The following is a 113,661-nucleotide window of genomic DNA, read 5'->3' on the forward strand; positions in this document are numbered from 1 at the left end:
TCGATGTAGCGGAAGCCGCCGGGCAGCGGCTCGTAGCCTTCCTGGTACTTCGGCTGGGCAGTGGCGGTCACCGCGCCCATGGTGCGGCCGTGGAAGCTGCCACGGAAGGTGATGATCACCCGCTTGTCGGCCGGGCGGCCCTGGCTGGAGGCCCACTTGCGGACCATCTTGATCGCCACTTCGTTGGCTTCGGCGCCGGAGTTGCACAGGAACACGCGCTCGGCGAACCGGCTGGCCTTCACCAGCTCCTCGGCCAGATGCAGCGGCGGCGCGCTGTAGAACACGTTGCTGGTGTGCCAGAGCTTGCCGGCCTGCTCGACCAGCGCGGCCACCAGGTCCGGATCGTTGTGGCCCAGGCCGCACACGGCGATGCCAGCGGCCAGGTCGATGAACTCACGGCCCTGGCTGTCCCAAACGCGGGCGCCCTGGCCTCGCTCCAGAACCACCTGGCGGGGCTTGTAGACCGGCAGGTAGTAGTGAGAAAGGGAGATCAGCGGATCGGTCGCGGCGGTCATGGCAGTCGGCAGGGTTCAGGAATCCCCATTCTCGCGCCGGAACCCCTGCGGCACAATGCGCCCATGCGACCGTTTTCCGCCCCCCAGCTGAACCCCGCCACCGAGACCGGCTGGCGCCGTCGGTGGTTCGACATCATCTACCGCCATGACTCGCGACCCTCGCGCAATTTCGACCTGATCCTGGTGGTGGCGATCGTCGCCAGCATCCTGGTGGTGATGATCGACAGCGTGCAGCACCTGCATGCCGAATGGTCCACCGGCCTGTACATCCTGGAATGGGGCTTCACGATCATCTTCACTGCCGAGTACCTGCTGCGGCTGGCGGTGGTCCGGCGACCGCTGCGCTATGCGGTGAGCATCTGGGGCATCATCGATCTGCTGTCGATCCTGCCCGCCTACCTGTCGTTGTTCGTGCCCGGCGCACAGAGCCTGCTGGTGGTGCGCGCGCTGCGCATCCTGCGCGTGTTCCGCATCCTCAAGCTGACCCGCTACATCGAGGAAAGCGGCGTATTGATGACGTCACTGTGGCGCAGCCGGCGCAAGGTGCTGGTGTTCCTGTTCACGGTGATCACCATCACCATCATCGCCGGTGCGCTGATGTACGTGATCGAGGGTCCCGAGCACGGCTTCACCAACATCCCGGCCAGCATGTACTGGGCGGTGGTGACCATGGCCACGGTCGGCTTCGGCGACATCGTGCCGCAGACCGTGCTTGGCCGCTTCGTCACCTCGGTGCTGATCCTGATCGGCTACAGCATCATCGCCGTGCCCACCGGCATCTACACCGCCGAACTGGCCAGCACCATGCGCGAAGCCGAGCTGGCCGCGCGCCGTGATGCCCGTGGCTGCCCGCATTGCGGGCTGGAAGGCCACGAACCGGATGCACGGCACTGCCGCAAGTGCGGCGGTGAGCTGCCCGATGCGTTCAACCATTGAGGCACATGCCGGCCAGCGGCCGGCACTACCGGACCAACCTGGTGCGCGCCGGGCATGGCTCGGCGTGGAACCAGCTCAACGCATGCGGTTGCTGGTGGTCACCAGGTCGTTGTAGGCCGCCAGGATCGTTGACTGTGCCCCTTCCGGGTCGGTCGTAAGCCAACTGCCCGATGCCTTGCGCTCTGCCGCCAGCGCCTCGGCGGTGATCGGCTTGTGCTGCTCCAGGCGCTCGACGCCGCGTCCCGCGGTACGCACCAGCTTGTCCGCCGAACGCTGCACGTGGCCCCACATCGGGTCGTCCTTGCCGACACCGCCGTTCTGGATCTCGGTCACCAATGCCTGGTAGTCGGCGAGCTGCTTTCGCAGGGCCGCTACCTCCGGTGCGTCGTCCTGGAACGCCATGGCCAGCTGCTTGCCATCACCCAGCAAACGAAGGTGGTAGTACGCCAGCGAACGGCCTTCGCTTTGCTCGATCTGCTTCAGCTGTGCGACGCGGCGATCGTTCTCATTCTGTTCCAGCGCCGCGTCCATCGCTTCGCTGGCCTTGAAGAAATCGGCATAGGCCTGCATCAGCGGGGCGTGCTGGCTGCGCATGCCTTCACCGCCATCGCGGCGATGATCTTCGCGGGTGAAGTAGCCGTCGGCGCGCTCGACCAGGGTATTCAATGTCTGGAACGACCGCTGGTAGTCGCGTGCGGGGCCATCCATCGGCAGTGCCGGGGTCTTCGCCAACGCATCGGTCATCGCTTGGCCGCAGTATTCCACGCGGTGCGACAACACCTTGCCGGGCGAACGCGGTTGCGCTTCCTTGCCGGTCGGGCCGGCTTCGGGGTCCTTCATCCAGCTGGTGTAGGCCTGGAAGCCCTCGTGGACGGGCTGTTCGACGCCGTTGTAGCACTCGATGTAGGCGTTGACCTTCTCCAGGCCAGGATCGGCCACAGCCAGTCCAGCCGGCTTGCTGCAGCCTGACAGGCCGGTCACAGCGCCAACCAGCAGCAGCGGCGCGATACGCAGAGTGGAAGTCCTCATGGCCTCTCGCGGGGGGACTGATGCGCGGGTCACTGGCGGTTGCTCTGGAAAACGAGCGTGTTGTATTCCTGCATCAGCTTGCTGGCCGAACCGCGCGGCGCCATCGAGGGCGAGTCCAGCATGCGTCGCTCGAAATCGCTGTAGGGCGTCTTGGTACTGACCCGCTGCAGGCGCTCCTTGCCCTCGCGCCGGAAATTCTCGGCCCCACGTTCGAAGCCTTCCCAGTCCGACTTGCCCGGCTCCTGGTCGGCAACCTTGGCATGGGCTTCATCGGAGATGCGATTGAAGGCATCCAGGCGTTCGCGGGCCTTGGCCTGATCGAAATCATCTTCGCTCATCAGATCCATGAGGGCCTTGGCCTCCAGCATCATCGCCAGACGGTAGTACTCGCGCGTGCGGCCCTCGGCCTGCTCCAGCGCCTTGAGCTGCTCGCGCTGGGCGGCATCGTTCTGATGCTCCAGCTCGGCATTGAAGGTTTCGCTGGCAGCCACGAAATCCTTGAAGGCGGCCATCAACGGCGCGTGCAGCTGCTTGCCCTTGGCAAACTGGTCGTCTTCGTAGTCCTGGCGATCGTAGTAGTCGTGCGCGTCCTTGCTGACCGGCACCAGCGCCTTCAGCGCCTGCTGGTAATGGCCTGCAGCAGCATCGAGTTCGGCCAGCGCCGGCTTGGCAGCGATCGCCTCGGTCACCGGGGCGTCGCACTGCTTCATGTCGTAGTCGCTGATCTCGAACGGGCCGTACACGTGCGTCTCACGCCCGGTCGGGCCAGCGTCGACATCCTTGATCCAGCGCGTGTAGGACTGGATGCTGCCGTGGGTCTTCGAATCCAGCGCGTTGAAGCAACCGATGTAGGCGTTGAGCTTGGCGGTCAACTGCTGCTGTGTATCGGACGAGGCCGCGCTGGCGTCCGGCGTGCCGGAGGAATCAGCGCCGCCCGCAGCTGCGGGGGCCTTGCCACCGCAGGCGGTCAGGATCAACGACAGCGAAGCGGCCAGCGCCGCGACGGAAAGAGTGCGTGACATGTGCTCACATCCTTGTTGGAAACGATTACAGCCGCGCATTCTAGCGCAGCAGGCCGAGCGTCGCAGCCCTCGGCCTCTTCCGGTAGTGCGATATCAATCCAGGAACAGATCCGGCAGCAACGGCCGCGACGGGTCCACCGCGTAGCCCGAAAGATCGGTGACGCCGGCCTGCGCCAGCACTTCATCATCGATCAGGAACTGGCCATGGAAACCGGCCGCTTCGCGCACCAGCACCGCATGCGCCGCGTCGGCCATGATCTGTGGCGTGCGGCAACCGGCCGCATCCACGCCCGGAATCATGTTGATCGCATCGGTGGCGATCACCGTGCGCGGCCACAGCGCGTTCACCGCCACGCCCTGCGGACCGAACTCCGCAGCCAGCCCCAGGGTGACGAAGCTCATGCCCATCTTTGCCAGCGTGTAGCCGGTGTGCGGTGCCCACCACTTCGGCTCCAGGCTCGGCGGTGGTGCCAGGGTGAGGATGTGGGGATTCGGCGCCTGCAGCAGGTACGGCAGGCAGGCCTGCGCGCACAGGAAACTGCCGCGCGCATTGACCTGCTGCATCAGGTCGAAGCGCTTCATCGGCGTATCCAGCGTGCCGCGCAGCCAGATCGCGCTGGCGTTGTTGATCAGGATGTCGATGCCACCGAAGGTATCGACCGTGGCCGCGACGGCCGCCTGCACCTGCTCTTCCTCGCGGATGTCGCACTTCAGCGCCAGGCCCTGCCCGCCTGCCGCCGTCACCGCTTCGGCAGCGGTGTGGATGGTGCCCGGCAGCTTCGGATTGGGCACCGACGACTTGGCCGCGATGGCCACATTGGCACCGTCGCGCGCAGCGCGCAGTGCGATGGCCAGGCCGATGCCACGCGAGGCACCGGTGATGAAAAGCGTTTTGCCCTGCAGACTGCCCACGTTCCACACTCCAGCGTATGCAATGAGCCGCTAGTATGCCGCGCCGACGCGGAGTTCACCCGGCCTTGACGATACTCGGGCCTCCAGCCAACGCACGAGGTTCACGCCATGCGCCGTTCCCGCCTGTTGCTGCCTGCCTTGGGGCTTGCCCTGCTGACTGCCTGCCAGGGCCGTTCGCCGGAACCCGGCAAGGAGCCGCCCGCCGGTGACGCGCCCAGCGCGGAGAAGGCTGCCGCCGACGGAAAGATGCGCTGGAGCGAGGCCGTGGTCTGGGATGGCGATCTGAACGCATGCCGCCAGGGCGAGAATGCGGCCACCCGGGATTGCCTGCGCGATGCAATGCGAGCGGGCGGAGCGAGCGCCGAGGCGATCACCGCCGCCGAGCAACTGTCCAGCGCCGGGGAACTGGCGTATGTCACAGCGTGGCATGAGAACGAGGGGCTGGGCATTGCCACGGTCGAGTATCCCTTCCGGGCCAACACCAACGAAGGCACCCGCCTGGTCGACGCCAGCGGCAAGCGCATCGATGTGGATGCCGTGCAACTGGACGACACGCTGCGTGCCGACCCGGCCGTGCAGGAGCTGCTGAAGGCCAACCCGCAGGCCACGCCGTTCGCGCCTGCGCAGTCGGCCGGAGCGACACCGCTTGAGGGCGGCGGCATCCGCCTGCTGTACCGCACGCCGCTGCGCGACTGCCACGCCTGCCCCGACGTGGGCCAGCTGCAGATCGCCTATGACTTCGATGCCAAGCGCAACTTCATTGGCCAGCAGGTGGTACCGGCGACGCCGTAACCCGGAAACGCCGCGTGTCGTCGGGCCACGCCCGGCGCACGCAGTGTCGCGTCACCGGTAGGCCTGCACCTGCTTCTGCAGCAGATGCGGCACGATCAACCGGTGCACGGGCGCGACCGGCAGCATGTAGAGGCGCCCGAACGCGTTGTGCGTATGCACCACCGTCGCCACTTCCAGCACGTCACCCTGCCATTGCAGGGCCAGCTGTACGCGCAGATGGCGATCATCGTCTTCCAGCACGATGGCATCGTCATCCAGCAACTGCAGGGTGAAGATGCCCAGCCGCTGGCCGGGCGCCGGATCGACAGTGCCCTGCACCGCCCGCAACGACCCCAGATGCTTCATGCCCAGCAGGCGCATGCCGTGGTTGCGCAGTGCCATCAAGCCATCGAACCAGCCGGGAATGGACGCCGCCATGTCGCGGTAGGCCTGCAGTGCGGTACGCCCGTCGCGCCGGGTGGTGGCCTGGCAGGCGTGCACGAAATCCGCACCGGGCAGCTGAGTGCGCAGCACGCTGCCCGCGCTCGGCGCGGCGCTCATCACCTGCGATGCACTCACGGCTTCGGTCCCTGCCCCTCGTTGTCTTCCCAGTGCAGGATGCGGCGGGTGATGAAGCGGTAGACCGGCTTGCCGGTGGCGAACCACAGCTCGCGCACCCACGAGGTACGCTTGAGCACGCGCTTTTCCACCGGAGTGAGCGATTCACGGCAGTACATGCGCTTGTGCTTGAGCAGGTGGCGCAGGTCCTCACGGGCCAGCAGGCGCATCCAGCGCGAGCGCGGGTTGCCGATCACTGCCAGCTGAAAGTCGATCAGCGCCGGGCGGCCATCCTCGGTGACCAGCCAGTTGGCCTCCTTGGCCAGATCGTTGTGGGCCACGCCACGGCGGTGCAGCTGCTGCAGCAGGCGCCGTGCGGAACGGAACCAGGCCAGGTCGCCGCGCGGCGGACGCTGGTACATGGCATCGCCGGCCATGAAGCTGCGGTCGAGGTGGCGGCCATCCCAGGCCAGCAGCTGCGGCACATCGGCCATGCCATGGATATGGCGCAGCGCGCGTGCCTCGCGACGTGCAAGCCACCACGCGGGCAACCGCAGCCACAGCGGCGTGGCGCCCAGATCGCGGCGTACGAACCGGCCGTCGGGCCCTTCAACCAGAAGGATCCGGCCGAAACTGTCGGCCTTCAAAGCATGGTGGGGAGCGTCTGGCGTATGCGGCATGACCCCATTCTAGGCGATGGCGCCGGTTGCAAACGGTCACGAAGCGGCTGGGAACCAGTCACCTTCACGCCCCTATAATCGGGCAATGGACTCTTCATGGATCGACGCCACGCTCGCGTGGATTGCCGCTCACCCCGTGCTGGCGGGCGCCGTTATCTTCCTCATCGCCTTCTGCGATGCGGTGATCATTCTCGGCGCCATCGTGCCGGCCCTGCCATTGCTGTTCGCGGTGGGCGTGTTCATTGGCCTGGGCCAGATCTCCGGGCCGTACGCGGTGGCGGCTGCGGCATTGGGCGCGTTTGCCGGCGACGGCATCAGCTACTGGATCGGCCGCCGCTGGGGCGACCGGCTGCGTGGCGTGTGGCCGTTCAGCCGCTATCCGCAGCTGCTCGACCGTGGCGAGAACCTGTTCCGCCGCAATGCATTCAAGAGCATCCTGGTGGCGCGCTACGTCGGCGCGATCCGCCCATTCGTGCCAGCCATCGCCGGCATGATGAAGATGCCCGCCAGCCGCTACGTGCAGGCCAGCGGCATCGCCAGCATTTCCTGGGCAGTGCTGTTCCTGGCCCCGGGCTGGATCCTCGGCGAAGCGTATGACGCGGTGGCTGCCGTGGCCGGGCGACTGGTGGTGGTGGTCGGCCTGCTGGCGGTGATCCTTGGCCTGGCCTGGGCCATCGTGCTGTATGGCTACCGCTGGTCGGCCGCACGCATGGACAACTGGCTGGCACGCCTGCTGGACTGGTCCAACCGCCACCCGACGCTGGGCCGCTACACCGTGGGCGTGCTGGACCCGAAGCGCCGCGAATCGGTACCACTGGCGATGCTGGCGTTGATGCTGCTCCTGCTGGGCTGGGGCTGGTTCGCGCTGCTGACCGTGGTGGTCGCACACGGCGAGCCGCTGGCCATCGACCTGCTGGTGCACCAGGCCATGCTGGCGCTGCGCAACCCGCTGGCCGACTACCCGATGGCCGCGCTGGCGTCGCTGGGGGCGTGGCAGGTACTGCTGCCGGCCACCGCTGCGGCGATGGGCTATTTGATCTGGCGCCGGCGCTGGATGGCGGCCGCGCACTGGCTGGCCGCCCTCGCCTTCGGCCTGGCACTGACCATGCTGCTGGGCGCCACCGTGGATGTGGTGCGCCCGGTCGATGCCAGCAGTGGCTTCGGCTTCCCGTCGGTGTCGGTGACCATGGCCACCATCACCTTCGGCTTCTTCGCGGTGCTGATCGCACGCGAGATGCCCGGCCGCACCCGCGTCTGGCCGTACCTGGTGTCGGGCATCGTGGTCAGCCTGATCGGCTTCTCGCGCCTGTACCTGGGCGCGCACTGGCTGAGCGACGTGATCGGCGGCATGCTGTTCGGCACGTTCTGGCTGCTGGTCCTGGGCATCGCCTACCGCCGCCGCTTCAACCGCTCGTTCTGGGTAAAGCCAGTCGCCTGGCTGTTCTACGGCGTCTTCGCCGTGGCGGCGATGTGGTACGCGCCGCGCCACATCCCGGTGAAGCTGGAACGCTTCGAGCCGACCCTGCCGGCACCGCAGGTGATGGACATGCAGGCCTGGTGGCAGCACGACTGGGTGCAGCTGCCGGCGCGTCGCAACGAGTTCGACGACGATCAGCGCTGGCCGCTGGACGTGCAGGTGGCCGGCCCATTGGCACCACTGCAGGCGCAGCTGGAAGCACGTGGCTGGAAGCGGCAGGAACAGGCCGGCTGGCAGCAGGCGCTGCTGATGCTGGACAAGAACACCGGTGCCGATGAACTGCCGGTGCTGCCGGCGACGCTGGAAACCCGCGTGGAAGCCCTGCTGATGGTGCGCCAGGGCGCGAAGCCGGATGAGCGCTATGTACTGCGGCTGTGGCCAGCACCGGCCCAGCTGCAGCCTGGCAACACGCCGCTTTGGCTGGGCAGCGCGCAGACCCTGCGTTACGAACGCCACTTCGAGTGGATCGGCATGTGGCACCCGCTGCGTGGCGTCGACCCGGCATTGAATGCCGTGAAGGAAGCCGTGCAGGACCTGCCGCAGCGCGAGGATGTGCACAGCGAAACCGGGTTGCCGGTGCTGCGGTTGAAGACTACAACGCCCTGACCGGTACCGGTGCGCGATCACCCACTGTAGAGCCGAGCCCATGCTCGGCTGCGCTTCCCACGATCCAACAAGCCGAGCATAGGCTCGGCGCTACAGTAGATCCACGCCATGCCTGGATGGGGATTCCACGGATACCCCAGCGTGTGCCCCAAGGTGCACATCCACCCGAGGATGGCTTCTACGGCATCCACCCCAGCAACTGCTGCAACCGCTGGTGCGGGTCATCCAGCTGCAGCAGCTGCAACCGCTGCTGCTCGCTCAGCGGCAGCAGCTCGGCCAGGCGCCAGCCGACCCAGCTGGCCTGGTCCAGCAACGCCGGATTGGCCGGCGCATAGGCCTCACCGGCCTGCTCGATGATGTGCCCCAGCACCGTGGCCAGCAGTGCATGCTGCGGCCGCAGTTCGTCATCGGGGTCTTCCTCGCACCAGCGCACATCGGCCACCACCAGCCCGTTGTCGCGCACGCGGGTGCGCTCGACATGGAAACGGCGGGTGCCGCGCAGGCGCAACTGCAGCACACCGTCGGCGCCGACATCGAAGTCTTCGATGCGCACCTGCACGCCATAGGCCGCCGGTGTTGCCGGGGCTCCCACTTCCTGGCCGTCGAGGATCAGGCAGACACCGAAGCCTTCGCCACTGCGGCCGCTGTCGCGCACCAGATCAAGGTAGCGCCGCTCGAACACGCGCAGGCCCACCGCCGCACCCGGTACCAGCGTGGTGTGCAGCGGAAACAGCGGCAGCGAACCGTCGACGCTCATCGGGCCTGCAGCGCGGCGAGGAAGCGGCGCGGTGCGCCGTCGAAGCCACCATTGGACATGAACACCACGTGGTCGCCGCGGCGCGCGCTGGCCTGCAGCTGCGCCAGCAGCGCGTCGGTATCCGGCACCGCGTGCGCTTCACCACGCACCGCGGCGATCACAGCGGCGGCATCCCAGGCCAGTTCCGGGCGGTGCAGGAACACCACGTCATCGGCCAGTGCCAGCGAAGGCGCCAGCGCCTGCGCATGTGCGCCCAGCCGCATCGAATTGCTGCGCGGCTCCATGGCAACCACGATACGCGCATCGCCGACCTTGGCACGCAGACCTTCCAGCGTGGTGGCGATCGCGGTCGGGTGATGGGCGAAATCGTCGTAGACGGTGATGCCCTCGTGGCTGCCGATCACTTCCATGCGGCGTTTGACGCTGCGGAAGCGCGCCAGCGCCGGGATCACCTCGGCCGGTGCCACGCCCACCGCATGCGCGGCGGCCAGCGCGGCCAGGCCGTTGAGCACGTTGTGCCGGCCCAGCAGCGACCACTGCACATCACCCAGCGCCTGCCCGCGGTGGTACACGCGGAACGCGCTGCCATCGGCAACCAGTAGTTCCGCATGCCATTCCAGGGTCGGGTCGAAACCGAAGCGCTCGACCGGGGTCCAGCACCCCATCGCCAGCACCTCGGCCACGTGCTGGTCCTCGCCGTTGACGATCAGGCGGCCACGCGCCGGCACCGTGCGCACCAGATGGTGGAACTGGCGCTGGATCGCCGCCACATCGGGGAAGATGTCGGCATGGTCGTATTCAAGGTTGTTGAGGATGGCCACCAGCGGCCGGTAGTGCACGAACTTGCTGCGCTTGTCGAAGAAGGCAGTGTCGTACTCATCGGCTTCGACCACGAATTCGCGGCCCTGGCCCAGGCGCGCGGAAACGCCGAAATCCTCGGCCACGCCGCCGATCAGGAAGCCCGGCGAACGCCCGGCGCTTTCCAGCAGCCAGGTGAGGATGGTGGTGGTGGTGGTCTTGCCATGGGTACCGGCCACGGCCAGGGTGTCGCGGCCCGGCAGTACCTGTTCAGAAAGCCATTGCGCGCCCGAAATGTAGCGCTGGCCGGCGTCGAGCACGGCCTCCACGGCCGCATTGCCGCGCGAGAGCGCGTTGCCGATCACCACGTCATCGGTTCCGGCCGGCACGCTGTCGGCGCGATAGCCCTGGTCCAGGGTGATGCCCAGCTGTTCCAGCTGGGTCGACATCGGCGGATAGATGGCCTGGTCGCTGCCACTGACCGTATGGCCGAGTTCCCGCGCCAGGGCGGCCACGCCGCCCATGAAGGTGCCGGCGATTGCAAGGATATGTACGCTGCTCATGACCGGGGATTGTGACCGATGACGACTGTATAGGGCCAATGTCCGCCCCCGGGTAAGACAAGTCCTACACGGGATGTGAGAAAACTCCAATCTTCTGTCAGGGAATTCCCGATAGCGATGTTCTGTGAACCCGGACACAATTCGAACTGCCAGCCGCAGTACCCGAACCGGTCCTACTCCCCAAGAGGCCATCCCCAAGGGAGCTCATGCTGCGGGGCCCTGAGCAAGCCCTCTGCTGGCGCCTATGAAACGACACAGGCCTGATCCTCGCGGACCAGGCCTGTGTTTTTTCGCCCGAAGGGCCGGCAGCGGGCCGGCCCCGCCGGATCAGGCCTTGATCGCCGCCAGGATTCGGGCTTCGATCTCGTCCAGTTCGCCGACGCCGTCGACGCGGGCCAGGGTGCCACGGCCGGCGTAGAAGTCGACCACCGGGGCGGTCTGGTCGTTGTAAACCTGCAGGCGCTGGCGCACCGCTTCCGGATTGTCGTCGGCACGACCCTGTTCCTTGGCGCGACCGGCGATGCGGTCGACCAGCAGCTCGGTGGCCACGTCCAGCTGCACCACGGCATCCAGCGGCTGGCCGATCTTGGCCAGCAGGCCGTCCATCGCATTGGCCTGGGCCACATTGCGCGGATAGCCATCGAGGATGAAGCCCTTGGCGACATCGGCCTGGGTCAGGCGCGACTCCAGCATGCCCAGCAGGATGTCATCCGACACCAGGTTGCCGGCATCCATCACCGTCTTGGCCTGCTTGCCCAGCTCCGTGCCCGCGGCGATTTCCGCGCGCAGCATGTCACCGGTCGAAATGTGGGCGATCCCCAGCTTTTCCTTCAGGCGCGTCGCCTGTGTCCCCTTGCCCGAACCGGGCGGTCCCAACAGAACCAATCGCATTGACCTGACTCCAACGTGTTGAAAACAAAGAAGGTTCGCGTCCCGGACGGACCGGTATCGCTGCACCGCAATAGCGCCACTTTACCGCATCCGGGTAATGTCCCTGCAATGTCCTTTCCCCCGAGCAGGTAGACGCATGCGCAACGGTACTCTCCTCTACGCCCAATCCGGTGGTGTCACCGCCGTCATCAACGCCACGGCGGCGGCGGTGATCGAGCAGGCCCGGGCCAAGGGCATCAAGGTGCTGGCCGCGCGCAACGGCATCCTCGGCGCGCTGCGCGAGGAACTGATCGACACCAGCAAGGAGAGCGCTGCGGCCATCCGCGCCCTCGCCCATACCCCGGGCGGCGCCTTCGGCTCGTGCCGGGTCAAGCTGAAATCGCTGGACGCCGACCGCGCCCGCTACGACCGCCTGCTGGAGGTGCTGCGTGCGCACGACGTGCGCTGGTTCCTCTACAACGGCGGCAACGACTCGGCCGATACCGCGCTGAAGGTCTCGCAGCTGGCCAAGGCCTCCGGCTACGACCTGACCTGCATCGGCGTGCCCAAGACCATCGACAACGATCTGGCAGTGACCGACACCTGCCCCGGCTTCGGCTCGGCGGCCAAGTACACCGCCGTGTCGGTGCACGAGGCGGCACTGGACGTGGCGGCGATGGCCGAAACCTCCACCCGCGTCTTCATCTACGAGGCCATGGGCCGCCACGCCGGCTGGCTGGCAGCGGCCGCCGGCCTGGCCGGCAACGGCGATGACGAAGCCCCGCACATCATCCTGCTGCCCGAGCGTGCCTACGACGAGGCGGTGTTCCTGGCCAAGGTCAAGGCCGTGGTCGAGCGTGTCGGCTACTGCGTGGTGGTGGCGTCGGAAGGCATCGCCACCGCTGATGGCCGCTTCGTCGCCGACGCTGGCGGTGGCAAGGACTCGTTCGGCCACTCGCAGCTGGGGGGCGTGGCCGCGCACCTGGCCGGCCGGGTCAAGGACCAGCTGGGCCTGAAGGTCCATTGGGCGCTGCCCGATTACCTGCAGCGCTCGGCCCGCCACCTGGCCAGCAGGACCGACTGGGAGCAGGCGCAGGCGGTCGGCAAGGCCGCGGTGCAGCTGGCGCTGAAGGGCCAGAACGGCGTGATGCCGGTGATCGTGCGCAGCAGCGACGCTCCCTACCGCTGGAAGATCGAAGCGGCGCCGCTGTCGAAGATCGCCAACCACGAGAAGAAGATGCCGGCCGGCTTCATCCGCCGCGATGGCTTCGGCATCACGGCCAAAGCGCGTGCCTACCTGTCGCCGCTGATCAAGGGTGAAGCCCCGCTGCCCTACGGTGCCGATGGCCTGCCGAAGTACGTCACGCTGAAGAACGTGGCGGTGAAGCAGAAGCTGCCGCCGTTCGAGGGCTGACCCGAAAAAGGGGACGGAGGGGATTAAGTCGTATCTGCCCTCTGCCCCCTTCAGCGCCAGCAAAACGTCGAATACGACTTAATCCCCTCCGTCCCCTTTTCGTGGAGGAACATGATGGCACTGCGTGTTGTTCGACTCGGTACGCCGCGCGCCGCTGGCGAGGGCCTGCGCATCGGCACGGTGCGCAGGCCGCCACGTGGCGTGCCGCGCAGCGAGTTCGCCCGGCAGGACTGGTATGACGTCTGGTTCCCGACACTGTCACCCAGCGCGGAACTGGTGAAGCAGGCGCATGAGGCGAAGACGGCCGCCGACTGGAATGCGTTCTTCCGCCACTACAAGGCGGAGATGAAGGCGCCGGATGCGTCCCACTCGCTGGACCTGCTGGCTGCGATGTCGCAGAACAGCGACCTCAGCGTCGGGTGCTACTGCGAGGATGAGGCGCACTGCCACCGCAAGGCGCTGCGCGAGCTGCTGGTGGCGCGTGGGGCGACGCTGGCAGAGTGACGATTGCAGGGTTGCCGGCCAGCGGCCGGCACTACCCGCGGATGACCGCGTGGGTACACCGCCCACGCAATTTCAATTGCAGGCCTTGCCTTCCACCTGCAACTGCGCCGCAAACATCGTCACCTGCGGAATCTGGCCGGCCGCCGCCTGCTTCTTCGCCTCTTCCAGGTAGATGCGCGACTGGCCCTGCCCGTCCAGCTCGACCTTGTTGCTCGACGGCAGCCGCCACACGCGCACCACCGCCTGCTGCGCCGGGCACGCAGCGCTGGGCACACGGATCACATCATTGAGCTTCCAGCCCTTGTCGGCACTCGGCTGGGCCTTGGTGTAGTCGACGAAGCGCGCGCGCGGCTGGCATTGTTCGCTCGTACGCACCGCAGAGAAGCGATACGGTTCGGCGGCCTGGCCGGTGAATGCACCTTCCAGGCGCGCACAGGCCTCGGGGATCTGCCGCAGCGTATGCACCACGCCTACCGCCTGTGGTGCACCCACGGCGCGCTGCAGTTCCGGGGTTTCCGCCGCGAAGGCCGGCAGCGCCGGGACCAGGCCGGCGAGCATCAACAGGGAAAGGCGCATGGGGTATCTCCTTCAGGACTGTGCGCAGGCTTGCAGAGATTGGCTTAACGGGGTGCAAAGGCCGTTGGCTCGCGAATCATGCCCAGGGCCCGACGGCATGCGCCGCGGCTCCCAGGCGCCAGTCGAGCATGGCTCGACTCTACAAGTGGCGGCACGCATACTGCGGGCACCAGGGAATGCTGAACACCGCCATACGTCGGACGACCGCCAAGGTCGGTACGGGTTGGTTCCAGGCTGCAGCCCGTCGTCCCCCTCGTGGTGCCGTTCATCGCCACTGGATGCCTACATCCATTCTGCGGAGGGGTCTAATGCTGGAACGTTACGGGCTGTCATTGGCGCTGGGCTGCGCCATCCTCGCAATCCTGTTCGGAATCGTCTCGGCGCGCTGGATCCTGCGCCAACCCACCGGCAATGAACGCATGGTCGCGATCGCCACCGCGATCCAGGAAGGTGCGCGTGCCTATCTCAACCGCCAGTACCTGACCATCGGCGTGGCCGGCGTGGTGCTGTTCGTGCTGGTCGGGGTGTTCCTCAGCTGGTACACCGCGATCGGCTTCGCCGTCGGCGCAGTGCTGTCAGGTGCCGCCGGCTACATCGGCATGAACGTCTCGGTACGCGCCAACGTACGCACCGCCGAGGCCGCGCGCAACGGCATCAGCGCGGCAATGGACGTGGCGTTCCGTGGCGGTGCGATCACCGGCATGCTGGTGGTCGGGCTGGGCCTGCTGGGCGTGGCCGGCTACTACGCACTGCTGCTGCGCATGGGCCTGCCAATGGAACAGGCACTGCATGCGCTGGTCGGCCTGGCCTTCGGTTCGTCGCTGATCTCGATCTTCGCGCGCTTGGGCGGCGGCATCTTCACCAAGGGCGCGGACGTCGGCGCCGATCTGGTCGGCAAGGTGGAAGCCGGCATTCCCGAGGACGATCCGCGCAATCCGGCGGTGATCGCCGACAACGTCGGTGACAATGTGGGCGACTGCGCCGGCATGGCCGCCGACCTGTTCGAGACCTATGCGGTGACCGTGATCGCCACCATGCTGCTGGGCAGCCTGATGCTGGCCGAGGCCGGCGCCAATGCAGTGCTGTATCCGCTGGTGCTGGGCGGCGTATCGATCATCGCTTCGATCATCGGCGCGCTGTTCGTCAAGGTGAAGCCCGGCGGTTCGATCATGGGCGCGCTGTACAAGGGCGTGATCGTCTCCGGCGTGCTGGCCGCCATTGCGTTCTACCCGATCACCACCGGGTTGATGAGTGACAACGTGCATGGACCGATGGCGCTGTATGGCTGCGCATTGATCGGGCTGGTGCTGACCGGCCTGATCGTGTGGATCACCGAGTACTACACCGGCACCCAGTACAAGCCGGTGCAGCACGTGGCGCAGGCGTCGACCACCGGCCACGGCACCAACATCATCGCCGGCCTCGGCATCTCGATGAAGTCCACCGCGCTGCCGGTGGTGGCGGTGTGTGCGGCGATCTGGGGTGCATTCGCGCTGGGTGGCCTGTACGGCATCGCCATCGCCGCCACCGCGATGCTGTCGATGGCCGGCATGATCGTCGCCCTCGATGCGTATGGGCCGATCACCGACAACGCCGGCGGCATTGCCGAAATGGCCGAGCTGCCCTCGGAGATCCGCGACATCACCGATCCACTGGATGCGGTGGGCAATACCACCAAGGCGGTGACCAAGGGCTATGCGATCGGTTCGGCGGCCCTGGCCGCACTGGTGCTGTTCGCCGACTACACGCACAACCTGCAGGCCGCACATCCCGGCCAGGAATTCCGCTTCGACCTCAGCGACCACACGGTGATTATCGGCCTGCTGATCGGCGGTCTGATTCCCTATCTGTTCGGTGCGATGGCGATGGAAGCGGTCGGCCGCGCCGCCGGTGCGGTGGTGGAGGAAGTACGCCGCCAGTTCCGCGAGATCCCCGGCATCATGCAGGGCACCGGCAAGCCGCAGTACGACAAGGCGGTGGACATGCTGACCCGCTCGGCGATCCGCGAAATGATCGTGCCCTCGCTGCTGCCGGTGGCGGTGCCGGTGGTGGTCGGCCTGCTGCTGGGGCCGCGCGCCCTCGGCGGCCTGCTGATCGGCACGATCGTGACCGGCCTGTTCGTGGCCATCTCGATGACCACCGGCGGCGGCGCCTGGGACAACGCCAAGAAGTACATCGAAGATGGCCACTTCGGCGGCAAGGGCAGCGAGGCGCACAAGGCCGCGGTGACCGGCGATACCGTGGGTGACCCATACAAGGACACCGCCGGGCCGGCGATCAACCCGCTGATCAAGATCATCAACATCGTGGCGCTGCTGCTGGTACCGCTGCTGTAAAAGCCTTCTGTAGAGCCGAGCCCATGCTCGGCTCAACGGCTTCGCGGGATCGGAGAACAGCCGAGCATCGGCTCGGCTCTACAAGGTCACCGCCCGCGCAGGAAGAACGACACCGGCACCATCACTTGCACCGGGTCGCCGGCCACTTCGGCCGGCGGCGCCGGTACCGGGCTGGCGCGCTGCACGGTATCCAGCGTCTCCTGGTCGAGCAGTTCGAAGCCGCTGCCGCGGCCCAGCTTCAATCCGGATACCGCACCATCGCGGGCGACGGCAAAACGCACGTACACCACGCCCTGCTGGCGCAGTCGTTCGGCCTGGCGCGGATAGCGCCGGTGCTTCTGCAGATGCCCCAGCAGGCGGCCTTCCCAGGTCGCCTCGGCACGACTGCGTTCGCCGGCCGTGGTCTGCGGCGCGGTATAGCGTGCGGCCGCATCGGCGGCGACCTGCGGCGGTGCGCTGGTCTGCGCGACATTGGCGTCGGCAGTATCCGGCGAGGGCGCCGGCTCAGGTGTGCGCGGCGGCGGCAGGTCACCCTGCGGCTGCACCGGTGCCTTCGGCTGCTCGCGTAGCGCCGGCTTCGGCGCCTGCCGCTGCTGTTGCTGCTGCAGGGGCCCGGTTGCCACCTCGCGCCGCGGCACCGGGGGCGCCTGTGCCATCGGCGCCAACTCCAGCATCAACGCCGCGGGCGCCGCTACGGTAGCCACCGCCGGTGCGCACGCCGCCCACCAGCAGGCCACGCCAATCAGCAGCGCATGCACCAGCAGTACGATCGCCAGGCTGGTCGCCCAGCGCCGCAGTCCGCTCATCGCGCGCCCTGCTCCAGTCCAACCAGTGCCACCTTCAGGTAGCCCGCAGCACGCAGCGCATCCAGTGTTGCCATCAATTCACCGTAAGGCACGCGGGTATCGGCGCGCAGGAACAGGCGTTGCGAGGTGTCACCGTGGGTGGCTACCTGCAGCGCAGCCGCCAGCCCGTTGCGTGCCACCGCTTGCTCACCAACCCGCAGCGACAGATCGGCCTGCACTGTGACGTACACCGGTGCCTTTTCCGGCGGCGTGGCACTGGCACTGCTGGCCGGCAGCTGCACCGGTACCGACACGGTGGCCAGCGGTGCCGCCACCATGAAGATGATCAACAGCACCAGCATCACATCGATGAAGGGCGTGACGTTGATCTCGTGCGCTTCTTCCGGCGTGTCGTCGCGGTCGGACGCGGTCCTGATCGCCATCGCCGCGCCTCAGTGCACCGCACGCAGCGGCGTCGCTGCGCTGCGCGAAGCGGCACGATCGAGATCGCGCGAGACCAGCTGCTGCACGGCCGCCGACAGATCGCCAAGCAGCCCCCGCAAGCCGACCAGCACGCGGCTGAAGTGGTTGTAGACCAGTACCGCCGGAATCGCGGCGACCAGGCCGAGCGCGGTGGCCAGCAGCGCCTCGGCGATGCCGGGCGCGACCACCGCCAGATTGGTGGTGTTGCTGTGGGCGATGCCGATGAAGCTGTTCATGATGCCCCACACCGTGCCGAACAGGCCCACGAACGGCGCCACCGCACCGATGCTGGCGAGCACGCCGATACCGCGCCGCTGCACGCGTGCGGTTTCCAGCTCGATGCGATCCAACCGCGACGCCACGCGTTCCTTGGTGCCGTCGCGGCTGTCCAGCTCCTGCGACAGGCGCAGTTCGGTGCGTGCGGCGTCCAGCATCGCCAGTGCGGTGCCTTGCTGCAGGCTTGCCGCTTCGCTCTGCGCCGGCAGCTGTGCAGACTGCAGCAGCAGCGCGCGCGCCGCCCGCAGCTGCCGCGCTTGCCGGGCCAGTTCCCAGCCCTTGGCCAGCAGCACGGTCCACGTGGCCAGCGACGCCAACGCCAGCGCGATCATCACGGCCTTCACCACCACATCGGCGGCCAGGTACATGCCCCACGGCGTCAGTGCGGGGGCAGTCACGGGGGCCAGGTCAGCAGGCAGCATCGTCTCGGGTTCCATCTGTATCGGGGGGCACGGCACGGCGGCGGGCCGCGCGCGGATCGTTGGCGTCGTCCACTTCCACCAGCGGCGTGGGTTCAATGCGTGGTGCGGGTCGACTGAGCACATAGCCGGCACTGACCGCGAAGAACAGTCCCACGCCCAGCAACAGGCGCCACGACGGATGCGCGCCCCAGCAGAACATCGCGAAGCCGACCACCATGCCGGCGCTGGCAAAGGCCTTGCCCTTGCGCGACACCGCGCCCTGCTCGCGCCACAGCCGAAGTGATGGGCCGTAGCGCGGATGCGACAGCAGGCGCTGCTCGAACTTCGGCGAGCTGCGCGCGAAGCAGCCCACCGCAAGGATCAGGAAAATGGTGGTCGGCATCACCGGCAGCAACGCGCCGATCACGCCGAGGCCGACCATCACCCAGCCCAGCGCGAACCAGAGCCAGCGCATCAGCGCTGCACCCGCGGGTGGCGGGCGTTCATCAGGCGAATTCCACTTCAACGTGCCCGTGCACGCTGCGGAACGCGGCATCGGCAGCGTCGATCACCTGCTGCTCCTGCTCGGCGCTCAGCGGCACCGCGTCCAGCGCGGCGGTGAACTCGCGCCAGTGACGGGCGGCGCCATCCGGATGCGCGGCCAGGTGGCGGGCACCGAAGTCACGGTCCAGCCCGAGCTTGGCCGCCATCTTGTACAGGATGGTACCGCCCAGGTTGGAGCCTTCGGCCACGTACAGCCAGCCCAGCGCGGCCGGCAACGCGAGATCCGACGGCAGCGCGGCGATGTCCGCCCCCGGCAGGGTCTGCTCCAGGTCCTGCAGGTCACGTGCCACCTGGGTCAGGCGGCGGCGCTCGCCGAGATCGGGCAGCAGTGCGTCCAGTGCAGGGTTGGCGTACAGCGCGTCGATGCTGCGGTGGAAGCGGTACTGCACGCGCAGGAAACGGGCGAAGTTGCTGCGGTCGGCGAAGATGTCGCCGGCCATGATGCGCTTGTCCAGGGCGCCGTGGCTGTCGCGGGTGGCAGCCTTGAGCCGCAGGCTGCGGCTGTCTTCAGGGGCAATGTGTGCGTTCATGGGGGATGCCAAAGGGGTCGTCGTGCTGTAGACGTTCGCCGCGGGGCTTTCCCCAAGCTCGTCTGCGCCGATAATGAGGCATCCCTTCTTTCCGCAGGAACCGACGATGATCACCACCGAACCGCGCATGACCAACCTGTTCCTGCAACTGGGCCTGGATGCCAGTGCCGAGGGCATCGCCCGCTTCATCCGCGAGCACCAGCTGGCCACCGATGTGGATGTGGTCGAGGCACCGTACTGGAACGATGCCCAGCGCCAGTTCCTGTCTGAATCGCTGCAGGCCGATGCGGCGTGGAGCACCGTGGTGGATGAGCTGAACGAGTCGCTGCACGAAGATGCAGTGAAGGCCGCGACCGGGCTGTAAGCGTTCGCCGGGCATGGCCCGGCGCTACCGATTACGCGGCACTGTAGATCCACGCCATGCGTGGATGGCCGGACCCGATGGGGTCAGAGCCCTTTCCGCAGGAAAAGGATCCGACCCCGCTGGCAGATCACCCGTGGATCAGTACTTCCAGGTCAACGCCAGGCGCGCGGTGCGGCCCGGGGCCGGCATCACGCCCAGGGCGAGCGGGTCCAGGTAGTAGCGGTCGGTCAGGTTGTCCACGCCCGCTTCCACCGACCACTGGTCATTGAAGTTCCAGCTGGCGAACAGGTCGACCAGCGTGGTCGGCCGGTACAGCTGCTGGATCGCCGAGAGGCCAACGTTCCATTCCTTGTCCAGCTTGCTGATCGGGCCGGCGTTGTGGATCACACGGGTACCGAAGGTCAGGCGCTCGTCGAACAGGCGCGAGCCCAGGGTCAGGTTGACCATGTAGCGAGGCGGGTTCTGCGTGTTTGTGTACGAACCCTCGAAGCCGCCATCCACGCAGTCCGGCGTGCCGGCCAGCTCCGCGTTCCTGCGCTGCACGCCATAGGCGCGGCGCTCGGCGGCGATGTCCGGCGCGCAGGTCTTGGCCTTGAAGTAGTAGTGCGCGGACAGATCGGCGAACACCTTGCCGCTGTCATAGCTGGACTGGAACTCCATGCCCGAGACCTTGAACTGGTCGACATTGCGGATCAGGCCGGCCGACAGCGTGCGGTAGTCGCGGGTGATCAGATCGTCGATGCGGGTATCGAAGTAGGCCAGCTTCAGCACCAGGCGATCACCGGCAGTGAACAGGTCGTAGCGGATGGTGCTCGCGCCGATTTCCCAACTGCGCGCGCGCTCCGGCTTCAGCTCGCCCACCGGCTTGGCGGCAGTGAACAGGCCCAGCGTGGTCTCGAACAGGCTCGGCAGCTTGGTGCCCTCGGCGTACTTCACGTAGACCATGGTGTCTTCGCTGAAGCGGTAGGCGACGCTGGCGGTCGGCGAGAACGCGTTGTCGCGACGGCGGATCGGCTGCGACCAGGTCCAGCTGACCGGCACTTCCAGATCCTGCGGCTTGCCGGCGTCATAGAAGTTCCAGCCCGCGATGTCGGCCACGGTGCCCTTCTTGTACGGCGACGCCAGCAGCGAGGCCTGGGTGAAATTGCCGTTGGCGTCCGGATACCAGTTCAGCAGCGCGATGCGCTTGGCACGCCACGACGGCAGCGCCGGGTTGCCATTGAGCAGTTCGGTGTAGCGGTACTGGCCCTGCACCTCGTAGGCATCCGGCGTTGCCAGGCGGTTGCGGTCATGCACATCCACCCGGTTCCAGCGGCCACCGGCCAGCAGCTCCCAGTGTTCGTCGGGCTGCCACTTCAGCGACGCCACGGCACTGTATTCCTTGCGCTCGGCGTTGCGCAGGAAGCGGTTGTTGACCAGGTCATCGTGCATGACCGGGCCGGAGCTGCCTGGTGCAATGTCCTCATCGCTGTAGGACAGGCCGTAGTCCAGCGTGAACGCCCCGGCACGGGTGTCGAACTTCGACGTGTTGCTGGCATCCAGGTTCAGGCGCTTCTGCCGCAGCGGGTTGCGGTAGGCATCCTTGTAGCCGGGGTCGCCGCTGAAGCTGGGCGCGTCATACCACTCGGTGCGGCGGTCGAAGTACCACGGGGTGATGCCGGTCAGGCTGTTGTACATCACGCTGTCGGTATCGGTGTACGCAGCATTGACACGCAGGTCGACCAGATCGCTGTCCGGGTTGAAGCGGTAGCGCAGGTTGTAGCTGTCCATGTCGACATGGCCCGGGTCCCACTGCGGAATGCGATCGCGGTCGACGCGGATGATCTGCGAGGCCATGATCTCGCCGGCGGTGCCTTCGTAGCGACGGTAACCGGCTTCCAGCGTCTGCGCGTCATCGATGCGCCAGGTGCCTTTGAGCAGCGCCGACTTCGAGCGCGACGAGGTGTTGAACACTTCGGTACGCGGCGGATTCAGCGGCGCCAGCGTGCGACGGGTCTGCGGGAAATCATCGTAGCCGTGCTTGCCGGAGAAGTAGTTGCCGTTGTCACGGTAGGCATAGGCGGCGACCAGATCGAAGCGGTCCCAGTGGCCGGCGCCGGCCACGTTGAAGAACTGGCTGCCGGTGGCGCTGCGGTCGCTGCGCGGCGCGGCGCTGTAGGCCGGCAGGTTGTTGGCGCTGCCATTGGCCAGGCCGCCACGCACGCGCACGCCGAAGTCGCGCCCCTCGCGCAGCACGTCACCGATCTTCAGCGTTTCCATTTCGACCACGCCGCCAATGCCACCGGAGGCGTTGGCCTGCAGGCTCGGGCCCTTGGTGATGGTCAGGCTGGAGATCAGGTCGGGGTCGAGGTAGGTGCGCTGTGACTGGCCGGCATAGCCACGGTAGGTGTCCATGCTGGACTGGCCACCGTCGATGATCACCGGCACCCGGCCCTGGCCCTGGATGCCGCGGATGTTGACGTCGAAGCCATTGCCCACGCGCGGGTCGCCGGCGGTGACACCGGCCACGCCCTTGACGATGTCGCCGTTGGAAGTGCCGCGGAAACGCTCCAGCTGCGTGCGGTTGAGCGTGGTGGTGGAACCGACGCTGCGATAGCTGTCGAGCAGCCGCGCTTCGTCACTGCCTGCGCCGCCGTCGACACGGTCGCCGGCCACGCTGAGCGTATCGGTGACGATCACACCGCTGTCGGCCTGGACCGGCGTTGCCGCTTCCAGGGTCACCGCATCGGCACTGACCCGGCGCATCGCCAGCCCGCTGCCCTGCAGCAGCTGCTGCAGCGCCTCGTTGGCCGACAGGCTGCCGTTGACTGCGCGCGAGGTCACTCCCTGGGCGAGGGTGGCCGGATACACGACCTGCACGCCGGACTGGCGCATGAAGCTGCGCAGTGCTTCGTCCAGCGGCTGCGCCGGAATGTCAAAGCGCTGCACGGCAGCGTGATTGCCGGTGGCGCTCTGTGCCAGCACGGACGGTGCGGCGCTGGCCAGGCCGGCGGCCAGCAGGGCGATGCACAGGCGGGACGGGCGCAGCACGCGGCCCGGGCGGTGGGAGTCGAACATGGGGAACCTGTCAGGTAATCGGTGCCGCAGGCGCGGCGTCATCCGCAACACAGGCGGACACGGCGACGTACGTGGCGGCGGCGGGTACGTTCGCGGGGTAAGACGGGTGGCGCGGCAGGAACCCCAAGAGGGATTTGCGATCGCGGTGGGTGCCGACCGTTGGCCGGCACAATGGGATCACCGCGACGATCATCCACGCATGGCGTGGATCTACTGGACGATGGCGACGCCGAATGGAAGGCGGGTAACCTGCAATCCCGCCGTTGCCGCCAACGCGTCCAGCGCCTGTTCCGGGCGATCGATGCGCAGCGCGGCACTGACCGCCGGCAGCCGCGACAGATCGCCGCGCACGAAGGTCGGGCCGGCACGGTAACGCCCCACCCACTGCACGGCGTCGGCGACGCTGGCCTGCTCCAGCAGCAGTTCGCCCTGCCGCCACGCGCCGACACTGTCGGCAGCCACGTCCTGCAGGCGCGTCACGCCACTGTGTTCGCCATAGATGGCACGCTGGCCCACCCGCAGATACGTCCAACCACCGTCAACCGGGCTGGCCACGCGCACCCTGCCCTGTCCAACCTGGGTTTCCACCTGGTCGCTGTCGCGTGCGACGGAGAACGCGGTCGAGATGTCCTCGACCACGCCATTGCCCGCACGCACGCTGAAACGCCGCTGCGCATCCGGGCTGACCTCGAACCAGGCGCGCCCGCGCAGCAGCTCGATCTGGCGTGCATCCGCATCGAACCGCACGGCGATCGCGCTGTCCGCATCCAGCACCGCGCGGCTGCCATCGGGCAGCCGTACGTCCTGCACGACATGCGTACTACGGTGATCGGCCTGCAGGCGCAGCCAGGCTTCCGGCCATGCCACCAGCATCGCCAGCGCGGCCGCCGCAGCCATCGCCCATCGCAGCCGCTTTGGGGGCCGACGTTCGACGCGCCCGGCCTGCGGCCGCGGCCCGACACTGCGCCACAACGCGCGCTCGTGTTCGAAGGCGCGACGGTGCCCAGGCTGCTGGAGCCAGTGTTCGAACTCATCCATGCGCACATCGCTGATATCGCCTGCGGCCAGCCAAGCGATCCAGCCCCGGGCCTGTTCGGCCAGGGCATCGTCATTGGCGGCGGGCAGCATGTTCGGCGGGCTCATCGGCTGGCAGACAGGCGCATTCAAGCGCGGGCGGGGGAACTAGACCGCATCCTCGGTCCAGTGATCAAGACGTTTCAGCGCGGGCCAGCCCCAAGCCGGGGTGATCATCGGCCGCTGCGCGCCCAGGCCAGGCGTTGCAACGCGGTGCGTACATGGTTCTCGACCGTGGTCACCGACACGCCCAGGCGGCGTGCGAATCTCGGCCTGGGTCAGGCCCTGCAGGCGGTTGAGCCGGAAGATGGTGCGGGTCGGCTCCGGCAGGTGTCCCGCCGCGTCAAGCACCCGCTGCAGCTCGTCCTGGGCCATCGCCTGTTCCTCGGTCGAGATCACCTCGTCCGGCCCCCACAGGTAATGGTCGGCCAGCAGGCGGTTGCGCCGGGTCGATTCGCGGCCATGGTCGGTCGCCAGGTTGGCGGCCAGCCGGTAGAGATAGGCGCGCGGGTTGTCGATGGCCTGGCTGTCGTCAACCCTGCGGGCCTTGAACCACACGGCCTGGATCACGTCCTCGGCGCCATTGTCGCCCCCGAGGATGCGCTGCACCCGGCGCAGCAGCGCAGGCCGCTCGCGGATCAGCAGTTCAGTGAGGGAGGCGGCATTGGAGGACATGCGCGGAACCGGGACGACAGGCGGAAGGCGCCGCGCATGCTACTCCGTTAATGAGAATCAGTCACGTTCGCATCAATGGATGCAGCCGGTCAGCCCGTCATAGACGCTCTCCGACGTGCCGGGCAAGGGATCGTGCAGCGGATTGCGGGCCGCCAGCGCCGCGTGGAAGTCCTCCACCGGAGTGCCAGGCACCAGCGGCAGCCGGCACAGCCAGGTCGGCTGCCGGGCCACGATCGCACCGTCATGCCGCGACACGGCCAGGTCACTGGCGGCAAATGCCCAGAGGCACTCATGCACCGTGCCGCGCACCGCGTCCACCGAACACAGCAGGCGCAGCGCACGGATGTCGCTGTACTCGCCCTCGCAGAAGGTGTCGCCGCAGATCCTGTCGAAGCCGTGCTGCAGGCGGCCCTCCAGGGCAAAGAAGCGATCCCAGTTGGCTTCCTGCCGCGGGTAATCGATCAGGTCGACGTAGGGGAAAGCCTGGGCTGCGGGGGCCATCAGCAACGCGCAGAACAGGCCAGAAGACAGGGCAGAAAGTCTCATGTGGCAACGCCTCGGGAAGGTGCATCCAGCCTGCGCCCCCATGCCTGCCGGCCCCATCGGTCTACCCCGGCCTGCAGCGTCGGCCCCTGCCTCGACCTGCCGTCAGCCCCCTCCCCTGCACAGCGCCCGGCAAAGGCATAAAATGGGGGGCTATCCGTCTATATCCCCCACCTGGAGCACGACCATGGGTCTGGAACTCGTCTCGCCCGGCAAGAACCCGCCGGAAGAAATCAACGTCATCATCGAGATCCCGAAGGACTCGGAGCCGGTGAAGTACGAAGTGGACAAGGAAACCGGCGCGATCTTCGTCGACCGCATCCTGTCCACCCCGATGCGCTACCCCTGCAACTACGGCTACGTGCCGAGCACCCTGTGCGGCGACGGCGACCCGGCCGACGTGCTGGTGGTGCTGCCGCTGCCGCTGGTGCCGGGCTCGGTCGTTCGTTGCCGCCCGGTCGGCGTGCTGAAGATGAGCGATGAGGCAGGCAGCGACGAGAAGATCCTGGCCGTGCCGGTGTCGAAGATCTTCAGTGGCTACGCCCACGTTGAAGACATCGCCCAGGTCTCGAGCCACTGGCTGGAGCGCATCGGCCACTTCTTCGAGCACTACAAGGACCTGGAGAAGGGTAAGTGGGTCAAGCTCGATGGCTGGGGCGGCGCCGCCGAGGCCAAGCAGATCCTGATCGAGGCGCACCAGCGCCATCTCGACAGCAAGGCCTGAGCCTGAACCGGATCGCTCCGGCATGCCCTGCCGGAGCGATGCGGGTCACGTTTCATGATGACGGCACATCACTCTTGCCGTCGTATTAGGTAAATTGCGTCACTTCACACGTCATCGACATCCATCGTCGAGACAGCCAGGGGAATGTGTCGTGCGTATTCTGCTTGTAGGGGATGCAGCCAGCCTGCCGGCTGAGCTGACCGAATTCATTGCCGATCTTGGGGAAGACTGGCAACCGCTGACCGCCACCGATGGCCAGGCCGCGATGACCGCGGTTGCCACCCAGGGCGTGGACGCGGTGATTGTCTGCCCGCAGCTGCCGGACCTCAATGCCACCACGCTGCTCGGCCAGATCCGGACGCTGCGTCCGGAAACCATCCGTATCGCGCTGGTGGATGCACAGCACGGCAACCGGCCGCCGCCGGCGCGCCTGATCGGCGTTGCCCATCGCTTCCTGCCGCTGCCACTGGCGCCGGAAGTGCTTCTGGAAGCGCTGACCAGCCTGGAAGAGCTGCGCGAAGTGCTGGACAGCCCGCGCCTGCGCGATGCCATCGGCCGCATCGAGAAACTGCCGTCGCCGCCGCACCTGTACCTGAGCCTGACCCAGGCGCTGGAGCATGACGACGATGCCGACAGCGCCGACGTCGCCAAGCTGGTGGCTGCCGATCCGGCCATCGCCGCCAAGGTGCTGCAGCTGTCGAATTCGGCGTTCTTCAGCCAGGGCCGCACCATCGCCGACCTGCGTACCGCGGTGACCCGGCTGGGCCTGGCAACACTGCGCGACCTGGTACTGGCCAGCGAAGTGTTCTCGGCGCCGACGCTGTCGACCGCCGAACGCAACTCGCTGCAGCAGCGCGCCCTGCTCGCCTCGCGGCTGGCCGCACGCCTGCTGCCCGAATCCAGTGCCGAACTGGGCGCAACCGCAGCACTGCTGGCCGACATCGGCCTGCTGCTGCCCGGCGTACGCAACGAGCGCACCGAGCCGTCGCTGGCCGGCGATACCCGTCCGGGCCACGCCGAAGCCGGTGCCTACCTGTTGGGGCTGTGGGGCCTGCCGATGCCGATCATCGAAGCCGTGGCGTTCCACCTGCAGCCGCAGCGCGCCAACACGCGCAGCTTCTGGGTGACCGGTGCGGTGCATGTGGCGCTTGCGCTGGTCAACGGCGATCCGGTGGATGAGGACTACCTGCAGCGCGCGGGCGTGCTCAACAAACTGCCGCAGTGGCGCGAACATGCCAACAGCCTGATGGGGCTCACGCCCAGCGAAGCCTGACCACACCGGCAATGCATGCGATGAAGGCGCGCCCGCAAGGACGCGCCTTCGTTGCATCAGGGCTGCGCGCAGTGGTCGTACACGCAGCGTTCGAAGAGAAGCTGGCAGTACGCCGCATCTTCGCCGGCCTTGATGCAGTCGCTGCGCACTTCGGCGCAATAGCGTCCATTGGCACACACCAGCGGGCCGGCCGACACACTACCGGCCAGGCTCAGGACGGCAAGAACTGCAGCAGCGAACATCCGTGGCATCGCGTTGTTCATTTCGCGCTCTCCTTGGTCCGGAATGGACCTCCGCGACCGTACCAGCGGTCCAATTGCGACAAGCGTGACCCCTGTCGCTGAACCGCCCGATTCAGAGTTTCCCGACCCGGCTCTGCCAAACGCAAAGAGGACGGGCCTTGCGGCCCGCCCTCCTCGTCTTGCCTTCAGGCTTCGATGGATCAGAAGCGCTGGTTGTACTGGATGAACAGGAAGCGGTCGTAATCCAGCATCGGGTCCAGCTGCACGGCACTGGCGTTGGTCACCGCGTAGGTGATCGGCGGAGTCTTGCCGAACACGTTGCGGGCACCGACGGTCACGCTGCCGTTCCACGGGGCCTGCCAGGTGGCCGAGATGTCGTGATAGACGATTGCGCCCTTCTTGTTGGCACCCAGGCCACCGCTCCAGCCACCGTTCTCGGTGTAGTAATCCGGCTGGTTGCACTCCAGGCCATTTTCCTGGTCGTAGCAGAAGTCGCGGAAGCCGCCGTAGTAACGCATGGTCCAGGTGGCCGACAGGTCGCCCTTGGTCCAGGTAGTCGCCAGGGTGCCGCGGACACGCGGGTAGTTCCAATAGCCTGCGTAGTCATCCCATGCAGCACCCTTGGTGGCCTGCTGACGGAAGCTGGTCAGGTAGTTGGTGTCCAGGTTGAACGACAGGGTACCGAAGCTGTATTCCGGCATACGGTAGCGGACGCCGAAGTTGTAGCCTTCGGTTTCCAGCGAGCCCAGATTGGCGTTGCCGCGGCTCAGGCCGGTGACCTGCTGGCCATTGGCAACGTCGCCACGGCTGTACTGGTCACAGAAGGCCTGCACACCGTTCTGGTAGCACTGGTTCAGCACGTAGTTCGCCGACAGCGCGGTGATCACGTTGTCCACGGTGATCTTGTACCAGTCCAGCGAGACGTTCAGGCCGCTGACGAAGCTCGGGCTCCACACCAGGCCCGCGGTGCGGGTCTTGCTGGTTTCCGGCTGCAGCTTGTCGTTGCCCACGCCCGAGTTGAACGGGTTGTTACCCTGGGTGTCACGGGCACTGATCGGACGACCAGCAGCGTCGGTCTGACGGAAGTCGGACGCCAGGCCTTCAGCACCGCAACGGGCGGCAACGGCCGGGTTGCTGCGCTGGCCGAACACGGCATCACACGGATCGGTGAACTTGTCGAAGGTCTGCGAACCACCACCGAAGGTGTCGTCCAGGGTCGGGGCACGGAAGCCCTCGCCGTAGGTCGCACGCACCAGCAGGTCGTCGATCGGCTTCCAGGTCACGCTGAACTTGCTGTTGACCGTGTTGCCGAACTTGTCGTAGTCCGAGTAGCGGCTGGCGACATCCAGCGACAGCTCCTTGGCACCCGGCAGGTCACGCAGCAGCGGCACCATCAGTTCCAGGTAGAACTCGTTGGTCTTGTACTTGCCTTCGGTCGGCTGCGCGGCCAGCTCGGTGGTGTAACCCGAGGAGGACAGTGCGTCCGGATGATCGTAGCCCGACACTTCGCGATGCTCGTAACCGGCAGCGAAGGCGAACTCGCCCGCATCGCCCGGCATGTCGAACAGCGAACCGGTGATGTTGGCGAAGTACTGCTTGCTCTTGCTCTGGCCGGTCGAGTTCAGCAGGGTGTTGATGTACTTCAGCGCATCCGGGGTCGCGGCGCTGGCGCCGCCCAGCAGGTCGAACGGGACGCAGCTGCCCGGGCTGGTGCCCAGCGCGATCGGGTTGGCAGCGGTGCCGCACTGGGCGACACCGTTGGCGTTGATGAACGACGGGCCGAGGGCATTCTTCAGGGCCAGCAGGTTGATGTTGCCCGAGCTGGTCTGGGTCACGTCGAACTGGTTGTAGTTGATGCCCACATCCCAGTCGAACGGACGGTTGTTGAAGTCGAAATTGCCTTCCAGGGCCGCGTCGAAGTGCAGCGACTTGACGTTGTTCTGGGTGATGCGCGGCAGTTCGAAGATACGACGGCCCCAGCCACCGATGTCAACGCCGGCGCCCGGGTTGGCCCAGTTGCCCAGCGGGTTGTAGATGCTGTCCTTGCTGATCGCCACCGGGAACTGCGGCTGCGAGGTGCCGGTCAGCGGGTAGCCGGCGATCTGGCGCTTGGAATCGCGCTCGGAGTACATCGCCGTCGACTTCAGACGCAGGTTGTCGTTGATGTCGTAGCTGGCCGAGGTGAACATGGTCTTCGACTCAGCGCCCTGGTTCAGCATCATCTGCTGCGAGGCGTTGTAGTAGTCGTCCAGACCAATCAGGTGGTAGTTGTTGAAGTTGTTCGACGGCTGGCCAACGCCGACCGGGGTGTCCCACGAACCGGTGTGGTTGACCACCCAGGTGTTCGGGACCCACTTGCCAGCCTTGTTGTATTCGCCAGCACCGGCGGTGCCTTCGGCACGCGGATCGGTGAAACGGCCCCACGGGCCAGCCGGGCTCAGACCGTCTTCCTTGTGGCCCTGGCCATAGGAGTACTGGGTCAGGCCACGATCCTTGGCCCACACCGGATCTTCCTTGATGTAGTTCGCGCCGAACACGATCGAGGAGCGCTCGCCGCTGGCACCCAGGGTCAGGCTGTACTGGGTCTTGGAACCGTCGCCGTGGCTGTTCTGGCCATAGTAGGCACTGGCCTCGGCGCCGTCGAAGTTCTTGCGCAGGATGATGTTGACCACGCCGGAGATGGCGTCGGAACCGTAGATCGCCGAGGCGCCGTCCTTCAGGACTTCAATGCGCTCGATCAGCGAGGTCGGGATGGTCGACATGTCGGTGAAGCCGGCCAGGCTGGTGCTCCAGCGCTTGCCGTTGACCAGCACCAGCGTGCGCTGCTCACCCAGGTTGTACAGGCTGACGTACTGGCCGCCCTGTTCCGGGTTGGACGCCAGCACGGCCGCCTTGCTGAAGGTCTGGGTGCCTGCCACGGACAGGTTCTGCAGCAGGTCGCCGACGCTGACCAGGCCCGAACGCTGGATGTCCTCATGGCTTACGGTGAGGACCGGCTGGGAGGTTTCCACATCCACCGAGCGGATGCGGGAGCCGGTGACTTCCAGGCGATCAAGGGTGGTCGGGGCACTGGCTTCCTGTGCGGAAGCAAATGCCGGTGCCAGCGCCAGCGCAATGCCGGCGGGCAGCAGGCCCAGCCGCACGGCAGGGGTGCGAACGTTCATCAATCTCTCCAAGGTACGTGTTAGTAGCGTGTTAAAACGCTCCAGCACGTTACGATTGCGTTGCGATGCTGTATTTGCGCGACCCAACCGGAGACTTTGCAGAATGTGGCGGGAGCAAGCCGCCGTTCTCCCTGAACCGGGAAGCAGACTGCCCGTAGCGGGCGCGGAAGGCCCTGGCGAAGCTGCAGCAGTTGTCGAATCCGCTGGCTGCAGCGACCTCGCCCACCATCATGTCGGTGTCGCGCAGCAGATCGGCGGCCCGCTCGAGGCGCAACCGTGCCGAAAGCGACTGGGGGCTCTCTTCATACAGGCTCTGGAAGGTCTTGGAGAGGTACCAGCTGGAGAAGTTGGTCAGCTCGGCGAGTTCGCCGATCCGCACTACGCGGTGGCTGTTGCCCTCCAGATAGAGACGGGCACGCTGCATGCGGCCGAACACCTGGCGCTTGCGGCTGCGCGAGCGACCGGGGCAGCGCTGTACGTTGTCGGCCAGGTCACGCTGCAGGCCGGCCAGATGCAACAGCAGCGGGCGCAGCGCCTGCGCAGGCAGGCCGCTGTCGAGCGCATCGCGCCACAGGCGCAGGGCAACGCGGGCGTCGCCGCGGCTCATGCGACCGCGACCGGCATACAGGCCGCAATCGGCCATCTCGGACAGCACCCGCATCGCCTCCGCATTCAGGCTGAGGCCCACGCACAGTCCGTTACGGCCGGCCTGCACCAGCGGGCGCGACTCCTTCTCGAAGGCGATCCACTCACCATGGCGCAGGCGGAAACGCCCTTCCTTGGCTTCCACCCAGGAACTGCCCCGGACCTGAAGCCAGACCGTGAAGCTTGACCCTGCCGTCTGCAGGCTGCCGAGCCGGGCCACGCCCATGCAGGTCGGCGCGAGATCGTCGAGCGCCTTGTCGAGGGAGACGGTTTGGCCACGATCGGCCAGCGAGAGTTGACGCATGGGGCACCACGGGTTTGCCTGATACAGGCTTCCGTTTTGCCTAATCAGGCGTCAGCCCGTCAGGAAAATCCGCCGAGATCGCCACGAATTCGCGGCGAGAACTCCACGAAGAAATCACGAAGAGATATTTTTCTTCAGGATCAATGACTTGAGAAATGCCGGGAACAGTGCTGGCGTCGACCGGGGCAGCTGCATGACGCCGATGTCGGCACCATCGCTGACCGCCAGGGCGACGTACAGATCCCGGCCATCGGCGCTGGCACTGATACCGTTGCCCGCGCTGAGCCGCTGCCGGTCCAGGCAGCGCTCGGGGGCTTCGGTCCCGGCCTGGATATGGATCAAGGTCGTACCGCACTCGGTCGAGTTGCCGAGATACCCGATGCCGCCGGTGCCTGCCACCGTCCAGGTGCGATAGCGCCAGCGGCTGGGCCTGTCTTCACTGACCTGCTGCACGCTGGCCGGGGACAGCGCCGCATCCACCGACCACAGGCCACCGGACGCCAGGCGGGTGAACAGCACGCGGCCATCGCCCCGATCGAAACGTGCCTGGGAGACGCCGTCGATGCTGGCCAGGCGGCGCCAGGGGGTCACGCTGCGATCGAACAGGCTCAACCGGGTGCGCTGCTCTGCATCGCGCTCGACCACCAGCAGCTGTTCCGGGGTTGCCCCGTACAGGGCCTGCAGGGGCTGATCCACCGGAACCGGCAACGACTGCAGGTGTTCGTCGCGCGGGGCGATCTCGTAGACCACCGTACGCCCATGCTCATCGCGCCCGACCACCAGCAGCTGGCGGCTGTCGGCCGACCAGTCCGGCGCCTGCCGCCCCTCCGGGCGCAGGCCCTCGATCGGCCGCAGTGAATCGGGCCGCTGCATGTCCGCCCACCAAAGCGCGAAACTGCCGGAACGATCGGAGGTGAAGACCAGTTGGCGACCGTCGGGCGCCGCCATCGGCTGCCCGTCACGCCCGCTGGACGCAAACAGCCGCTCGGCGCTGCCACCGGCCATCGGCACCTTGAACACGCCGAACTGGGCACGGCGGTGAACGAAAGCCAGCACGTCGCCGTGGCGTGACACCGCAGGCCATTGTGCGTCGTCGAGGCCGGCATCACGCAAAGTGCGGCGCTCGACATCCAGGTAGTACAACCGCACTTCGCTGTCCACGCGCCGGCCGAACACGATGGTGCGCCCATCGCCCAGCCAGGCCCAGCCACGCTGTTCGGCCGATTCGTTGGTCAACTGCTCCAGTTCACCGCCTCCGGCCGGCATCCGCCACAGGTCGCCCATCTGCGGATTGCGCACGAACACCAGCCACTTGCCATCGGGCGAGTAGCGTGGCGCGTAGTCAAAATCATCCTGGTCGACCGCATAGTCCAACGCCCGCCACTGGCCGCTGGCCAGGTCGAGCACACGGATGCCGCGATGGGCATAGCGGCCCACCATGCTGCCAAAGACCAGGCCACGGCCATCCGGCGTCCAGTCGAAGCTGAGCAGCTCGGTTCCGTCGCAACGGGTCGCCTGGCGCACACCGCCGCCGGTAGCGCTGGCGATCAGCACCTGGCAACCGCCGTCGGCTCCAAAGCGGGCAAAAGCGATCTCGCGCCCGTCCGGTGACCAGCTCGGGAAGCGGTCACTGGCCCCCTTCGGCGGCAGCGCCAGCTGCCGGGCCGGCGCATTGCCTGAGGTCTGCACCTTGATCGCGCCACCACCGGTGCCATCCTCGTTGGCGCCTTCGTAGGCAACCTGGGAGCCATCCGGCGAAAGCGTGGGATAGGTTTCAAAACCACTGGTGGCGGTGATCAGGCGATAGGGACGCTGCGGGCTGCCGATCACCCGCACGCCGTTCTCGACCGCGGCATCCACCGGTGAACTCGACTCCGGCCCACGCCGGAGCAGCAATGTGGCCATGACCAGCAGCGCGGCCAGCATCATCACCCCCAGCACCCACAACAGCTGGCGGCGCAGCTGGCGCCAGCCACGCCGGCGCGAAGGCGCTGCCGGCACGGCCATCGCCGGAATCACGCCGGCACCGTCCGGCGACGGCATCACGCCCGCAACGGCCACCGCGTCCACTTCCGCCACGGGATCGACGTCGTCCAGCGCCTGCACCGGTACCAGCAGCCGATAACCGCTCTTGGCGATGGTCTCGATGTAGGCCTGGCCGTTGTCGTCGTCGTTGGCGAACGCCTTGCGCAGCTGGGTGACGGCCTGGGTCAGTACGTCATTGGTCGGCAACGTATCGGGCCAGACCTCGGCAAACAGCTCTTCACGGGTGACCACTCGCCCAGGCTGCCGCATCAACACGCGCAGTACGCCCAGCGCTTTCGGCGTCAGCCGCCGGGGACGGCGCGCGCCTTCAACCTCGACCTCACGCGAGGACAAGGTAATGACGCAGTCGCCGACCTGCACTCGGTCGGCCTCAATGGGCGCGAGTTCGCTGCTGTTCATTTTCCGCTATATAGTAGGGACGGGACCTGGGCAGGGCTCACCAGCAATACCGTCCCCACCGTCCCTGGACAGGGTCATCGAAAAGCCAGATTCCGCACAAAGCATCGGCGCATACCGCAAAAACAATAACGCCCCCGGATATTAGCCTAAGCCGGTTACCCCGCCTATGACGGGGTCGACACTCAGGCTCTCTCTCTCGCCGACGCATTCACATAATCTGCATCACTATTCGCGCCCTTTTGGGCGCGAAATTTTTATCTGGCGTTCATTTTCACATGCGCCGAAGCATGGTCAACCCGACCAGACGCGACACCACAAGGCCGATATACATGACGCCTGCGAACTGTTCGAGCATCACCAGGGCCCGTGCCTGCGGGTGCAGCGGCACGACGTCGCTCAATCCAACGCCGGACAACAAGCTGAAGCTCAGATAAAGAAGCTCCATCCAACTGCGCTGATCACCGCCGCTGGCGCCATGGAAACTGCCGGGATACCACTGCTGGCACACCGCGAACGCGAAAGCAAACGCCCAGGCCAGCAGGGTGAAGGTTGCCCCGGCCGCGAACAGTTCGTCGCGGGTGACTTTATGATCCTGCAGCATGTAGGCGATCAACGCGCCCGCCGTATAGAAGTACAGCAGGCTCTCCAGCAGCTGGGCGGTGGTCAGCAGCCCGCTGCGGTCCAGCAGGGCACCGGCCAGTGAGAACACCACCGAGGGAATGGCCAGCAGCAACGCCAGCCAGGTTCCCAGCGGGCTGCGCTGGACCACCCACAGCGCCAGGCCCAGTACCGCCATGCCGAACATGCCCAGCGCTGCACGGCCACCGGCAGTGTCGTCGAGCGCCGGGTACAACAGCACCGCCAGCAGTTGCGCACCCAGCAGCCAGGCCGAGGGGTGGCGGCGGGCGATCGCCAGCCAACGGGTGGTCAGAGCAATGGGCATGGCGTCCTTTCCACGGGGCGATGGCCGGAGCATAGCGGGTAGCGCCGGGCTACGCCCGGCGGCTTTCCGGGACCGATGCGCTCGCCGGGCGGCGCCCGGCGCTACCTGCGCGGCATCACCCCTGGTGGTAGACCTCTGCACCTGCGGCGCGGAATTCGGCGGACTTCTCCTTCATGCCGGCCTCGGCGTAGTCACGCACATCCTGGGTGATCTTCATCGAGCAGAAGTTCGGGCCGCACATCGAGCAGAAGTGGGCCAGCTTGTGCGCATCCTTCGGCAGTGTCTCGTCGTGGAACTCCTTGGCCTTCTCCGGATCCAGCCCGAGATGGAACTGGTCCTCCCAGCGGAACTCGAAGCGCGCCTTGCTCAGTGCATTGTCGCGTACCTGCGCGCCCGGGTGTCCTTTGGCCAGGTCCGCCGCGTGCGCGGCAATGCGGTAAGCCATGATGCCGTCGCGCACGTCCTGGCGGTTGGGCAGGCCGAGGTGCTCCTTCGGCGTCACGTAGCAGAGCATGGCCGTACCGAACCAGCCGATCATCGCCGCACCGATCGCGCTGGTGATGTGGTCGTAGCCCGGCGCGATGTCGGTGGTCAGCGGCCCCAGCGTGTAGAACGGCGCTTCGCCGCACTCACGCAGCTGCTTGTCCATGTTCTCCTTGATCAGCTGCATCGGCACGTGGCCGGGGCCTTCGATCATGGTCTGCACGTCGTGCTTCCAGGCAATCTTCGTCAGCTCGCCCAGCGTCTCCAGTTCACCGAACTGCGCTGCATCGTTGGCATCGGCGATGCAGCCCGGGCGCAGGCCGTCTCCCAGCGAGAAGGTCACGTCGTAGGCCTTCATGATTTCGCAGATCTCTTCGAAATGCGTGTAGAGGAAATTCTCCTTGTGGTGCGCCAGGCACCACTTGGCCATGATCGAGCCACCGCGGCTGACGATGCCGGTGACCCGCTTGGCGGTGAGCGGCACGTAGCGCAGCAGTACGCCGGCGTGGATGGTGAAGTAGTCCACGCCCTGCTCGGCCTGCTCGATCAGCGTGTCGCGGAAGATTTCCCAGGTGAGCGCCTCGGCACGGCCATCGACCTTTTCCAGCGCCTGGTAGATCGGCACGGTACCAATCGCCACCGGCGAGTTGCGGATGATCCATTCACGGGTTTCGTGGATGTGCTTGCCGGTGGACAGGTCCATCACCGTGTCGCCGCCCCAGCGGATCGCCCACACCAGCTTCTCCACTTCCTCGGCGATGCCGGAAGACACGGCGCTGTTGCCGATGTTGGCGTTGATCTTGGTGAGGAAATTGCGGCCGATGATCATCGGCTCGCTTTCCGGATGGTTGATGTTGTTGGGCAGCACCGCACGACCACGGGCGATCTCGTCGCGCACGAACTCAGGGGTGATGATCTTCTGGATCGACGCACCGAACGCTTCGCCCGGGTGCTGCTGCAACAGGCCGGCATCGCGGATCGCGTCCAGCCGCTGGTTCTCGCGGATGGCGACGAATTCCATTTCCGGGGTGATGATGCCGCGCCGCGCGTAGTGCATCTGGGTGACGTTGGCGCCGGAACGCGCACGTCGCGGCAGGCTGCGCGCGGGGAAGCGCACGGCATCGAGCTTCGGGTCATGTTCGCGGTCGCGGCCGAATGAAGAGCTGAGGCCGTCGAGCTGTTCGGTGTCCCCGCGTTCCTCGATCCACGCACGGCGCAATGCCGGCAGGCCCGCGGAAAGATCGATGCGGGCCTGCGGATCGGTGTACGGGCCCGACGTGTCGTAGACCGTCACCGGCGCATTCTCTTCGCCGCCGAACAGCGTGGGCGTGCGGGTCAGCGCGATCTCGCGCATCGGCACCTGCAGGTCCGGGCGCGAACCGGGCACATGGATCTTGCGCGAGCCGGGAATGGGCCGGGTCACCGATTCGGAGAGTTGCTGGGCCTGTTGCTGCAGGGCGGAGAGCTGTGCGTTCATCGGGCATCGTCCAGGAAGGTCAGGGACGAAGCGGCGGCGCACGGCACCCGCGCACGGGCGGTCCTTGGGCGGAGTCCGGGCACGGCTGCATTGCAAAGCTTCCCTACGCCGGTATGAGCCGGATCAGGTTCCAAGGGACTGTCTCAACCGTGGCCACATGGCTCGGTACCCCCGCTTCTTGCTGCGCATTAGAGCATAGACCGCCCGCCTCCGGGGTCGGATCCGCTTTCCCGCGGAACGCGGATCCGACCCCGATCGGCATTCGTTAACGGAACCATGACGCCGCGTTCAGTAACGTGCACGCCCATCGCGTCGCTGAGATCGATGCGTTCCCCGCCGCCTTCGCGGCCCCTGCCCGGCGCGTGCTGCATGCCGCCGGCCCTTCGCTGCAAGCTCTGCTCGCTCCCCTCAATCCCCTTGATCGGAGAAGCTCCTTCATGGTGTTTCGCGTTTCCATCGCACTGGTTCTGTTGCTGGTGCTGCTTGCCGGTATCGCCCCCGGCCCCTTCAATACCGTGGTGCAGTCCATGCTGGCGGAGGTCATCCGCAGTGTCGGCTGGCTGTACCTGCTGGTGGTGTTCCTGGCACTGGTGTTCCTGATGTACCTGGCGTTCGGCCGCTTCGGCAACCTGCGCATCGGCGGCGAGGACGCCGAACCCGAATTCTCCCGCGCCAGCTGGATGTCGATGTTGTTCGCTGCCGGCATGGGCATCGGCCTGGTGTTCTGGGGTGCGGCCGAGCCCATCTCGCATTTCAGCAAGCCGCCGGAAGGACTGGCGCCGGAAAGCATGGACGCCGCGCGCGCCTCGATGCGCTACGCGTTCTTCCACTGGGGCCTGCATCCGTGGGCGATCTATGCGCTGATCGGCCTGGCGATGGCCTGGTTCCAGTTCAACCGCAATGGCCGCGGCCTGGTCAGCGACATGCTGCAACCGATCATCGGCCGTCACCATCGCGGCTGGATCGGCCGGGTGGTCAACATCGCCGCCGTCGTTGCCACCGCGATCGGTGTCGCCACCACGCTCGGCTTCGGCACCATCCAGATTGCCGCCGGTATCGAACGCGTGTTCGGCGTGCAGGCCACGGTCGCGGTGCAGATGACCATCATCGCCGTCGCCTTCGTGCTGTACATGGCCTCCACCGCCAGCGGCGTGGAGCGCGGGGTGAAATGGCTGTCCAACTTCAACCTGGCGTTGGCTGCGCTGCTGGCAGCCATCCTGCTGGTGCTTGGACCGACCGGCTTCATCTTCGATACGTTCACCACCACGCTGGGCTCCTACCTCAACCAGCTGGTGACGATGAGCCTGCGCATGTCACCGTTCTCCGGCAGCACCTAGGTGGCGGACTGGACGATCTTCTACTGGGCCTGGTGGATCTCGTGGGCACCGTTCGTGGGATCGTTCATCGCGCGCATCTCGCGCGGCCGCAGCGTGCGCGAGTTCGTGATCGGCGTAGTGCTCGCGCCGACGCTGCTGGGCTTCTTCTGGTTCGCGGTGTTCGGCGGCACCGCGCTGTGGGCACAGATCTTCGGCCACGCCGATCTGGTGCAGGCGCTGGGCAATGGCTACGAAACGGTGCTGTTCACGCTGTTCGACAGCATGCCGCTACCGCTGTTGCTGTCGTGCATCGCGCTGGTGCTGCTGATGATCTTCTTCGTGACTTCGGCCGATTCGGCGGTACTGGTGCTGGCCAGCATGTCCACCGACGAGGCTGGCGACCCACCGTTGAAGCGCAAGCTGGCCTGGGGCATTGCGGTGGCATTGATCGCAGCGGCGTTGCTGCTGGCCGGTGGACTGGACGCGCTGCAGGGCATGATCACGATTGCCGCGCTACCGTTTGCCTTGCTGATGGTGCTGGTGATGGTGTCGCTGTACCGGGTGCTGGACCAGGAGTACACGCGCGAGCGGCGGCAGGCGCAGCGCCAGCGGCACATGATTGACGCGTGGATCGCACGCGAGATGGCGGCGCAGGAGGAGACCCAGGCGGAGGCGGCGCGCGCGCAGGATCGGGATTGAGGGTGTTTTGCAGCCTGCGGCTGCACCGCTTCTTTCAAGCAAGTGCAAGTGCAGAAGCCAAGGCGGCTCTGGGTTTCTGCTGGTTGGGGGGGGAGCGGTGTGGGTGGGCAGGACACGCCGTAAACCCATCCCTGGGGGCTCGATGGCGCCATTCATGGCGCCAACGGTCCTGCCAACCCACACCGCTCCCCCCCGACAGATTCCCGGTGACGGTTGGTCCATCCACGCGATGCGTGGATGGGGTGTATCGGAAAACAAGAAGGGGCCGGATCCGTTTTCCTTTGGAAAAACGGATCCGGCCCCAACCCACAGCGCGCGGCTGTTGCTGTTGCCTTTGCTTTTGATCTTTTTCTTCTTCTTCCTGCGGTGGCGGCCGCAGGAAACTGTCAGGGGCCGGGCGGGTGGGCTGGGCGGGGGTGTCCGCGGCATGGATGCCGCGGCCAAGCCTACAAGGACGTACTTGCGGCGTCCCCCGACCAGCCCACCCGCCCGGCCCAATCACATGATCCCGCTTTCCGGAACCCACCGCAGAGGGGGCTGAGCCCGGTGGCCGGGAAACCTCAATACCCCGCCGCCTGCCCATCCTTGCGACTCTCCGACGCGCCGTAATACACGCCGGTTTCCGGATCACGCATGATCGCCTGGTACCCACCATACGGACCATCGGCGAACACGATGCGATGCCCCTTGCGCATCAGCGCGCGCACGGTCTCGTACGGGAAGCCGATTTCCAGATTCACTTCGCCACCGTCGGTCATCGCCATCGCCTGCCCGGTCGGCTCGGTGGAACCTTCGTGCTGGATGCGCGGTGCGTCGCCGGCTTCCTGCAGGTTCATCCCGAAGTCCACCAGGTTCATCACGATCTGCGCGTGGCCCTGCGGCTGCATCGCGCCGCCCATCACGCCGAAGCTGGCGTACGGCTTGCCACCCTTGGTGATGAAGGCCGGAATGATGGTCTGGAACGGGCGCTTGCCCGGCGCATAACCGTTCGGATGATTCTTCTGCAGCACGAACATCTCGCCACGGTCCTGCAGGATGAAGCCCAGCCCCGGCGGCGCCATGCCACTGCCCATGCCACGGTAGTTGGACTGGATCAGCGACACCATCATGCCGTCGGCGTCGGCCACGGTCATGTAGATCGTATCGCCCTCCTCCAGCTGCTTCGGTGTGCCCGGCTGTACTTCCTTCAAGGCCTTGTCCATCGAGATCAGCGCGCGACGCTGAGCCGCGTACTCCTTGGAGATCAGTTTCTGCACCGGTGCCGGCTGGAACGCCATGTCAGCGTAGAAACGCGCACGGTCGGCGAAGGCCAGCTTCTTCGCTTCCACGAACAGATGCACATGCTCGGGTGAGCCGAACGGAATCTTTGAAAAGTCGTAGCCTTCCAGCACGTTGAGAATCTGCAGCGCAGCGATGCCCTGGCTGTTCGGTGGCAGCTCCCACACGTCGTAGCCACGGTAGTTGCTACTGACCGGTTCGACCCACTCGCCATGGTGATCAGCCATGTCCTGGTAGCTCAGGTAGCCGCCGTTGGCCTTGAAGTAATCGCCGATGGTGTGGGCGATCTCGCCCTTGTAGAAGGCATCGCGGCCGCCATCTGCAATCTTCTGCAGAGTGCTGGCCAGGTTCGGGTTCTTCCACATCTCGCCCTTGCGCGGAGCGTGGCCGTTGATCGTGAACTGTTCCTTGAAGCCTGGGTACTGCGACAGCTTGGGCACCGAGCGGTCCCAGTAGTAGGCGATCACTTCGGCCACCGGGTGCCCTTCGCGGGCGTAACGGATGGCGGGGGCCAGGTTGTCGGCCATCGGCTTCCGGCCAAAGCGGTCGTGCAGGGCGAACCAACCATCGACCGCGCCGGGCACCGACACCGGCAGCGGGCCGGTGGCCGGGATGTCCTTCAGGCCGCGGCGCTGGAGCTCAGCCAGGGTCAGCGATTTCGGCGAGCGGCCCGAACCGTTGTAGCCATAGAGCTTCTGCGTCTTCGGGTCCCAGACGATGGCGAACAGGTCGCCGCCGATGCCGTTGCCGGTGGGTTCCATCAGGCCGAGCGCGGCGTTGGCGGCAATCGCCGCGTCCACTGCCGAACCGCCGCCCTTCATCACGTCCAGCGCGATCTGGGTGGCCAGCGGCTGCGAGGTCGCGGCCATCGCGTGCGGGGCGATCACCTCCGAACGGGTGGCGAAGGTCTGGCCGGTGATGCGGTCGGCGGCGAAGGACAGTGCAGGCACCGCGGCGAGCACGGCGGCGGCGAGCAGGGAACGGGCAAGGCGTCGGGACACGGTCGGGTTCCGATGGAAGGGTGGTTCCCCGATCTTCGCCGCTGTGGCCTTCACGCGGTATCGGGCAGAGGTCATGGGCGATGGTCTTTCGGTGGGTGCGGACCCAGATCCACATCCACCAGGGCGACAACAGCCCGGAATCCGCGCAAAAAGCGCACTGAAAGGAGTGAATTCGGGTTCACCGAAACACTTTCAGCAGCAACCATCCTTGTGCCGCAAGCGATTGCGCTGGATGCAGCGGAAACCGAGAAAAAATCTGCCGCCAGGGTTGACACTGCCGAAATGGCTGTGTTTCTCTCGATCACATGTTGCATCACAACACGCCACCGCGAACCCACATTGAAGCCGCCGACACCGGCGCCGCCTCGCAGCGTTCGATTCTTGTGCTCGTACTTATTACCCAACCAACAGGTGCGGGACGAGCCAGCGTGTAAGCAACAAACACACCGGAACTCATCAAAACCCGCACCTGCCCCGGTGCGGGTTTTTTCATTTCAGGACCTGGTTTCAGACGCAACCACCATGAACAACGCCAACTTCAAAACCTGGACCAGCACCGCCACGACGCCTCGTGGTGGCTGTGCCTGTGCGACGCATGGCGCCTCCCCCACCGCTTTCCCCTGACCGGCCGGCACGTCACCTCGACGACCGGCCGTTCTTTTTTCTTCCCACCGCAAGGAACCTCCCCCATGAGCACCAACGACCTGCCCCAGACCAAGATCGCCGTCATCGGCTACGGCAGCCAGGGCCGCGCCCACGCGCTGAACCTGCGCGAATCCGGCTTCGACGTGGTGGTAGGCCTGCGTCCGGGCGGCCCCACCGAGGTCAAGGCGCAGGCCGATGGCTTCACCGTCAAGGCACCGGCCGAAGCCGTGAAGGATGCCGACCTGGTCGCCGTGCTGACCCCGGACATGGTGCAGAAGAAGCTGTACGACGACGTGCTGGCGCCGAACATGAAGCAGGGTGCGGTGCTGCTGTTCGCGCACGGCCTGAACGTGCACTTCGACATGATCAAGCCGCGCGAGGACCTCGACGTGGTGCTGGTCGCACCCAAGGGCCCCGGCGCGCTGGTGCGCCGCGAGTATGAAATCGGCCGTGGCGTGCCGTGCATCTGGGCGGTCTACCAGGACAAGAGCGGCAAGGCGGCCGAGTACGCCCTGGCCTATGCCGGTGGCCTCGGCGGTGCCCGCGCCAACCTGATCCAGACCACGTTCAAGGAAGAAACCGAGACCGATCTGTTCGGCGAGCAGGCGGTGCTGTGCGGCGGCGCTTCGGCGCTGGTGCAGGCCGGTTTCGAGACCCTGGTCGAAGCCGGTTACCAGCCGGAGATCGCCTACTACGAAGTGCTGCACGAGCTGAAGCTGATCGTGGACCTGTTCTACGAAGGTGGCATCTCGCGCATGCTGGAATTCATCTCCGAAACCGCGCAGTACGGTGACTACGTGAGCGGCCCGCGGGTGATCGACGCCGGCACCAAGGCGCGCATGAAGGAAGTGCTGAAGGACATCCAGGACGGTACTTTCACCAAGAACTGGGTGGCCGAGTACGAAGCGGGCCTGCCGAACTACAACAGGTTCAAGCAGGCCGACCTGGAGCACCCGATCGAGAAGGTAGGCAAGGAACTGCGCGCCAAGATGGTCTGGTTGCAAGGACAGGCCGCGTAACCACGCGGCCTCCCCCACCCGCTCTGCAAGGTCCCCCATGAACTCTCCCACACACCGCAGCGCGCCGCCCAACGGCGCGCGCTGGCTGACCCAGGCGCTGGAGGCCGAGGGTGTCCGTACGCTGTTCGGCTATCCCGGCGGCACCATCATGCCGTTCTATGACGCGCTGGTGGATTCGTCGCTGAAGCACATCCTGGTGCGCCATGAGCAGGGCGCGGCGCTGGCCGCCAATGGCTTTGCCCGCGCCAGCAACCAGGTGGGCGTCTGCGTGGCCACCTCCGGCCCGGGCGCCTCCAACCTGGTCACCGGCATTGCCGACGCGATGCTGGATTCGGTGCCGATGGTCTGCATCACCGGCCAGGTCGGCACCCCGCTGCTGGGCACCGATGCCTTCCAGGAGCTGGATGTGTTCGGCCTGACGATGCCGATCGTCAAGCACAGCTGGCTGGTGCGCAGCGTCGATGACCTGCCGCGCGTGGTGGCCGACGCCTTCCGCATCGCGCGCGAAGGCCGCCCCGGCCCAGTGCTGATCGATCTGCCCAAGGACGTGCAGCTGGCCGATGCCAGCCATCTGCCAGCGCACCTGCCGAGCAGCGTCGAACCGCCGCCGTCGCCGGCCGAGGCCGCCATCGCCGAGGCCATCGCCGCACTGGCGGCCGCCGAGAAGCCGGTGGTCTACGCCGGTGGCGGCATCGCGCTTGGCGATGCGGTGCAGGACCTGCGCGATTTCGTCGAGGCCAGCGCCATCCCCACGGTGATGACCCTGCGCGGGCTGGGCGCACTGCCAGCCAACCACCCGCAGTCGCTGGGCATGCTGGGCATGCACGGCACCCGCGCGGCCAACATGGCGGTGCAGGAAAGCGACCTGCTGCTGGTGCTGGGTGCACGCTTCGACGATCGTGCCACCGGCAAGCTGGCCGAATTCGCACCGTTCGCCCGTGTCGTCCACATCGATGCCGACGCCTACGAGATCTCCAAGCTGCGCAGCGCCGATGTCGCTGTGCCTGGCAATGTCGGCCATGCCATCCGCGCCCTGCGTGCGGCCTTCCCCTCCCCCAAGGCCCACCAGGACGCATGGCGCAGGCGCTGTGCACAGCATCGCGATCGTTTCGCAGCGCGCTACGACGCACCGGGCCAGCACATCTACGCCCCGGCGCTGCTGAAGCGCCTGAGCGAACTGGCACCGGCCGATGCGGTGATCGCCTGCGATGTCGGCCAACACCAGATGTGGGTGGCGCAGCACTGCCGCTTCAACCACCCGCGCAACCACCTGACCAGTGGCGCGCTGGGCACCATGGGCTTCGGCCTGCCGGCCGCGATGGGCGCGCAGTTCGCCTGCCCGGACCGCACCGTGGTGCTGGTCTCCGGTGATGGCAGCTTCATGATGAACGTGCAGGAGCTGGCCACCATCGCGCGCTGCCGCCTGCCGGTGAAGATCGTGCTGCTGGACAACAGTTCGCTGGGCATGGTGCGGCAGTGGCAGGAGCTGTTCTTCGCCGAGCGTTACAGCGAGATCGACCTGTCCGACAACCCGGACTTCGTGGCGCTGGCGCAGGTGTTCGGCATTGCCGCGACCCGCATCGATGCACGCGATGACGTCGAGGGTGGGCTGGCCGCGCTGCTGGCCGAGCCGGGCCCGGCGCTGCTGCACGTGGCCATCGATGCACGCGCCAACGTGTGGCCGCTGGTGCCACCGAACACTGCCAACAGCACGATGCTGGAAAGCAACCCTGCCCACGCCCGCCAGGAGACCCCCAATGCACTACCGGCTTGACCTGGTGCTGCACCCGGCCGAAGGCGCGCTGCTGCGCGTGATCGGCATGGCCGAGCGTCGCGGCTTCGCGCCGCGCGCGATCAGCGGTGCGCCGGTGGCCGCCGACGACGGCCGCTGGCACCTGCAGCTGGTCGTCGATGGCCAGCGCCCGGCGGAAACGCTGTGCCGGCAGATCGAGAAGATCTACGACTGCGTGTCCGTGCAGGTCACCGCCGTGGAAGGAGTATCGCCATGAACACCCGTACCGTAGCGACCACGGTGCCGGTACGGAGGCGTCTTCTTCGCCGCCCGCGCCCGCATGCGGCGGTCGACCGCACCCCGCTGGTGGCCCATGCCGGCCGCTGATGCCAGCCAGGAAAGCGATGTCGGCGACGTAAGCGTCGCCGACGTCCTGGCCGCGCAGGCCCGCCTGCGCCGCTTCCTGCCGCCCACTCCACTGCACCATGCCGAGCGCTTCGGCACCTGGCTGAAGCTGGAGAACCTGCAGCGCACCGGTTCCTACAAGGTGCGCGGCGCACTGAATGCTCTGCTGGCCGGCCGCGAGCGCGGCGACACCCGGCCGGTGATCTGCGCCTCGGCCGGCAACCATGCCCAGGGCGTGGCCTGGGCCGCCTATCGTCTGGACGTACCGGCCATCACGGTGATGCCGCATGGCGCGCCCGCCACCAAGATCGCCGGCGTCGCCCATTGGGGTGCGACCGTGCGCCAGCACGGCAACAGCTACGACGAGGCCTACGCCTTCGCGGTCGAGCTGGCGCAGCGCCACGGCTACCGCTTCCTGTCCGCGTTCGATGATGCCGACGTGATCGCCGGCCAGGGCACGGTCGGCATCGAGCTGGCCGCACACGCACCGGACGTGGTGATCGTACCGATCGGCGGCGGTGGCCTGGCCTCCGGCGTTGCGTTGGCGCTGAAATCACAGGGCGTGCGCGTGGTTGGTGCACAGGTGGAAGGCGTTGACTCGATGGCGCGCGCGATCCGTGGCGATGTCCGCGAGATCGCCCCTGTCGCCTCGCTGGCAGACGGTGTGCGGGTGAAGATCCCCGGCTTCCTGACCCGCCGCCTGTGCTCCTCGCTGCTGGACGATGTGGTGATCGTGCGCGAAGCCGAGCTGCGCGAAACCCTGGTGCGGCTGGCGCTGGAGGAACACATCATCGCCGAGGGCGCCGGTGCGCTGGCGCTGGCCGCCGGCCGCCGCGTCGCCGGCCGCCGCAAGTGCGCGGTGGTCTCCGGCGGCAACATCGATGCCGGCGTGCTGGCCGGCCTGCTTACCGACATCCGGCCGCGCCCGCCACGCAAACCGCGGCGACGGCGCAGCGAAACACCCCGCTCGCCCGCGAGGGCCAGCGCGCCGTCCTCCCCCACTTCTTCCCCTTCCCACCTGCAAGCCGCAACGCCCGCTGTCGAGGAGATTTCCCTGTGACCACCATCGAACGAATTACCACCCCGCGCATCCGCATCTTCGACACCACCCTGCGTGACGGCGAGCAGTCCCCCGGCTGCAGCATGAGCCCGCCGCAGAAGCTGGTGATGGCGCGTGCGCTGGACGAACTGGGCGTGGACATCATCGAGACCGGTTTCCCGGCCAGCTCGCAGTCCGACCGCGAGGCGATGGCACTGATCGGCCGCGAACTGCGCCGCCCGAGCCTGAGCCTGGCGGTGCTGTCGCGCTGCCTGCAGGCCGACATCGAAACTTCCGCACGTGCGCTGGAAGCGGCCGCCAATCCGCGCCTGCACGTGTTCCTGTCGACCAGCCCGCTGCACCGCGAGCACAAGCTGCGCATGACCCGCGAGCAGGTACTGGAGTCGGTACGCAAGCACGTAGCGCTGGCGCGTTCCTACATCGACGACGTCGAATTCTCGGCCGAGGATGCCACCCGTACCGAGCTGGATTACCTGATCGAAGTTTCGCGCGTGGCGATCGCCGCCGGCGCCACCACCATCAACCTGCCCGACACCGTCGGCTTCACCACGCCGGAGGAAATCCGCGCGATGTTCCAGCAGGTCATCGCCGGCGTGGCCGACGTGCCCAATGCCGCCAACGTGATCTTCAGCGCGCACTGCCACAACGACCTGGGCCTGGCCGTGGCCAACTCGCTGGCCGCCATCGAAGGGGGCGCGCGACAGGTCGAGTGCACCATCAACGGCATCGGTGAACGCGCCGGCAACTGCTCGCTGGAAGAAATCGCCATGGTGCTGAAGGTTCGCCAGGCCTTCTACGAGCAGGACAGTGCGATCAACACCCCGCGCATCGTCGGCACCTCGCAGCTGCTGCAGCGCCTGGTCGGCATGCCGGTACAGCGCAACAAGGCGATCGTCGGCGCCAATGCCTTCGCCCACGAATCGGGCATCCACCAGCACGGCATGCTGCGCCACCGCGGCACCTACGAAATCATGCGTCCGGAAGACGTGGGCTGGGAAGACTCGCAGATGGTGCTGGGCCGCCACAGTGGCCGCGCCGCTGTTGAAGCGCGCCTGCGCGCGCTGGGCTTCTGGCTGGACGAGGATGAACTGAAGCTGGTGTTCGAGCAGTTCAAGGGCCTGTGCGAACAGCAGCGCGTGGTCACCGATGCCGACCTGCAGACGCTGATGCAGGGCGGTTCCAACGCACAGGGCTACCGCCTGGCGTCGATGACCATCAGCGATGTCGGCAGCCGCGCCAACGCGCTGGTTGAACTGTCCGACCCGGATGGCAACCGCGTGGCCGAAACCGCACAGGGCGACGGCCCGGTCGATGCGCTGTTCGGCGCACTGTCGGCCGCCACCGGCGTGCAGCTGATGCTGGACAGCTATCACGTACACAGCGTCGGCATCGGCGCCGACGCGCGTGGCGAAGCCAACCTGAGCGTGCGCCACGAGGGCGTGGAGTACGACGGCACCGGCACCAGCAAGGACATCATCGAAGCCTCCGCGCTGGCCTGGCTGGATGTTGCCAACCGTCTGCTGCGCCAGCGCCAGGCCGCCGCCCACAGCAGCACCGACGTTGCCACCCCCGCCACCGCCTGAGGAAGCCGAGATGAGCGCCTTCGACACCCCCGCCCCGACCAGCGCCGCTGGCCAGCAGTGGAACGCCCAGGACTATGCGATCGATGCCGGCTTCGTGCCGCTGCTCGGCGGCGCGGTGGCGCGCCTGCTCGATCCGCGCGCCGGTGAGCGCATCCTCGACCTGGGCTGTGGCGATGGCGTACTCAGCACCGAGCTGGCGCTGAACGGTGCACGCATCCACGGTGTGGATGCCTCGCCGGAACTGGTGATCGCCGCCCGCGCACGCGGTGTCGACGCGCAGGTGATGGACGGCCACGCGCTGTCGTTCGACAGCGAGTTCGATGCGGTATTCAGCAACGCGGCACTGCACTGGATGGGCAATCCCGACCAGGTGCTGGAAGGCGTGCGCCGCGCCCTGCGCCCCGGCGGCCGCTTCGTCGCCGAGTTCGGCGGCCATGGCAACGTGGCCGCGATCATCGCCGCGCTGCAGGCCGCACGCGTGGCTCACGGCCATGGCGCCAGCGCCTTCCAGTGGTACTTCCCGACGGCCGATGCCTACGCTGACCGCCTGCGCCAGCATGGCTTCCAGGTGCAGCTGATCGAATGCACGCCGCGCCCCACCGCGCTGCCGACCGGCGTGGCCGGCTGGTTGCGCGTGTTCGCCGCGCCGCTGCTGGATGACCTGCCCAGCGAGGTCCGCGCCACCGTGCGCGATGCCGCCGCTGCACTGCTGGCCGATCTGCCGCGCAACGCCGCCGGCCAGCCGCTGGCCGACTACGTGCGGCTGCGGGTGCTCGCCCGTCGCCGCTGACTCGACACTTTTCGCTATCTTTTCTGATGTCCGCACCTTCGTACTTCTGCCAGGCACACGCATGACTTCCGCACCCCGCACCCTGTACGACAAACTGTGGGACGCCCACGTGGTGGTTCCCGAATCCGACAGCGCCCCCGCCGTGCTGTACATCGACCTGCACCTGATCCACGAGGTCACCTCACCGCAGGCCTTCACCGAACTGCGCGAACGCGGCCTGTCGCCGCGCCGGCCGGACCGCACCAAGGCAACGATGGACCATTCCACCCCGACTCTGCCGGCCGGTGCCGACGGCACGCTGCCCTATGCCAGCGCCGCCTCCGAGGAACAGGTCGCCACGCTGGCACGCAACTGCGCCGAGCACGGCATCGAGCTGTTCGACATGGCTTCGGACAACCGCGGCATCGTCCACGTGATCGCGCCGGAACAGGGCTTCACGCAGCCGGGCATGACCATCGTCTGCGGCGACAGCCACACCTCCACCCATGGTGCCTTCGGTTCGCTGGCCTTCGGCATCGGCACCAGCGAAGTCGGCCACGTGCTGGCCACGCAGTGCCTGCTGCAGCGCAAGGCGAAGACCTTTGCCATCACCGTCGATGGCCCACTGGCGCCGGGCGTCGGCGCCAAGGACGTGGTGCTGCACATCATCGGCGTGATCGGCGTCAACGGTGGCACCGGCCACGTCATCGAGTTCCGTGGCAGCACCATCGAAGCGATGGACATGGAACAGCGCATGACCCTGTGCAACATGTCGATCGAGGCCGGCGCGCGTGCCGGCATGGTCGCCCCGGACCAGGTCACCTTCGACTTCGTGGCCAATACCCCGCGTGGCCCCAAGGGTGCCGAGTTCGACGCCGCCGTGGCACGCTGGCAGCAGCTGCGCAGCGATGACGGCGCACGCTTCGACAGCGAAGTGCGCATCGATGCCGCCGACATCCGCCCCACCCTGACCTGGGGCACCCACCCGGGTACCGCCATCGCGGTGGACGCGCCCATTCCGGCCGCCAACGATGCCGCCGCGCAGAAGGGCCTGGACTACATGCACTTCCAACCCGGCCATGCCCTGGCCGGTACGCCGGTGGACGTGGTGTTCGTCGGCTCCTGCACCAACGGCCGCCTGAGCGACATGCGCGAAGTGGCGCAGGTGCTGCGTGGCCGCCACGTGGCCGACGGCGTGCGCATGCTGGTGGTGCCGGGTTCGGAAATCGTCAAGCGCCAGGCCGAGGCCGAAGGCATCCACGAGATCGTGCGTGCCGCCGGTGCCGAATGGCGCGAGCCGGGCTGTTCGATGTGCATCGCCATGAACGGTGACCTGGTCGCCCCCGGCCAGCTGGCCGTGAGCACCAGCAACCGCAACTTCGAGGGCCGCCAGGGCCCCGGTTCGCGCACCCTGCTGGCTTCGCCGATGAGCGCGGCCTGGGCCGCGGTGAAGGGCCAGGTGGCCGATACCCGCGAACTGTTCGCACAGGAGGTGGCGTGATGGCCGGTTTCCGTACCCTGACCTCGTCCAGCGTGGTGCTGGCGCAGACCAACATCGACACCGACCAGATCATTCCGGCACGGTTCCTGTCCACCACCGAACGCGCCGGCCTGGGCCGCAACGCGTTCAATGACTGGCGCTGGCAGGCCGATGGTTCGCCGGTGGCCGACTTCGCCTTCAACCAGCCTCGCAATGCTGGTCGCAGCATCCTGCTGGCGGGCCGCAATTTCGGCTGTGGTTCTTCGCGCGAGCATGCCCCGTGGGCGCTGACCGACCTCGGCCTGCGCGCCATCGTCAGCAGCGAGATCGCCGACATCTTCCGCGGCAATTCGCTGAAGAACGGCCTGCTGCCGATCGTGCTGGACGAGGCCGACGTGCAGGCGCTGATGCAGCGCCCGGACGATGAACTGACCATCGATGTGGCCGCGCGCGAGCTGCGCACGCCCGATGGCCGGGTGTATTCCTTCCCGCTGGATGGCTTCTCGCAGACCTGCCTGCTGGAAGGCGTGGACCAGTTGGGGTATCTGTTGGGCCGTGTCCCTGAAATCGAACGTTACGAGAGTGAGCATGCACGCTGAGATTGTTGTCCTGCCCGGTGATGGCATCGGCCCGGAAGTGGCCGCCGCCGCGGTTGCCGTCCTGAAGTCCGTCGCCGAACGCTTCAACCACACCTTCACTTTCAGCGAGCACGATATCGGCGGCATCGCCATCGACCGCCATGGCGAGCCGCTGCCTGCCTCGACGCTGGCCGCCTGCCAGGCCGCCAATGCGGTACTGCTGGGCGCGGTCGGTGGCCCGAAGTGGTCCGACCCGAACGCCAAGGTGCGCCCGGAACAGGGTCTGCTGGCGATCCGCAAGGCGCTGGGCCTGTACGCCAACCTGCGCCCGGTGCGCACCCATGAAGCCGCGCTGCACGCCTCGCCGATCAAGGCAGAGCTGCTGCAGGGCGTGGACTTCGTGGTGGTGCGCGAGCTGACCGGCGGCATCTACTTCGGCGACAAGACCCGCGACGCCGACAGCGCCAGCGACCTGTGCCGCTACTCCGTGACCGAGATCGAGCGCGTGCTGCGCAGCGCCTTCCGCCTGGCACAGCAGCGTCGCGGCAAGGTCACCTCGGTGGACAAGGCCAACGTGCTGGAGACCTCGCGCCTGTGGCGTGACGTGGCCGCGCGCATCGGCCGCGAGGAATTCCCGGACGTTGCGCTGGAGCACCAGCTTGTCGATTCGATGGCCATGCACCTGCTGGCCAAGCCGCGCGAGTACGACGTGATCGTGACCGAGAACATGTTCGGCGACATCCTCACCGACGAAGCCTCGATGCTGGCCGGATCACTGGGCCTGCTGCCGTCGGCCTCGCTGGGCGAGCCTGGCGCGGTGGGAATCTACGAGCCGATCCATGGTTCGGCGCCGGACATTGCCGGCAAGGGCATCGCCAATCCCTACGCGACGATCTTCAGCGCCGCAATGCTGCTGCGCCATTCGTTGGGGTTGGAAGCCGAAGCGGCCGCGGTGGAAGCCGCCGTGCATGCAGTGCTGGATGATGGCGTGTTCACCGCCGACCTGGCCGCCAAGGGCCAGGCAGTGAGCACGGCAGCCGCCACCGACGCGGTGCTGGCAAAGCTGCGCTGACCCATCGGGCAACACCTGTAGAGCCGAGCCATGCTCGGCTCATTCAACAGCAGTCGAGCATCGCTCGACTCTACAGGTAGCCGGCAGCCAGGCCATGCGTGGCTGCCTTACTTGGTGGTGTACCCACCATTGACCAGAATCGTCTGCCCGGTCATCCACCAGCCATCGGTCACCAGGAAGCGGATCCACGGCACGATATCGGCGATGTCGGTCAGGCCGGTGCGGGTGAACGCCGACAGCGCCGCCGCGGTCTTGTGGTACGCCTGCGCATCGGCACTCTCGGCCGGGTAGAAGAACGGCGTATCCATCGGCCCCGGCCCGATCGCGGTCACCGAGATGCCGCGCTCACCAAACTCCTTCGACGCCGCACGGGTGAAATGCTCGACCGGCGCCTTGGTGCCGGCGTAGCTGGAGTAGAACGGTGTGTAGGCACCCAACAGCGAGGTGACCAGGGTGCAGATGCGGCCACCGTCGTTGACGTGGCGCCCCGCCTCCTTGAGGAAGAAGAACGCTGCCTTGGCGTTGACCGCGCTCATCTCGTCGTACTCGGCTTCATTGATCTCCAGCAGCGGCTTCTTCAGCACCTTGCCCACGGTGTTGATGGCAATGTCGGGACGGCCAACCGAGGCCACGGCATCGGCGAACAGGCGCTCCATCGCTGCCGCCGACGTCAGGTCGCCCTGCAGGGCCACCGCCTTGCTGCCGGCGGCCTGCACCGCAGCGACGGTCGCCTCTGCATCGGCGTGGGTGGCGGCACTGTTGTAGTGAACCACGATGGCCTTGGCGCCTTGTGCGGCGAAGTCGCGGGCGATCAGTCCGCCCAGGTTCTTGGCGCCACCGGCAATCAGCACGGTCTTGCCCTTGAGGGAATGGTCGGTCATGGCTTCGATCTCGGGAGGGGGCTGCCCGGGGTGGCAACCCTGCCCTGACGACGATATCGTGCAGAAAATACGGATAAAGCCCACCACATTGACTTAACTTTCCAGAGCCAGCGAACAATGGACCGGATCGATCGCTTCCGCATCTTCACCCGGGTGGTGGAGTGCGCCAGCTTCACCCGCGCTGCCGACCAGCTCGGCCTGCCCCGCTCCACCGTCTCGGCAGCCATTGCGGAGCTGGAACAGCGGCTTGGCACCCGCCTGCTGCAGCGCTCGACCCGCCGGGTGTCCACCACCCATGATGGCGACGTGTTCCATGCGCGCTGCCTGCGCCTGATCGCCGAAGTCGAAGACGCCGAATCACTGTTCCGGCAGGACGATGCGCAGCCGGTGGGCCTGCTGAAGATCGACGTGCCCAGCCGCATCGGCCGCCGAATCATCGCCCCTTCCCTTCCGGATTTCTTCGCGCGCCATCCGCAGGTGGAAGTGGATCTGGGCATGACCGACCGCGCGGTGAACCTGATCGAAGACGGTTGCGATGCCGTGCTGCGGGTCGGCCAGCTGGGCGATTCCAGCCTGGTGGCGCGCACGCTGGGTCAGCTGGATTTCGTCAACGTTGCGGCGCCGGCCTACCTGCGCGAACACGGCGTGCCGCAGCAGCCTGCCGACCTGCAGCAGCATCGTGCGGTGAACTATGCGTCGCCGACCACGGCGCGGGTGGAACCGTGGGAGTGGCAGGACGGCGGCCAGCTGCGCACGCTGCCGATGCCCGGCTGGGTGCGGGTGAACAGTGCAGAAGCATCGATCGCGTGCTGCGTGGCCGGACTGGGGTTGCTGCAGATTCCGCGCTACGACGTGCAGGCGGAACTGCAATCCGGCGAACTGGTGGAAGTGATGCCGCAGTACGTGGCACAACCGCTGCCGGTGACCCTGCTGCTGCCGCATCGGCAGCACCGCGCACAACGTGTACAGGTGTTCATCGAATGGCTGCTGCCGGTGCTTCGAAACGGCCTGCGATTGCGGTAGATCCACGCCATGCGTGGATGCTTCTGTAGCGTCGAGCCATGCTCGACTCATCCCACCATCATGCGAAGAGCAGCCGAGCATGGCTCGGCTCTACAGAAAGCAGATCCCGCGATCAGATCACTCCACGCCATGCGTGGATGCTTCTGTAGAGTCGAGCCATGCTCGACTCATTCCATCATCGTGCGAAGAGCAGCCGAGCATGGCTCGGCTCTACAGAAAGCAGATCCCGCGATCAGATCACTCCACGCCATGCGTGGATGCTTCTGTAGCGTCGAGCCATGCTCGACTCATCCCACCATCATGCGAAGAGCAGCCGAGCATGGCTCGGCTCTACAGAAAGCAGATCCCGCGAGCAGATCACTCCGCGCCATGCGTGGATGCAAAGCGCAGTGCCAACCCAGGTTGGCACCTACCAGAGGCGGTGGCCGTAGAACCCGGGGTGTTACGCCCCGGATTCGTCCGGCTTGACCCGGAACCACGCCGCGTACAGGGCCGGCAGGAACACCAGGGTCAGCACCGTGCCGACGATCAGGCCGCCCATGATCGAGATCGCCATCGAGCCGTAGAACGCACTGCGCGACAGCGGAATCATCGCCAGCACCGCTGCCAGCGCGGTCAGCACGATCGGGCGGAAGCGGCGCACCGTGGCGTCGATGATCGAATGCCAACGGTCATGCCCGGCATCGATGTCCTGCTGGATCTGGTCGATCAGGATCACCGAGTTGCGCATGATCATGCCGGCCAGCGCAATCGTGCCCAGCAGTGCCACGAAACCGAATGGCGCGCGGAACAGCAGCAGGAACAACGTCGCACCGATGATGCCCAGCGGCGCGGTCACCAGCACCATCGCCGCGCGCGAGAAGCTGCGCAGCTGCAGCATCAGCAGCGTGGCCACCACCACCAGGAACAGCGGCATGCCGGCCTTGATCGAGTTCTGGCCACGTGCCGAATCCTCCACGGTACCGCCGGTCTCCAGCAGGTAGCCGCTGGGCAGCTCGGCACGGATGCCGTCCAGCGTCGGCAGGATCTGGTGCACCACGTCCAGTGGCTGCATGCCATCGCTGATGTCGGCGCGCACGGTCACCGTCGGCAGGCGGTTGCGGTGCCAGATGATGCCGTCCTCGAAGCCGTACTCCATCGTCGCCACCTGCGACAGCGTGATGCTGCCGCCGTTGGCAGTCGGCATCGACAGGCTCGACAGCAGCTCCAGCTGGTTGCGCTCATCGGCCGGGCCACGCAGCAGCATCTCGATCTGGCGGTTGCCTTCGCGGTACACGCTCACCGACTGCCCGGCCAGCGAACTGGACAGGAACTGGCTGACCTGTGCACTGCTTACGCCCAGCGCGCGGGCACGCTCCTGGTCGATCACCAGCCGCACCACCTTGCTCGGCTCGCTCCAGTCCAGGTTGACGTTCATCACGTGCGGGTTCTCTCGCACCTTGGCCTCGACCTGGCGTGCGATCGCCTGCACCTTCTCGATGTGCTCGCCGGAAATACGCATCTGCACCGGATAACCGACCGGTGGGCCATTTTCCAAACGGGTCACGCGCATCTGCACGTCCGGGAACTTCGGGATCACCTCGTGCAGCAGCCAGTCGCGGGTGCTTTCGCGCGACTTGATGTCCTTGGCCAGCACCACGAACTGGGCGAAGTTGGTCGCCGGAAGCTGCTGGTCCAGCGGCAGGTAGAAGCGCGGCGAACCGGTGCCCACGTAGGACACGTAGTTGGCGATGCCCTCGCGGCTGGACAGCAGTTTCTCCAGCTTTTCGGCCTGCGCCTGGGTCGAACGCAGCGAGGCGCCCTCGGCCAGCTCGATGTCCACCATCAGTTCCGGCCGGGTCGAATCCGGGAAGAACTGCTGCGGCACGAAGCGGAACAGCATCAGCGAACCGATGAACAACGCGATGGTCGCGGCGATCACCCACCAGCGTCGGCGCAGGCAGGTATCCAGGAAGCGGCGGAAGCTGCGATAGAACGGGCGCTGGTACGGATCATGGTCATGCCCGTGCTGCGGCGGCGCGATCAGGTTGGCCAGTGCCGGGTAGCGGTCGGCCCACTGCTGGCGCCTGGCCAGCCAGCGCGCGGGCAGGCTGCCCGGCTTCGGCGGCTGCGGATTGAACAGGTCCGGCAGCATCTTGTCGCCCAGGTACGGGATGAACAGCACCGCTGCGATCCACGACACCACCAGCGCGATGGTCACCACCTGGAACAGCGAGCGGGTGTATTCGCCGGTGCTCGAGGCCGCCGTGGCGATCGGCAGGAAGCCGGCCGCGGTGATCAGGGTACCGGTCAGCATCGGGAAGGCGGTCGACTCCCAGGCGAAACTGGCCGCGCGCAGGCGGTCGTAACCTTGCTCCATCTTGGTGGCCATCATCTCCACCGCGATGATCGCATCGTCCACCAGCAGGCCCAGCGCCAGCACCAGCGCGCCCAGCGAGATCTTGTGCAGGCCGATGTCGAAGTAGTGCATGACGAAGAAGGTCATCGCCAGCACCAGCGGAATGGTCACGCCCACCACCAGGCCGGTACGCAGGCCCAGCGAGAAGAAGCTGACCAGCAGTACGATCACCACCGCCTCGGTCAGCACCTGCACGAACTCGCCGACCGACTCTTCCACCGACTGCGGCTGGTCGGACACCTTGCGCAGCTGCATGCCGGCCGGCAGGGTCTTCTGCAGGCGCTCGAACTCGGCATCCAGGTTGGCGCCGAGCTTGAGGATGTCACCGCCATCCTTCATCGCCACCGCCAGGCCGATCGCCTCTTCACCCATGAAGCGCATCTTCGGCGACGCCGGATCAGCAAAGCCGCGCTTGACCTCGGCGATGTCACCCAGGTGCACGGTGCGGTCACCGGCGCGGATCGGGAACTGGCGGATCGCTTCGATGTCGTTGAACTGGCCGGTCACGCGCAGCTGCACGCGGTCGGTGGCGGTTTCGAAGAAGCTGGTACCGGTCACCGCATTCTGGTCGGCCAGCGCCTGCTGCACCTGCTGCATCGACACGCCCAGCGTGGCCAGCCGGGTGTTGGACAACTCGATCCAGACCTTCTCGTCCTGCAGGCCGACCAGGTCGATCTTGCCGACGTCGGGTACGCGCTGCAGTTCCAATTGGATGCGGTCGGCGTAGTCACGCATCACCGCATAGTCGAAGCCCTTGCCGGTCAACGCATAGATGTTGCCGTAGGTGTCGCCGAACTCGTCGTTGAAGAACGGGCCGACGATCTCGCGCGGCAGCGTCGCGCGGATGTCGCCCACGCGCTTGCGCACCTGGTACCACAGGTCCGGAATCTGCTTGGAACGCAGGCTGTCGCGGGCCATGAAGATGACCTGCGATTCGCCCGGGCGCGAATACGAGCGGATGAACTCGTACTCGCCGGTGTTCATCAGCGCCTTCTCGATCGGCTCGGTCACCTGCCGCGAGACCTGCTCGGCGGTGGCGCCCGGCCACAGCGTGCGCACCACCATCGCCTTGAAGGTGAACGGCGGGTCTTCGGACTGGCCCAGATGCTTGTACGACCATGCACCGATCAGGGCGAAGGCGAGCATCGCAAACAGCACCAGCGGGCGATTGGCCAGCGCCCACTCGGAAAGATTGAAGCGGCGCACCGGCTTACTCCTTGGCCTTGGCGGCAGCAGGCGGCGCGGCCGGCTTCAGCACCGGGCGGTTCTGGCGGTCCACCGCGATCACCGGCTGGCCGGCGCGCAGCAGATGGCCGCCGGCGGCGACCACCCAGTCAGCGGCGCCAACGCCGGACAGCACCGGTACCGTTTCGCTGCCATAGGCACCGGTGGTGACCGACGCAGCTTTCAGCGTGCTGTTGGCCGGATCGACCACCCACACGCTGGCGGCACCGTTGGCGCCGCGCTGCAGCGCGCCCAGCGGCAGCTGCAGGGTGCCGTGGCGACCGGCACTGCTGTAGACGCGTGCGCTCTGGCCCAGTTCGACATCGGCCAGCGCATCGGCGGCCAGGCTCACCCGGGTGGCATAGGTGCGTGCCTGCGGATCGGCGGCGGCAGCGATCTCGCGGATCGTCCCCGGCAGGCGCTGGCCCGGGCGGTTCCACAGTTCCACCTCGACCGGCTGGCCGACCGCATAGTCGCGGATGGTGGCTTCGGGCAGGTCGATCAGCACTTCGCGGCCACCATCGGCGGCCAGGTTGAAGATGGTCTGCCCGGCGGACACCACCTGCCCGGCTTCGGCTTCGCGGCTGGCGATCACGCCATCGGCCGGTGCGCGCAGCTGTGCGTAGTCGGCCTGGTTGCGCAGCACATCAAGGTTGGCACGGGCCGCATTGGCCTGGCCCTGCGCAGCCTTGAACGCGGCGGACTGCTGGTCCAGCTGCGAGCGGCTGACCAGCTGCTGGTCGGCCAGCACCTGGTAGCGCTTGAGATCGTCACGGGCACGCACCAGGTCGGCTTCCGCCGCCGCCAGCTGGGCCTGCGAGGCACGCGCCTGCAGCGCGAAGTCGGCCACGTCCAGTTCGGCCAGCACGTCGCCCTTCTTCACCCGCTGGCCGGCATCGACATGGCGCTTGACCAGGTTGCCGCCGACGCGGAACGACAGCGGGCTTTCCTGGCGGGCACGCACCGTGCCCGGGAACGCCGCCGGCGCCTGTCCGGCCTGTTCGCCGGGGTGAACCACCAGTACGGGCACGGCCGCCTGCGGCGCCTGTTCCTGTCCCGAACAGGCTGCCAGCGCAGCCACCCACACCATACCGCCCATCCAGCGCACGATCTTCATCGGTCAACGTCCTGAAAACGCAGGGTTGCAACAAGGGGGAGCCGCGACTGCCGGCCCAATTTAATAAACCGGTCGGTATAGTATAAATATCGAACCGCTTGGTCTAGTATTGTTGCGATGAGTTCTTCCACTTCCCGCAAGCCGTCGGCCAAGCCTGCTGCCAAGGCCGCCGGACCCGGGCGCCCCAAGGATCTGGGCAAGCGCGCGGCGATCCTTGAAGCAGCCAAGGTACTGTTCATCGAACAGGGCTATACCGGCGTGAGCATGGACGCCATTGCCGCCCAGGCCGGCGTCTCGAAGCTGACCGTGTACAGCCACTTCGGCGACAAGGAAACCCTGTTTTCCGAGGCCGTGCAGTCCAAGTGCATTGAAATGCTGCCCGATGCCCTGTTCGTGGCCGACGCGGACGGCCCGCTGCGCGACCAGCTGATCGGCATCGGCCTGGCCTTCTTCGAGCTGATCACCTCCGATGCGGCGATCTCGATCCAGCGCATGATGATGGCGCCGGAGACCGACGAACGCCTGCGCGAGCTGTTCTGGCAGGCCGGTCCGGAACGCACCTGCGAGGCCCTGGCCGACTTCCTGCGCGCCCGCGGCGAACGCGGTGAGCTGGCGATCCCCGACTACTACCTGGCCGGCCAGCAGTTCCTGACCCTGGTCAAGGGCGAAGTGCACATGCATATGATGTGCGGCATGCCACTGTCACCGGTGGAGTGCGACCCTCTTGCCCATGTGACCGCCAGCATCGACTTCTTCCTGCGCGCCTATGCGCCGCGGGGGGCCGCGACGGCTGAATAACCAAAACTGAACGAACCGGAGGTCGCGATGACTTCCGGCACTGCGACCCCGGCCACCCGGCAGCTGATGCTCTGGGCGCGCCGCCGGCCTCCGGCACCGGTAAAATGGCCGGCCCACTGCGCTGGATTTGAACCTCATGACGATTGATTACGCCCACGCCCGCGAACTGATGGTGGAACAGCAGATCCGTCCCTGGGACGTGCTGGACATCAAGGTGCTCGACGTCCTGGCCCGCCTGCCGCGCGAGGCCTTTGTCGCCGATGCACACCGGGCGCTGGCCTACGCCGATGTCGAACTTCCGATCGGCCATGGCCAGAAGATGATGAAGCCGGTCATCGAGGGCCGTACCCTGCAGGCACTGGATCTGCAGCCGGGTGACGAAGTGCTGGAAATCGGCACCGGCAGCGGCTTCCTGTCCGCCTGCATCGGCGCGCTGGCGCGCGACGTGCTGAGCCTGGAGATCGACCCGGATCTGGCCGCCGCCGCGCGTTCCCGCCTGGACGCCTCCGGCCTGGGCACCAACGTCCGCGTGGAAGTGGCCGACGCCCTGTCCTGGCAGACCGAACGCCGCTTTGACGTGATCTGTGTCACTGGTGCCGTCGACGTGGTGCCGTCACAGTTCGCCTCGTGGCTGCGTCCGGGTGGTCGCCTGTTCGTGATCCACGGCCGCTCGCCGGCGATGGAGGCCCTGCTGGTCAAGGCCGACGGCAGCACCGAGTCCCTGTTCGAGACCGATATCGATTACCTGCGTGGTGCCGCCCCGGCACCCCAGTTCCACCTCTGAGTCCAAGGAAGCCGCAATGATCCGCCGATCCCTCGCTGTTGCGCTGGCCACTGCTCTGCTGCCGTTGTCCGCCCATGCCGCCGACCTGCTGCAGGTCTACGAAATGGCGCGCAACGGCGATCCGCAGCTGTCCGCCGCCGAATCGACCCGGCTGGTCGACAAGGAAGGCGCCGTGCAGGCGCGCGCCGCCCTGCTGCCGCAGATCAACGGCCAGGCCACGCTGAACCGCACGCGCAGCGAGCCGAACGCCGACATCAACTCCGGCTCGTTCACCAACAAGCGCCGCAATTACACGATCGATGGCAGCCAGACGCTGTTCAACTGGAGCCAGATCAACAACCTGCGTTCGCAGCGTGAGCTGAGCAAGGCGGCGGACTTCACCCTCGAATCGGCCAACGACAGCCTGATCGTGCGCACCTCGGCGGCCTACTTCAACGTGCTGGTGGCGATCGAATCGCTGAATGCCGCACAGACCAATGAAGCGGCCGCGAAGAAGCAGTTCGACTTCGCCGACAAGCGCCTGGAAGTGGGCCTGGCGCCGATCACCGACGTGCACGAAGCCCGCGCCCAGTACGACCAGGCGCGCGCCAACACCATCGTTGCGCAGAACACCCTGGCCGATAACTACCAGGCCCTGACCGAACTGACCGGCCAGCCGGTGGTCAACCTGCGTGGCCTGCCGGCGGACTTCCGCCCGGAAGTGCCGGCCAACCGCGGCAACATCGACGAGCTGGTGCACCAGGCCACCACCCAGAATCCGGCGCTGAAGGCGCAGGAACTGAAGGTCAGCGCCGCCGAAGCCGGCGTGCAGGCCGCGCGTGGTGGCCACTACCCGACCCTGTCGCTGGGTGGCAGCTGGGGCAAGACCGCGACCTGGGGCGACAGCACCGGCTCCGGCTCGCTGTCCCCCGATGCCCGCACCAACAGCATCGGCCTGACCCTGAACGTGCCGATCTTCGCCGGCGGTGCCACCCAGTCCAACGTTCGCCAGGCGCTGGCCCAGCGTGACATCGCCCAGGACGGCTACGAGCAGCAGAAGCGTGCCCTGGACCGCAACACCCGCAATGCCTACCAGACCCTGGTGCAGGGCATCAGCGAAGTGGAAGCCCGCCGCCTGGCGGTGGTCTCGGCGCAGAGCGCGTACGACGCGTCGCAGGTCGGCCTGGAAGTCGGTACCCGTACCGTGCTGGACGTGATCCAGAACCAGCGCATCCTGTTCTCGGCGCAGCTGGACTATGCCCAGGCTCGTTACACCTTCCTGCAGAACCGCCTGCTGCTGAGCCAGTCGCTGGGTGCGCTGGACGTGGCCGAGCTGCAGGACGTCAACCGCCTGCTGACCCAGGACGCGGGCAACCCGGCAACGACCACGCACTGAGTCGTCAGCCTGCCGGTCACGAAGAAGCCACCCGCGAGGGTGGCTTTTTTGTGGGTCGCGCGTACGGAAGCAAGCATGCATCCAGCGACCGTCAGCCGGGCCAGACCCGCATCCGTTCGACTGCGGCCAGCAGACACAGTGCGATGGCGACGGGCGCCAGCACCGGCAGGGCGCGTGACCGCGGTACCTGTCCACGCAGCACGGCCAGGCACACGGCCCCCATCACCAACAGGGTTGCCGGGCCAGGCAATACCGGCAGGCTGCCCATTGGCGCCCACAACGCCAGCAATGCCGCCGACAGGACGACGGCAACCGGCACCAGCCTCTCCCGGAATTCCAGGGATTCGTCACCTTCCGTCGGCCACAGCTGTATCGCCAGCCGCGCAGCCAACATCAGCAGCACCAGAACGAGCGCCACCAACCCCGCCACTCCCGCCAGCGGCAGCAAGGGCATCATCCAGTACAGCTCCGGGTGATGCTGCAGGGCCACCGACAAAGGCCGCGTGCTGGCCAAGGACGGAAATTCGACCAGGCCAGCCTGCAACGCGGCCAGTACGATCAGCAGCACCATGGCCAGCAGCACGCACACCAGCAGCCGCGGCGTCCGTGCCCTCGCCTGCCTGCCGATGCCAGGGAATCCCAGCACCAGGCCAACGGTGGCGAACACACCGGACAGCGGCACGCTCGCCGCCAGTACACCGCCGATCCCGAAGCGATAGGGTGCCGTTGCCGGCGGCAGCCATGGAATCCAGTACGCGTAGTGCACATGGCGGGCTGCCAGCACCAGCAACAGCAGGCCGACGCCGATCTTCACCGTCAGCAGCACACAGGCAACCAGCACCACACGGTGTGGCCGCAGCAATCCGACCACTGCAAGCAGCAGCAGGCTGGCAGCAGCCATCAGTTGATCCGGCATCCCGTTGCGGGTCTCGATTCCAGAACCGGCCAGCAGCGCATGCAGATGGCTGGCGATCGACTGCGCCACGCCAGCGGTAGTCAGCACCAGTTCCAGCAGCAGCGCACCACCGAGCAGAACGGCCGGCACGCTTCCCAAACGATCCCGCAACACGCCATACAGGCCGTCGGCAGCGGGCCATTGCTGGTTCAGGACATGCAGGCAGTACAGCAGCGGCCCCATGCCCAGCGCAGCCAGCAGCAGGCTCAGGACGATGGCCGGGCCGGCCTGGGCTGCGGTGTGCTGGCCGACCAGCGCGACCACGCTGCCTCCCAGCAGCAAGGTCAGTGCCACCACTACAAGGCGATCGCCGTACCCGGGCGCATCAATGCCGTCAGGGCGGCTGTCGCGGTCCATCGCAAGTTCCCTTGATATCCGCCAAGCGCGGTCGACAGCAGACTGACAGCCTGTGCCGGGAGGCGGTATCGGAATATGCGCCCTGCGCACCACGATGTGACGGCAGGCACGTTGGCAACGAACCTCCCGGTCCAGCTACGACAGGTTCCCGGTCGTCAAGCAGAATTGACGCGGTCTTTCACGACAGTCGCGTCGCACGCGCCGGCCCTTCGAACTCAGCGGCAAGGTGGCGGCAGGTGCGGTCCGACCAGCGCCAGCGTACGCTGCAGGGCGCCGCGTCCATTGCTGATCAGCGTGCAGCCTGCCCGCGCCATGTCCTCGCGCGCCTGCGGGTCTTCGAGCAGGTGCTGCAGCAGTTCACCGACCGCCTGCACGTCTTCGCCGATCAGCAGCGCGCCAGCCTCGCGCATGCGCCGGGAAATTTCCGAGAAGTTGTGCAGGTGCGGGCCAGTCACCGCAGCGGTGCCCATCGCCGCCGGCTCCAGCAGGTTGTGGCCACCGATCGGCTGCAGGCTGCCACCGACAAACGCCACCTGCGCGCAGGCATAGAACGGCATCAGCTCGCCGAGGGTATCGATGACGAACACATCGGTTTCAACCTCCGGCCACTGCTTCGCGCGCCGGGTTGCCACGTTCCAACCCTGTTCCCGTGCCAGTGCCTCCACCTTCGGGAAGCGCTCGGGGTGCCGCGGCGCCCACAGCAACAACAGGTCGGGGTGCTGCTGGCGCAGGCGCCGGTGCAGATCGATCACCGCCTGTTCTTCACCATCATGGGTACTGGCGGCGATCCACACCGGCCGCCGGGCCGGCACGCGGGCGTGGAACTGCTCGACGAAGCCCTGCACGTCCGGCGTGGTGATGTCGAACTTCAGGTTGCCCAGCGCCTGCACCTGCTCGGGCGCAGCGCCCAGCTGCACGAAACGGTCGGCATCGTCCTGCGACTGCGCGGCCACGCAGGTGACCGTGCGCAGCGCACGGCGGATCAACGCCGCCAGCAGCCGGTAGCCTCGCAGCGAACGCGCCGACAGGCGCGCGTTGAGAATGTAGACCGGAATGCCACGGTCACGGCAACCGAACAGCATGTTCGGCCACAGCTCGGTTTCCAGGATCAGCGCCAGGCTGGGCTGGAAATGGCCGAGGAAGCGGTTGACGCTGCCGGGCACGTCGTACGGCAGGTAGACGTGGTCCAGTGCATCGCCCCACAGCGCACGCACGCGCTCGGAGCCGGTCGGGGTGATGGTGGTGATGACCCAGCGGATGTCCGGCCGCTCCTTGCGCAGCGCGTTCACCAGCGGCGCAGCGGCATTGACTTCGCCCACCGAGACCGCGTGCAGCCAGACCCGCGGTTGGCCGGTGGGCTGCGGATAGGAGGCATAGCGCTCGTCCCAGCGCCGGAAGTATTCACGGACCCGGAAGCCGCGCCAGACCAGGTGGTACACGGTGATCGGCAGCAGGATGTAGAGCACGACCGAGTACAGGCCGCGCAGGATCCATTCGACAGGGTCTTTACGCATGCGGCAAGGATACGGGAGCCCCCCGGGAAAGACACGCGGCCGCCTTGGTAGAATGGGCCAATGTCCGATGCCACCACCGCCGTCCGCCCGTCGCTGCGCAATCCCCGCAACTGGCCGATGTTCGCCGCCATGCTGGGCGCCTTCGCCATCGCCCGCCTGCCGTGGATGCTGCAGCGTGCGCTGGGCCGGGGCGTCGGCTGGATCACCTGGCGCCTGCTGGGCAGCCGTCGCCGCGCCGCCGAGGTCAACCTGCAGCTGTGCTTCCCCGAGAAGGACGAGGCCTGGCGCCAGCGCCTGGTGCGCGACAGCTTCGATGCCCTGGGCGTGGGTGTATTCGAGTGTATCCGCGCCTGGTGGGGCAGCATCGACAGCATCCGCCCGCAGGTGCAGATCGAAGGACTGGAACATCTGCGGCAGATGCAGGCGGAAGGTCGTGGCGTGCTGCTGGTGTCCGGCCACTTCATGACCCTGGAAATGTGCGGGCGCCTGCTGTGCGACTACGTTGATCTTTCGGGCATGTACCGCAAGCACAAGAACCCGGTGTATGAGTGGGCGGTGAAGTTCGGCCGCCTGCGCTATGCCAAGGCAATGTTCGCCAATGAGGACATCCGCGCTACCGTGCGCCACCTGAAAAAGGGGGGCTTCCTCTGGTATGCGCCGGACCAGGACATGCGCGGCAAGGACACCGTGTTCGTACCGTTCTTCGGCCATACCGCCTCGACCATCACCGCTACCCACCAGCTGGCGCGGATGACCGGCTGCGCGGTGATCCCGTATTTCCATCGCCGCGAAGGCGGGAAGTACTTCCTGAAGATCGGCGCGCCGCTGGAGAATTTCCCCAGCGAGGACGTGGAAGCGGATACCACGCGGGTCAACCAGGCCATCGAAGAGATGGTGCGCGAGGCGCCCGACCAGTACCTGTGGATCCATCGCCGATTCAAGCGGCAACCGGGTGGCCGGAGCGATTTCTACAAGTAACGCGGAGTCGGCTTGGCTCTATCCACGCCATGCGTGGATGCGCAGTTACTTCAGCGCCGGTGATTCGTCCGCGTCGCGGGCCAGCAGGCTGCCGGCGAACAGCGCGGCCAGCAATACGGTCAGCCCCCCCCAGAAGGCCGAGTAGAACGCCAGATGGGTGTTCAGCGGGAACACGGTCACCGCCAGCGCCAGCATCGCCGGACGCGCGCGTTCGCGGGCAATCGCCGGCGCGTAGCGCCATGCACGCCAGGCCTGGGCCGCGGCCGCCAGCCACAGCAACAGGCCAATCACTCCGGTCTCTGCGAGGATTTCCAGCACGATCTGGTGGGCGTGCAGCGCCGGAGCATTGCCCCACACCGCCGGCCCCTCCTCCGCCACGCAGGCGGGATAGGCATCGCGGAAACCACGTGCACCCACGCCATTGATCGGGTGCGCTTCAATCATGCAGGCGGCAGCTTCCCAGATCCGCGCGCGTCCTGACAGGGCCTCGTCGACACCACGCTCGCCCCCATCCAGCGCCATGGCCGTACGCGCGAAGCGCTCGCGCAGCTGCGGCACGCTGGCGGTCAGCGCGCCCGCGCCGAGCACCGCCACCAGCGCCAGCGCGGCCAGCCGTTTCCAGCCGAACTGGCGCACACCGCTGTAGGCCAGCACCAGCGCGAAGGTGATCCACGAGGCGCGCGAACCGGCCAGCAGCAGCACGCTGCCCAGCGCTGCCGCAGCCAGCAGCCAGCCCGCATTGCCAAAGCGCCGCGCGACAGGCAGCAGCAGGAACGGCGACAGGCTGGCCAGCACCTGGCCGAACTTCAGGTTGCACGGTCCCAGTGCGCCGCTGAGGCGGTCGGCCAGCGCGGCCTCATCGGCCGGGCACAATGCGTGGCCACTGACCGCCAGCTTCAGGTGTTCCAGTGACCAGAACCATGGGCTGGTACCGGCCACGGCCTGCACCAGCGCATCCAGCGTCCATGCGCCGGTGATCAGCGCCAGACCTGCGAAGGTCAGCCGCCGCCGCTCTGGCGTGGCCACCGCGATCGCCACCAGCCACATGAAGGGCAGATAGCGCAGGCCCGCTGCAGCTTTGGTCCACGAGGCCGCCGGGTCGATCGCATCGAAGGCGGAAAATGCCTGCGGCAGCCAATAGCCGAGGAACAGGATCGAAGTCAGTGCCCAGGCCGCCGTGCTCAACAGATGCGGGCGGCGCTGCAGGCGGCGCATCACCATGCGCGCCGCCGCGTACAGCGCGCCCAGGCCCAGCACGGTTTCGGCGATGCCCGGCAACGGCCACATCGCCACGTACGCCAGCACCCACCAGGGCGCCCAGCGCCCGGCGCGGTCGTCGCGCACGATGACGGCAGGGTCAGCCGGCGAGGTCGGCATAGAGGCGGAGGGTATCGCGCTGCATGGCCTGCAGGGTAAACGGGATGCGGGTCGGCAAGGACGGAGGCTGGGCCAGCAGGGCCAGCGCACGTTCACCCAATGCGCGCGAATCGCCGAGCGGCACGGCACCTGCGGGTTGCAGCTGCCGAAGCAGTTCACCGACGCCACCATGGTCCCAGCCCAGCACCGGTCGGCCCACCGACAGCGCTTCGACCACGGTGCGGCCGAACGCTTCGGGTTTGTCCGACAGCTGCAGCACCAGGTCGCTGGCCGCGTAAGCCTGGGCGATGCGCGCGGTCGGTGTGCTGATGTGCACGGCCTCGGCCACGCCGAGCGCGGCCGCCTGCCGGCGCAGATCGGCCACGTAGGCTTCACGGCCGGGTTCATCGGTGCCCAGCATCCACACCTGTGCCGGCACACCGGCGGCGCGCACATCGGCCAGCACCTGCAGCGCATGTGCGTGGCCCTTCAGACGGGTACCCCGCCCCGGCAACAGCAGCAACGGGCCGTCCACCTGCGCCAGCCACGGGTAATCGGTTGCCAGCGCCAGCCGCGGCCGGTGGTCGGCGCGCGCCACCCGCGGGAACTGGGCGACGTCGACACCACGCGGAATCACCTGCAGCTTCTCTTCCGGCACGGTCGGGTAGTGCCGCTGCACGTAATCGCGGACGGTGTTGGACACGCAGATCACGCGCTCCCCACTGGTCATCACGGCGCTGTAGCGGCTGGGCGAATTCAGCCCGTGCACGGTGGTCACCCAGTGCGGGCGCTGCGCGGCGGGCATGGCGCGGATCGCGTACAGGCCCAGCCAGGCCGGCAGGCGCGAGCGGGCATGCACGATGTCCGCGCCAACCTCGGCGAACAAGCGGCGCAGGGTCGGCAGGTGGCGCAGGGTCAGCAGCGACTTGCGACCGATGTCGAGGGTAAGGTGCTCGGCACCGCTATCGAGCAGCGGCTGCACCAGGCGGCCACCGGCGGAAACCACCAGCGCGCGATGGCCGGCGGCGACCAGCGCCGCAGCAATTTCCAGGGTCGAGCGCTCGACACCGCCGGAGTGCAGCGCCGGCAGCAACTGCACCACGGTCAATCGGCGCATCGAGGGGGCAGCCGCTTAGTCGGCCAGCACGAACACGGAACCGCAGTACGGGCACTGCGCTTCGCCATTGGGCTCGTCTTCGATCGGCAGGTACACGCGCGGATGCGAGTTCCACAGCGCCATTTCCGGGGTCGGGCAGCTCAGCGGAAGATCGCTGCGGTGCACGGTGTAGCGCTTCTCGGCGTTGGCGGGCGCGGTGGCGGTATGGCTCATGGCGGATGTCGATGAACGGGTTGCGAGGCCTGTGATTCTAGCATCCGGGCCGCCCCGACATTGCGCCACAACAGGTCTTTGGGCGCCGAGGGCCGATTCCGCGTGGCGTTGCATGGCACCTGGGACGGTCTGTCTGCACGGATTCCCCGGTCGCCCGTGCGGGTTTGTGCCGGGATCCTGCCGATCCGCGATATTTTCCGCATTTGGATCGAACTAAATGGCACTTGTCAGGTCGCTGCCGCTGTTGCAGGATCGGGCCCGGGTCGTGAATCGACCCGTCCAATCGACCCGATCGCATGGCCCGCCCCCACCGGACCGGCATCGCCTCTCCCACTGCCATCCCGGCGGGCGGAGCGATGCTGCCCGTGGTGTCCGCCGATGCGGGTTCTGCCCGCCGCCTGCCCTTCCGGGAGACTCCTGCATGACCCTGTCCGATCCACGCCGCGCCCTGCTTCCGCTTGCCCTGGCCCTGGCCTGTGCGACCACTGCGATGCCGGTGCTGGCACAGGGACTGCAGACCTCGTTCGAACCCGGCGAACCTGCACCGGTGCAGGCCGCTGGCGCCCTGCAGGCAACGATCGGCAACGGCCCTGCCGCGCCTTACACCGCCAAGCGCAACGCCGGCTACAGCGGGCTGCATGCCCTTCGCTACAGCAGCGCAGGAGGCAAAGCGCGGCGCGAACTGTTCAAGACCGACCTGCCGATCGAGGCCGATACGACCCTGTCGTGGCTGGTGCTGCCGGAAATCGTTGGCCGGGACACCGTGGCCTCGACCTATGTGTCGCTGGACCTGCGGCTGGACGATGGCAGCCTCGTGTCGGCCGGCCCGGCACGCGACCAGCACGGCGTAGCCCTTGGCGCACGCGCGCAGGGCGAGTCGAAGACGCTGTACCCGCAACAGTGGGCACGCAAGGCGGTGCGACTGGGCGACGTGCCCGCGCTGAAGGGGCGCCGCGTGGTAGCGATCGAGCTGGAGGTGGCCAGCAGCGATGGCGCCCCGGTGTCCGGCTGGATCGACGACGTACGCTTGGATGCCCAGCCGCGGCAACAGCCGCAGCGCGTCTCCGACTGGGTGCTGACCACGCGTGGCACCCAGGCCAACGGCACCTTCTCGCGCGGCAACAATTTCCCGGCCACGGCGGTGCCGCACGGCTTCAATTTCTGGACTCCGGTGACCGATGCAAGCGCGTTGAACTGGCTGTACCGCTGGAACGAGCAGAACGACGCACAGAACCGCCCGCAGCTGCAGGCGCTCGCGTTGAGCCACCAGCCCAGCCCGTGGATGGGCGACCGCCAGACCTTCCAGGTGATGCCTTCGGCCAACCGTGGCGTGCCGGAGGCTGATCGCCGCAAACGTGCCTTGTCGTTCGACCGCGGCCACGAAAGCGCCCGCCCCTACCGCTACGACGTGCGCTTCGACAACGGCGTCGCGGCATCGATCGCGCCGACCGACCATGCCGCGCTGTTCCGCTTTGATTTCCCCGAGGGCGGCGATGCCAACCTGCTGTTCGACAACGTCGATGCACGTGGCGGCCTGACCCTGGACGCCGCCACGCAGACGCTGTCCGGCTACACCGACACGCGCAGCGGCCTGTCCAACGGTGCCAGCCGCATGTACGTGGTCGCCAGCTTCGACAAACCCTGGCGCAGCAGCGGTCGCCTCGACACCGGCCGCCCGACCGGCTACATCAAGTTCGATGCCGGCAGCGAGCGACGGGTGACCATGCGCATCGCCACTTCGCTGATCTCGGTGGAGCAGGCACGGCACAACCTGGCGCTGGAAATCGCCGCTGCCGACACGCTGGAGAGCGTGGCCGGCCGCGCACAGGATGCGTGGGATGCGCGCCTGGCCCGCTTCGATATCGGCGCGGCCAGCGACGACCAGAAGACCACGCTGTACTCCAGCCTGTACCGGCTGTACCTGTACCCCAACTCCGGCCACGAGAACGTGGGCAGCGCGGCCGCACCCGACTGGCGCTATGCCAACCAGGCCAGCGCCAGCGATGACAACACCGATGGCAGCGCGACCCGCAGCTTTACCGCCGTGCGCGACGGCAAGGTGTTCGTCAACAATGGCTTCTGGGACACCTTCCGCACCACCTGGCCGGCCTATGCGCTGTTCACGCCCGACGATGCCGGGCAGATGGTGCAGGGCTTCATCGAGCAATACCGTGCTGGCGGCTGGATCGCACGCTGGTCGTCGCCAGGCTACGCAGACCTGATGGTCGGCACCAGTTCCGATGTGGCGTTTGCCGATGCGTGGCTGAAAGGCATCGGCGGCTTTGATCCGGCCGAGGCCTACGCCGCCGCAGTGAAGAACGCGACCGTGGTACCGCCGGACCGCCATGTCGGCCGCAAGGGCATGGACCGCTCGACCTTCCGCGGCTACGCCAGTGCCGACGTGCATGAGGGCATGTCGTGGACGATGGAAGGCGCGCTCAACGATTTCGGCATCGCCAACATGGCCGACGCCCTGGCCAAGCGCGCGACCTCGCCCGCCGCACGCGAGCGCTACAGCACCGAGGCCGACTACTTCCGCCACCGCGCCGCCAGCTACGCGACGATGTTCGATCCGGCGGCCGGCTTCTTCCAGGGCCGCACTGCGGATGGCCGCTGGCGCGTGGACGCCAAGCATTACGACCCGCGCGTGTGGGGCCACGACTACACCGAATCCAACGGCTGGACCTTCGCCTTCACCGCCGCCCACGACGGTGAAGGCCTGGCCGCCCTGTACGGTGGCCGCGACAAGCTGGCCGCCAAGCTCGATACCTTCTTCGCTACGCCGGAAACCGCCGACGCCGCGTTCGCCGGCTCCTACGGCGGCACCATCCATGAAATGACCGAAGCGCGCGATGTGCGCATGGGCATGTACGCGCACAGCAACCAGCCGGCGCACCACATCCCGTGGATGTACCTGTACGCCGGGCAGCCGTGGAAGACCCAGCAGCACGTGCGCGAGATCCTGTCGCGGCTGTATGTGGGCAGTGAGATCGGCCAGGGCTATCCCGGTGACGAGGACAACGGCGAGACCTCGGCCTGGTACGTGCTGGCATCGCTGGGCCTGTACCCGCTGCGCATGGGCGCGCCGGAGTACGTGATCGGTTCACCGGCCTTCGAACATGCGCGCGTGGAACTGCAGGGCGGTGCCGTGCTGACCGTGAACGCAGCCAACAACTCGCGTGAGAACGTCTACGTGCAGTCGCTGAAGATCAACGGCAAGCCCTGGACCAGGACCTGGGTGCCGCACGAGCTGATCGCCAAGGGCGCGACCCTGGACTTCGTGATGGGCCCGCAACCGTCGCGCTGGGGCAGTGGTGTGGAAGACGTGCCACGCTCGCTGACCGCGCGAGGCCAGCGCCCGCAACTGCTGCACGATCTGCTCGGCAGTGGCGCGAAGGCGACGCTGGCCGATGGCCGCGCCCTGCCCGCGCTGGTCGACGACGATGCGGCCACCACCGTGGGCCTGGGGGGCGGCGCAACCATCGCGCTGACCGGCCTGGCCGATGGCACGGCAACGATGTACACGCTGACCAGTGGAGACGGCAGCATCCGTGGCGGTGAATGGACGCTGGAGGCGCGCAATGGCACCGGCAGCTGGACCGTGCTCGACCAGCGCAGTGGCGAAGACTTCGAATCTGCCCGCCAGACCCGTCCGTTCCGCATCGCGAAACCCGGTCGCTACAGCGAGTACCGCCTGCGCCTGGCGGCACCAGGGCGACTGCCACTGGCGGAGATCGAACTACTGGCGGCCAGCACCGTACAATGAGCCGCATGCGCTACCGTCTTCTGCCCCTGGCCCTTGTTGCCCTGTCCTTCTCCAGCTTCGGCCAGACCCACGCGTTCGATACGCAGCTGACCCGCGATGGCGTGACGCTGAACTACCAGGACGCCCGTGGCGCCCTGGCGGCGCCGCAGCGCAAGCGGGTGATCGATACGTTCTTCTTCGCCTATCTGCGCGAACGGGCTGATTTCCACCCGGCCGCGCCGTCGATGTTGCGCATCGTGATCGATCCGGCCTACACCGGCATCGCCTTCGTCGGCGACAAGGACCAGGCCGCAACCATCACCATCAATCCCGGCTGGTTGGCGCAGCACCCGAACGATATCGATCTGGTCACCCACGAGGCGATGCACATCGTGCAGGGCTATCCCGGCTACGGCGATGCACGGGTACCGGGCTGGCTGGTGGAAGGCATCGCCGACTACGCGCGCGACCGCTACGGCATGGACAATGCCGCCGCGGGCTGGGCACTGCCCGGCAAGGTCGAGAAGGGTCAGAACTTCGACAGTGGCTACCGGGTGACCGGTGCGTTCCTGAAATGGGCCGAGGCCGAACATCCCGGCCTGGTGCCGGCGCTGGACAAAGCCTTGCGTGATGGCCGCTATACACCTGCGCTGTGGCAGAAGCACACCGGCAAGGCATTGCCGGCACTGTGGACGCAGTATGCCAAGCCGCGTTCGGATGCACCGCCGCCGGTCCCTGCACGCCGCGGCAAGCGGCACTGAGCGGGTTGCCGACTGGGTATCGAGGCGACTGGGTAGAGTCGACTGCCTTTCGTACAACCACCGAAAACCCCGCGCTTCGCGCGATAGTCGACCAACGGTCGACTCTACCTCCCTGCCTTCTGCGTCTCAGCGCGACTGCACGAAACCGGCGTACAGCGCGAACAGTTGCTGGAAGTAACGCCGCGTCACTCGATTACGCATGACACCCTCGCCGATGGAAAGTTGGTCGGGCCCAGGGTGGGAAGGCCGGTCCGGTCCCTTCCCACGGCCGGGCCGCGTGGGCGTATTGGGCCGCAACGGCGTTGCAGGGAAATGACCAAGTCGCGTCGCGCGTATGGCAGCGATGGAACCGGCATCGGGACCGGCATCGGGACCGGCATCGGGACCGGCATCGGGACCGGGACCGGCATCGGGACCGGTAGAGTCGACTGTTAGTCGACTATCGCGCGATCGCGCGGGGTTTTCGGTGGTTGTACGAAAGGCAGTCGACTAACAGTCGACTCTACCCGTTTCCACTGCACTGCGCGGAAACAGAAACGCGCCCCGTGGGGCGCGCTTCTGCAGCTGTCGCTGGAAAGAAGGCTTACGCCTTCTTTTCCGCTTCCAGCTGCTTCCTGATCTGCGCATCAACCGCGGCAATCGCGGTCATGTTCAGGATCCTGCGCGAGGTCGCGCTGGTGGTCAGGATGTGCACCGGCTTGTTCACGCCCATCAGGATCGGGCCGATCGCCACGCCGTCAGTGAACACGCGCACCAGGTTGTAGGCGATGTTGGCCGCTTCCAGGTTCGGCAGCACGAACAGGTTGGCACGGCCCTGCAGGGTCGAGCCCGGCAGCAGCTTCTGGCGCAGCGCTTCGTCCCATGCGGTGTCGCCCTGCATCTCGCCGTCCACATTCAGTCGCGGGTTGCGCTTGAGCAGCAGCTCGCGCACCTGGCGCATCTTCAGCGCGTCCTTCGAGTCGTGGCTGCCGAAGTTGGAGTGCGACAGCAGCGCCACCTTCGGCTCAATGCCGAACAGCTTCATTCGGTAGGCCGCCTGCAGGGTCGCTTCGCACAGCTGCTCGGCGGTCGGGTCTTCCTGCACGTGGGTATCGACGAAGAAGAACACACCCTGCTGGTTGATCACGCCGGTCATGGCCGAGGTCGAGGTGACCTTCGGCTCCAGCGGCAGCACGCTGCGCACGTAGCCCAGCTTCTTGTGGAAGCGGCCGACGATGCCGGTCAGCATCGCATCGGCTTCGCCACGGGCCACCATCACCGCCGCGATCAGCGTCGGGCGCGAACGCATCAGGTTCTTCGCCGCGGCCACGGTCACGCCGCGGCGGCCGGTCAGGCCGTGGTAGTACTGCCAGTATTCGTTGAAGCGCGGGTCGTCGTTGATGTTGGTGACTTCAACGTTCTCGCCGATCTTCAGGCGCAGGCCGAGGCGCTCGATGCGCGATTCGATCACTTCCGGGCGGCCGATCAGGATCGGATGCGCCAGGCCGTCATCGACCACGTTCTGCACCGCCTGCAGCACCACTTCCTCTTCGCCTTCGGCGTACACCACGCGCTGCTTGTCGCTGCGCGCGCGGTCGTAGACCGGCTTCATCATCAGGCTGGTGCGGTAGACGAACTGGGCCAGCTTGTCGCGGTAGGCGCCCATGTCGGCAATCGGGCGCGCGGCCACGCCCGAATCCATCGCGGCCTGGGCAACGGCGGCGGACAGCTCCACCAGCAGGCGGCGGTCGAACGGGCGCGGGATCAGGTATTCACGGCCGAAGCTCGGGGTCTCGCCGCCGTAGGCCGAGCCCATGTCGGTGGCGGCACGGCGTGCCAGCGCGGCGATGGCGCGCACGCAGGCGATCTTCATTTCCTCGTTGATCGCGGTCGCGCCCACGTCCAGCGCACCGCGGAACAGGTACGGGAAGCACAGCACGTTGTTGACCTGGTTCGGGTAGTCCGAACGGCCGGTACCGATGATCGCGTCCGGACGCGCGGCGCGCGCCACCTCCGGCATGATTTCCGGGGTCGGGTTGGCCAACGCGAAGATCACCGGATCCGGCGCCATGGTCTTGACCATGTCGGCAGTCAGGATGCCCGGTGCCGACAGGCCCAGGAAGATGTCCGCGCCATCAACGATCTCGGCCAGGGTGCGCTTGTCGGTGTCGCGCGCATAGCGCTGCTTTTCCGGATCCAGGTCGGTACGACCGGTGTGGATCACGCCCTCGCGGTCGAAGGCCAGGATGTTCTCCGGCTTCAGGCCCAGCTGCACCAGCATGTTCACGCAGGAAATACCGGCCGCGCCCATGCCCGTGGTCGCCAGCTTCACTTCCTCGATCTTCTTGCCGGTGATCGCCATGGCGTTGAGCACCGCTGCGCCGACGATGATCGCCGTGCCGTGCTGGTCGTCATGGAACACCGGGATCTTCATGCGCTCGCGCAACTTGCGCTCGACCACGAAGCATTCCGGGGCCTTGATGTCTTCCAGGTTGATGCCGCCGAACGTCGGCTCCAGCGAGGCGATGATGTCGACCAGCTTGTCCGGGTCGGTTTCATCCACTTCGATGTCGAACACATCGATGCCGGCGAACTTCTGGAACAGCACGCCCTTGCCTTCCATCACCGGCTTGCCGGCCAGTGCGCCGATGTTGCCCAGGCCCAGCACCGCGGTGCCGTTGGAGATCACCGCCACCAGGTTGCCGCGCGCGGTCAGTTCGCTGGCCTGCTGCGGGTCGGCCTTGATCGCTTCACAGGCGTACGCCACGCCCGGCGAATACGCCAGCGACAGGTCGCGCTGGGTCAGCATGGGCTTGGTAGCGGAAACCTTGATCTTGCCGGGCGGAGACATCCGGTGGTAATCGAGGGCGGCCTGTTTGAAATCTTCGTTGGACATCGATGTGGGTTACATGAATGGGCAGAAGGGACAGGGGATGATACCCCCGTTGGAGCGTCCGGACCTGTCGCTATCCTGTCGCAGGCATGCTGCGACCGCACAATTCCGTGCCGTATGCGACGGTACCGCGAGACCAGCTTCGGCGCCTCCCGTGACAGCCGTGGGACGCCCTGAAACGCCGCGGGGCCGTACCACTGTCGTGATCGGCCCCGCGGTACCACACACCTGGATCAGCCCTTGACCGGCAGCGCCTCGGGCAGCGCGTCCACCGGCGGCGGCAGCTCGCTCTCGCGGCCATCCAGCGCCAGCTGCAGGCGGTTGCGGTCCAGCGCGCCTTCCCAGCGCGAGACCACCACGGTGGCCACCGCATTGCCGATGAAGTTGGTCAGCGAGCGGCATTCGCTCATGAAGCGGTCCACGCCCAGGATCAGCGCCATGCCGGCCACCGGCACTTCCGGCACCACGGCCAGGGTGGCAGCCAGGGTGATGAAGCCGGCGCCGGTGACGCCGGCCGCGCCCTTGGAGCTGAGCATGGCAACCAGCAGCAGGGCGATCTGGTGGCCCAGGGTCAGTTCGGTGTTGGTGGCCTGGGCAATGAACAGCGCGGCCAGGGTCATGTAGATGTTGGTGCCGTCCAGGTTGAACGAATAGCCGGTCGGGACCACCAGGCCCACCACCGACTTGCTGCAGCCGGCGCGTTCCATCTTCTCCATCAGCGACGGCAGCGCCGACTCCGACGACGACGTGCCCAGCACCAGCAGCAGTTCGGCCTTCAGGTAGCGCGCCAGCTTGAACACCGAGAAGCCACACAGTCGGCAGACCAGGCCCAGGATCACCGCCACGAACAGGAATGCGGTGAGGTAGAACGAGCCCACCAGCCACGCCAGGTTGACCAGCGAACCGACGCCGTACTTGCCGATGGTGAAGGCGATCGCGCCGAAGGCACCGATCGGGGCGGCCTTCATGAGGATGTGGACCAGCTTGAACACCGGGGCGACCAGCGCCTCCAGGAAGTTCAGGATCGGCTTGCCCTTCTCGCCCACCGATGCCAGCGCGATGCCGAACAGCACCGCGATGAACAGCACCTGCAGGATGTTGCCGTCGACGAAGGCGCTCACCAGCGTCTTCGGAATGATGTCCATCAGGAAGCCGACCAGGGTCAGGTCGTGCGACTTCTCGACATAGCTGTGCACCGCGGTCTGGTCCAGCTCGGCCGGATTGATATTCATGCCGGCGCCGGGCTGCACCACGTGCGCCACGATCATGCCGACGATCAGCGCCAGCGTGGAGAAGAACAGGAAGTACGCCATTGCCTTGGCAAACACGCGGCCCACCGTGCGCAGGTGGGTCATGCTGGCGATGCCGGTGACGATGGTCAGGAAGATCACCGGCGCGATGATCATCTTCACCAGGTTGATGAAGGCATCGCCCAGCGGCTTCATCTTCTCGCCGACCAGAGGTTCGTAGTGGCCGAGGATGGCGCCCAGGACGATCGCCACGATCACCTGGAAATACAGCTGGCGATAGATCGGCAACGGCTTTGCAGGCGCCGGGGCTGCGGTCGGGATGTGCATGGCGGACTCCGGAAGGGGCGTTTTCAGGCACGTACGGCCCCGGGACAGCGCGGGAACCGTTACCGTGGAAACTGCTCGCAGGCCCTGTGCTGCACGCGCAGGGGTGCGACCAATGGACGCCTTTGTACGCGCCGGGCACGCCGGCGCAGATAACCTATTGGTACTAGCCCCCCGGTTCAGGTGGCGGCGATGCCTACACTGGCGCCGCACCGCCGATCACGGGGAGGCCGGTGGCCCGGGCTGAACGGCCGGGCGTGTCCTTGCGAAAGTTTCGGCCCCTGCGGCCGTTGTTGTCCTGTCCACACGCAATCTGAGAGAGCCGCACCCAACATGCGCCCGATTCCCACCTTGCTGGCCCTGTCCCTGGCCGCCCTTCCCGCCTTCGCCTCGGCTGCCGATTTCGACAACTGGCCGACCAAGTACACCTTCGGCGACGGCACCGAACTGGCCGCCACCGCCAACATCGCCTACGACTACAACGACTTCTCCTCGGGCAGCGGCCTTGAGGACGACGACGCCGTGCGCCGCAAGGAGTTCGGTGCGACGCTGAAGAAGAAGGGCGTCTACGACGCGATGGTCTACTACGACTTCCAGGCCGACACCTGGCTGGACGTATTCGTGCGCTTCGAGAGCAAGGCCTTCTTCGGCCGCGACGTGGGTCGTTTCCGCTTCGGCTACATGAAGACCCCGGTCGGCCTGGATGCGAACACGTCCTCGCGCGCCGGCACGTTCCTGGAAACCGCGCTGCCCGTGCAGGCCTTCTACGCCGGCCGCCGCACCGGCGTGGAATGGGTGCTGGAGCGCCCCCAGTACCTGCTGCAGGCCGGCGCCTACGGTGGCAAGGACCTGCAGGGTGACAACCCCGGCACCACCCAGGCGGTGCGTGCGGTATGGACCCCGGTGAAGGCGCCGGGTGACGTGATCCACCTGGGACTGGCCTACTCGCAGGAAAATCCGCGCGGCTACAGCGATGGCCGTGACGTGCACCACGAGGCCAGCGCGCGCCTGCGCGCACGCCCGGAAGCCGGCCTGACCGACATCCGCTACGTCGATTCCGGTGCCCTGGTCACCGCCGACCAGATCCGCCGCACCGGCCTGGAAGGCATCTGGATCCGCGGCCCCTTCTCGCTGCAGGCCGAAGCCCTGCGCGCCACGGTCACCCGCCATGACGGCAAGCCGGATTACACCGGCAGCGGCCAGTACGCGATGGCCAGCTGGGTGCTGACCGGCGAGTCGCGCCCGTACAACGCCGGTGCCGTGGCCAACATCAAGCCGGCGCACGACTACGGTGCGGTGGAGCTGGTGGCCCGCTACAGCCGCCTGGACCTGGACGACGGCAGTATCCTCGGTGGCCGCCAGCACGACCTGACCCTGGGCGCGAACTGGTACCTGACCAGCCACTTCAAGTTCCAGGCCAATTACGTGAAGGTCGACGCCAGCCGTCGTGGTGTGCACAGCACGCCGGAGATCTTCGAACTGCGCGCGCAGATGCACTTCTGACCCCTTCCACGTCAGCCCCCGGCGGGCGTGCATGCCACGCCCGCCGGCCCTGCGTAGACTGCCGCCATGTACTGGCTCAGCCGCCACCGGATGCTGTTGCTGACCATCGCGGTGATGGTCGGTGGCACCGTGCTGTCTGCAGTGGCCGCCGGCCACTACGCATGGCGGCGTGCCCTGGGCGACGAAAGCAGCCAGGTGCAACGCCAGCTGCAGCTGTATGGCCAGGGCCTGCAGCAGCGCATCGACCGCTTCGGCACGCTGCCGCAGGTGCTGGCGCTGGACCCGGACCTGTTGCACGCCCTGCGCGTGCCGCCCTCGCCCGCCGAACGGCAGCGGCTGAACCTCAAGCTGCAACGCGCCAATGAGGTCACCCGCGCCTCGACCCTGACCCTGGTCGGCCACCACGGCGTGGCGGTGGCGGCCAGCAACTGGGACCAGCCGACCACCAATGTCGGCGAGAACTACAGCTACCGCCCGTATTACCGGCAGGCGCTGGCCAAGGGCCGTGGCCGCTTCTACGGCATCGGCATGACCACCGGCGTACCCGGCTATTACCTGTCGCAGGCCATCGAGGAAGGTGGCCAGCGGCTGGGCGTGGTGGTGATCAAGGTCGAGCTGTCGGCGCTGGAACAGGAATGGCTGAGCAGCCCGGACGTGGTGCTGGCCAGTGACGACCACGATGTGGTCTTCCTGGCCAACCGAGACAACTGGCGCTACCGCCTGCTGCGCCCGTTGGGCGCCGACGAGCGCCGCGAAATGCTCGATGCCCGCCAGTACGCCGACCGTGCGCTGCAACCACTGCGTGCGCGTACCGAGGACGTGCTGGCCGACGGCGGCCGCATGGTGCGCCTGCTGGATCCCGCATTGCCGCAGCCGATGCTGTGGCAGAGCCTGGCGCTGCCTGTGGAAGACTGGAACCTGCATCTGCTGCACGATGCCAGTGCAGCCACTTATGCCGGTCGCGCGGCCGCACTCACCGGCGGTGCTGCGTGGCTTGCACTGGGCTTCCTGGTGCTGTTCGTGCAGCAGCGCCGGCGCCTGGCCAAGCACCGCCTGCGCAGTCGCCGCGAGCTGGAAACCCTGCTCAAGCAGCATGCGCAGGAACTGCGCACCGCACAGGATGGCCTGCTGCAGGCTGCAACCGACGCTGACAGCGGCCTCAGCCGCAGCCTGGCGCACCTGCCGCAGGGCGTGGTGGTGATCGACCGCGAACTGCGGCTGGTGGCATGGAATGCACGCTATCTCGAACTATTCCGGTTCCCGGCAGACCTGGTGCGCGTCGGCCGTCCAATCGAGGAACTGTTCCGTTTCAATGCACGCCGTGGCCTGCTCGGTCCGGGCCCGGTGGACGAGGCCATCGAGCGTCGCCTGAACCACCTGCGCAGCGGCCGCCCGCACATGCGCGAAAGCGAGAAGGACGACGGCACGGTGCTGGAGATCCGTGGCAACCCGCTGCCCGACGGCGGCTTCGTCACCAGCTACGCCGACATCACCAGCTACAAGAATGCCGCGCGCGAACTGCGTTCGCTGGCCGACGCGCTGGAGCACCGCATCGCCGAGCGCACCCGTGACCTGGACGAAGCACGCCGCGAAGCCGAACAGGCCAACCGCTACAAGACCCGCTTCGTCGCCTCGGCGGTGCACGACCTGCTGCAACCGCTCAACGCCGCGCGCATGTTCGTCTCGGTGCTGCGCGGCAAACTGAGCGACCCGGCACAGCAGCAGACCAGCGACCACATCGACGCTGCACTGGCCGCGCAGGACGCGATCCTCAACAGCCTGCTGGACATCGCGCGACTGGAATCGGGCAGCCTGCCCACGCGCGTGCAGGCGTTCCGGCTGGGCCCGCTGCTGCAGACGCTGGCGCGCGAGTTCGGCATCGCCGCACAGTCACGCGGGCTGGTGGTCGACTGGGTCGATACTGCTGCGGTGGTGGTCAGCGATGAAGCGCTGCTGCGGCGCATCCTGCAGAACTTCCTGTCCAACGCATTGCGCTACAGCGAACGCGGCCGCGTGCTGCTCGGCTGTCGCCGCCGCGACGGTCTGCTGTGGATCGAAGTGCACGACCAGGGCCCGGGCATTCCCGATGCGCTGCAGGGCGAGATCTTCGAGGAATTCCGCCGCCTGCACGACGGCCAGCAGCGCGGCGCCGGCCTTGGCCTGGCGATCGTCGACCGCATCGGCCGCCTGCTTGGCCATCCGATCCGGCTGCGCTCGCAGCTGGGCCAAGGCAGCGTGTTCGCGGTTGGCGTGCCTTTCGGCGACGCCAGCGCCATTCCAGCCACCGCGCCAGCCCCGGTACTGGCGCAGGAGCCGGCGGCGGACAATCCACTGCGCGGGCGCCGTGTGTGGGTGATCGATGACGATCCGCACGTCTGCGCGGCCAGCCGCGCGCTGCTGGAACGCTGGGGCTGCGAGGTGATGCTGGCCGATGGCCCGCAGGCCGCGTTGCTGCTGGCCAGTGTCGAAACGGTGCCGGAGCTGGTGCTGCTGGATGTACGCATGGGCGATCACCATGGCCCGGTGCTGTACGAGACGCTGGCCGAGCTGTGGCAGGCGCGCCCACCGGTGGTGCTGGTGACCGCCGAGCGTGATGCGGGGCTGCGCGAGATGGCTGCGGAGCGCGGTTGGGGGATGATGGCCAAGCCGGTGAAGCCGCCGGCGCTGCGGGCGTTGATGAGTCAGTTGCTGATCCGGCATCGCGGGTAGTTTCCAGCCAACGGCACAGCCCCTCGTGGGTGGTGTCTGGCTGGTCGCGGAAGGCAGGATTGCTGAGGGCTGGCCGGGTGGGTGGGCAGTGCGGGGACGCCGTGAACCCATCCATGGGGGCTTGGCCGCGGCATCCTTGCCGCGGACACCCCGCACTGCCCACCCACCCGGCCGCTGACAGTTCACGGATGTTCTCCACCCACGGAGAAGAAAAAGAAGATCAAAAGCGGTCGCGCGCTGCGCTTGCTCGTGTAGAGCCGAGCCCATGCTCGGCTTCGCGGGCCGACCGGAAAGCAGCCGAGCGTGGGCTCGGCTCTACAAAAGGCGGCCTGCCAGGCTGCTTTTGCTTTTGATCTTCTTTTTCTTATCCGTGGCGTCCACCGCGCACCCCACCCGACCGGCTCACTCGCAGCTTTTGCTTTCAACGCCCCCAAAACCACCCACGAGGGGCTGCGCCGTTGGCTGGAAACTACAACCCGATGCCGGCGTCGCCTTCCGGCTCCAGCGCCTTCACCAGCACCGCCGCCTGTGTGCGGCTGTGGCATTCGAGTTTCTTCAGGATCGCGGTGACATGCACCTTCACCGTGTTCTCGGCCAGGCCCAGCGTGTAGGCAATCTGCTTGTTGAGCAGGCCATCGGCCAGGCACAGCAGCACCCGGAACTGCTGCGGCGTCAGCTGCGCCAGGCGGCTGGCCAGCAGCGCATCCGCCTCCGAGCGTTCGGCGGCCATCGCCGGGAACCACAGCCCACCGTCGAGTACGGCCTGCACCGCCTCGCCGATGGTCTCGGCCGGGGCCGACTTCGGGATGAAACCGGCGGCGCCGAACTGCTGGGCGCGGCGGATCACCCGTGGATGGTCGTTGGACGAGAGGATCACCACCGGGATGTCCGGATGCGAGCCTCGCACGTGCAGCAACGCGGAGAAACCGTGTGCGCCTGGCATGGTCAGGTCGAGCAGCACCAGGTCCACATCCGGATGCGCGTCGAGCGCGGCGGCAAGCGCATCGGCGCTGGCGACCTCGCGCACCTGCGCCAACGGCAGGCTCTGCCGCAAGGACTGCACCACCGCCGAACGCAGCAACGGATGGTCATCGGCGATCAGGATGGTGTATTCGCTCATGCCCACATTGTACGGGCAGCAAACCGCATCCGCCGGGCATGGCCCGGCGCTACCAGCACATCAGCGCCCCGCCGGCTCCACGCTGCTGCGCCAGGCATCGAGGAACTGGCGGCGCTTGAGCGCATCGAGGTAGACCAGCAGGCCCGGGCCCAGCTGGATCGGACGACGACTACGACCCGGTGCGTCTTCGCCCCGTGCGCTGCCGGTCACGATCGGCATCAGCCGCGCCTCGCGCGACAGCACCTGCTGGCCGCGTGGTGACAGCAGGTAGTCGAGGAAACGCCGGGCTTCTTCCGGGTGCGGGCCGGTGCGCGGAATTACCGCGGTGCGCAGCACCACCAGCGTGTAATCCTCGGGCTCGACGATGGCCAGCGGCGCGCCGGCATCAACGCGCGCCTGCGCGTAGGAGCCAAGCACGTTGTAGACCAGTGACAGCTGGCCGCTGGCCACTTGGTCCAGCAACACGCCGGTGCGTTCCTCGCACACCACGTCGTTGTCACCGAGCGCACCCAGCAACGCACCGGCGATACTGCCGCGCTGTGCGTCCTGGGTGGCCAGCAGGTAGCCTACGCTGCTGCGTTCGATGTCATAGGTGCCCACCCTGCCGCGCAGCGGCGCGCCTTCGGCGCGCAAGCGATCGAGCAGCTGGCGGCGCGTGTGCGGTACCTTCGCCGCGGCCATCGCGCGGGTGTTGTAGACCATCACCACCGGCTCGTAGCTGATGCCGAAGGCCTCGTTGCGCCACTGTGCCCAGGCCGGCAGCGCGGCGGTCTGCGCCGAACGGTGTGGCAGCGCGTGACCATCGTTGACCAGCTTGGTCTGCAGATCCATGCCGCTGGAGATCAGCAGGTCCGGCGATGCCGGTCCGCCGCGGTCGTGCAGGTAACGCGCGTACAGGTCCTGGGTGATGATGTCCTCGTACACCACTTCAGTGCCCGGATGCAGGCGCTGGTAGTCGGCGATGACCACCGCGAACACTTCGATGTCGGTGGTGCCGTGGATGCGCAGCTGCGCGGTGACCGCTCCCTGTGCGGGGAAACGGCGCACATCGCCGGGCGCGGCCAGCACCGGCAAGGCCAGCAGCAAGGCAACGGCAGCGGCGAACAGGCGGATCATGAACTGCTCCGTGGCAGACGGATGGTGGCGATCAGCCCGCCCTGCGGGCGGTTGCTGAGGTCGATGCGGCCGCCATGGCTGTCGACCACGCGCTTGACGATAGCCAGGCCCAGCCCGGCGCCGCCGGACGGCGCGCCTTCGCCACGGGCGAAGCGCTCGAACACGCGTTCGGCATCAGCGGGCGCGATGCCTGCACCATGGTCGGCGATGGTCAGCACCGCCTGCCCGCCTTCCACGGTCAACGCGATCTGCAACGGACCGTCGCCGCCGTACTTCAGCGCGTTGTCGACCAGATTCTTGATCGCCTCGCGCAGCAGCAGCGCGTCGCCGTGCACCTGCACCGGCTCGGCGGTCATCGCAAGTTGCACGCGCGGTGCCGGGCCGGCCTGCGGCAGGGCTTCATGCAGGGCCTGGTGCACGGTTTCGGCCAGGTCCACCGCCGCAAAGCGCTGCAGGTGCGAACGATGGATCACGCTGGCATCGCTGAGCAGCTGGTTGAGCAGGCGGCTCATGTGCGTGGCATTGCGTTCGATCGCCTGCAGGCTGCGCCGCATGTCGTCCGGATCGTCATCATCCAGCGCCAGCTGTGCCTGCGCGCGCAGCGCCGCCAGCGGCGTTCGCATCTGGTGCGCGGCCTCGGCCATGAACGCACGCAGCGTTTCGTTGCTGCTGGACAGGCGTTCCATGAAGCGGTTCAGTGCCGCCACCATCTGGTCCATCTCGCGCGGCACGCGCGCGTCCAGCGGCTTCAGGTCGGACGGTTCGCGCCGCGACAGCTCGCGCTCCACCCGTACCAGCGGGCGGAACGCGCGATGCACGCCGAACGCCACCAGCGCCAGCAACAGGCCGGACAGCACACCGATCGCCAACAGCGCACGGTTGACCATGTCCTGCGCCACGGCTTCGCGGGCACGCCGGGTCTGGCCCACCTGCACCTGCACCTCGCCCTGCGCCGAGGCCGCGGCGAAACTGCGGCTGACCACCACGAAGCGCACCGTCTCACCGCTGTAGGCAGCATCGAACAACTGCGGCTGCGTACCGGGCCGACGCGGCGGCGACGGCAGATCGGCATAACCGGTGATCAGGTTGCCGCGGCTGTCGGCGACGCGATAGAACACGCGATCTTCTGGCGCCATCGCCAGCAGATCCAGCGCCGCATACGGCAGATCCACCTGCCACTGCCCATCGACCAGGGCGACCGAATCGGCGATGGACAACGCCGAAGACACCAGCAGGTGATCGTAGGAACGGTTTGCCGCACGCTGGCCATAGTCGCGCGCGGCGAACAGCAGCGCCACCGCGAACACCGCCAGCAACGCACCGAGGTAGAGCAGCAGCGTGCGCCGCAGCGAGCCCGGCGCCGCGTTCGCAGCGCGTACGTCAGCCATCGGCGTCGGCGCTGCCATCACTGGCTTCCAGCAGGTAGCCGACACCGCGCACGGTGGTGATGCGCAGCGGTGCGCCCGCCAGTTTCTTCCGCAGGCGACCGACGTACAGTTCGATGGCATTCGGACCGGCTTCGTCGTCGAAGCCGAACAGGCCGTTGCCGATCTCGTCCTTGCCCACTACCTGGCCCATACGGCCGACCAGGATCTCCAGCAGGCGGTATTCGCGGTTGGGCAGCTCGATCGGTTCGCCGTCGAGCGTGACCCGGTGCGCCGCGTTGTCGAACTGGAAGCCACCGACCTGCACCACCTCGCTTGCCTGGCCACGCGCACGCCGCAGCAGCACGCGGCAGCGCGCCTCGAACTCGCGGAAATCGAACGGCTTGCCGAGGTAGTCGTCGGCGCCGACATCCAGCGCCTGTACGCGGTCCTCGATGCCGTCCCGTGCAGTCAGCATCAGCACCGGCGTGCTGTCGCCGCGCTCGCGCATGCCGGCCAGCACGCGCAGGCCGTCGAGCTTGGGCAGGCCGATATCCAGCACTACCAGGTCGAAGCTCTGGTAGCGCAGCACGCTGGCGGCGGCCAGGCCGTCGGCCTGCCAGTCCACGGCATGGCCACTGCGACGCATGCGACGGATGATCGCATCGGCCAGATCCGGGTTGTCTTCGACCAGCAGCAGGCGCATGGGCACGACGGTGGGAGGGGAAGCGAATGCTACCGCATGGCGCCGGGTCCGCCCGCCGGGGCGCGCCCGGCGGCCTTTTACGCTGCACCGCACAATCCGTTGACAGGACGATGACAGCTTGCCCGACCCAGACTGCGGCCGCGCACCGTCCGGTGCCCACGATTGCCGCGCGCCTGGCGCGCACCTGGGAGGGTTTGTGGAATTCACGTTTGCCTGGCGGCGTCCTGCCGCCATGATGGCGCTGGCTGCGCTGTCGGCGCCGGCCTTCGCTGCCGAAGACGACCGTCCGGTCACCGCCCCTCTCGGTGGCCGCCTGCACCTGGACTTCGCCACCTTCGACAACGACAACCGCGGCACCCCGAACAAGGACGACACCGAAATCCGCCGTGCGTGGGTTGACGTGTCTGGCAAGTTCTTCGTAGTCGACTACAAGCTGGAGGCCGATTTCTCCGGCGACCGCGTCGAGGCCAAGGACGTGTACCTGGCGCGCAGCTTCGGCAAGGCCGGCAAGCTCACCGTCGGCCAGTTCAAGCAGTACTTCTCGCTGGATGACCGCACCAGCTCCAACTACGGCAGCTTCCTGGAGCGCGGCAATGCCGGCACCACGCTGGCGCCGCTGTACCGTCTGGGCGCGTCGTGGCAGGCCAATCCGGGTGACTTCACCTGGGCCGCCAGCATCTACAGCCTGGAAAGCATCGACGCCTGGCAGGTGAAGGGGCGTGCTGCCGGTGGCCGTGTCACCTGGGCGCCCTCGCCCGCCGATGGCGACGTGCTGCACCTGGGCCTGTCGCTGGCCCGCGAGGCCTATGACAATCCGGGCGCGAACGGCGTTCCGGGCCTGAAGATCCGTCCGCGCCCGGCCGGCCACCTGTCCGACAACAGCCGCCTGACCCTGGTCGACTTCTCGGCCGGCCGCGATACCGACGTCAACAAATGGTCGCTGGAGTACGCGCAGGTGCGCGGCCCGTTGTCGTGGCAGGGCGAGTTCAGTGGCGCCACCTTCGATGACGGTGCGCAGCGCGGCGACGTGATGGCCGCCTACGGCATGGTCAGCTGGTTCGTCACCGGCGAAAGCCGCGCCTACGACCGCAAGACCGGCCGCTTCGCGCGGGTGAAGGATATCCGCCACAAGGCCGGCGCGTTCGAAGTGGCGCTGCGCTACGACCAGATGTGGGGCGCGCAGCATCTCGATGGTGCGCCGGACCTGCGCCGCGGCAGCACCGAGGCGTGGACGCTGGGTGGCAACTGGTACCTGCGCGACAACCTGCGCTTCATGCTCAACGTGATCGAAAGCCGCAACCGCGACCGCCTTGCCGGGGTGACGGTGGACCGCACGCGCGCGGTCACCGGCCGCCTGCAGTACGACTTCTAAGCCCGAATTCCCGGGCATGCCGCCCGGGCCCCTTCCACTCCCCCACGTCCTGTATTCGCAAGGAGTCCGCAGATGATGCTGAGCATCCTCGGCTTTGGCATGGTCATTACGTTCATGTACTTGATCATGAGCAAGCGGCTGTCGCCGCTGGTGGCCCTGATCACCATTCCCATCCTGTTCGCGCTGATCGGCGGCTTCGGCGCCGGCATCGACGAGATGATGCTGGAGGGCATCAAGAAGATCGCGCCGACCGGCGTGATGCTGATGTTCGCCATCCTCTACTTCGGCGTGATGATCGATGCCGGCCTGTTCGATCCGCTGGTGCGGGTGATCCTGCGCTTCGTCAAGGGCGATCCGATGAAGATCGTGCTCGGCACCGCGGTGCTGGCGATGCTGATCTCGCTGGACGGCGACGGCTCGACCACCTACATGATCACCGTCTCGGCGATGCTGCCGCTGTACCAGCGCCTCGGCATGAACGCGCTGAACATGACCTGCGTGACCATCCTGGCCGGCGGCGTGATGAACCTGACCCCGTGGGGCGGCCCGACCGCACGTGCGGCCACCGCGCTGCACGTGGATCCGGCTGATGTGTTCGTGCCGCTGATCCCGTCGATGGTGATCGCCTGTGCCGGTGTGCTGCTGCTGGCCTGGTACCTGGGCCTGAAGGAACGCCGTCGCCTTGGCGTGGTGACCCTGCCCAAGGGCGGCAGCTGGATGGACAACAGCGTGTCCGACGACAGCAATCCGCTGCCGACCGTGGAAGACGCCGAGGACATCAAGCGTCCGAAGCTGCTGTGGGTCAACCTGGCCCTGACCGTGGCACTGATGACCGCGCTGATCATCGGCGTGCTGCCGATGCCGGTGCTGTTCATGGTCGGCTTCGCCATCGCGCTGGTGATCAACTACCCGAACCTGGCCGAGCAGCGCCGCCGCGTGGTCAACCATGCAGGCAACGTGCTGTCGGTGGTGTCGCTGATCTTCGCCGCGGGCATCTTCACCGGCATCCTCAACAACACCGGCATGGTCGAAGCCATGTCGCACAGCTTCCTGGCGGTGATTCCGGAATCGTGGGGCCCGTACCTGGCGGTGATCACCGCCGTGGCGTCGATGCCGTTCACCTTCTTCATGTCCAACGACGCCTTCTACTTCGGCGTGCTGCCGATCCTGTCCGAGGCCGCCGGCAACTACGGCATCACCCCGGTGGAGATGGCGCGCGCCTCGCTGGCCGGCCAGCCGGTGCACCTGCTCAGCCCGCTGGTGCCCTCTACCTACCTGCTGGTGGGCCTGGCCAAGGTCGAATTCGCCGACCACCAGAAGTTCACCCTGAAGTGGGCCATCGCCATCTCGATGCTGCTGATGATCGGCAGCCTGCTGTTCGGCCTGTATCCCCTCGCCGCCTGACCCCTTGCCAAGGAGCCTTCTGCAATGACGCTTCGAATCGCTTACGTCACCAGTGGAATGGGCAGTGTCGGCACTGCCATCTGCCAGAGCCTGGCCCGCAGCGGCCACACCGTGGTTGCCGGCTGCGCGCCGAACTCGCCGCGCAAGGCCAACTGGCTGCGCGAGCAGCGCGAACAGGGTTTCGATTTCATTGCCTCCGAGGGCAACGCCACCGACTGGGCCTCGACCAGCGCCGCGTTCGCCAAGGTGCGTGCCGAGGTCGGCGAGGTGGACGTGCTGGTCAACAATTCCGGCGGCAGCCGCGATCTGCTGTTCCGGCAGATGACGGTGGAAGACTGGAACGCGGTGATCGCGTCCAACCTCAATTCGCTGTTCAACCTGACCAAGCAGGTGGTCGATGGAATGGCCACGCGTGGCTGGGGCCGCATCATCAACATCGGTTCGGTCAGCGCCCACAAGGGCCAGATCGGGCAGGTGAACTACGCCACCGCCAAGGCCGCGATGCACGGTTTCAGCCGTGCACTGGCTGCCGAAGTTGCGTCGCGCGGGGTCACCGTCAACACGCTGTCGCCGGGCTACATTGCCAGCCAGGCGATCAGCAGCTTCCCGCCGGACGTGCTGGACCGGCTGGCCGCCTCGGTACCGGTGCGCCGCCTCGGTCGCCCGGAAGAAGTGGCCGGCCTGTGCGCGTGGCTGGCCTCGGACGAAGCCTCGTACGTGACCGGCGCCGACTATCCGGTCAACGGCGGCCTGTACATGGGTTGAGCCCGTCTCCACGCAATGCGTGGACCGCCTCCCCCACGGAGTGCGCGGGGCCGGTGAACCTTCGCTTGCGAGGGGGATCCGGCCCCTTTTTTCATTCGGCTGCCAGACCTGCGCCGGTCCTGCACCGTTCGTTGGTTTTTCGTAAAGAAGGTTTCATGTTCCGTTCGCATAGTGGCCAAGCACCGCGCACGCGTGCCGGTGACCACCCCCAATGCAACGGACCACCATGCAGACCCGATACCTGACGATCGCCGTGGCGATCGCGCTCTCCGCCGCCAGCGCCCACGCTGCCACCGCCGCCGATACCGGCGCCAGCACCGATGCCGCGCTGAGCGCGCAGACGCTGGATACCGTCTCCGTGATCGGCCAGGGCGAGACCCGCCAGGTGCAGCGCATCACCACCGTCGACAAGCAGGTGCTGCCGCCGGGTACCAGTGGCCAGAAGATCCTCGACCGCCTGCCGGGCGTGTCGGTGCAGTCCAACGATGCCTTCGGTGCCAATGAGGAATCGCAGACCATCAGCCTGCGTGGCTTCGACAAGAGCCGCCTCGGCTACACGCTGGACGGCATCCCGCTGGGCGACAACAGCTACGGCAACTACAACGGCCTGAGCATCGCCCGCGCGATCATCGCCGAGAACCTGGCTGACGCCGAACTGTCGCAGGGCATCGGCTCGCTGGGCGTGGCCTCGACCAGCAACCTGGGCGGCACCATCCAGTATTTCTCGATGGACCCGTCCACCGAATTCGGTGGACGCGCCAGCGTCACCGTCGGCGACAACAACCAGCGCCGTGGCTACCTGCGCGTGGATACCGGCGACCTCAACGGCTTCTCGGCCTATGTGTCCGGCGTGCACCAGGACCAGGACATGTGGGCCGCGCCGTACCAGAACCAGACCACCCGCCAGTTCAATGCCAAGGCGGTGTGGAATGTCGGCGACCACCGCTTCGGTGCGTTCGTGGCCACCTCGCGCGCCAGCCAGGCCAACTACGCCTACCTGTCCAAGGACATGCTGGCCCGCGGCCTGGGCTATGACTGGAACATCTACGCACCGGACTGGGATCGCGCCGTCGCTGCCGCGTACTGCGCACCGGGCACGCTTGACCGCAGCAAGTGCAAGTTCAGTGGCGGCGTCACCAGCATCGACGATGCCTACTACCAGAGCCGTGCGCTGCGCGACGACAACCTGTACTCGGTTGATGCCGACCTGCGTCTGGGTGAGCAGGGTCGCCTGAAGCTGCTGGCCTACCACCATGACAACCGTGGTCAGGGCCACTGGTGGGCACCGGGCCAGCCGTCCTACCCGGGCACCGACAAGATGCTGCCGATCTCGATCCGCAGCACCAACTACACGATCAACCGCGATGGCCTGACCGCCGCGCTGTCGTGGACGGTGGGCATCCACGAACTGGAGGCCGGGCTGTGGTACGAGCAGAACGACCATAACGTCTCGCGCAACTTCTACTACATCAGCGGCCCGTTCCTGGACGACCTGTACCTGAAGAACCCGGACCGCCTGCTGTTCAACCAGGACTTCGACATCCGCACGCGCCAGTTCTACGTGCAGGACCGCATGCGCTTCCTGGACCAGCGCCTGACTGTGGACGTGGGCATCAAGAGCCCCAACACCCGCATGCGCGCCACTGCCAAGCCGGGCGTGGAAACCAGCATCGCCTCGGGCACGCTGACCGCCAAGGAATCGGTGCTGCCGCAGGTAGGCCTGGGCTTCAAGCTCAACGCCAACAACGAGTTGTTCGCCTCGTACGCCGAGAACATCGCCGCCTTCGTCGGTGGCGGCAGCGGTGGCCCGCTGCAGGTGTCGCCGGAATCGTTCGCGGCCAGCGCCGGCCTGGAGCCGGAGAAGTCCAAGAGCCTTGAAGCCGGCTTCCGTACCTTTGGCGAGAAGTACCAGGCCTCGATCGCCGCCTACAACGTGAAGTTCGACAACCGCCTGCTGTCGCTGAATCCGTGTTCCAGCATCGAAGTCGGTACGCGTCCGGAGTGCGTGACGCGCTTCATCAACGTCGGTTCGGTGAAGAGCCACGGTGCGGAGCTGACCTTCATCCTCAAGCCGATCGACGGCCTGCAGTGGTACAACGCGCTGTCCTGGAACAAGACCACCTACGAGGATGACTACACCTCGGGCGGCGCCATCGTGCCGGTAGCCGGCAAGATCACGGTGGATACGCCGCAGCGCATGGCCTCCAGTGAAATCAGCTGGAACCGCGACGGCTTCTTCGCCAGCCTGCGTGCCAAGTACACCGGCAAGCGCTACTACACCTACACCAACGACCAGTCTGTGTCGGGCGTGACCACCTTCGACGCCGGTGCGGGCTACGACTTCGGCCCGGGCCTGGGCCTGCGCAACGTGCGGGTGTCGTTGAACGCGACCAACCTGACCAACAAGCGCTACGCCGGTCAGCTGAGCTCGTTCGCGCCGACCGATCCGAAGGGCACGCGCTATGCGATCCATGCGAGCGCGCCGCGGCAGCTGTTCATGACGGTGGCGGCGGAGTTCTAAGTCAGAAGCGGGCGCTGCGGCGCATTGCGTATTTCTGCATGGCGCGGGTAGGCAGGCCCATGCAGGACACGCCGTAAACCCGTCCTTGGGGGCTCGATGGCGCCATCCATGGCGCCAACGGTCCTGCATGGGCCTGCCTACCCGCGCCCGACAATTTCCTGCGCCGGCGCGGAGGCAATGGAAAGCAAGAGCAAAAGCAAAAGCAGAGAGCCGGGCATTGCCCGGCTCTCTGCTTTTCAAGCTCTTCAAGCGCAATCCCTCTGGTGGACTGCTGGCCGTCTCGCGGGAAATTGTCTGGAGCGGGAGGCTTGCGCTGGCCAGGACCGTCCACGGCATGGATGCCGTGGCCGAGCCTACAGGGACGTACTTGCGGCGTGTCCTGGCCAGCGCAAGCCTCCCGCTCTCCCCGATATCAATCAAGACGCCACAATCCGCCAACGCATTTCATTCCGGCGCCAGCTGGTCCATCCGTATCCGGTTGGCAAACAGCGAGAACGCCAGCATGCCGGCCAGGCCGTTCGCCCGGCTCACCCAATGCGGCAGCCAGCGCGGCGGCTTCAACACCCCCGCCTCGAACAGCGGCGCGAATGCAATCGCATCGGCCAGGCTCATCTTGCCGGCAAACAACCAGCGGCAGACCTGCAGGCGGTCCTCGGCCAGCATGTGGCGGAAGAAGGTGTGCACCGACACCAGGCCGCGCAGGTACACCGTGTCCTTGGTGAAGGCCAGGCCGCCATTCGGCGGCACCCCACGGAACACGCGCTGTGCCGACGCAAAGCTCTCTTCGGCGTTCTGCCCGGCATTGCAGAAGTAGCGGAACACCTCGATGAAATCGGCACCTTCGCGCGCCATTGCAATCGCTTCGGTACGCAGGCTGATGCGCTTGAGGCGCTCGATGTCGATGCTGCCGGTGATCTGTTCGGCGAAAGTAGCCAGTCCTTCCTGGGTTGCCGTCACCCGTGGCGACGACAGCGCCAGGCTGGGCAGCACCGGCTGCTCGCGGCCGTTCAAAGCGGTCAGCGAATGCACCAGTGCTTCGTGGTGGAACAGCTGCGCACGGTCGTAGGCACTGAAGCGCGCACTGGTGCGCAGGCGGATACGGGTCGGACCGGCGGCGGCCTTGGAGACCAGCTCCGGGTCGAGCTGTACCTGGATGATGCGCGATTCGAAGAACGCATCGAGGTCATTCTGCAGCTGCAGCTGCAGGGCAATGGCCGAGACCGGCACCTGTTCTTCCGGCGCCAGCAGTTCGTGATCGAGTTCGGCAGCAATCTGGATGAAGTGCCGCGCCGCTTCGCGCGTGCTCGGGCCATTGCCCGGCAATGGTTGCTCGGGGGCGCCGAACAGCTGCACCGAGCAGGTATCGACGGCGGCGGTGCCCAGCCCTTCCAAGAGCTGCGCGGCCAGGTCCCAGCTCTGCGCCGACTGCTGCACGTAGTGTCCCAGCGGATGAGTGTCATCGCAGTCGGCGGCGATTGCGGCAAGCGCACGGCGCTCCTCGCTGAAATCCAGCCTCGGGTAGTCCACCTTCGGCAGCACCGGTTGCCCACGAGCCACGCTTTCCAGGAACGGCGCCTGCAGCGTTGCCGGCCAGCTGGTCAGGCCCAGCAGGCGGATGCCTCCCACGGCCTCGACCAGGCGCGCATCGAGCGCTGCATGGTGGGCCACGTCACGGTCCAGCGTCGCGGTCGGTTCCATGGGCGGACTATAGCGCCCTGCCCTTGCTTTGGTAGGTGCCAACCTTGGTTGGCATCCGCCGAAGGCGGGCTTTGGACAGATTCGTGCCAACCAAGGTTGGCACCTACCAGGAGCGGGCAGTTGGCACCCACCAGGAGCAGGTTTCCGGTACTACGGGATCAGCGCCTACGCGGCTTTCCGGCCGGGCGGAACTGCTGGCCCTTGCCCTTCCTGCCACCGCGCTCCTGCGCGGTCTCGGCCTGTCGAACGGCCAGCTTGGCGGCGGCGGCGGCCACTTCTTCCTTCAGCTTGAAGTAGTTCAGCAGCCGGCTCTCTTCAATCTCGCCGGCATCGATCGCCGCGCGCACCGCACAGCCCGGTTCCTGCTGGTGCTTGCAGTCGTTGAAGCGGCACTGTGCGGCCAGCGCTTCGATATCGGCGAAGCCACCTTCGGACAGTGTTTCTTCGCCGGTCGGCTTCAACTCGCGCATGCCAGGGGTATCGATAAGGCAGGCGCCCATCGGCAGCGGCATCAGCGCACGATGGGTGGTGGTGTGGCGGCCGCGCGAATCGTTGGCGCGCACCGCGTTGGTCTTCATCCGCTGCTCGCCGAGCAGCGTGTTTGTCAACGTGGACTTGCCGGCACCGGAGGAACCGACCAGCACCACGGTGCGGCCCGGGCCCAGCCACGGTTGCAGCACGGCAACGCTTCCGGCATCCAGGCCGTTGATCGCATGCAGGGCAATGCCCTGCATCTCCAGCTCTTCCAGCACCGCCAGTGCGTCCTCGCTGTACTCGGTCTGGTCGGCCTTGGTCAGCACCACCACCGGTTCGGCACCACCACCACCGACCAGCAGCAGGTAGCGCTCGATGCGGCGCGGATTGAAGTCGGCATCCAGCCCGCAGACGATGAACACCGTATCGATGTTGGCCGCGATCACCTGCTGGTGGTAATGCTCGCCGGCCGCGCCGCGCTTGATCGCGGTACGCCGCGGCAGCAGGGCGACGATGCGGATGCCGTCGAGCAGCACCCAGTCGCCCACCGCCGGCCGTTCATGGCTGGGGAAACGCGGGCGCTGCCATTCGGGCAGCGACTCGGCCTTGATCGCCGCGTCCGGGCCATCGGCCACCACGTAGTGGGTGCGGTGCTGTTCGATCACCCGTGCCGGGCGGGCCTGCGGGTGCGCGGCCATCGCGGCCTGCCAGTCGGCCTGCTGCGCCGGGCCCGGCCAGGGCCAGCCGATGGTCTGCAGGGCGATGAAATCGGGGGTCTGGGTCATCGCCGCCATTCTACCTGTGCCGGCGCCCTGCCAGCCCAGCAGTGACGGGCCCGGAGCCCTTGCCATGCATTGCAGCAATTCCGGTAGGATGGAAGCCCCATGCCTTTTGACGGCCCATACCCCATGTCCACCTCCTCGCCCAAGCCCCTTGCCATCCGCGAGCGCCTTTCCGAAGTGCGCTACGAAATCCGCGGAGAACTGGCGCGGCGAGCCCGGGAGCTGGAGGCGCAGGGCCGCAAGCTGATCAAGCTCAACATCGGCAACCCGGGCAACTTCGGTTTCCGCGCGCCCGAGCACCTGCAGCGCGCGATCGCCGACGACATGGGCCGCACCGACCCGTACACCCACCAGCAGGGCCTGCCGGTGGCGCGCGAAGCGATCGCGTCGTACTACGCCCGCCGCGGTGCACCCGATGCGCACCCGGACCGCATGTTCGTCGGCAACGGCGTCAGCGAACTGATCGACCTGTCGCTGCGCGCACTGCTCAACCCGGGCGACGAAGTGCTGGTGCCCTCGCCGGACTACCCGCTGTGGTCGGCCTCGACCATCCTCAACGATGGCCGCCCGGTGTACTACCGCTGCGCCGCCGAAAACGGCTTCCAGCCGGACCCGAGCGAGATCGAGGCCCTGGTCTCTTCGCGCACGCGCGCCATCGTGCTGATCAACCCGAACAACCCCAGCGGCGCCAGCTACCCCCGCGAACTGCTGGAGCGCGTGGTGGAGATCGCGCGCCGCCACAACCTGCTGTTGCTGGTCGATGAGATCTACGACCAGATCCTGTACGACGATGCGGTGTTCCAGCCGGTCGCGCCGCTGGCCGGCGACCACCCGTGCCTGACCTTCAGCGGCCTGAGCAAGGTGCACCGCGCCTGCGGCTGGCGCGTGGGCTGGGCCCACCTCAGCGGCGACGACGCGCGCCTGGGCGATTTCCGCGCCGCGCTGGACCTGCTCGGTGCGCTGCGCCTGTGCGCCAACGTGCCGGGGCAGTACGCCATCGAGGCTGCGGTGAATGGCCCGGACACCATTTCCGAGCTGTGCGCCCCCGGTGGCCGCCTGTATGAAACCCGCCGCGCGGTGATCGAAGCGTGCGAAGCCAGCGAGCACCTGTCACTGGTCGCGCCGGCTGGCGCGCTGTACGCGTTCCCGGCCGTGATCGGCGCCGCCGCCAAGGGCTTCGACGACCATAATTTCGCACTGGACCTGATGAACAACGAAGGCGTGCTGGTGGTGCCGGGCTCGAGCTTCAACGTGCCCTACCGCCATCATTTCCGCGTGACCCTGCTGCCGGAAGCCTCAGTGATGCGCGATGTGTTCGCCCGCATCAACCGCGTGCTGGCGCGCCGTGCCGAGGACGCGACCAAGGTCGTGCCGATGAAGCCACGCCGCTCGGTGGCCTGAGCCGTGGCGTTGTCCTACCTGGCGCTGGGCGATTCGTACACCATCGGTGAAGCGGTTGCAGTCGAAGGCCGTTGGCCGCACCAGCTGGCCGCTGCGCTGCGTGCGCAGGGCATCGACTTGTCCAACCCGCAGACCATTGCGACCACCGGCTGGACGACCGACGAGCTCGACGCGGGTATCGACGCGACCGCACCGCAGGGTCCGTTCGATTTCGTCAGCCTGCTGATCGGCGTCAACAACCAGTATCGCGGGCGTCCGCTGGACGAGTACCGCAACCAGTTCCAGGCCTTGCTGCAGCGGGCGATCGGCTTCGCCGGCGGTGATACCGGCCGCGTGCTGGTGCTGTCCTTCCCCGATTGGGGTGCCACCCCGTTCGGTGCCGGCAGTGGCCGCGACCTGGCCGCGATCGAGATCGAAACCGACGAGTTCAATGCCGCCGCCGAAGTGATCAGCACCCGGCACGGCGTGGCCTTCGTCGACATCACCGACATCAGCCGCGCACAGGGCGACCAACCGACGATGATCGCCGAAGACGGGCTGCACCCCTCGGCGAGGATGTACTCGCTGTGGAGCGCGCGCGCGCTGCCGGTTGCCGCGCATCTGCTTGGCGGCACGGACTGAGGCGATGGACGGCACGCCACGGAACGGCCCGCCCCTGCCCTGTACTCCCCTGACGGCCCCGCAGGCCCGCTTGATCGCCGAAGCGTTCCGCCCGGCGCAGGCCTGGGGCAACCGCCGCGACTACTACTACACCCGCAGCAAGCTCGGCAGCGATCCGCTGTACGACGGCGTGCTGCAGCATCTGCCTGACGACGGGCAGCCGGTGCTGGACCTGGGCTGCGGGCTGGGCCTGTTCGCCCATGTACTGCGCCAGCGTGGCGGTACCCAGCCCTACCTGGGCGTGGACGTGGATGCCGGCAAGATCGCCCGCGCGCAACGTGCCGCCGCCGGGCTGCATGACGTGCACTTCGACTGCGTGGACGTGCAGGCGCCACTGCCGGCGCAGGCCGGGCACGTCCTGCTGCTGGACGTGCTGCAGTACCTGGACGCGGGCCCGCAACAGGCGCTGCTGCGCGCCGCCAGCGAGCAGGTGGCACCCGGCGGCCGCCTGCTGCTGCGCACACCGCTTGCCACCGGCGATGGCCGCGACCGCACCACGCGGATGGCGGACCGGCTGGCCTGGCTGGTCGGCTGGATGGGCACGCGCCCGCGCCACTACCCTGATCCACGGGTACTGCAGGCGACGCTTGCCGAAGCGGGATTGCAGGTGACCGCCCCCCGGCCGCTGCATGGGCGTACGCCCTTCAACAGCTGGCTGCTGGTGGCCGAACGCTCCTGACGTGCCTCCCAGCCGGGCATCGGCTCGAGCGCTACAGGATGATCGCCAGCCCCTGTAGAGCCGAGCCCACGCTCGGCTGCTCCACGCGGCCAGAACCCGGTGCTACGAGTCAGGCAGCTGCACCTTCAAGCCGCGCTCTTCCAGCGCCTGCAGCACGCGCTCGATGATCACCAGATTGTGGCCGTGGGCGGCGCCCTCGTGCAGCAGCACGATGGCCCCTGGGCGCAGGTCCGGCAGCAACCGCGCCAGCACGCTGTCCGGGGTGCAGCCGACGCCGTCGTAACCGCGCGCGCTCCAGCCCACGCGCGTCAGGCCCAGCGCCTTCAGCACCGGCGCCACGAACGGGTTGGTCATGCCCACCACCGAGCGATACCAGCGCACCGGATGCCCGCTCAGCGCCTGCAGCGCATGCTGGCAGCCTTCGATCTCGGCACGCATCGCCGCTGGGCCGAGGCGCCAAAAGCGGGCCTGCGGGTGGCTGAGACTGTGATTGCCCAGATCGTGGCCACGGCGCAGGATCTCGGCCACCAGTTCCGGCTGCGCCAGCGCACGGTCCCCCACCAGGAAGAAGGTCGCACGCGCCTGGTGGCGGTCCAGCAGGTCGAGCACGGCACGGGTTTCCGGGCCGGGGCCGTCATCGATCGTCAGCCAGACACTGTTGCCAGCGTCCGGCACCCGGCTGAGTACCGGTGCGTAGAAACGGCTGTTGGGCAGGAACACCGGCACCATGAACAGCGCATGGCTGGCCACCATCAGCGGCAGCCCCCAGTGCCACCCAGCCTGTACCCAGACCAGAATCACGGCCAGCTGCGACGCCACCAGCCAGGGCAGCCAGCGCCAGGGGCGGGCCGGGATGCGATGCAATGTTCCTGCGTTGCTCATCCCCCATGATGCCATGGGGGTTAGAATTGATGATTCGAATTCCCGGAACCCCGACGTCCATGTCCCTCGATCCCGCCCTGCGTTCGCGCATCGAATCCATCCTCAACGCCAACCGCGTCGTGCTGTTCATGAAGGGCCAGCCGTCGATGCCGCAGTGTGGTTTCTCGGCCAAGGCCGTGGGCGCGCTGCAGGACCTCGGTGTCGAGTTCGCCCACGTCAACGTGCTGGCCGACCAGGAAATCCGTGAAGGCATCAAGGCCTACGGCGACTGGCCGACCATCCCGCAGCTGTACATCGACGGCGAACTGGTCGGCGGCAGCGACATCGTGCTGCAGATGGCCGCCAGCGGCGAGCTGAGCAGCGTGCTGGGCCTGGCCGCACCGGACCGCACCCCGCCGAGCATCACCGTCACCCCGGCCGCCGTGGAAATGCTCAAGGGCGCGCTGGCCGACGCTCCGGGCGCTGCCCTGCAGCTGAGCATCGACGCCGGCTTCCAGCCGAACTTCCAGCTGGCCCCGCATGACGAAGGCGCGATCGCTGCCGAGTCCAACGGCCTGCGCGTGCAGTTCGACCTGTCCAGCGCCCGTCGCGCCAACGGCATCACCATCGACTGGGTGGACGACATCCGCGGCAAGGGCCTGGCGATCGACAACCCGAACGCACCGAAGCCGGTACAGGAAATCAGCGTGCGTGATGCCGACGACCTGGTGCGTGCCGGCAACATCACCCTGGTGGACGTGCGCCCGGCCGACGAGCGTGAGATCGCCGCCGTGGGCGTGCCGTTCAGGAGCTTCGACGGCAACGGCCGTGCCGAGCTGGAAGCCCTGCCGAAGGACACCGCACTGGCCTTCCTGTGCCACCACGGTGGCCGCAGCGCGCAGGCCGCCGAGCAGTTCCGTGCACTGGGCTTCACCAAGGTGTTCAACGTCACCGGCGGCATCAATGCCTGGTCCGAAGACGTGGACAACGGCGTGCCGAAGTACTGATCGGCCCCGGCATGGGGTCGACTTGGGGTCGGATCCCTTTCCGCAGGAAAGGGCTCTGACCCCAGCACAGAAAACGCCGGCATTCGCCGGCGTTTTCTGCATCCACGCATGGCGTGGACCTACCCGGCAAACCCGCCTTCGGCCAGGTAATCCAGCTCTTCCGCCGTGGGCAAGCGACCGAGCACGGCATTGCGATGCGGGAAACGACCGAAGCGGCGGATGATGTCGCGGTGCAATTCGGCGTACTGCAGGTATTCCTTGTCACCCAGCACGTCGAACATCGCCACCGAACGGTCCTGGTCCAGCGGATCCTCGGAGTGCTCGAACGGCAGGTAGATGAAGGCGCGCAGCTTCGGGACCAGCTGCAGGTCCAGACCTTCCTCGATGGCGCGCATGGCGTAGTGCCGGGCCAGGCCATCGGTGGCGTAGGAATGGGCGGTTCCACGGAAGCAGTTGCGCGGGAACTGGTCCAACAGCAGCATCAGCGCCAGCGCCCCTTCGGCGCTGCCCAGCCAATGCTCGCGCGCGCGCGCGGCCGCGGCGAAATGCTCATCCAGAAACAACTGGCGGAACTGCGCGTCGAACGCATCGTCGCGGGCGAACCACTTCGCAGGGCCCGCTTCTTTCCAGAATTCCACCACTTGCGCGGCAACGTCCATCACCTACTCCCCAGGGCCGGCGCGCCGCGCCAGGCCATCATCATCATTCGTCGAAGCGCAGGTGGCGGACCGACTTGCCGTTGCGCCGGATAAGCTTAAGCGCCTCGATACCGATCTGGATATGGTTTTCCACGAACTGGGAGCTGACCTTGGCATCGGACGCCTCGGTCTTGACCCCGTCGGGGATCATCGGCTGGTCCGAGACCAGCAGCAGCGCGCCGCTGGGGATGTGGTTGGCGAAGCCGGCGGCGAACACCGTGGCCGTTTCCATGTCGATGGCCATGCAGCGCATCGCCCGCAGCCGCTCCTTGAAGGCCTCGTCGTGCTCCCAGACCCGGCGATTGGTGGTGTAGACGGTACCCGTCCAGTAGTCGTGGCCGAGGTCGCGGATCATGGTCGAGACCGCACGCTGCAGCGCGAATGCCGGCAACGCCGGTACTTCCGGCGGCAGGTAATCGCCCGAGGTGCCCTCGCCACGGATCGCGGCGATCGGCAGCACCAGGTCACCCAGCTGGTTCTTGCGCTTGAGGCCACCGCACTTGCCCAGGAACAGCACCGCCTTGGGCATCACTGCCGACAGCAGGTCCATGATGATCGCGGCATTGGGGCTGCCCATGCCGAAGTTGATCATGGTGATGCCGTCGATCGTGGCGCTGGCCATCGGCCGGTCCAGGCCGATGACGGGCGCACCGGTCAGCTCGGAAAAGGTGTGCAGGTAGCCGCCGAAGTTGGTCAGCAGGATGTGCTGGCCGAACTGGTCGAGGGGGACGCCGGTATAGCGCGGCAGCCAGTTGTCGACGATTTCCTGCTTGCTCTTCATGGTCGGGGACCGGTACGGCGGGGGACCGGCTATTTTCGGCCAGCCGGGCGGTGCCGTCGAGCCGCCATCGACCAGCCTGTGAAGAAGGTCACTTGGCAGCGCGCCGCGGCCCGGCTAGCGTCGGCGGCTGGATCACGCCGCGAAGGAAACTGCATGGCATCGACGTTGTTGCGCGCCGGGGTGGCCCTGGCACTGCTTTCATTGAGTACGGCTCCGGCGGTGGGCGCCTCGCGCTTCGTCGCCGATCCCTACCCCAGCACCTACCAGGCCCATCCTGATGCGCCGGTGCTGATCCAGAACGCCACGGTGCTGACCGGTACCGGCCAGCGCCTGGACAACGCCGATGTGCTGCTGCGTGACGGCCGCATCGTCGCCGTTGGCCGCCAGCTGCAGGCCGATGCGGGCGTCACCCGCATCGATGCACAGGGCAAGTGGGTCACTCCGGGCCTGATCGACGTGCACTCGCACCTGGGTGTCTACCCCAGCCCGGGCGTTGGCGCGCACAGCGACGGCAACGAAGTCACCGCACCGGTCACCGCCAATGTCTGGGCCGAGCACTCGGTGTGGCCGCAGGACCCGGGCTTCGCCACGGCGCTGGCCGGCGGCGTGACCAGCATGCAGGTGCTGCCCGGCTCGGCCAACCTGGTCGGCGGCCGCGGCGTGACCCTGAAGAACGTACCGGCCATCACCTACCAGGCGATGAAGTTCCCCGGCGCACCGTGGGGCCTGAAGATGGCCTGCGGCGAGAACCCCAAGCGGGTCTACGGCGAAGGCAAGGGCGTGGCCCCGGCCACGCGCATGGGCAACGTGGCCGGCTACCGTGCTGCCTTCATCGATGCCGCCGACTACATCGCCAAGACCAAGCCCAAGCCGGCCAAGCGCAAGGGTTGGTTCGGCAGCGACAAGGGCGACAGCGCCGGTGATGCCGGCGGCAAGCGCGATCTCAAGCTGGACACGCTGGCCGGCGCCATCGAAGGCGACATCCGCGTGCACATCCACTGCTACCGCGCCGACGAAATGGCCACCATGCTCGACCTGGCCAAGGAATTCGGCTTCAAGGTGGCCGCCTTCCACCACGGCGTGGAGGCCTACAAGCTGGCCGACCGGCTGGCCGCCGACGGCGTCTGCGGTGCGTTGTGGGCCGACTGGTGGGGCTTCAAGATGGAAGCCTTCGACGGCATCCAGGAGAACATCGCGCTGGTCGACCGCCCGAAGAACAGCTGCGCCATCGTCCATTCCGATTCACCCGAGGGCATCCAGCGCCTGAACCAGGAAGCGGCCAAGGTGATGGCCTCAGCGCGACGTGCACGCATGCCGGAGATCACGCCCGAACATGCCATTGCCTGGATGACCGCCAACGCCGCCAAGGCGCTGGGCATCGAAGGCCAGACCGGCACCCTGGAGGCCGGAAAGATGGCCGACGTGGTGGTGTGGAACGGCAACCCCTTCAGTTCCTACGCGCTGGCCGAACAGGTCTTCATTGATGGCCGCCGGCTGTACGACCGAAGCGCGCCGGCAAGCATGCCGCGTTCCGATTTCCAGCTTGGCCAGGAGGTGCGCTGATGGGCGCGTTGAACAAGCGTCGCCGGGCATGGCCCGGCGCTACCGTGGTGGCATTGCTGTTGCTGGCAACCACGGCATCGGCGCAGGACCTGCTGGTGCGCAACGCGACGGTGCACACCGCCAGCGCACGCGGCAGCCTGCAGAACGCCGATGTGCTGGTGCAGGGCGGCGTCATCCGCGCAGTCGGCACCGGCCTGTCCGCACCGGCCGGAGCGACCGTGGTCGAAGCCAATGGGCGGCCGCTGACCCCGGCCCTGTTCGGGGGCATCACCGAGACCGGCATCGAAGAGGTCTCGGGTGAATCGAGCACGGTGGACAGTTCGCTGAAGCTCGGCGAGCAGCCGTTGCGCCCGGAATTCGACGTCACCCTGGCCTACAACCCGGCCTCGGTGCTGATCCCGGTGACGCGGCTGGAGGGCTTCGGCTTCACCGCACTCGGGGCCGCCACCGGTGGCGGCTTCGTGGCCGGCCAGGGCGGCGTGATGCGGCTGGATGGCAGCGTCGACCCGATCGGCCCGCGCGCACTGTTCCTGCGCCTGGGCTCGGCGGCATCGGAGCTGACCGGGCATTCGCGCGCCGCGCAATGGATGCTGCTGCAGCAGATGGTGGACGAAGCACGCGGCCAGGTCGCTGCGGATTCGCCGCACGCGCTGCTGACCCCGGCCGGGCGCCGCACGCTCAGCCGCTACCTGGCCGGCCAGGGCCGCATCGTGGTGGAGGTCGATCGTGCCTCGGACATCCGCCAGCTGCTGCGCTGGGCCGCGCGCGAGAAGGTGAAGATCGCGATCGCCGGTGCCGGCGAAGCCTGGCAGGTCGCGCCGGAGCTGGCCGCCGCACAGGTGCCGGTGTTCGTTGACGTGCTGGCCAACCTGCCGGCCAGCTTCGACCAGATCGGCGCCACCCTGGAAAACGCCGCACGCCTGCAGCGCGCCGGCGTGCCGGTGTCGTTCGTGCAGCGCGGCGACGCCACCCACAACGCGCGCAAGATGCGCCAGCTGGCTGGCAATGCAGTGGCCAACGGCCTGCCCTGGGCCGACGGCCTGGCCGGGCTGACCCGGGTGCCGGCACAGGCGTTCGGCGTGGCCGACCAGATCGGCAGCATCGAGCCGGGCAAGCGCGCCGACCTGGTGCTGTGGGAAGGCGACCCGCTGGACGTGGCGCACTATGCCGAACAGGTCTGGCTGGGCGGCCGTGCGATGCCGATGCGCTCGCGCCAGACCGAACTGCGCGACCGCTACCTGCAGCGCAACGCGCAGCCCTGACCGCACACGAGGACATACGGATGGCAACGCTGCGCTGGTACTTCGATTTCGTCTCGCCCTACTCCTACCTGCACTGGCAGAAGCTGAAACAGCTGCCGCAGTTCGCGCAGATCCAGACCGTGCCGATCGCCTTCGGCGCGGTGCTGCATCACCTCGGCAACCTGGGCCCGGCGGAAATCCCCGCCAAGCGCCGCTTCGCCTACCGCCACCTGCTATGGACCGCGCAGGCCGAGGGCACCCCGATGCGCTTCCCGCCCGGCCATCCGTTCAATCCGTTGTCAGCACTGCGCCTATGCCTGGCTGCCGGGGCCAGCGCTCAGGCGGTGGACGTGCTGTTCGACTGGATCTGGCGCGAGGGCCACGCCGGTGACAGCGCCGAGGCCCTGCGCGAACCGGGTGCGCAGCTGGGTATCGAGGATGTCGCGACCGCCATTGCCGATCCGGCGGTGAAGGAGCAACTGCGGCGCAACACGGAGGCCGCAATCGGCGCGGGCGTGTTCGGGGTCCCGACCCTGGCCATCGACCAGGAACTGTTCTGGGGCAACGACGCCCACCCGCTGATGGCCGCCGTGCTGGCCGATCCCGCCCTGCTGCAGCAGCCCGAATGGCAGCGCCTGGACAGCCTGCCGGTGGCGGTACAACGCAATCGCTGAACAGGGGTGACGCCTTTCCCTCGGGCGCGGGCTCTGGTTTTGAGATAGATTTCACGTTTCCGAATCTACAACCGCCCTGGAGGGGGAGCCGCGGATGCGCATCGGAATCGTCGTCGACTCGGCCTGCGACCTGCCGCAGGACTTCATTGCCGAGCACAACATCGTGCTGCTGCCGATCACCGTCCGCATCGGCGAAGCCGTGCTGGCCGATCACCGCGATGAGCAGGCCACGCTGAGCTTCCTGCACGCGCACGTGGCCGAACACGGCGCCGAGGCGGAAACCATTCCCTTCAGTGTCAACCAGATCCGCGACCTGTTCCTGCAGCAGCTGGTGATCGATTACGACCACGTGTTCTGCATGACCATCACCAAGACCCGCAGCCCGATCCATGACAACGCGCTGCAGGCCAGCTTCGCCATCCTCAACGACTACAAGCCGGTGCGCCAGGCGGCAGGCTACAACTCACCGTTCGCGCTGCGCGTGCTCGATACCCAGAACCTGTTCGCTGCCCAGGCGGTGACCGCGGTGGAAGCGGTGCGCCTGCGCGAGAGCAACGCCAGCGTGCAGCAGATCCGCGAACGGCTGGAGGAACTGGCTGGCAACGTGCACGGCTACATGGTGACCCGTGACCTGTATTACATGCGTGCGCGTGCACGGCACAAGGGCGACCGCAGTGTCGGCCTGCTCAGCGCGGCGCTGGGCAGCGCACTGGACATCAAGCCGGTGCTGCACGGCTATCGCGGCGAAACCGGGCCGGTCGCCAAGATCAAGGGCTTCGACAACGCGGTGCAGAAGCTGTTCGCGGTGGTCGGCCAGCGCGTGCGTGCCGGGCTGATGACACCAACGGTGTGCGTCAGTTACGGCGGTGAGCTGGACGAGCTGCGTACCCTGCCCGGCTACGCCCAGTTGAAGGAGGTCTGCGCCACCCATGGCGTGGCCGTGTACGAATCGGTGATGAGCCTGACCGGCATGGTCAATGTCGGCAAGGGCGCGGTCACCGTGGGCTTTGCCGATGGGCCACATCGGTTTGAATGAAGGCCAACCGTGGCTGGAATCTGCACATCGATTCCACCACGACTGTGCCAGCCTTGCCGCACTTCAAGGAGAACTCCATGCCTGCGCAGTACCACATCAGCTTGCCCGATCCCTCCAAGGCCCGCGGCAACGACCCTGACCTGTCCTTCCATTCGCAGGGCGCCGCCGGCTTCGCCGAGGAACTGCAGGACGCGCTGCGCAGCGGCGCGCTGTTCGAGCGCTGGAAGGCCAAGCAACCCGACCCGGATGCGGTGGAACCGCAATGGGGCGTGACCGATCCGGATGCCACCGTAACCGGCGAACAGAAGGATCTGCGCATCAACCTGGTGGCGACCACCCGCATCGACAGCGACGTGTTCAAGCAGCGCCTGCGCCTGCTGGCCGGCAGCCACTGGGAACTGCGCGACGTGCGTTGAGGCACCCGCCCGCCGGGCATGGCCCGGCGCTACCTGCCCCGCCTTGGTAGATGCCAACCTTGGTTGGCGCTTCTGCAAAAACTGCCAACCAAGGTTGGCAACTACCGACGAACCGCCGGGCATGGCCCGGCGTTTCCATTTCCCTACCAGCCACCGCCCAGCGCGCGGTACAGCTCCACCCGCGCGATTGCCGCCGTTGCCTGGCTGTTGGCCAGTGCAGCCTGGTTGTCCAGTGCGATGCGCTGGGTGGTCAGCACGTCCAGCATGTCGACCACGCCGGCCTGGTACTGCCGGCGCGCCGCACCGAGCGCGGTCTCGCTTTCGTCTACCGCCACGTGCAGCTGCACGGTGCGCTGCTGTTCGGCGGCGTAGCCATCGATGGCGTCGTCCACTTCATGCCAGGCCTGCAGCACCGTGCGCTGGAACTGCAGCGACGACTGTTGCTGCTGCAGCTTGCTCAACGCGAGGTTGGCCTTGAGCCTGCCGCCCTGGAAGATCGGCAGGCTGATCGACGGCCCGATGCTGAAACGGTGTGCGTTCCAGCCATCCAGATCATCCAGCTGCTTGGCCTGGAAGCCAGCGTCGCCATTCAAGGTGATACGCGGCAGGAAACTGGCCTTGGCCACGCCGATGCCGGCCGTTGCGGCATGCAACGCCGCTTCGGCGCGACGGATGTCAGGGCGACGCTCGGCCAGTTCGCTGGGCAGCCCCACCGCCACGGCCGGCAGTGCGGGCCAGTCACGGCATGCATTCTGCAGCTGCGCATCCAGTGCCTGCGGAGGCTGCGCCAGCAGGAACGCCAGTGCATTGCGCAGCTGCGATTCACGATGCCGCAGCGGCGCGATGCGTGCCTGCAGCGATGCCACCTGCGCGGACGCGCTGGACACCTGCAGCGTGCTGGCCACGCCCTGGCGTTGGCGTGCTTCGGTCAGGCGCTTGATGTCGTGGGCGATGCCGAGGTTGTCCTCGGTGATCGCCAGCAGCTGCCGCGTCGCGCGCAGCTGCAGATAATCACGCGCGGTTTCCGCCAGCAGCGCGATGCGCACTGCGTGTGCATCCTCCTCGGCCATCTGCACGCGTGCATCGGCGGCTTCCACCTGGCGGCGCACCCGTCCCCACAGATCCAGTTCCCAGCTCAGGCCGATGCCGGCCTGGAACAGCCCATAGTCATCACGACCGCCGTTGCCGGACGGATCGTTCAAGCCCACCTCGCTGTTGCGTGCGCGTGCGCCGCTGGCGGTTGCGCTGACGCTGGGCAGACGGTCGGCGGCGCTGATGCCACGCGCGGCGCGGCTCTGCTGCACGCGGTTGGCCGCCAGCTGCAGGTCCAGGTTGGCCTCCAGCACTTGGCTGGCCAGCTGTCCGAGCAGTGGGTCGTCGAAGCCGGCCCACCAGGCGGCGTCCTGATCGATCGCGTTGCCCGCGACGGCCTCGCCCTGCCAGTGACTGGGCAGTTCCGCCTGAGGACGTACGAAGTCCGGACCCATCGTGCAGGCAGCCAGGGCCGTGCACAGGCTGGCCGCAACGAAGGTGCTGCGGAACAAGGCAACTGCGCTCATGCGCCCTCCCCGGCCGCATGGCCCGGACTGTGCTTCACGCTCTGCGCGCGCGCGCGGCTGCCCAGCTCGACACTGGCTTCCACCGACATGCCGGCACGCAGCTGGTCCAGCAGCGGCTGGCCCGGCTCCAGCACGATCTTCACCGGAATACGCTGCACCACCTTGGTGAAGTTGCCGGTGGCATTCTCCGGTGCGACAGCGGCGAAGGTGACGCCGGTGGCCGGCGCGATGCTGTCGATGTGCCCGCGCAGCGGCTTGCCCGGGAACACGTCCACCTTCAGTTCGACCTGCTGGCCGGCCTGCATGCGGGTCATCTGTGTTTCCTGGAAGTTGGCGACCACGAAGGCACGCTTCAGCGGCACCACCGCGGCCACCGGTGTACCCGGGGTCAGGTAGGCACCTACGCGCACTGCACGACGACCGACCATGCCGTCGATCGGTGCACGCAGCACGGTGTGCGACAGATCCAGTTCTGCGCGGGCCTGCGCCGCTTCCGCGCGTTGCACCGCGGCCTGCGCAGCCTGCACACCGGCGGTCAGGATGTCGGTGCGCTGGCGCGCGGTCGACAGCGCCGCCTGGCCCTGCTGCAGGTGGGCACTGGCCACGGCCTGCTTCGACTGCGCCTGCTGCGCGTTCTGCACGGTTCCGGCGCCGTCACGGGCCAGTTCGCGGTAGCGCTGCTGGTCGGCACTGGCCAGGGTCAGTTCGGAACGGCTGACATCCACACTGGCCCTGGCCTGCGCGATCAGCGAATCCTGCTGGGCCAGTGCGGCCTGTGCGTTGGCGAGCTGTGCGCGGGCATTGGCAAGGTCGGCACGGGCCGCCTGCAGGGCGACCTGGTAGTCACGGTCGTCGATGCGGGCAAGCACGTCGCCGGCCTTCACCGACTGGTTGTCCTCCACCTCCACGGCACTGACGAAGCCGGGAATTTTCGGAGCCACCAGGGTGTAGTCGGCCACCACGTACGCATTGTTGGTGCTCTGGTGGCCAGAGTCGCGCAGCAGCAGCCAGGCGCCGATGGCCAGGGCCAGTACGCCCAGGCCCAGGCCGGTGTTGAGAGTGGTTCGATTGATCGTCATGAGGGGTTCCTGCGAAAGGTTCAGGCCACGGCACGTGGCGGGTGGATGCGGGTGGGCATCCAGGCAATGAGGGGAATGAAGGCCAGCGCCACCAGCGCGACCACCCAGTACAGGTCGGCCGAGGTCAGCGCCTGCACCTGTGCATGCAGGCGCGCGCCGAGCTGCGGGCCATCGGCCAGCCACGGTTGCTCGCCCAGGCGGTCGACCAGCACGGTGGAATGGAAATGACGGCGGCCCTGGGCGACGGCATCCAGTACGCCGCTGGCAAGCACCGCAGCGAAACCCTTGACCGTGTTGAACCACGCCGAGGCGAACGGGCCGTCCTGCGGCGCAAGGCCGCCGGTGGCCAGCATCAGCAGCGGCAGCACTGCCATGGGTTGTGCGAACACCTGCAGCAGCTGCACCCACAGGAAGTTGTCACGGATCCAGGCCACGTCCAGGTGCGAGCCCAGCCAGCAGGCCAGGGCCAGCATCGCCAGGCCGGTGGCCTGCACCCAGCGGCAATCCACCGCGCGGATGTTCAACAGGGCCGCCACCAGCGGCAGCGCGATCACCTGCGGCAGTGCCACCCACAGCAGCATCGGTGCCGTCTGCAGCGGCCGGTAGCCCTGCACGCTGGCCAGGAAGCCGGACGGGATCGAGATCACCGCCAGCAGCACGAACAGCACGCCGCCCAGCGTCACCAGCGAGTAGCTGAGATTGCGGTTGGCCAGCAGCTGCAGCTTGAAGAACGGCAAGGGGTGGAACCATTCATTGATCATGAACAGCACCATCAGGCCGGCACCGCCTCCGATCATCAGCGTGATCATCGGCGAGTCGAACCAGTTCAGGCGCGGGCCCTGCACCAGGCCCAGCACCAGCAGCACCAGCGCTGGCAGGCCGAGCAGCAGGCCGACCGTATCGAACTGGGCGAAGCGTTCGAGCCGCAGCGGGTCCTGCGGCAGGCCCCAGCCGACCATCGCCATTGCAGCCAGGCAGTACGGCACGATCTGCCAGAACGCCCAGTGCCAGCCCACCTGCTCGACCCAGAATGCAGCCAGCGGCGTGCCCATGCTCGGGCCGAACGTTGCCGTCAGCGCATAGCCGGCCAGGCCGTACAGCTTGATGCCCGGCGGCAGGAAGCGCAGGGCCACGCTCATCAGCAGCGGCGGCAGCGCACCACCGCACAGGCCCTGCAATGCACGCAGCAGCAGGAAGACCTGCAGGTTCGGGGCCAGCGGGCACAGCACGCCCAACACCATGAAGCCACCGATCATCGCCAGCGCAAAGCGGCGCAACGAGAAGGTGGCGGCACACCATGGCGCGAAGGCCATCGCGCTGACCGACATCGCGCTGTAGAGGGCGACGATCCAGCTGCCGTCATCGACGCTGAAACCCATCGCGCCACGGATGTCGGCCAATGCGACCTTGGTGATGTTCTCGTTGAAGCCCGACACCAGCACCGCCAGCAGCACGCCACACAGGCCGACCAGAATGCGGCGATCGAGCCCGGGGGCGGCGGCAGGACGGGGCGCTGCGGCGGCCGGGACAGCGGCGGCCGGCGTACTCATCGCCGGGCACCGATCCGTGCAGTGCACGGCATGTTGGGGGTCATTGGAATGCGCTCAGTGAAACTCCGGGGAGCGCAGTCTAGGGAGCCGGTACCCTGTAAAAAATGGCGTCGCCGGCATCCCAGGCGTGCGCCGGGCGCACGCATGCAGATGTCAGCGCGAGGCCTCCCCTGCGCTTTCGCACATGGTCTTGATCGAGCGCCGCAGCCACTGGTGCGCGGCGTCGTTGTCCAGGCGCGGATGCCAGGCCTGCACGATGGCCGCGGTCCGCACCGGAATCGGCAGCGGGAACAGGCGCAACGGCAGGCGCATGTTGACGATCCGCTCCAGCATCACGCTTGGCATCTGCGGCAGGATCAGGTCCGATTCGGCCGCCGCGAAGATCGCACCGTGGAAGGTCGGGCTGATCAGCGCCACGCGACGCTGCAGGCCGAGCGTGGCCAGGTCATCATCGATCGGCCCACGTGGCAGGCCACGGCGCGACACCGCGATGTGGTCGCACGCGGCAAAGCGCTCGGCACTGATCTCCTCGTCGAACAGTGGATGGTCTTCGCGCGCTGCGCCCATGAACGAGGTACTGAACAGGTTCTGCACCTTGGTATCGGGCGCATGCTTGCCGGCCGTGCTGATGTACAGGTCGATCCGGCCCTGTGCCATCGCATCGTCGTCGGTATCGCCCTCGGGCACGAAGCGCAGCACCGCCCGCGGCGCCTGCTGGCGGAACAGTTCACGCAGGCGTCCGCCGAATCCGCCGATGAAGACATCATTGGCGCGGACATTGAAGGTGCGCTCCAGGGTGCGCAGGTCGATCTCGCGACCGGCATTGAAGACGCGGTGGGCCTGCTCGATCACGTCGCGGACCTGCTCACGCAGCTGCAGGGCGCGCGGCGTGGGCGCCAGCCCGCGGCCGGCACGCACCAGCACCGGGTCGCCCAGGGCGGCGCGGATCCGGCCCAGGGTACGGCTCATCGCCGGCGCGCTCAGGTTCATCCGCCGCGCGGCGGCGGCCACGCTGCATTCGTCGATCAGCACGTCCAGTGCCAGCAACAGGTTCAGGTCCGGCAGGGGCATGACAGTCTCCAGTAAATCAGATGACTCTACGGCACTCCTGGCCTCAATGGATTGCGTCTGACGCATTCATTGACTGCCGCGCACGGCATGGGTGCGCACGGTGACATCGGCGACCATCCCCGGCCTGCAAAGGAGACATCCATGTTCAATACCCTGCTGGTCGCCCTGGACGGTGGCCCCCAGCACGCGCGCGTGCTGGACCTTGCCGCGGCCATTGCCGGGCCCCGCAGCCGCCTGCACCTGCTGTGCGTGCTCGACCCCGAATTCGCGCTGGCCGCCGATGCCAGCGAAGCCGACCGCATCGAGTATCCGGAAGCCGCCCGCCAGCGCTCCCGCGCCGAGGCGGTGCTGACCGAAGCCCTGGCCGAACTGCGCGAGCGCGGCGTCGATGCCATCGCGCAGATCCCCTCAGGCGACCCCGGCGAAGTCATCAGCGACCAGGCCAGGCGCCTGAAGTGCGACCTGATCGTGATCGGCCACCGCCACCTGTCCCGGCTGGAACGCCTGTTCGAACCCTCGATCGGGCAATGGACCATCGATCACGCCCCCTGCCCCGTGCTGGTGGAAACCCGCGACCCACAACCCTAGCTGCCATGGCCTCCCGTTCCCCCTTGTTTCCCACGCGGGTCAGCTACCGTGCCTTCGGCCGCCAGTTCGGTCGTGGCGAGCAGGCGCTGCTGGCGGCGATACGCCAGCTGCGTGACCCCGATCTCATGGCCGATGGACTCGCACAGCTGAGCGGCCTCGGTCTTGATCCTGAAGGCTGCGACGCGTTCATCAACCTGCTGCCACTGCTGGCCGCGCCCGCGGCGCCGATCGACCTGCTGCCCGCCGGCTCTCCCTTCATTGCCGCCAGCGAACTGGACCTGCTGGTCTGCCTGCTGCGCATCGCCCAGTGGCGGCATGCACGGCCCCGCGAAGACGACACGCTGGCACCGCTGCGGCAGCAGCTGGCACGCTGCGCTGTCGCCGTGCAGGCAGCGAAGCTGCCGTTGCGGCTGCGATCATTGTCGCCTGTCGGGCTGAGGCTGCTCGATCCCACCGGCTGGCTGCGGCAACGATGACCGTTCGGCACCACAGGCGCGCGATGCTGCATCAGGGCTGATCACGCGTCGCCCTCAGCAGTCCATCGTGCCATGTGCACTGCCTTCGTCGTCGAGCACATGCGCATGCAGGATCACCTGGTTGCGGCCGGCACGCTTGGCCGCATACAGGCCCGCGTCGGCGTCTGCCAGCAGCTGGTCGGCGCTGGCCAGGGCCGGCGGATGCAGGTAGCCCACACCGACGCTGATGCTGACCGAACCTTCGGGCAACGGCAGCGCTTCCACTGCCTCGCGCAGGCGTTCGGCCAGCGCCAGTACGCCCGACAGCGGGCTTCCCGGCACGATCACTGCGAATTCCTCGCCGCCATAGCGCGCAACGCTGTCGCCGGCACGGCCGGCACTGACCTTCAGGATCGCCGCTACGGCCTGCAGGCAGCGGTCCCCGGCAGGATGACCGTGCCGGTCGTTGAAGGCCTTGAAATGATCGATATCCAGCAGCAACAGGCCCAGTTCGGTGCCACTGCGCCGTGCGCGGTTCCACTCGGCCAGCAGCAGCGCGTCGAACTCGCGCCGGTTGGCCACGCCGGTCAGGCCATCCTGGCGCGCCAACTGATCCAGCGAGGCCTGCCGTTCCATCAGGTCCACCTGCAGCAGGATGCTGCGCAGGCCGAACCCCAGCGTCGCCACCACGAACCCGCTCACGGCCAGGGGCCGGGCGTGGTCGACCACCAGCGTGCCTACCACCAGCAGCAGCAGCGGCAGGATCATCGGACCCGCCGCCTGCACCGTGCGCGCCATCCGCGGATGCGGCGCCAGGACCCGCGCCGGTGCCTGGCTGAGCGCGAGCAGCGCCAGCAGCAGGAACGGCAGATCGATCAGCAGGTCGTTGTAGGCACCGAACGACTGCTCCTCGGTGTAGTGGTTGATGTAGTACGCCACCAGCAGGTAGACGACGGCGTACATCGCCAGCGCACGGAAGAAGTTGCGCCGCTCCGGAACGTCGCCGACCAGCCAGCGCACCACAGCGAACGCCGCAATGCACAGGTTCTGGATGTCGAACATGCGCTGCATGTTGGCCATCGCGTGGTCATCAACATCGATGCGGGCGGCAAACGATTGCGCGTGCACGAAGAACAGCACACCCAGCAGCGCGGCCATGGCCGCGTCGATCAGGCTGATGCTGAGCCGTTCGCGGCGTGCACGGGCCAGGATGAACACCAGCGGCACGCCGTAAAGCACATACAGGAACAGACTGACCTGCGGCGTGACATCGGCACGGCCGGCGCCCAGCGCATCGACCATGTTGAAGGCCATGCCTCCGCCCCACAGCAGCAGGGCCAGCGCGGTGGCACGCCAACCCAGCGCGGCGCCATCGCGGCGGGCCCGCCACAGGCAGGCGGCGGCGGCCAGCAGCGGAGCGCCGGTCAGGAACACGAAGGAACCCGCACCGACGGGCCCTGGCCACATGGCCAGGACCAGGCCGTGGCACAGCACATACAGCAGCGCCAGCACTACCGGCATGCATCCCCCGATCGGCAAGGCCGTATGGGCGCACGATAGCCCGGGGCGGCGCCACGATGGTGTGATCCATCACCGGAAAAGCGGCGCGCAACCGTAGAGCCGAGCCCATGCTCGGCTGCCATCCGGTCGGAGGCCCAACAAGGTAGAGCCGAGCGTGGGCTCGGCTCTACAGGGGGTCAGCACTTCAGCGCGCGGGCGTGGTGGGCGATGTGCTCCCCAATGAAGCTGGCAATGAAGTAGTAACTGTGGTCGTAGCCGGGCTGCAGGCGCAGGGTCAGCGGATGGCCGGCCGCGTCGCAGGCCGCCTGCAGGCGCTGCGGCTGCAGTTGGGTCTGGAGGAACTCATCCGCCTCGCCCTGGTCGACCAACAGCGGCAACCGCTCTTCGACGCTGGCCAGCAGCGCGCACGTGTCCCACTGTGCCCAGTCGGCCGGGTTGTCCCCCAGATACGCGTGGAACGCTTTCTGCCCCCACGGTACATGGCTGGGCGCGACGATCGGCGAGAACGCGGACACGCTGCGGTAGCGCCCGGGGTTGCGCAGCGCGATCACCAGTGCACCGTGGCCGCCCATCGAATGGCCACTGATGCTGCGCGCTGCGGTGGCCGGGAAGTTCGCTTCGATCAGTTCGGGCAGCTCCCGCGCAACATAGTCATGCATGCGGTAGTGCTTTGCCCACGGCGTGCGGGTGGCATTGAGATAGAACCCTGCCCCCTTGCCCAGATCGTAGCCCTCGGCGTCAGCCACATCCTCGCCGCGAGGACTGGTATCGGGCGCTACCAGGATCACCCCATGCTCGGCCGCATAGCGCTGTGCGCCGGCCTTGGTGATGA

General features: G+C 67.3%; 93 protein-coding genes, 2 pseudogenes and 1 riboswitch (2 of these 96 only partly in view). Of the genes and pseudogenes, 43 read left to right on the forward strand and 52 right to left on the reverse strand.

The genetic code is table 11. The features are described 5' to 3' along the window. Window positions 1-515, reverse strand: partial view of an acetylornithine transaminase gene (locus ACZK0Z_RS18545; RefSeq protein WP_006467246.1) — the beginning only. The gene continues 712 nt to the left of window position 1, outside the view; 515 of the gene's 1,227 nt are visible here — the first part of the coding sequence; its start codon is at window positions 513-515; its stop codon lies beyond the left edge, outside the window. A 63-nt stretch (window positions 516-578) separates the two neighbouring features. Here ACZK0Z_RS18545 and ACZK0Z_RS18550 point away from each other — a divergent pair, with 63 nt between their 5' ends. Beyond that, window positions 579-1,451, forward strand: coding sequence for an ion transporter (locus tag ACZK0Z_RS18550; RefSeq protein WP_197632753.1), 873 nt, complete (start codon window positions 579-581; stop codon window positions 1,449-1,451). Between the two features lie 75 nt (window positions 1,452-1,526). Here ACZK0Z_RS18550 and ACZK0Z_RS18555 read toward each other — a convergent pair whose 3' ends face one another. The 3 genes from ACZK0Z_RS18555 to ACZK0Z_RS18565 form a co-directional block, all read right to left on the reverse strand. Then, complete coding sequence (locus tag ACZK0Z_RS18555) at window positions 1,527-2,480, reverse strand: DUF3829 domain-containing protein (RefSeq protein WP_197632752.1); 954 nt, start codon at window positions 2,478-2,480, stop codon at window positions 1,527-1,529. 29 nt (window positions 2,481-2,509) lie between these two features. Next, a complete protein-coding gene (locus ACZK0Z_RS18560) occupies window positions 2,510-3,502 on the reverse strand; it encodes a DUF3829 domain-containing protein (RefSeq protein WP_197620179.1) in 993 nt (330 codons plus the stop codon). Window positions 3,503-3,595: 93 nt separating this feature from the next. Then, complete coding sequence (locus tag ACZK0Z_RS18565; RefSeq protein ID WP_049427294.1) at window positions 3,596-4,414, reverse strand: SDR family oxidoreductase; 819 nt, start codon at window positions 4,412-4,414, stop codon at window positions 3,596-3,598. A 108-nt stretch (window positions 4,415-4,522) separates the two neighbouring features. Here ACZK0Z_RS18565 and ACZK0Z_RS18570 point away from each other — a divergent pair, with 108 nt between their 5' ends. Then, on the forward strand, window positions 4,523-5,206 hold the full coding sequence (locus ACZK0Z_RS18570; RefSeq protein WP_005414380.1) for a hypothetical protein: 684 nt from the start codon (window positions 4,523-4,525) through the stop codon (window positions 5,204-5,206). Between the two features lie 51 nt (window positions 5,207-5,257). Here ACZK0Z_RS18570 and ACZK0Z_RS18575 read toward each other — a convergent pair whose 3' ends face one another. Next, entirely contained in the window at window positions 5,258-5,746 is a 489-nt protein-coding gene (locus ACZK0Z_RS18575) for a DUF2867 domain-containing protein (protein ID WP_404830720.1), read from the reverse strand. A gap of 14 nt (window positions 5,747-5,760) precedes the next feature. Beyond that, window positions 5,761-6,423, reverse strand: a complete 663-nt coding sequence (locus tag ACZK0Z_RS18580) for a protein kinase family protein (protein ID WP_197632750.1) — start codon at window positions 6,421-6,423, stop codon at window positions 5,761-5,763. An 85-nt stretch (window positions 6,424-6,508) separates the two neighbouring features. On the opposite strand from ACZK0Z_RS18580, the gene ACZK0Z_RS18585 reads away from it, so the two are divergent. Beyond that, entirely contained in the window at window positions 6,509-8,506 is a 1,998-nt protein-coding gene (locus ACZK0Z_RS18585; protein WP_197632749.1) for a VTT domain-containing protein, read from the forward strand. Window positions 8,507-8,684: 178 nt separating this feature from the next. On the opposite strand, the gene ACZK0Z_RS18590 is transcribed toward ACZK0Z_RS18585, so the two are convergent. The 3 genes from ACZK0Z_RS18590 to ACZK0Z_RS18600 form a co-directional block, all read right to left on the reverse strand. After that, a complete protein-coding gene (locus ACZK0Z_RS18590; protein ID WP_049429929.1) occupies window positions 8,685-9,263 on the reverse strand; it encodes an LON peptidase substrate-binding domain-containing protein in 579 nt (192 codons plus the stop codon). Then, the gene (gene mpl / locus ACZK0Z_RS18595) at window positions 9,260-10,624 is read right to left on the reverse strand and encodes a UDP-N-acetylmuramate:L-alanyl-gamma-D-glutamyl-meso-diaminopimelate ligase (RefSeq protein ID WP_197632748.1); all 1,365 of its coding nucleotides are present in this window, start codon (window positions 10,622-10,624) and stop codon (window positions 9,260-9,262) included. Before mpl ends, ACZK0Z_RS18590 begins: the two co-directional genes overlap by 4 nt. 327 nt (window positions 10,625-10,951) lie before the next feature. Continuing rightward, on the reverse strand, window positions 10,952-11,515 hold the full coding sequence (locus tag ACZK0Z_RS18600; protein ID WP_014038375.1) for an adenylate kinase: 564 nt from the start codon (window positions 11,513-11,515) through the stop codon (window positions 10,952-10,954). A 136-nt stretch (window positions 11,516-11,651) separates the two neighbouring features. On the opposite strand from ACZK0Z_RS18600, the gene ACZK0Z_RS18605 reads away from it, so the two are divergent. Next, window positions 11,652-12,908 carry a diphosphate--fructose-6-phosphate 1-phosphotransferase gene (locus ACZK0Z_RS18605; RefSeq protein ID WP_197632747.1) on the forward strand — a complete coding sequence of 419 codons (1,257 nt, stop codon included), beginning with the start codon at window positions 11,652-11,654 and terminating at the stop codon, window positions 12,906-12,908. A 114-nt stretch (window positions 12,909-13,022) separates the two neighbouring features. Continuing rightward, complete coding sequence (locus ACZK0Z_RS18610; protein WP_197620176.1) at window positions 13,023-13,412, forward strand: DUF488 domain-containing protein; 390 nt, start codon at window positions 13,023-13,025, stop codon at window positions 13,410-13,412. Window positions 13,413-13,484: 72 nt separating this feature from the next. On the opposite strand, the gene ACZK0Z_RS18615 is transcribed toward ACZK0Z_RS18610, so the two are convergent. Beyond that, window positions 13,485-13,988, reverse strand: coding sequence for a hypothetical protein (locus ACZK0Z_RS18615; RefSeq protein WP_197632746.1), 504 nt, complete (start codon window positions 13,986-13,988; stop codon window positions 13,485-13,487). Between the two features lie 308 nt (window positions 13,989-14,296). Here ACZK0Z_RS18615 and ACZK0Z_RS18620 point away from each other — a divergent pair, with 308 nt between their 5' ends. Further along, complete coding sequence (locus ACZK0Z_RS18620; protein WP_197632745.1) at window positions 14,297-16,324, forward strand: sodium-translocating pyrophosphatase; 2,028 nt, start codon at window positions 14,297-14,299, stop codon at window positions 16,322-16,324. 86 nt (window positions 16,325-16,410) lie between these two features. Here ACZK0Z_RS18620 and ACZK0Z_RS18625 read toward each other — a convergent pair whose 3' ends face one another. The 5 genes from ACZK0Z_RS18625 to ACZK0Z_RS18645 are packed head-to-tail and all read right to left on the reverse strand — an operon-like array spanning window position 16,411 to window position 19,363. After that, a complete protein-coding gene (locus ACZK0Z_RS18625; protein WP_329861736.1) occupies window positions 16,411-17,130 on the reverse strand; it encodes an energy transducer TonB in 720 nt (239 codons plus the stop codon). Continuing rightward, a complete protein-coding gene (exbD, locus tag ACZK0Z_RS18630) occupies window positions 17,127-17,552 on the reverse strand; it encodes a TonB system transport protein ExbD (protein ID WP_197632743.1) in 426 nt (141 codons plus the stop codon). Before exbD ends, ACZK0Z_RS18625 begins: the two co-directional genes overlap by 4 nt. Before the next feature lie 9 nt (window positions 17,553-17,561). Then, window positions 17,562-18,290 (reverse strand): tonB-system energizer ExbB, encoded by a 729-nt coding sequence (gene exbB, locus ACZK0Z_RS18635; protein ID WP_197632742.1) that lies wholly within the window; start codon window positions 18,288-18,290, stop codon window positions 17,562-17,564. Further along, window positions 18,277-18,744 carry a DUF454 family protein gene (locus ACZK0Z_RS18640; protein WP_197632741.1) on the reverse strand — a complete coding sequence of 156 codons (468 nt, stop codon included), beginning with the start codon at window positions 18,742-18,744 and terminating at the stop codon, window positions 18,277-18,279. The genes exbB and ACZK0Z_RS18640 overlap by 14 nt, the downstream gene beginning before the upstream one ends. A gap of 31 nt (window positions 18,745-18,775) precedes the next feature. Beyond that, window positions 18,776-19,363 (reverse strand): biliverdin-producing heme oxygenase, encoded by a 588-nt coding sequence (locus ACZK0Z_RS18645; protein ID WP_049429939.1) that lies wholly within the window; start codon window positions 19,361-19,363, stop codon window positions 18,776-18,778. Between the two features lie 106 nt (window positions 19,364-19,469). Here ACZK0Z_RS18645 and ACZK0Z_RS18650 point away from each other — a divergent pair, with 106 nt between their 5' ends. After that, on the forward strand, window positions 19,470-19,727 hold the full coding sequence (locus ACZK0Z_RS18650) for a DUF2789 domain-containing protein (protein ID WP_049429940.1): 258 nt from the start codon (window positions 19,470-19,472) through the stop codon (window positions 19,725-19,727). Between the two features lie 138 nt (window positions 19,728-19,865). Here ACZK0Z_RS18650 and ACZK0Z_RS18655 read toward each other — a convergent pair whose 3' ends face one another. The 4 genes and pseudogenes from ACZK0Z_RS18655 to ACZK0Z_RS18670 all read right to left on the reverse strand — a co-directional run bounded on the left by ACZK0Z_RS18655 (window position 19,866) and on the right by ACZK0Z_RS18670 (window position 25,079). Then, window positions 19,866-22,784 (reverse strand): TonB-dependent receptor domain-containing protein, encoded by a 2,919-nt coding sequence (locus tag ACZK0Z_RS18655; protein ID WP_197632740.1) that lies wholly within the window; start codon window positions 22,782-22,784, stop codon window positions 19,866-19,868. Between the two features lie 210 nt (window positions 22,785-22,994). Then, window positions 22,995-23,927, reverse strand: coding sequence for a FecR domain-containing protein (locus tag ACZK0Z_RS18660; RefSeq protein WP_197632739.1), 933 nt, complete (start codon window positions 23,925-23,927; stop codon window positions 22,995-22,997). Window positions 23,928-24,031: 104 nt separating this feature from the next. After that, a pseudogene (locus ACZK0Z_RS18665) lies at window positions 24,032-24,533 on the reverse strand (RNA polymerase sigma factor). Window positions 24,534-24,605: 72 nt separating this feature from the next. Further along, window positions 24,606-25,079, reverse strand: coding sequence for a hypothetical protein (locus ACZK0Z_RS18670; RefSeq protein WP_197632738.1), 474 nt, complete (start codon window positions 25,077-25,079; stop codon window positions 24,606-24,608). 184 nt (window positions 25,080-25,263) lie between these two features. Between ACZK0Z_RS18670 and ppa the strand changes: the two genes are divergently transcribed. Together ppa and ACZK0Z_RS18680 are read left to right on the forward strand one after the other, a co-directional pair. Then, a complete protein-coding gene (gene ppa, locus ACZK0Z_RS18675) occupies window positions 25,264-25,800 on the forward strand; it encodes an inorganic diphosphatase (RefSeq protein ID WP_005410935.1) in 537 nt (178 codons plus the stop codon). Window positions 25,801-25,951: 151 nt separating this feature from the next. Continuing rightward, window positions 25,952-27,073, forward strand: coding sequence for an HDOD domain-containing protein (locus ACZK0Z_RS18680; RefSeq protein WP_049429945.1), 1,122 nt, complete (start codon window positions 25,952-25,954; stop codon window positions 27,071-27,073). 56 nt (window positions 27,074-27,129) lie between these two features. Here the strand turns inward: ACZK0Z_RS18680 and ACZK0Z_RS18685 are convergent, their stop codons facing one another. The 6 genes from ACZK0Z_RS18685 to thiC form a co-directional block, all read right to left on the reverse strand. After that, window positions 27,130-27,336: a hypothetical protein gene (locus ACZK0Z_RS18685; protein ID WP_197632737.1), complete on the reverse strand. Its 207-nt coding sequence runs from the start codon at window positions 27,334-27,336 to the stop codon at window positions 27,130-27,132. 179 nt (window positions 27,337-27,515) lie between these two features. Continuing rightward, the gene (locus tag ACZK0Z_RS18690; RefSeq protein ID WP_049429947.1) at window positions 27,516-30,479 is read right to left on the reverse strand and encodes a TonB-dependent receptor plug domain-containing protein; all 2,964 of its coding nucleotides are present in this window, start codon (window positions 30,477-30,479) and stop codon (window positions 27,516-27,518) included. A gap of 49 nt (window positions 30,480-30,528) precedes the next feature. Then, window positions 30,529-31,428, reverse strand: a complete 900-nt coding sequence (locus ACZK0Z_RS18695; protein ID WP_049429948.1) for a helix-turn-helix transcriptional regulator — start codon at window positions 31,426-31,428, stop codon at window positions 30,529-30,531. 114 nt (window positions 31,429-31,542) lie between these two features. Further along, window positions 31,543-33,873, reverse strand: coding sequence for a winged helix-turn-helix domain-containing protein (locus ACZK0Z_RS18700; RefSeq protein WP_049429949.1), 2,331 nt, complete (start codon window positions 33,871-33,873; stop codon window positions 31,543-31,545). Between the two features lie 271 nt (window positions 33,874-34,144). Then, window positions 34,145-34,816 carry an ion channel gene (locus ACZK0Z_RS18705; protein ID WP_100443676.1) on the reverse strand — a complete coding sequence of 224 codons (672 nt, stop codon included), beginning with the start codon at window positions 34,814-34,816 and terminating at the stop codon, window positions 34,145-34,147. Window positions 34,817-34,931: 115 nt separating this feature from the next. After that, the gene (gene thiC, locus ACZK0Z_RS18710) at window positions 34,932-36,776 is read right to left on the reverse strand and encodes a phosphomethylpyrimidine synthase ThiC (RefSeq protein WP_197632736.1); all 1,845 of its coding nucleotides are present in this window, start codon (window positions 36,774-36,776) and stop codon (window positions 34,932-34,934) included. An 82-nt stretch (window positions 36,777-36,858) separates the two neighbouring features. Beyond that, a riboswitch (TPP riboswitch) is annotated at window positions 36,859-36,959 on the reverse strand. A gap of 254 nt (window positions 36,960-37,213) precedes the next feature. Here thiC and ACZK0Z_RS18715 point away from each other — a divergent pair. Beyond that, window positions 37,214-38,791: pseudogene (locus tag ACZK0Z_RS18715) on the forward strand (BCCT family transporter). Window positions 38,792-39,351: 560 nt separating this feature from the next. Here ACZK0Z_RS18715 and ggt read toward each other — a convergent pair. Together ggt and ACZK0Z_RS18725 are read right to left on the reverse strand one after the other, a co-directional pair. Beyond that, a complete protein-coding gene (gene ggt, locus ACZK0Z_RS18720; RefSeq protein WP_197633316.1) occupies window positions 39,352-41,070 on the reverse strand; it encodes a gamma-glutamyltransferase in 1,719 nt (572 codons plus the stop codon). A 71-nt stretch (window positions 41,071-41,141) separates the two neighbouring features. Continuing rightward, the gene (locus tag ACZK0Z_RS18725; RefSeq protein WP_152906558.1) at window positions 41,142-41,474 is read right to left on the reverse strand and encodes a hypothetical protein; all 333 of its coding nucleotides are present in this window, start codon (window positions 41,472-41,474) and stop codon (window positions 41,142-41,144) included. Window positions 41,475-41,759: 285 nt separating this feature from the next. Between ACZK0Z_RS18725 and ilvC the strand changes: the two genes are divergently transcribed. The 9 genes from ilvC to leuB all read left to right on the forward strand — a co-directional run bounded on the left by ilvC (window position 41,760) and on the right by leuB (window position 51,413). After that, window positions 41,760-42,734, forward strand: a complete 975-nt coding sequence (gene ilvC, locus ACZK0Z_RS18730; protein WP_049428481.1) for a ketol-acid reductoisomerase — start codon at window positions 41,760-41,762, stop codon at window positions 42,732-42,734. Between the two features lie 37 nt (window positions 42,735-42,771). Beyond that, a complete protein-coding gene (ilvG, locus tag ACZK0Z_RS18735; protein WP_197633315.1) occupies window positions 42,772-44,508 on the forward strand; it encodes an acetolactate synthase 2 catalytic subunit in 1,737 nt (578 codons plus the stop codon). Further along, window positions 44,492-44,743, forward strand: coding sequence for an ACT domain-containing protein (locus ACZK0Z_RS18740; protein ID WP_049428486.1), 252 nt, complete (start codon window positions 44,492-44,494; stop codon window positions 44,741-44,743). The genes ilvG and ACZK0Z_RS18740 overlap by 17 nt, the downstream gene beginning before the upstream one ends. A gap of 96 nt (window positions 44,744-44,839) precedes the next feature. Continuing rightward, the gene (locus ACZK0Z_RS18745) at window positions 44,840-45,931 is read left to right on the forward strand and encodes a threonine dehydratase (RefSeq protein ID WP_049428488.1); all 1,092 of its coding nucleotides are present in this window, start codon (window positions 44,840-44,842) and stop codon (window positions 45,929-45,931) included. Continuing rightward, complete coding sequence (locus ACZK0Z_RS18750) at window positions 45,928-47,514, forward strand: 2-isopropylmalate synthase (RefSeq protein ID WP_197633314.1); 1,587 nt, start codon at window positions 45,928-45,930, stop codon at window positions 47,512-47,514. The genes ACZK0Z_RS18745 and ACZK0Z_RS18750 overlap by 4 nt, the downstream gene beginning before the upstream one ends. 10 nt (window positions 47,515-47,524) lie before the next feature. Beyond that, window positions 47,525-48,304 carry a methyltransferase domain-containing protein gene (locus ACZK0Z_RS18755; protein ID WP_197633313.1) on the forward strand — a complete coding sequence of 260 codons (780 nt, stop codon included), beginning with the start codon at window positions 47,525-47,527 and terminating at the stop codon, window positions 48,302-48,304. A gap of 61 nt (window positions 48,305-48,365) precedes the next feature. Then, the gene (gene leuC, locus ACZK0Z_RS18760; protein ID WP_197633312.1) at window positions 48,366-49,784 is read left to right on the forward strand and encodes a 3-isopropylmalate dehydratase large subunit; all 1,419 of its coding nucleotides are present in this window, start codon (window positions 48,366-48,368) and stop codon (window positions 49,782-49,784) included. Continuing rightward, window positions 49,784-50,362: a 3-isopropylmalate dehydratase small subunit gene (gene leuD / locus ACZK0Z_RS18765; RefSeq protein WP_197633311.1), complete on the forward strand. Its 579-nt coding sequence runs from the start codon at window positions 49,784-49,786 to the stop codon at window positions 50,360-50,362. The genes leuC and leuD overlap by 1 nt, the downstream gene beginning before the upstream one ends. Continuing rightward, on the forward strand, window positions 50,352-51,413 hold the full coding sequence (leuB, locus tag ACZK0Z_RS18770; RefSeq protein WP_197633310.1) for a 3-isopropylmalate dehydrogenase: 1,062 nt from the start codon (window positions 50,352-50,354) through the stop codon (window positions 51,411-51,413). Before leuD ends, leuB begins: the two co-directional genes overlap by 11 nt. A gap of 107 nt (window positions 51,414-51,520) precedes the next feature. Here leuB and ACZK0Z_RS18775 read toward each other — a convergent pair whose 3' ends face one another. Further along, window positions 51,521-52,294: an SDR family oxidoreductase gene (locus tag ACZK0Z_RS18775; RefSeq protein ID WP_049428498.1), complete on the reverse strand. Its 774-nt coding sequence runs from the start codon at window positions 52,292-52,294 to the stop codon at window positions 51,521-51,523. A 117-nt stretch (window positions 52,295-52,411) separates the two neighbouring features. Here ACZK0Z_RS18775 and ACZK0Z_RS18780 point away from each other — a divergent pair, with 117 nt between their 5' ends. Next, window positions 52,412-53,317, forward strand: a complete 906-nt coding sequence (locus ACZK0Z_RS18780) for a LysR substrate-binding domain-containing protein (protein WP_197633309.1) — start codon at window positions 52,412-52,414, stop codon at window positions 53,315-53,317. Window positions 53,318-53,759: 442 nt separating this feature from the next. Here ACZK0Z_RS18780 and ACZK0Z_RS18785 read toward each other — a convergent pair whose 3' ends face one another. Together ACZK0Z_RS18785 and ACZK0Z_RS18790 are read right to left on the reverse strand one after the other, a co-directional pair. Next, complete coding sequence (locus ACZK0Z_RS18785; RefSeq protein ID WP_197633308.1) at window positions 53,760-56,921, reverse strand: efflux RND transporter permease subunit; 3,162 nt, start codon at window positions 56,919-56,921, stop codon at window positions 53,760-53,762. 4 nt (window positions 56,922-56,925) lie between these two features. Further along, window positions 56,926-58,056 carry an efflux RND transporter periplasmic adaptor subunit gene (locus ACZK0Z_RS18790; protein ID WP_049429068.1) on the reverse strand — a complete coding sequence of 377 codons (1,131 nt, stop codon included), beginning with the start codon at window positions 58,054-58,056 and terminating at the stop codon, window positions 56,926-56,928. A gap of 117 nt (window positions 58,057-58,173) precedes the next feature. Here ACZK0Z_RS18790 and ACZK0Z_RS18795 point away from each other — a divergent pair, with 117 nt between their 5' ends. The 3 genes from ACZK0Z_RS18795 (at window position 58,174) to ACZK0Z_RS18805 (ending at window position 61,013) form a co-directional block, all read left to right on the forward strand. Beyond that, a complete protein-coding gene (locus ACZK0Z_RS18795) occupies window positions 58,174-58,854 on the forward strand; it encodes a TetR/AcrR family transcriptional regulator (protein ID WP_049429069.1) in 681 nt (226 codons plus the stop codon). Window positions 58,855-58,990: 136 nt separating this feature from the next. Beyond that, window positions 58,991-59,638 (forward strand): protein-L-isoaspartate O-methyltransferase family protein, encoded by a 648-nt coding sequence (locus ACZK0Z_RS18800; protein WP_049429070.1) that lies wholly within the window; start codon window positions 58,991-58,993, stop codon window positions 59,636-59,638. A 16-nt stretch (window positions 59,639-59,654) separates the two neighbouring features. Next, window positions 59,655-61,013, forward strand: a complete 1,359-nt coding sequence (locus tag ACZK0Z_RS18805) for a TolC family outer membrane protein (RefSeq protein WP_049429071.1) — start codon at window positions 59,655-59,657, stop codon at window positions 61,011-61,013. 91 nt (window positions 61,014-61,104) lie between these two features. Here ACZK0Z_RS18805 and ACZK0Z_RS18810 read toward each other — a convergent pair whose 3' ends face one another. Both ACZK0Z_RS18810 and waaA read right to left on the reverse strand, forming a co-directional pair. Continuing rightward, a complete protein-coding gene (locus tag ACZK0Z_RS18810; RefSeq protein ID WP_197633306.1) occupies window positions 61,105-62,325 on the reverse strand; it encodes an amino acid transporter in 1,221 nt (406 codons plus the stop codon). 215 nt (window positions 62,326-62,540) lie between these two features. Continuing rightward, on the reverse strand, window positions 62,541-63,839 hold the full coding sequence (waaA, locus tag ACZK0Z_RS18815) for a lipid IV(A) 3-deoxy-D-manno-octulosonic acid transferase (protein ID WP_049429073.1): 1,299 nt from the start codon (window positions 63,837-63,839) through the stop codon (window positions 62,541-62,543). Between the two features lie 60 nt (window positions 63,840-63,899). On the opposite strand from waaA, the gene ACZK0Z_RS18820 reads away from it, so the two are divergent. Continuing rightward, window positions 63,900-64,817 (forward strand): LpxL/LpxP family Kdo(2)-lipid IV(A) lauroyl/palmitoleoyl acyltransferase, encoded by a 918-nt coding sequence (locus ACZK0Z_RS18820; RefSeq protein ID WP_197633305.1) that lies wholly within the window; start codon window positions 63,900-63,902, stop codon window positions 64,815-64,817. 45 nt (window positions 64,818-64,862) lie between these two features. Here the strand turns inward: ACZK0Z_RS18820 and ACZK0Z_RS18825 are convergent, their stop codons facing one another. The 3 genes from ACZK0Z_RS18825 to ACZK0Z_RS18835 are packed head-to-tail and all read right to left on the reverse strand — an operon-like array spanning window position 64,863 to window position 67,503. Then, window positions 64,863-66,194 carry an O-antigen ligase family protein gene (locus ACZK0Z_RS18825; protein ID WP_197633304.1) on the reverse strand — a complete coding sequence of 444 codons (1,332 nt, stop codon included), beginning with the start codon at window positions 66,192-66,194 and terminating at the stop codon, window positions 64,863-64,865. Continuing rightward, entirely contained in the window at window positions 66,175-67,290 is a 1,116-nt protein-coding gene (locus ACZK0Z_RS18830) for a glycosyltransferase (protein WP_197633303.1), read from the reverse strand. Before ACZK0Z_RS18830 ends, ACZK0Z_RS18825 begins: the two co-directional genes overlap by 20 nt. A gap of 15 nt (window positions 67,291-67,305) precedes the next feature. Further along, complete coding sequence (locus tag ACZK0Z_RS18835) at window positions 67,306-67,503, reverse strand: zinc-finger domain-containing protein (protein ID WP_005410967.1); 198 nt, start codon at window positions 67,501-67,503, stop codon at window positions 67,306-67,308. 421 nt (window positions 67,504-67,924) lie between these two features. Here ACZK0Z_RS18835 and ACZK0Z_RS18840 point away from each other — a divergent pair, with 421 nt between their 5' ends. Together ACZK0Z_RS18840 and ACZK0Z_RS18845 are read left to right on the forward strand one after the other, a co-directional pair. Next, entirely contained in the window at window positions 67,925-71,269 is a 3,345-nt protein-coding gene (locus ACZK0Z_RS18840) for a GH92 family glycosyl hydrolase (protein WP_197633302.1), read from the forward strand. Beyond that, a complete protein-coding gene (locus ACZK0Z_RS18845) occupies window positions 71,266-72,009 on the forward strand; it encodes a basic secretory protein-like protein (protein WP_049429078.1) in 744 nt (247 codons plus the stop codon). The genes ACZK0Z_RS18840 and ACZK0Z_RS18845 overlap by 4 nt, the downstream gene beginning before the upstream one ends. 583 nt (window positions 72,010-72,592) lie before the next feature. Here ACZK0Z_RS18845 and ACZK0Z_RS18850 read toward each other — a convergent pair. Together ACZK0Z_RS18850 and ACZK0Z_RS18855 are read right to left on the reverse strand one after the other, a co-directional pair. Further along, window positions 72,593-74,884 carry an NADP-dependent malic enzyme gene (locus ACZK0Z_RS18850; protein ID WP_049429079.1) on the reverse strand — a complete coding sequence of 764 codons (2,292 nt, stop codon included), beginning with the start codon at window positions 74,882-74,884 and terminating at the stop codon, window positions 72,593-72,595. A 230-nt stretch (window positions 74,885-75,114) separates the two neighbouring features. Then, complete coding sequence (locus tag ACZK0Z_RS18855) at window positions 75,115-76,458, reverse strand: dicarboxylate/amino acid:cation symporter (protein ID WP_049429080.1); 1,344 nt, start codon at window positions 76,456-76,458, stop codon at window positions 75,115-75,117. A 330-nt stretch (window positions 76,459-76,788) separates the two neighbouring features. Here ACZK0Z_RS18855 and ACZK0Z_RS18860 point away from each other — a divergent pair, with 330 nt between their 5' ends. Continuing rightward, entirely contained in the window at window positions 76,789-77,958 is a 1,170-nt protein-coding gene (locus ACZK0Z_RS18860) for an OprO/OprP family phosphate-selective porin (protein ID WP_049429081.1), read from the forward strand. Between the two features lie 66 nt (window positions 77,959-78,024). Next, window positions 78,025-80,667, forward strand: coding sequence for a PAS-domain containing protein (locus ACZK0Z_RS18865; RefSeq protein WP_197633301.1), 2,643 nt, complete (start codon window positions 78,025-78,027; stop codon window positions 80,665-80,667). A gap of 469 nt (window positions 80,668-81,136) precedes the next feature. On the opposite strand, the gene ACZK0Z_RS18870 is transcribed toward ACZK0Z_RS18865, so the two are convergent. The 4 genes from ACZK0Z_RS18870 to ACZK0Z_RS18885 are packed head-to-tail and all read right to left on the reverse strand — an operon-like array spanning window position 81,137 to window position 84,973. After that, window positions 81,137-81,787 (reverse strand): response regulator, encoded by a 651-nt coding sequence (locus ACZK0Z_RS18870; RefSeq protein WP_111204115.1) that lies wholly within the window; start codon window positions 81,785-81,787, stop codon window positions 81,137-81,139. A 60-nt stretch (window positions 81,788-81,847) separates the two neighbouring features. Further along, window positions 81,848-82,903, reverse strand: coding sequence for an extracellular solute-binding protein (locus ACZK0Z_RS18875; RefSeq protein WP_197633261.1), 1,056 nt, complete (start codon window positions 82,901-82,903; stop codon window positions 81,848-81,850). Beyond that, entirely contained in the window at window positions 82,900-84,291 is a 1,392-nt protein-coding gene (locus ACZK0Z_RS18880; RefSeq protein WP_049426916.1) for a sensor histidine kinase, read from the reverse strand. The genes ACZK0Z_RS18875 and ACZK0Z_RS18880 overlap by 4 nt, the downstream gene beginning before the upstream one ends. Then, a complete protein-coding gene (locus ACZK0Z_RS18885; protein ID WP_049426910.1) occupies window positions 84,284-84,973 on the reverse strand; it encodes a response regulator transcription factor in 690 nt (229 codons plus the stop codon). Before ACZK0Z_RS18885 ends, ACZK0Z_RS18880 begins: the two co-directional genes overlap by 8 nt. A gap of 232 nt (window positions 84,974-85,205) precedes the next feature. On the opposite strand from ACZK0Z_RS18885, the gene ACZK0Z_RS18890 reads away from it, so the two are divergent. From ACZK0Z_RS18890 to ACZK0Z_RS18905, 4 genes are all read left to right on the forward strand, one after another. Further along, window positions 85,206-86,345, forward strand: a complete 1,140-nt coding sequence (locus ACZK0Z_RS18890; protein ID WP_478449671.1) for an OprO/OprP family phosphate-selective porin — start codon at window positions 85,206-85,208, stop codon at window positions 86,343-86,345. Window positions 86,346-86,420: 75 nt separating this feature from the next. Continuing rightward, complete coding sequence (locus ACZK0Z_RS18895; protein WP_005419191.1) at window positions 86,421-87,749, forward strand: CitMHS family transporter; 1,329 nt, start codon at window positions 86,421-86,423, stop codon at window positions 87,747-87,749. 24 nt (window positions 87,750-87,773) lie between these two features. After that, on the forward strand, window positions 87,774-88,514 hold the full coding sequence (gene phbB / locus ACZK0Z_RS18900) for an acetoacetyl-CoA reductase (RefSeq protein WP_012481221.1): 741 nt from the start codon (window positions 87,774-87,776) through the stop codon (window positions 88,512-88,514). Window positions 88,515-88,740: 226 nt separating this feature from the next. Beyond that, window positions 88,741-91,035 carry a TonB-dependent receptor domain-containing protein gene (locus ACZK0Z_RS18905; RefSeq protein WP_197633260.1) on the forward strand — a complete coding sequence of 765 codons (2,295 nt, stop codon included), beginning with the start codon at window positions 88,741-88,743 and terminating at the stop codon, window positions 91,033-91,035. 444 nt (window positions 91,036-91,479) lie between these two features. Here ACZK0Z_RS18905 and ACZK0Z_RS18910 read toward each other — a convergent pair whose 3' ends face one another. Then, window positions 91,480-92,733 (reverse strand): flavohemoglobin expression-modulating QEGLA motif protein, encoded by a 1,254-nt coding sequence (locus ACZK0Z_RS18910; protein WP_197633259.1) that lies wholly within the window; start codon window positions 92,731-92,733, stop codon window positions 91,480-91,482. A gap of 158 nt (window positions 92,734-92,891) precedes the next feature. Further along, window positions 92,892-94,001, reverse strand: a complete 1,110-nt coding sequence (gene rsgA / locus ACZK0Z_RS18915; protein ID WP_197633262.1) for a ribosome small subunit-dependent GTPase A — start codon at window positions 93,999-94,001, stop codon at window positions 92,892-92,894. A gap of 114 nt (window positions 94,002-94,115) precedes the next feature. Here rsgA and ACZK0Z_RS18920 point away from each other — a divergent pair, with 114 nt between their 5' ends. The 3 genes from ACZK0Z_RS18920 to ACZK0Z_RS18930 are packed head-to-tail and all read left to right on the forward strand — an operon-like array spanning window position 94,116 to window position 96,729. Further along, window positions 94,116-95,390 (forward strand): pyridoxal phosphate-dependent aminotransferase, encoded by a 1,275-nt coding sequence (locus ACZK0Z_RS18920; RefSeq protein ID WP_197633258.1) that lies wholly within the window; start codon window positions 94,116-94,118, stop codon window positions 95,388-95,390. A 3-nt stretch (window positions 95,391-95,393) separates the two neighbouring features. Beyond that, window positions 95,394-96,011: a GDSL-type esterase/lipase family protein gene (locus ACZK0Z_RS18925; RefSeq protein ID WP_197633257.1), complete on the forward strand. Its 618-nt coding sequence runs from the start codon at window positions 95,394-95,396 to the stop codon at window positions 96,009-96,011. Between the two features lie 4 nt (window positions 96,012-96,015). Beyond that, window positions 96,016-96,729 (forward strand): methyltransferase domain-containing protein, encoded by a 714-nt coding sequence (locus tag ACZK0Z_RS18930; RefSeq protein ID WP_197633256.1) that lies wholly within the window; start codon window positions 96,016-96,018, stop codon window positions 96,727-96,729. Between the two features lie 102 nt (window positions 96,730-96,831). Here the strand turns inward: ACZK0Z_RS18930 and ACZK0Z_RS18935 are convergent, their stop codons facing one another. Next, window positions 96,832-97,611: a polysaccharide deacetylase family protein gene (locus ACZK0Z_RS18935; protein ID WP_049426661.1), complete on the reverse strand. Its 780-nt coding sequence runs from the start codon at window positions 97,609-97,611 to the stop codon at window positions 96,832-96,834. 59 nt (window positions 97,612-97,670) lie between these two features. On the opposite strand from ACZK0Z_RS18935, the gene grxD reads away from it, so the two are divergent. Further along, window positions 97,671-98,597, forward strand: coding sequence for a Grx4 family monothiol glutaredoxin (gene grxD, locus ACZK0Z_RS18940; RefSeq protein ID WP_197633255.1), 927 nt, complete (start codon window positions 97,671-97,673; stop codon window positions 98,595-98,597). Window positions 98,598-98,716: 119 nt separating this feature from the next. Here the strand turns inward: grxD and ACZK0Z_RS18945 are convergent, their stop codons facing one another. Together ACZK0Z_RS18945 and ACZK0Z_RS18950 are read right to left on the reverse strand one after the other, a co-directional pair. Continuing rightward, window positions 98,717-99,256 (reverse strand): DUF924 family protein, encoded by a 540-nt coding sequence (locus tag ACZK0Z_RS18945; protein ID WP_049428215.1) that lies wholly within the window; start codon window positions 99,254-99,256, stop codon window positions 98,717-98,719. Between the two features lie 43 nt (window positions 99,257-99,299). Further along, a complete protein-coding gene (locus ACZK0Z_RS18950; protein ID WP_005414446.1) occupies window positions 99,300-100,076 on the reverse strand; it encodes an AMP nucleosidase in 777 nt (258 codons plus the stop codon). Window positions 100,077-100,229: 153 nt separating this feature from the next. Between ACZK0Z_RS18950 and ACZK0Z_RS18955 the strand changes: the two genes are divergently transcribed. The 5 genes from ACZK0Z_RS18955 to ACZK0Z_RS18975 all read left to right on the forward strand — a co-directional run bounded on the left by ACZK0Z_RS18955 (window position 100,230) and on the right by ACZK0Z_RS18975 (window position 105,006). Beyond that, complete coding sequence (locus tag ACZK0Z_RS18955) at window positions 100,230-101,639, forward strand: amidohydrolase (protein ID WP_106550730.1); 1,410 nt, start codon at window positions 100,230-100,232, stop codon at window positions 101,637-101,639. Next, window positions 101,639-102,901: an amidohydrolase family protein gene (locus tag ACZK0Z_RS18960; RefSeq protein WP_111112418.1), complete on the forward strand. Its 1,263-nt coding sequence runs from the start codon at window positions 101,639-101,641 to the stop codon at window positions 102,899-102,901. The genes ACZK0Z_RS18955 and ACZK0Z_RS18960 overlap by 1 nt, the downstream gene beginning before the upstream one ends. 20 nt (window positions 102,902-102,921) lie before the next feature. Further along, entirely contained in the window at window positions 102,922-103,554 is a 633-nt protein-coding gene (locus ACZK0Z_RS18965; RefSeq protein WP_106550732.1) for a 2-hydroxychromene-2-carboxylate isomerase, read from the forward strand. Between the two features lie 94 nt (window positions 103,555-103,648). Continuing rightward, window positions 103,649-104,590, forward strand: coding sequence for a DegV family protein (locus ACZK0Z_RS18970; RefSeq protein WP_049428227.1), 942 nt, complete (start codon window positions 103,649-103,651; stop codon window positions 104,588-104,590). 77 nt (window positions 104,591-104,667) lie between these two features. Continuing rightward, window positions 104,668-105,006 (forward strand): hypothetical protein, encoded by a 339-nt coding sequence (locus tag ACZK0Z_RS18975; RefSeq protein ID WP_109814503.1) that lies wholly within the window; start codon window positions 104,668-104,670, stop codon window positions 105,004-105,006. 143 nt (window positions 105,007-105,149) lie between these two features. Here ACZK0Z_RS18975 and ACZK0Z_RS18980 read toward each other — a convergent pair whose 3' ends face one another. The 4 genes from ACZK0Z_RS18980 to ACZK0Z_RS18995 all read right to left on the reverse strand — a co-directional run bounded on the left by ACZK0Z_RS18980 (window position 105,150) and on the right by ACZK0Z_RS18995 (window position 110,265). Then, the gene (locus tag ACZK0Z_RS18980; RefSeq protein WP_100446719.1) at window positions 105,150-106,565 is read right to left on the reverse strand and encodes an efflux transporter outer membrane subunit; all 1,416 of its coding nucleotides are present in this window, start codon (window positions 106,563-106,565) and stop codon (window positions 105,150-105,152) included. Beyond that, window positions 106,562-107,644: an HlyD family secretion protein gene (locus ACZK0Z_RS18985; protein WP_197633254.1), complete on the reverse strand. Its 1,083-nt coding sequence runs from the start codon at window positions 107,642-107,644 to the stop codon at window positions 106,562-106,564. Before ACZK0Z_RS18985 ends, ACZK0Z_RS18980 begins: the two co-directional genes overlap by 4 nt. 20 nt (window positions 107,645-107,664) lie before the next feature. Beyond that, complete coding sequence (locus ACZK0Z_RS18990) at window positions 107,665-109,194, reverse strand: MFS transporter (protein WP_197633253.1); 1,530 nt, start codon at window positions 109,192-109,194, stop codon at window positions 107,665-107,667. Window positions 109,195-109,347: 153 nt separating this feature from the next. Continuing rightward, window positions 109,348-110,265 (reverse strand): LysR substrate-binding domain-containing protein, encoded by a 918-nt coding sequence (locus tag ACZK0Z_RS18995; protein WP_197633252.1) that lies wholly within the window; start codon window positions 110,263-110,265, stop codon window positions 109,348-109,350. A gap of 141 nt (window positions 110,266-110,406) precedes the next feature. Here ACZK0Z_RS18995 and ACZK0Z_RS19000 point away from each other — a divergent pair, with 141 nt between their 5' ends. Next, window positions 110,407-110,853: a universal stress protein gene (locus ACZK0Z_RS19000; RefSeq protein WP_197633251.1), complete on the forward strand. Its 447-nt coding sequence runs from the start codon at window positions 110,407-110,409 to the stop codon at window positions 110,851-110,853. Between the two features lie 5 nt (window positions 110,854-110,858). Then, complete coding sequence (locus ACZK0Z_RS19005) at window positions 110,859-111,329, forward strand: hypothetical protein (RefSeq protein WP_478449245.1); 471 nt, start codon at window positions 110,859-110,861, stop codon at window positions 111,327-111,329. 54 nt (window positions 111,330-111,383) lie between these two features. Here ACZK0Z_RS19005 and ACZK0Z_RS19010 read toward each other — a convergent pair whose 3' ends face one another. Together ACZK0Z_RS19010 and fghA are read right to left on the reverse strand one after the other, a co-directional pair. After that, complete coding sequence (locus tag ACZK0Z_RS19010) at window positions 111,384-112,829, reverse strand: diguanylate cyclase (protein ID WP_197633250.1); 1,446 nt, start codon at window positions 112,827-112,829, stop codon at window positions 111,384-111,386. A 176-nt stretch (window positions 112,830-113,005) separates the two neighbouring features. Further along, window positions 113,006-113,661, reverse strand: the 3' portion of a protein-coding gene (gene fghA, locus ACZK0Z_RS19015) for an S-formylglutathione hydrolase (protein WP_197633249.1). The gene runs 175 nt beyond the window's last position; the window shows 656 of its 831 coding nt (coding positions 176-831); its start codon lies beyond the right edge, outside the window; it ends in the stop codon at window positions 113,006-113,008.

It is taken from the genome of Stenotrophomonas sp. 116085_Sma (assembly GCF_056479585.1).

Excerpts from the sequence above, each read along its gene's own strand:
- ACZK0Z_RS18550 (WP_197632753.1), top strand. The coding sequence starts at position 579 with ATGCGACCGTTTTCCGCCCCCCAGCTGAACCCCGCCACCGAGACCGGC.
- ACZK0Z_RS18555 (WP_197632752.1), bottom strand. The coding sequence starts at position 2,480 with ATGAGGACTTCCACTCTGCGTATCGCGCCGCTGCTGCTGGTTGGCGCT.
- ACZK0Z_RS18560 (WP_197620179.1), bottom strand. The coding sequence starts at position 3,502 with ATGTCACGCACTCTTTCCGTCGCGGCGCTGGCCGCTTCGCTGTCGTTG.
- ACZK0Z_RS18570 (WP_005414380.1), top strand. The coding sequence starts at position 4,523 with ATGCGCCGTTCCCGCCTGTTGCTGCCTGCCTTGGGGCTTGCCCTGCTG.
- ACZK0Z_RS18575 (WP_404830720.1), bottom strand. The coding sequence starts at position 5,746 with ATGAGCGCCGCGCCGAGCGCGGGCAGCGTGCTGCGCACTCAGCTGCCC.
- ACZK0Z_RS18580 (WP_197632750.1), bottom strand. The coding sequence starts at position 6,423 with ATGCCGCATACGCCAGACGCTCCCCACCATGCTTTGAAGGCCGACAGT.
- ACZK0Z_RS18585 (WP_197632749.1), top strand. The coding sequence starts at position 6,509 with ATGGACTCTTCATGGATCGACGCCACGCTCGCGTGGATTGCCGCTCAC.
- ACZK0Z_RS18590 (WP_049429929.1), bottom strand. The coding sequence starts at position 9,263 with ATGAGCGTCGACGGTTCGCTGCCGCTGTTTCCGCTGCACACCACGCTG.
- mpl (WP_197632748.1), bottom strand. The coding sequence starts at position 10,624 with ATGAGCAGCGTACATATCCTTGCAATCGCCGGCACCTTCATGGGCGGC.
- ACZK0Z_RS18600 (WP_014038375.1), bottom strand. The coding sequence starts at position 11,515 with ATGCGATTGGTTCTGTTGGGACCGCCCGGTTCGGGCAAGGGGACACAG.
- ACZK0Z_RS18605 (WP_197632747.1), top strand. The coding sequence starts at position 11,652 with ATGCGCAACGGTACTCTCCTCTACGCCCAATCCGGTGGTGTCACCGCC.
- ACZK0Z_RS18610 (WP_197620176.1), top strand. The coding sequence starts at position 13,023 with ATGGCACTGCGTGTTGTTCGACTCGGTACGCCGCGCGCCGCTGGCGAG.
- ACZK0Z_RS18615 (WP_197632746.1), bottom strand. The coding sequence starts at position 13,988 with ATGCGCCTTTCCCTGTTGATGCTCGCCGGCCTGGTCCCGGCGCTGCCG.
- ACZK0Z_RS18620 (WP_197632745.1), top strand. The coding sequence starts at position 14,297 with ATGCTGGAACGTTACGGGCTGTCATTGGCGCTGGGCTGCGCCATCCTC.
- ACZK0Z_RS18625 (WP_329861736.1), bottom strand. The coding sequence starts at position 17,130 with ATGAGCGGACTGCGGCGCTGGGCGACCAGCCTGGCGATCGTACTGCTG.
- exbD (WP_197632743.1), bottom strand. The coding sequence starts at position 17,552 with ATGGCGATCAGGACCGCGTCCGACCGCGACGACACGCCGGAAGAAGCG.
- exbB (WP_197632742.1), bottom strand. The coding sequence starts at position 18,290 with ATGCTGCCTGCTGACCTGGCCCCCGTGACTGCCCCCGCACTGACGCCG.
- ACZK0Z_RS18640 (WP_197632741.1), bottom strand. The coding sequence starts at position 18,744 with ATGCGCTGGCTCTGGTTCGCGCTGGGCTGGGTGATGGTCGGCCTCGGC.
- ACZK0Z_RS18645 (WP_049429939.1), bottom strand. The coding sequence starts at position 19,363 with ATGAACGCACACATTGCCCCTGAAGACAGCCGCAGCCTGCGGCTCAAG.
- ACZK0Z_RS18650 (WP_049429940.1), top strand. The coding sequence starts at position 19,470 with ATGATCACCACCGAACCGCGCATGACCAACCTGTTCCTGCAACTGGGC.
- ACZK0Z_RS18655 (WP_197632740.1), bottom strand. The coding sequence starts at position 22,784 with ATGTTCGACTCCCACCGCCCGGGCCGCGTGCTGCGCCCGTCCCGCCTG.
- ACZK0Z_RS18660 (WP_197632739.1), bottom strand. The coding sequence starts at position 23,927 with ATGAGCCCGCCGAACATGCTGCCCGCCGCCAATGACGATGCCCTGGCC.
- ACZK0Z_RS18670 (WP_197632738.1), bottom strand. The coding sequence starts at position 25,079 with ATGAGACTTTCTGCCCTGTCTTCTGGCCTGTTCTGCGCGTTGCTGATG.
- ppa (WP_005410935.1), top strand. The coding sequence starts at position 25,264 with ATGGGTCTGGAACTCGTCTCGCCCGGCAAGAACCCGCCGGAAGAAATC.
- ACZK0Z_RS18685 (WP_197632737.1), bottom strand. The coding sequence starts at position 27,336 with ATGAACAACGCGATGCCACGGATGTTCGCTGCTGCAGTTCTTGCCGTC.
- ACZK0Z_RS18690 (WP_049429947.1), bottom strand. The coding sequence starts at position 30,479 with ATGAACGTTCGCACCCCTGCCGTGCGGCTGGGCCTGCTGCCCGCCGGC.
- ACZK0Z_RS18695 (WP_049429948.1), bottom strand. The coding sequence starts at position 31,428 with ATGCGTCAACTCTCGCTGGCCGATCGTGGCCAAACCGTCTCCCTCGAC.
- ACZK0Z_RS18700 (WP_049429949.1), bottom strand. The coding sequence starts at position 33,873 with ATGAACAGCAGCGAACTCGCGCCCATTGAGGCCGACCGAGTGCAGGTC.
- ACZK0Z_RS18705 (WP_100443676.1), bottom strand. The coding sequence starts at position 34,816 with ATGCCCATTGCTCTGACCACCCGTTGGCTGGCGATCGCCCGCCGCCAC.
- thiC (WP_197632736.1), bottom strand. The coding sequence starts at position 36,776 with ATGAACGCACAGCTCTCCGCCCTGCAGCAACAGGCCCAGCAACTCTCC.
- ilvC (WP_049428481.1), top strand. The coding sequence starts at position 41,760 with ATGAGCACCAACGACCTGCCCCAGACCAAGATCGCCGTCATCGGCTAC.
- ilvG (WP_197633315.1), top strand. The coding sequence starts at position 42,772 with ATGAACTCTCCCACACACCGCAGCGCGCCGCCCAACGGCGCGCGCTGG.
- ACZK0Z_RS18740 (WP_049428486.1), top strand. The coding sequence starts at position 44,492 with ATGCACTACCGGCTTGACCTGGTGCTGCACCCGGCCGAAGGCGCGCTG.
- ACZK0Z_RS18745 (WP_049428488.1), top strand. The coding sequence starts at position 44,840 with ATGCCGGCCGCTGATGCCAGCCAGGAAAGCGATGTCGGCGACGTAAGC.
- ACZK0Z_RS18755 (WP_197633313.1), top strand. The coding sequence starts at position 47,525 with ATGAGCGCCTTCGACACCCCCGCCCCGACCAGCGCCGCTGGCCAGCAG.
- leuC (WP_197633312.1), top strand. The coding sequence starts at position 48,366 with ATGACTTCCGCACCCCGCACCCTGTACGACAAACTGTGGGACGCCCAC.
- leuD (WP_197633311.1), top strand. The coding sequence starts at position 49,784 with ATGGCCGGTTTCCGTACCCTGACCTCGTCCAGCGTGGTGCTGGCGCAG.
- leuB (WP_197633310.1), top strand. The coding sequence starts at position 50,352 with ATGCACGCTGAGATTGTTGTCCTGCCCGGTGATGGCATCGGCCCGGAA.
- ACZK0Z_RS18775 (WP_049428498.1), bottom strand. The coding sequence starts at position 52,294 with ATGACCGACCATTCCCTCAAGGGCAAGACCGTGCTGATTGCCGGTGGC.
- ACZK0Z_RS18780 (WP_197633309.1), top strand. The coding sequence starts at position 52,412 with ATGGACCGGATCGATCGCTTCCGCATCTTCACCCGGGTGGTGGAGTGC.
- ACZK0Z_RS18790 (WP_049429068.1), bottom strand. The coding sequence starts at position 58,056 with ATGAAGATCGTGCGCTGGATGGGCGGTATGGTGTGGGTGGCTGCGCTG.
- ACZK0Z_RS18795 (WP_049429069.1), top strand. The coding sequence starts at position 58,174 with ATGAGTTCTTCCACTTCCCGCAAGCCGTCGGCCAAGCCTGCTGCCAAG.
- ACZK0Z_RS18800 (WP_049429070.1), top strand. The coding sequence starts at position 58,991 with ATGACGATTGATTACGCCCACGCCCGCGAACTGATGGTGGAACAGCAG.
- ACZK0Z_RS18805 (WP_049429071.1), top strand. The coding sequence starts at position 59,655 with ATGATCCGCCGATCCCTCGCTGTTGCGCTGGCCACTGCTCTGCTGCCG.
- ACZK0Z_RS18810 (WP_197633306.1), bottom strand. The coding sequence starts at position 62,325 with ATGGACCGCGACAGCCGCCCTGACGGCATTGATGCGCCCGGGTACGGC.
- waaA (WP_049429073.1), bottom strand. The coding sequence starts at position 63,839 with ATGCGTAAAGACCCTGTCGAATGGATCCTGCGCGGCCTGTACTCGGTC.
- ACZK0Z_RS18820 (WP_197633305.1), top strand. The coding sequence starts at position 63,900 with ATGTCCGATGCCACCACCGCCGTCCGCCCGTCGCTGCGCAATCCCCGC.
- ACZK0Z_RS18825 (WP_197633304.1), bottom strand. The coding sequence starts at position 66,194 with ATGCCGACCTCGCCGGCTGACCCTGCCGTCATCGTGCGCGACGACCGC.
- ACZK0Z_RS18830 (WP_197633303.1), bottom strand. The coding sequence starts at position 67,290 with ATGCGCCGATTGACCGTGGTGCAGTTGCTGCCGGCGCTGCACTCCGGC.
- ACZK0Z_RS18835 (WP_005410967.1), bottom strand. The coding sequence starts at position 67,503 with ATGAGCCATACCGCCACCGCGCCCGCCAACGCCGAGAAGCGCTACACC.
- ACZK0Z_RS18840 (WP_197633302.1), top strand. The coding sequence starts at position 67,925 with ATGACCCTGTCCGATCCACGCCGCGCCCTGCTTCCGCTTGCCCTGGCC.
- ACZK0Z_RS18845 (WP_049429078.1), top strand. The coding sequence starts at position 71,266 with ATGAGCCGCATGCGCTACCGTCTTCTGCCCCTGGCCCTTGTTGCCCTG.
- ACZK0Z_RS18850 (WP_049429079.1), bottom strand. The coding sequence starts at position 74,884 with ATGTCCAACGAAGATTTCAAACAGGCCGCCCTCGATTACCACCGGATG.
- ACZK0Z_RS18855 (WP_049429080.1), bottom strand. The coding sequence starts at position 76,458 with ATGCACATCCCGACCGCAGCCCCGGCGCCTGCAAAGCCGTTGCCGATC.
- ACZK0Z_RS18860 (WP_049429081.1), top strand. The coding sequence starts at position 76,789 with ATGCGCCCGATTCCCACCTTGCTGGCCCTGTCCCTGGCCGCCCTTCCC.
- ACZK0Z_RS18865 (WP_197633301.1), top strand. The coding sequence starts at position 78,025 with ATGTACTGGCTCAGCCGCCACCGGATGCTGTTGCTGACCATCGCGGTG.
- ACZK0Z_RS18870 (WP_111204115.1), bottom strand. The coding sequence starts at position 81,787 with ATGAGCGAATACACCATCCTGATCGCCGATGACCATCCGTTGCTGCGT.
- ACZK0Z_RS18875 (WP_197633261.1), bottom strand. The coding sequence starts at position 82,903 with ATGATCCGCCTGTTCGCCGCTGCCGTTGCCTTGCTGCTGGCCTTGCCG.
- ACZK0Z_RS18880 (WP_049426916.1), bottom strand. The coding sequence starts at position 84,291 with ATGGCTGACGTACGCGCTGCGAACGCGGCGCCGGGCTCGCTGCGGCGC.
- ACZK0Z_RS18885 (WP_049426910.1), bottom strand. The coding sequence starts at position 84,973 with ATGCGCCTGCTGCTGGTCGAAGACAACCCGGATCTGGCCGATGCGATC.
- ACZK0Z_RS18890 (WP_478449671.1), top strand. The coding sequence starts at position 85,206 with ATGATGGCGCTGGCTGCGCTGTCGGCGCCGGCCTTCGCTGCCGAAGAC.
- ACZK0Z_RS18895 (WP_005419191.1), top strand. The coding sequence starts at position 86,421 with ATGCTGAGCATCCTCGGCTTTGGCATGGTCATTACGTTCATGTACTTG.
- phbB (WP_012481221.1), top strand. The coding sequence starts at position 87,774 with ATGACGCTTCGAATCGCTTACGTCACCAGTGGAATGGGCAGTGTCGGC.
- ACZK0Z_RS18905 (WP_197633260.1), top strand. The coding sequence starts at position 88,741 with ATGCAGACCCGATACCTGACGATCGCCGTGGCGATCGCGCTCTCCGCC.
- ACZK0Z_RS18910 (WP_197633259.1), bottom strand. The coding sequence starts at position 92,733 with ATGGAACCGACCGCGACGCTGGACCGTGACGTGGCCCACCATGCAGCG.
- rsgA (WP_197633262.1), bottom strand. The coding sequence starts at position 94,001 with ATGGCGGCGATGACCCAGACCCCCGATTTCATCGCCCTGCAGACCATC.
- ACZK0Z_RS18920 (WP_197633258.1), top strand. The coding sequence starts at position 94,116 with ATGTCCACCTCCTCGCCCAAGCCCCTTGCCATCCGCGAGCGCCTTTCC.
- ACZK0Z_RS18930 (WP_197633256.1), top strand. The coding sequence starts at position 96,016 with ATGGACGGCACGCCACGGAACGGCCCGCCCCTGCCCTGTACTCCCCTG.
- ACZK0Z_RS18935 (WP_049426661.1), bottom strand. The coding sequence starts at position 97,611 with ATGAGCAACGCAGGAACATTGCATCGCATCCCGGCCCGCCCCTGGCGC.
- grxD (WP_197633255.1), top strand. The coding sequence starts at position 97,671 with ATGTCCCTCGATCCCGCCCTGCGTTCGCGCATCGAATCCATCCTCAAC.
- ACZK0Z_RS18945 (WP_049428215.1), bottom strand. The coding sequence starts at position 99,256 with ATGGACGTTGCCGCGCAAGTGGTGGAATTCTGGAAAGAAGCGGGCCCT.
- ACZK0Z_RS18950 (WP_005414446.1), bottom strand. The coding sequence starts at position 100,076 with ATGAAGAGCAAGCAGGAAATCGTCGACAACTGGCTGCCGCGCTATACC.
- ACZK0Z_RS18955 (WP_106550730.1), top strand. The coding sequence starts at position 100,230 with ATGGCATCGACGTTGTTGCGCGCCGGGGTGGCCCTGGCACTGCTTTCA.
- ACZK0Z_RS18960 (WP_111112418.1), top strand. The coding sequence starts at position 101,639 with ATGGGCGCGTTGAACAAGCGTCGCCGGGCATGGCCCGGCGCTACCGTG.
- ACZK0Z_RS18965 (WP_106550732.1), top strand. The coding sequence starts at position 102,922 with ATGGCAACGCTGCGCTGGTACTTCGATTTCGTCTCGCCCTACTCCTAC.
- ACZK0Z_RS18970 (WP_049428227.1), top strand. The coding sequence starts at position 103,649 with ATGCGCATCGGAATCGTCGTCGACTCGGCCTGCGACCTGCCGCAGGAC.
- ACZK0Z_RS18975 (WP_109814503.1), top strand. The coding sequence starts at position 104,668 with ATGCCTGCGCAGTACCACATCAGCTTGCCCGATCCCTCCAAGGCCCGC.
- ACZK0Z_RS18980 (WP_100446719.1), bottom strand. The coding sequence starts at position 106,565 with ATGAGCGCAGTTGCCTTGTTCCGCAGCACCTTCGTTGCGGCCAGCCTG.
- ACZK0Z_RS18985 (WP_197633254.1), bottom strand. The coding sequence starts at position 107,644 with ATGACGATCAATCGAACCACTCTCAACACCGGCCTGGGCCTGGGCGTA.
- ACZK0Z_RS18990 (WP_197633253.1), bottom strand. The coding sequence starts at position 109,194 with ATGAGTACGCCGGCCGCCGCTGTCCCGGCCGCCGCAGCGCCCCGTCCT.
- ACZK0Z_RS18995 (WP_197633252.1), bottom strand. The coding sequence starts at position 110,265 with ATGCCCCTGCCGGACCTGAACCTGTTGCTGGCACTGGACGTGCTGATC.
- ACZK0Z_RS19000 (WP_197633251.1), top strand. The coding sequence starts at position 110,407 with ATGTTCAATACCCTGCTGGTCGCCCTGGACGGTGGCCCCCAGCACGCG.
- ACZK0Z_RS19005 (WP_478449245.1), top strand. The coding sequence starts at position 110,859 with ATGGCCTCCCGTTCCCCCTTGTTTCCCACGCGGGTCAGCTACCGTGCC.
- ACZK0Z_RS19010 (WP_197633250.1), bottom strand. The coding sequence starts at position 112,829 with ATGCCGGTAGTGCTGGCGCTGCTGTATGTGCTGTGCCACGGCCTGGTC.